We start from the raw sequence: 112,717 nt of genomic DNA on the forward strand, positions 1-112,717 counted from the left end.
TTGATGAAGGCAGCGTGGTCGGCGCGGCGCAACGCATGAACCTGAGCCCGGCGGCGATGAGCCGGACCCTGGGGCGGATTCGTGATGCGCTGGGCGATCCGATCCTGGTGCGTGCCGGCCGTGGTCTGGTGCCGACGCCCCGGGCACTGGCCCTGCGCGAGCAGGTCAGCCAGCTGGTGGAACAGGCCGGGCAGGTGTTTCGCAATGGCGACGATGTCGACCTGCCAAGCCTCGACCGGGCCTTCAACATTCGCACCAATGACCTGTTCATCGCCCTGTATGGCGCCCGTCTGCTGCACAAGATGCACGAGCAGGCGCCGCGCACCGTCTTGCGTTTCGTCCCGGAAAGCCCCGGGGGCGATGACGACAGCGTGCTACGTGATGGGCGCACTGACCTGATCATCAGCTCGACCGTGGACTTGGGTCCGGAAATCAAGGTACAGAGTCTGTTTCATACGCATTACGTTGGGCTGGCGCGCAGCGACCACCCGATTTTCCAGCAACCGATCACGCCGTTGAGCTTTGCCAGTTATCCACAGATCAGCGTGTCGCGGCGTGGCCGTGCCAATGGGCCGATCGACGTCGAACTGGCCAACTTCAAGGTGGAGCGGCGGGTGGCATTGATCACCCCCAGTTTCCACTCGGCGCTGTTCTCGCTGCCGGACTCGAACCTGATCCTGCCGATGCCGGCCAATATTCTCAGCAGTGTGGAGAGGCTGGGGTTGCCCCTGCGCTCGTTCGAAATTCCAGTGCCGCTGGAGCGGGTGAACGTGATGCAGGCGTGGCATCCGCGGTTTCACAACGACCCGGCGCACCGCTGGTTGCGGCAAACCCTCAAGGCTTGCTGCAACATCGACCCTTGATGCTCACGTCGCTCGCTTCGCAGGTAGCTCCGCGAAAGTACGCACTGCTCCACCGATTGCGTCTGACGCAACATAAAACTGCCAATAAGTCGATTTTCGTCAGCATTCGACTTTCATAGACTTCTCCAGCCCGAAATTTGTTGCTGGAGATGTCACCCCGTGAGTTCCCTGTCTGCGCCCGCCACCGCGATAGTCGCCGCCCCAGCGCCGGCCGCGCCCGTGCAGACGGCGTTCGGCCTGCGGGTGGTGGTTGGCCTGTTCGGTGTACTGCTGGCGGTGCTGTGTGCCGGTCTGAACGAGTCGGTGACCAAGATTTCCCTGGCCGATATTCGTGGCGCGATGGGCATCGGTGCCGACGAGGGCGCCTGGTTGCTGGCGGTCTACAGCGCGGCATCGGTTTCGGCCATGGCCTTCGCGCCGTGGTTGGCCACCACCTTCTCCTTGCGCCGCTTCACCATGACCGCGGTCGGCCTGTTCGCCGTGCTCGGTCTGCTCCAGCCGTTCGCCCCGAACCTGCACAGCCTGATGCTGTTGCGCATACTCCAGGGCTTCGCTTCCGGCGCGTTGCCACCGATGCTGATGAGCGTGGCGCTTCGCTTCCTGCCGCCGGGCATCAAGGTCTATGGTCTGGCGTGCTACGCACTGACCGCCACCTTCGGGCCCAATCTCGGCACGCCGCTGGCCGGGCTGTGGACCGAATATGTCGGTTGGCAGTGGGCGTTCTGGCAGATCATCCTGCCCTCGGCCGTGGCAATGTTCTGCGTCGGCTGGGGCCTGCCGCAGGACCCGCTGCGCCTGGAACGCTTCAAACAGTTCGACTGGCGTGGCGTGGTGCTGGGCTTGCCGGCGATCAGTTGCATCGTGCTGGGGCTGTCGTTGGGCGACCGTTGGGGGTGGTTCGATTCCCCGTTGATCTGCTGGCTGCTGGGCGGCGGCCTGCTGTTGCTGGTGCTGTTCATGTACAACGAATGGTCCGAGCCACTGCCGTTCTTCCAGTTGCGCATGTTGCAGCGGCGCAACCTGAGCTTCGCCCTGTTGACCCTGGCGGGTGTGCTGATCGTGCTCTCTGGTGTGGGCAGCATTCCATCGGCCTACCTTGCGCAGATCCAGGGTTATCGCCCTGCGCAGACCAGCCCGCTGATGATGCTGGTGGCCATGCCGCAACTGATCGCCCTGCCGCTGACGGCAGCGCTGTGCAATATCCGTGCGGTCGATTGTCGCTGGGTGCTGGGCATTGGATTGGCCATGCTGGCGATGTCCTGTGTCGGCAGTAGCCTGCTGACCTCCGAATGGATTCGCGGCGATTTCTACCCCTACTACCTGCTGCAGGTGTTCGGCCAGCCGATGGCGGTACTGCCGTTGCTGATGTTGTCCACCAACGGCATGACCCCGCAGGAAGGCCCCTTCGCCTCGAGCTGGTTCAACACCGTCAAAGGCCTCGCCGCCGTGATCGCCACAGGCCTGCTGGATGCGCTTGGCACCCTGCGTCGACATTTCCATTCCAACCACCTGGTGGACAGCCTGGGCAATGCCCCGCTGATCGACGACAACACCGCAGGCCTGGCCGGGCGCATTCACGAGCAGGCGCAGGTGCTGACCTGCGCTGACCTTTACCTGGTCATGGCCTGTATCGCCGTGGCGCTGATCTGCCTGATTCCTTTCGTGCCTACCCGGGTCTATCCACCGCGTGCGGTGGCCTGAACCCTGGATGAATTCGAGAACGCTGAAAATGAGCAACAACCGCAAGACTATCGTGATCGGCTCGGTGCTGGCCGTGGCTGTGCTGGCCGGCATCGTCGGCCCCTGGATGCTGGGCAGCGATCATCGTCAGAGCACCAATGACGCCTATGTGACCGCCGACTACACCGTGGTCGCCCCCAAGGTCGCAGGGTTCATCAAGGACGTACGGGTGGAAGACAACCAGCAGGTTCACGCTGGCCAACTGTTGGCGACCATCGATGACCGCGATTATCGAGCCGCACTCGATGCCGCCCAGGCGCAGTTGTTGGTGGCCAAGGCGCAGAGCGCCGATGCCCGCGCAACGCTCGATCGGCAGGCGGCCCTGATCGCTCAGGCTGAAGCGGCCGTCAAGGCCGCCCAGGCCGAGGCAGCTTTCGCCGACCATGAAGTCAATCGCTACAGTCGCCTCGCCGAACAGGGCGCCGGAACCGTGCAGAACGCCCAGCAGGCGCGCAGCCGGGTCGACCAGGCCCGTGCTCGCCTGGCCAATGCCCAGGCAGCGCTGGTGGCCACGCGCAAGCAGGTCGATGTTCTCACCGCCCAGGTCGCCAGTGCCGATGGCCAGCTCAAACGCGCCGAGGCAGGTCTGGAAAAAACCCAGCTGGATCTCTCCTACACCCGTATCACCGCCCCCGTCGACGGCATGGTGGGCGAGCGCGCGGTGCGGGTTGGCGCTTACGTCAATCCAGGCGCGCGGCTGCTGTCGGTGGTGCCGCTGGAGCGCGCCTACGTCGTGGGCAACTTCCAGGAGACCCAGCTGACCCATGTGCAGCCAGGGCAGCCGGTGAGCATCAGCGTCGATACCTTTTCCGGTGAAACCCTCAAAGGCCACGTCCAGAGCATTGCCCCGGCCACAGGCGTGACTTTCGCCGCTGTGAAACCTGACAACGCCACTGGCAACTTCACCAAGGTCGTGCAGCGTATTCCGGTGAAGATTGTGTTCGAAGATGGCCAGCCGCTGCTTGCCCGCCTGCGCGTGGGCATGTCGGTGGAGGCGACCATCGACACCCATGGCGACAAGTTCGAAGGCAAAGAGGTCAGTGCGCGATGAAACCGGCCTTGCGTTTGAGCCCCGTGTTGCTGGCTGTGGTGCTGGCCGGCTGCACCCTCGGGCCGGATTTCCAGCGTCCGGATAGCCAGGCGCCACAGAACTGGGCGTCATTGCAGGGTGACGCTGCTCCCAGCCAGCCGCAGGCCGAACCTATGGAATTACGCTGGTGGGATAGCTTTAACGACGCCCGCCTGAGTGCCTTGATCCAGAAAGTCGCCGAGCGCAACCTCGACCTGCAGATGGCCAGTGCTCGTCTTGTGCAAAGCCGTGCGCTGCGCAGTACGGTGGCCGCCGATGAAGCACCGTCTGTGGACGTCGACGCAGGCTACAGCCGCGCCCGTAACAGCGCCGAGGGGCTGAGCGACCCGTCCGGCAACGCCGGCAAGTCTGCGTTCAACCTGTGGCAGGGCGATTTGGTCGCGGGTTGGGAACTGGACCTGTGGGGTCGCGTACGCCGCCAGGTGGAGGCTGCCGATGCCACAGTCGAGGTGGCCGAGAACGACCGTCGCGCTGTGCTGCTGGCCCTACTGTCCGAAACGGCCGGCAACTACATCCAGCTACGTGCCGTGCAGCACACGTTGGCGGTGACCCAGGACAACCTGGAGGTGGCACGGCACAGCCTGAAACTGTCCGAGGACCGCCAGGCCGAAGGGGTGGCCACCCGACTCGACGTCGCCCAGGCCAGCGCCCAGGTGGCCTCGATCGAGGCACGCCTGCCTAGCCTCCAAGCCAGGCGCGATGACCTGATCAACGCCCTCAGCTTGCTGGCCGCCGAACCGCCACGCAGCTTGCAGGCCGAGTTGCTGGAGGGAGGTGAGCTGCCGACGCCGCGACAGAGGTTTGCCATTGGCCTGCCGTCAGAGTTGGCCGAGCGACGCCCGGATATCCGGCTTGCCGAAGCCCGCCTGCATGCCGCCACGGCCAGCATCGGTGTGGCCAAGGCCGACTTCTACCCGAGCATACGGCTGTCGGGCAGCATGGGTTTTCAGGCCATGCAACTGTCGGACTTCGGTAGTTGGGATTCGCGGCGTTTCGCCTTTGGTCCGCAATTGTCGCTGCCGATCTTCGAAGGCGGCAGGCTCAAGGGCACCTTGGAATTGCGCGAGGCGCAGCAACAGGAGGCCGCGCTGAACTACCGCAAGGTCGTGCTCGGTGCCTGGCATGAAATCGACGATGTACTGCGTCTGTACAACGCCAGCCAGTTGCGTCGCGACCACCTGGCCGAAGCGGTGCGGCAGAACCGCATCGCCCTGGAGACTGCCCAGCGTCAGTACGTGGAAGGGGCGGTGGACTTTCTCAATGTGTTGAGCGTGCAGGGTGCCCTGTTAGCCAGTGAAGAGCAGTGGATCGACAGTTCGGCTGCGGTTTCCCAAGCGTTGGTTGGCCTATACAAAGCCCTGGGTGGAGGGTGGCAGGCATTCGATATGCAGCCGCATAAAGCATGATGATTGGCGCCGCCGCTGCTTTGAGGGAGGGGCCCTGTGTCTTGGAAGGGCTGCACAGCAGCCCCCCATGACGGCATGGGCTCAAAGCGGACGCAAAAGCCCGAAGCGCTTGCGCAACACCCAGTCCAGCATGCGGCGCGGCAGCAGCCGGGCCATCAACGGTAGTGCCGTGCTGCCATTGCCCAATCGCACAACGGCGGGCACCTTGCGCTTGCCCGTCGCTGCTAGCACCCCTTTGGCGAACACCGCCGCAGGCGTTGGGCGGTCCTGCGATGCCCGGGCCCGTGCCTGAACCTGTTCGCGCAAAGGCCACCACGCCGAGTCCGCTGCCAGCACCTGATCGGCCTGGCGTTGGGCATTGCTGGCGAACTGCGAGGCAATCGCCCCTGGCTGCACCTCCATCACCTGAATGCCAAAGGGCGCCAACTCAAGGCGTAAGGCATCGCTCAGCGCGTTCACCGCGGCTTTCGAGGCGCAGTAGGCTCCCGCAAACGGGGTCACCAGCACGCCTGACACGCTGCCGATGTTCACCACCAGACCACGGGCGCGGCGTAGCAGCGGGAACAGCGCGCGCGTCACGCCGATCACCGCGAAGACATTGGTTTCGAATTGCTGGCGCAGGGCATCAACCCCACCGTCGAGCAGCGGCCCCATGGCGCCGTAGCCGGCATTGTTGATCAGCATGTCCAGTTGGCCATGACGGTCCTCCAACTCGTCAGCCAGTCGCTTCAGGGCCTCGCTGTCATTCACATCCAGTTCACGTGCGGCGAAACCGGCTGCGGCCAGCACCGCGACGTCTTCGGGCTTGCGGGCGGTGGCCCAGACTTCATAGCCAGCATCGCGGAAGGTATCGGCCAGGGCGCGGCCGATGCCGCTGGAACAACCGGTGATCAGGACGGTGGGCATGCTTGGGACCTGTTGTCAGTGAGTGGGTTATTTCCCGTGCCGCGTCTTCGCGGGTTACCCCGCCGAAGGGCCGGTAGAGGCGACGCATCAGTTGGCAAATGTACCTTGCAGGTGCTCGGCCCGGAATTCCAGGGTCTGTGGCCGGTACCCCGAGCGCAGCGGCGGAAGTGGCAAGCAGTCTTGCCACTGTGCCCCCGGCTGCAATTCGCCCGGTCCGCGGTAACGCGGTGCATTGTAGGTATTCTCGGCAAGGTTCACCGTATCGCCAGGGGCGTAGGCTGCCACGCGCCAACGCAGTTCGGTCAGCGGGACATCGTTGCCGTTTTTCATGGTCACCCGCAGTGCGCGGTCGGCGGGGCATTCTTGCGGTGCGTAGGTCAGGCGCAGGTCCAGGCGTGCCAACTGCGAGGTTTCACGGTTGTCCTGCCAGGCCACCCACAATGCCACCAGACCCAAGCCGCACACGGCGGCCATGGAAATCGGCAAGGCCTTGGCCGGGTAGCGCAGCAGCAGGACAAGCCAAGTGAGTATCAGAGCGGCGCCGATAAGCATCAGTCAGTGACCTTCAATGCACAGGTTCATCCATCCTAGCGGTAAATCGATCCAGCTTGAAGGACGCGACGCTGTCTACGGCACACCTGGCATTTCTGCCAGTTTCGAATGCCTCTCTGCGCTCGTAGCCTTTCTCCAAGGCGGCACGTTCTCACATGCAGCATCTACTTCATAACGCTTGCGCCGCCGCAGGAGACAAGAAAGTGAATTCAAGCAAGGAAAAAGTGGGGCAGTTGGTTGGACAAATGACTGCCGTGATCAGTGGACGCGATGCAAGGTTCAAGGCCAGCACGATCAACTATCTGCCAGGCAATGCGGTGTTCGCGATCGACGATGAAGCCATCGATAACGAGCCATTCATTTATATTCACCTGCCCGAAACGCCAGAGGTGAAAACCTACGATATCGAGCCTCTGGAAGCTGGCAAGGTTTGGGCGCACCTTGGCATCGAAGGCGCCGGTTACGCGCAGACCGGCAGGCTGGCCATCGAGGTGTTGGGAAGCTCGGGCGAGCCGAAGCAGGCAAGCTTCGACTTCAAGGGTGGCAACAGCTCGTTTTCGGTGAGCGATGGTCACTTTGAAATCGACAGTCAGGTGAGAACCCTGGCAGCGAAGGCTTCCGGGACCGCCACGGCACAGGTAAGCCCGGTCCTTGAAAGCAATGGTGGGTTCACGGCTGATCAAATCCGGCCACTCTACAACTCGGCAGGTGAACTGTCGGGCGTTCTGGTTAGCCAGCGAGAGGGGCTCAAGGGTGGCCTGGAGGATTTTGGCGCGTTTTTCCTGTTCACTGCTGACAGCGTCACCAATTACTTCGCCGTTGTTGACCGTGGGCTTTATGCGGGGCAGCCAAGTAGTGGCAACCCGCCGATCGGCAAGTTCGAATACAGACAGGGTCAAAGCCTGCTCATCGAATTCGAGTTTGAATTCACCAGGTCCGGCAAGAAGTACGTGCTGAATAGCGGGCGAGTCGAGCTCGATCTGCGTCCCAAGTAACGCCGCATTGAAAAAGCCCCGTGGTCGTCCAAGGCCACGGGGCTTTCTTTACGTCCGCTATTTACTGCGCGATGGTCTTCACCGAAATGCCGCGCTCGATGGGTGTGGATGTACGCCCATACACGTCTTCGAATCGCTCGATGTCATCCTCGCCCAGGTAGCTGCCAGACTGAACCTCGATGATCTCCAGTGGGATCTTGCCCGGGTTGCGCAGGCGGTGGACCGAGGCGATCGGGATGTAGGTCGATTGGTTCTCGGTAAGCAGGAACACATTCTCGTCACACGTCACTTCGGCGGTGCCGGACACCACGATCCAGTGCTCGGCGCGGTGGTGGTGCATCTGCAGCGACAGGCTGGCGCCCGGCTTGACGGTGATGTGCTTGACCTGGAATCGCCCGCCCATGTCCACCGAGTCGTACGAGCCCCACGGGCGATACACTTCCAGGTGGTTCTGGGTTTCGCTGCGGCCTTGCTCGTCGAGCGTCTTGACCATCTGCTTGACGCCCTGGACCTTGTCCTTGTGGGCGATCATCATCGCGTCCTTGGTCTCGACCACCACGATGTTCTCCAGGCCAATCACCGACACCAGCTTGCCGTTGCCATGGATCATGCAGTTGCGGCTGTCCTGCACCACCACATCACCCTTGGTGACGTTGCCGTCGGCGTCCTTTTCGTGCACGTCCCACAGCGACGACCAGCAGCCCACATCGCTCCAACCGGCGGACATCGGCACCACGCAGGCGCGCTGGGTCTTTTCCATCACGGCGTAGTCGATGGAGTTGTCCGGGCAGCAGGCGAAGGTGGCTTCGTCGATGCTCAACACGTCGCCGTCTTCAGCGCTGCGCTCCAAGGCCAGTACGCAGGTGTCGTAGATGTCGGCGTCATGTTTCTTCAGCTCTTCGAGGAAGCGGCTGGCGCGGAACAGGAACATCCCGCTGTTCCAGAAGTAACCACCGGCCTGAACGAATTCGGCGGCGCGTTTTTCATCGGGCTTTTCGACGAACTGCGCAACCCGCGCCACGCCCTCAGGCAGCAGGGCATCCTGGCTGGAGCGGATGTAGCCGTAGCCGGTTTCAGGCTTGGTGGCCGGCACGCCGAACAGCACCATCTCGCCACGTTCAGCAGCCACGGTGGCCAGGGCCAGGGCGCGTTGCAGTGCCTTCTGGTCCTCGATCACATGGTCGGCCGGCAGCACCAGCATCAGCTCGTCGCGGCCTTCGTTGACCAGCTTCATGGCCGCCATGGCTACCGCTGGGGCGGTGTTGCGACCGAACGGCTCCATCAGGATGCCTTGGGTCTGCAGCTTCAGCGCGGCGAGTTGTTCCTGAACGATGAACTTGTGGTCCTTGTTGCAGACCACGATAGGCGCGTCCATGCCTTCGAACACCAGGCGCTCCAGGGTTTGCTGGAACAGGGTGTGTTCACCGGTCAGGGCCAGGAACTGCTTGGGGAACTGCTTGCGCGACAGAGGCCACAGACGGGAACCGCTACCACCAGAAAGAATTACCGGGATCATCATGTTTCTCCAATAGTCGTTTAGAGGCAGGGGGATCAGTTGCTAGCCACGGGGCGAGTTACCCACACCGGCGACAAGCTGTTGCCGGAACCCGTTACGTACAGCACTGCGGCTTCGCCGCGCTCCAGAGCGACCGGCTTGAGGTCGCTGACTTTCTTGTCGCCTTCGAACAAGGCCAGGTTGACCTTGACCGGATTGATTTCACGTTCGCCACGGCCCTTGGCGGTTACCGAATCCACCACGGCAGTCTTGCCATCGGCGGTTTTCAGGGTCAGGGTCTGGTCGCTGAGGTTCTGGACCCGGACAAGTGCTTTCTGCTTGTTCTTGAACGGCGGTTCTTCGATCAACTGCGGGTTGCCGCCGGCGTTGTTGACCAGGGTGTAGTACTTGTCGGCGGCCAGTTTGACCGGGACGCTCTTGCCGCCGACCTGGGCGGTGTAGTCACCCCCCGGCAGGAAGCTGAAGTCGCTGCTGGCCTGGGCGCCGACCTGCTTGATCTGGGTGTTGCCGACAGTGGCGGCGGTGGGTGCGCTGGAGGCGTTGTACAGGCGCACGAAGGTCGAACCCTTCGGTGCGGTTGGGCCGTACAGCGCAGCGTCGGCGCCGGCGAAGGCTTGCATCGAAGCCAGGGAAAGGCCTGCCGCGAGGGTGAGGGCTTTGGCAATGGAAGTCTTGGTAGTCATGTGCGTGTTCCTCTCTATCAGTGGTTCGTCCGGGAGGACGACAAGGCCAGGTTTTCTTCGGATTTACGTGCGCTCTTGAGCTGTGCGATCCAGTTCGGGTCGAAGCTGCTGAGGTCGTTCTTCATTGGCAGATATCGTTCTGGGAATTCCCACACCACTACTTGTGGCGCGGCATTTTTGAAGGCATCGCTTTGCAGGTACTTGAGCATCGGCAACACCGGGCCATGGCCGTCTTCGGCGTAGTTGGCCACGTCGCTGCGCAGGGCTTGCTGCAGGGCACCGAGGAAGTTCCAATGCGGGTTTGCGCTGTAGCTGGTCCCCACCAGGGCCACTGGAATCCGGGTGTCGGCGAACAGTGCGTCGTCGGCCTCGCCCTCGGTTTGCGCAGGGCGCGTGGTGCGCTGCTGCAGGTTGTCGGGGGTCGGCAGCAGGTTGCTGAAGAGTGGGTCCAGCGGCAGGAAGTTGGTCAGGTCGCCCTTGTACGGTGCGCTGTTGCCAGCCTCGGTGATGAACGTCTGCGGCTCGCCATTGAGCAGGTTCTGACGGCCAACGGCTTCGGCCAGGGCCTGTGCGACGACTTCGGCGCCCATGGGCGTCCAATGGGTGTCGGTACGCAGGAACACCTGGCCACGGGCCTTGGCCTGTTCCAGGGCCGCCTGCAGGTCGGGAGCGAACACGTTGGCCTGGCGGGCCTGGGCATGGAAGCGGTTGTACAGGTCATCGTGCAGGCTGGCCGGTTGTTCCTTGCCCAGGTACTCCGAGTAGATCCGCGCCTTGGCTGGGACGATTGCCAACACCAGTTGCACGTTGTGGCGCTTGAGGGTTTCGCTCACGCCACGGATGAGGGCGAGGTTTTCCTGCATCAACTGTTCGGCGCCGGCAGTCGGCTTGAACTCTTCGTCACTGAACAGCCACTGGTCGCGCCCCAGGACCACGCCCGGGCGGCCTTCGTTGAACAACTTGAAGTCCAGCGCCGCCCAGACGTTGGTGCCCAGGCGCTTGATCGGGAACTGCTCGTCGTAATGGGTCTCGGCAGCCTTGGCCAGCTTGCCGTCGAGCATGGTCATCTGCTCGGTGCGCTGGAAGCTTTGCAGGCCACCGGTGGACCACACGCCCATGCCCACCAGCAGACCGAGGAACGACAGGGAGTAAGTGATGCGTAATGTCCGGGTCATGGTCATCAGCCTCAGAACTGGAAGTAGAGGAACGGCGAGTAGCTCTGCGCCGAGAGCTTGAGGATCGAAGCCACGAACAGCAGCAGGATCAGGGCGCGGGACATTACCCGGGTCCAGTCCAGGCCGATCGAGCCATCGGCATTGACCTGCACCGGGCTTGCCACGGGGCTCGGCTTGGCATTGCGGTAGAAGTCGCGCAGGCCGAAGAACGCCAGGGTGATGTAGGCGATGACCAGCGTGGCCACCTGCAGGCCAGTGAGCTGGGCGCGATTGAGTTCGGACAGCTGCCACTGGCCGAAGCTGAACATGGCGCCATACATGCGACCGGCCACTTCCAGGTTCTCGGCGCGGAAGATCACCCAGCCGACCACTACCAGCAGGAAGGTGAAGGCCCATTTGACCGGGTTGAAGCGTTGCGGATTGGTGTCGATGCCCAATGCACGCTCGATGGCCAGCCACATGCCGTGCCAGGCGCCCCAGATGATGTAGGTGAAGTTGGCGCCGTGCCACAGGCCGCCCAGCAGCATGGTCAGGAACAGGTTGCGGTAGGTATTGAAGGTGCCTTTGCGGTTACCGCCCAGGGTGATGTACAGGTAGTCCCGCAGCCAGGTCGATAGGCTGATGTGCCAGCGGCGCCAGAACTCGGTGATCGACTGGCTGATGTAGGGCTGCTTGAAGTTCTCCATGAAGCGGAAGCCCATCATCAGACCCAGGCCGATGGCCATGTCGCTGTAGCCGGAGAAGTCGAAGTACAGCTGCGCGGTATAGGCCAGGGCGCCGAGCCAGGCGTCGCCAGTGGTGGGGTTCTGCAGGGCGAAGCAGTGATCGGCGACCACCGCCAGGGTGTCGGCGATGAACACTTTCTTGATGAAGCCCTGCATGAAGCGGGTGCAGCCTTCGGAGAACTTGTCCAGTGTGTGGGTGCGGTTATTGAACTGGTCGACCAGATCCTTGAAGCGCAGCACGGGGCCTGCGATCAGGTGCGGGAAGATGGCCACGAACGCCGCGAAATCGATCAGGTTGCGGGTGGCCGGGGTGTCGCCGCGATACACGTCGATGATGTAGCTGATCGACTCGAAGATATAGAACGAGATACCGATCGGCAGCAGCACGTGGGTGAGGATGAACGGCTCCAGGCCAAACGAGGTGATGATCGCGTTCAGGCTGTCGACGCCGAAATTGGCGTACTTGAAGTAGCCCAGGATCGCCAGGTCCACGCCTACGCCAAGCAGCAGCCAACGTTGGGCCGGCTTGGTGCGCACGCCCGCGGCACCGACTTTCAGGCCGATCCAGTAGTTCCACAGGGTGACCCCGGCGAACAGGGCGAGGAAGTCCACCCGCCACCAGGCGTAGAAGATGTAGCTGGCAACCAGCAGCAGCAGGTTGCGATAGCGTTGCCCGCTCAAGTAGTACAAGCCGAGGAAGACCGGCAAGAACAGGAACAGGAACACGTTGGACGAGAAGACCATCCCGGTTCTCCTTTTTGTTCACAGCATCCAGGGCAAAGCGCCCCCCAAACCCCCCACTCGAAAAGTGGGAGATACCTAGTCCCTTGCAGGAGCGGATTCATCCGCGATTGCGATGGTCATGGCAGCGGTTGTGAGCCTGCCGACGCCAGCGCGGATGAATCCGCTCCTGCAGGGCCTTTGCGTTACTTCTTGCGCGCTGCGCTCGGGTCGTAGACCCGGGTCAGGTTGCCACCCAGCCGGAAGCTGTCGAATGGCTGCATGTCGCGCTTGCGCTCAAGGGTGTCGGCGTTGCACGCATACAGCTGGCACCAGGGCTCCAGCCAGGCGTACTTGTTGTCGATCTTGAGGTCGTCCATGTCCTGCTTCTCGCCATTGCGGGTCTTGAACGCACTCGGATCCCTGGCCCCGGCCAGCACTTTCTGCCCCAGGCGCTGCAGGGCGTTGTTGTTCTCGCCACGCAGGTCCACGCCATTGGCCTGGGCGAAGCTGGCGATCATCGCCAGGGGGGGCAGGGCATAGTTGTGGTAGGCCAGGGCGCGCTGCTTGCGCTTGAGCTCGTTTGGCAGGAAGCCCTGGGCATCGACCTGGTTGGCGCCGACCTTGTATTCCTTCACCGCCCAGTCGAACAGGTCACGGCGGTCGGTGGCCACGGCGGTAGCCATGACCGACCAGGCCGCCCAATAGCTGTGGTTGTTGATCTTCTGCAGGGGCAAGTTGCTCCAGTCGCGTACGGTCTGCTCGGCCAGGCGGGCGAACCACTTCTCGATCAGTTCGGCCTGGGCCTGGTGCGCCGCCAGTGGTTGCGAGTTAGAGAACTTAAGGCGCAGCCAAGACCCGCTCATGCTGCCCAGTGCCCATTTGCGCATGGACTTGCCGGTGTGGTTGTAGTTGGTCGACATCAGGGCATCGGCCCGTGCCCAGGTGCTCAGCCAGTTCAGCGTGCAGTCGAGCTGCGCGGGCCGACCGTCTCGCATGTACTGGTTGACCATCTTGGCCACGCCACGCTCCAGGGTGGTGATTTCCTTGGTGGAGTCGCGGAAGGCCTGTTCCGAGTCCAGGTTCAAGGTTGCCCGGGCACTGTCCGAGCCCTCGTACTTGCTGCGAAACTGCAACGCGCCGGTATAGGGTCTGGGCGGTGCCGCGCAACGGAAATTGCCGTCGCTGGTCTTGAGTTTCTCGATGCCTTCGTAATAGCCCTGGGGCGGTACCAGCGCGGCATGCGCGGCGCCGCCGAACAGCGCCAGGGCAAGAAGTGCGGGTGCGGTGGTTCTGCTGAGCTTGGTCATGTTCGCCTCACTGGCCAGCTTGCGCGGTGTGCATAGGGCTGGCGAAGTTGTTGCGTTTGCAAAGCTTGGCTTCGACTTTGCGGGTGCCGTCCTCAGGCCCCTGGACCTCGACGGCCAACAGGTTCTGGCTGGCCCAGTCTTCGTCTTCGCGCATCTGGAAAACGAAGCGACCGTCGGTTTCGGAGGTGTCCGGCTTCTCGATCTTGATGTCTTCGTGGCGGCCATTGAGGTACCACAGGGTGGCCTGCAGGGTCTTGACCGAGGTGTCCTCGAACTTGAAGTCCATCTGCAGGTTGCGGTTGATCAGGTCTTTGATCACGCCGCCCTTGCCGTTGACCATCAGCTCGTTCTTGCCGGGCTTGAGTTCGGCGCTGGCGCTCATCAGCGCAGGACGCGCGTCGCAGCCATCGTCGAGCAAGGCGAGGATCTGGCGCCAGATGGTTTCCTGGTCGAGGCGATACAGCGGAGAGAACTCCCAGATCAGGATCTTCGGCGGGTGCTTCTGGAACTCTTCGCTGCCCAGGTACTGGATCATCGAGCCTTCCAAACCGCCGCCTGGGAAGGCGACGTTGAGCACATCGGCGCCGATGTACTGTTGCAGGAACCCGGAGAAGTTGTAGTTCTTGCCGCTGTGGCTGGTGCCGACCAGGGTGATCTGGGCATTACCGCTGTCACCGAACAGGTCGTCGCCGCCGCTCGAACCCTTCGGTTCGGTGGCGAACTGGTCCATGTACTGCACGGCGTAGCTGGTGCCACAAAGCTGGCCTGCAACGTTATGCAGCGTACCGGTCTTACCCATGCGGCCCGACTTGTGGGTTTCGAATTCCTTGCGTGGAATGCCTTCGAACGCCGGCATCTTGTGCACGGTCTCGGCCACGATCTTCGCTGCGCGCTCGGCGCCGTAGGGCGTCCAGTGCTGGTCGCCGCGGAAGTAGAAGTCCTTGCCCTGGTCGGCTGCGGCCAACTGCTCGTTGGTTAGCGGCGAGAGGTCGGGTACGTTGTAGCCCATCTTGGCAAAGCGCTGCAGCATGGCCTGGTAGTTGCTCAGGGCCTTCTGATAGTTGAAGGCGGCTTTTTCTTCAGGCTTGAGCATGTTGCGGTTCACCAGGCCGCGGGTCGGCTGGTACACCACGACCAACTCCACGCCGCGCTTCTTGAAGGCGTCGTGCACTTGCTGAAGGCGTTTGTAGCCAGACGGTGTGGTGTCGAACTCGGTACGCAGGTCTTCGCGGGTCCGGAACAGCCAGTCGCCCTGGGCTTGCACCAGGGTGGTGAAGTTCTGCTGGTAACGCGTGGTGTAGCGGCTGGGGTCATGCGCCTCGGGGCACAGTTGGCAGCACGGCTCGGCGGTGAAGGTCGGTGCCTTCACGTCGTCGGCGCGCACGCCCTGGCTAATGGCCAGGAGGGCAGCGGACAGACCGAGCAGTTTCATCAGATGTGGGGTCATGGTCGGGCTTCCTTAGTCGATCATTTCGGTCTGGCGTTCGACCGGGTCGATCAGCACAGCCTTCTGCTGGCGCACCAGCAGGTCGAGGATTTCGTCCTGGCGCTCGCCGAGGATGCCGTTGAGGCTGATGCCGTTGGCCTTGCGCGGGGCGAGCATCGAGACCTTGTACAACTCCACCGAAAGGGGCGAGTCGATCGACAGCGGCCCCGAGCCGTTGGCCGCCAGCTCACCGCCGACCACGATCAGCGAGACCTTGGTGTCGAACGGGTCGAGGGCGATGTCACGGTCGGTATCCGACAGATCCTTGATGTGCCCGTAGACGCCCACCAGGCCGTTGGCCATGGCGACGTTTTCGTACAGACGAATGTTCACGCTGTTGCGCACGCGGATGCCGTGGCGACGGTTGTTGATCAGCTTGTTGCCCCAGATCAGGTTGTCGCCGCTTTCGTACAGGGTGATGCCGTCGGTGTGGTTGCGGTAGATCTCGTTGTAGGCGATCAGGTTGTTGACGCTGTTACGGTCGATCACCACACCCGAGAGCTTGTTGTCGTAGCTCTTGTTGTTGATGATCCAGCTGTCGTTGACCTCACGCGAGACGATGATCCCGTGCTTTTTCTTGGTGCCGTAGACAGTGTTGCCGGCGATGATCAGGCGGTGCGAACGGTCGTGCGGGTCGATGCCGTAGACGATGTTGTCGCGGTAGACGCTGTCCTTGACCACGAAGTCCTGGGTTTCGTAGCAGTAGAAGCCGTACCACATGTCGCTGAACTCCGAACCGATGATCCAGCCGGTCGGTTCAGGGCGGCCCATGCGCTTGGCCATGTTCGGGGTGTACTGCGAGATGCTCACACCGTAGGACTTGGACTTGGCATAGCCGAAGCTGGCCATCTTGGTGTTGACGATGTAGGTCTCGGTGCCGCCCCAGGACAGCAGGAACGGGCGGAATTCGCTGGGCGAGCGGAAACTGGCCGGGCCGTTGTCCTTTTCGCGCCAGCCGGTCACCTGGGTGTCGGTGACGAACAGCTTGCCGTCGTTGACCAGGAACGAACCGCCTTCCTGGGACAGGCGCAACTGCTTGACCTTGCCGTCGATCTCGAGGATGCCCTTCTGCCCGACCACGATCGGCAAGCGTGCCAGGTACACACCAGGCTCGACCTCGCTCAGGTACTGCTTGGGTACTTTCTTGCTCAGTTCGACCAGGTCGACATGGCCGTTGTCGACGAAGATCGCCTGGGGAATGCCATGCTGGCGCTGCACCCACTCGGCGGCTTTGTTGTCACCGCCGATGAACTCCTTGAGCGATTCTTCCTGCAGCATGCGGCGTACGCTGACGGTGCCCTTGTGGCTGCGGTCGATCTTCTTCTGCACGGCCTCTGCGGTGTAGCCGGACAGGTCGGGCAGCTTGGGTGGGTCCATGTGCAGTGGCTCGACCGGTGCACTGGACACGGTGTAGGTCTTGGCCTGCTGCAGTTCCTTGGCCTTGTTGGCGGGGTTGTCCGCGAACGCAAGGCCCGAGGCCAGCAGCAAAGCGCTGGCCAGGAGGCTGTGGCGAAGGTTCGGGTGAAGGGTCATGTGGTTCCTCTCCCGGCTCAATAGCGCCAGATCACGTCGACGAAGGCGCGGTGCATGTACGAGTCCGCTTCCTGGCCATAGGCGTCGCCCGGCTTGAACACACCGGCACGCAGACGTACCAGGGCCGAAGGTTCGTCGATGGCCTGGCTCATCGACGCCGGCAGCAGGCCTTGCTTGAAGTACTTGGTGACGACCACGTCCATCTCCTGGCCCAGGTCTTTCTCGCCATTGACCAGTGGGCGGTTCACGCCGTTGTCGTTGACCACGGCGTTGATGCCGCTGGAGCCGATGTTCTGTTGGTCATCGACACGCCAGAACTTGTGGTAGATGAAGCTTGCGTCGTAGTCGTCGCGCAGTTGCCAGGAGGCGAACAGGGTGGCCGCCTGCAGGTTGCCCAGCTCGCCACGGAACGCCTCGCCGAAGCGGTGGACGCGCGAACGGGTGCCGGTGAAGTTGGACCGGTTGCTTTCAAGGCCGGTCTGCTCGAAGTTGTTCGAGCCGTCGCTGCCGCCACCGCCGCTGCCACGGGCATAGGCCGCGCCGACTTGCCAGTTGGGGTCCAGGCGCAGGCGGATGCCGAGGTCGGTGCCCCAGGCGTTGACGTCACCGCTCTGCTTGCCGGTTGCCACCTGCTCGTTGCCCACCTGTTGGCTGCTCAGGGTGTCGCGGTCGCCCGTCAGCCAGGTGACGCTGCCCCAGTAGTTGACGGTGTGGTCGTTGCGCCAGTTGTAGGCATCGCTGTTGGCTTCCAGGCCCAGCCAGGTGAGGTCGCCAGTGCGGGTCTTGTCCAGTGCGTCGACGGTTTCGCCTGGGTTTTTCAGGCTGCCGCTGTCGTGGCTGTGGTGAGCGCGCAGGCCGACCCAGTGGCCAGGGGTCCACTGTGTGGCGACATTGCCGTAGACATGGGTGCGGTCCTTGTCTTCCGGCGCCAGTTCGGTGAGGTCGGTGCGGTATTCGCTGAAGCGCTGGGCCACGCCCAGGTCAGCCTTGAGCAGGGTGGTGTCGAAGGTCCAGTTCAGGGCTTCGATATTGGTGTCGCGCCACATGCCATCATCGCTGCGCAGGCGCTGGCGACCCAGGCGAAGCTGCTCGCCGGGGTAGGCGGTGAGGCCGCTGTAGCCGACCCAGAACTCGCGCAGGGCCAGGTAGCTCTTGTCTGGCGTGCGGCTGTCCTCGCCAGTGTCGGTGGTGGTGCCGTCGTCGTTCTGGCGCAGGGTGTCGGTTTCGATGGTGTCGGTAGCGGTCACGGCCTGGCCCATGGCGTAGGCACTCCAGCTACCGCGTTCGCCGTACACCCATGGGCGCAGGTCCAGGCCCAGGCCATTGACGTCGCCGCCGGAGCGGGTGCCCAGGTCACGGTCGTCCTCGGACTGACCGGTGATTTTCACGTCCAGACCAAAGTTCTTCTCGGCGGTCATGTCCGCCAGGGTCGGGCACGACCACAGCAGGGCGAAGCTCAGGCCGATGCCGGCCTTCACGAAGGGATTGAGCGTCATAGCATGTCCTCACCGTCTACTTCTTTTTCATCGTCTTGCAGCGCTTCGATGGCCAGTGTGCTGGTGGCACCCCGGCCCATGCTGCCGCGTGCCTGCTTCTCCTGGGCCAGCAGTTGCTGGGCCTGGCTGCGTTGTTCAGGCGTGAGTTGCTGATCGAGCTGTGCAAGCAGTTCAGCCGACTGCGGCGTCGGGTTGGCCTGGGACAGCTGGGCGAACACCCAGGCATTGGCCGGGTTGCTGCGGATACCATGGCCCTCGCTGAACAGCTGGGCCAGGGCGTAGTCGGCGCTGTTCTGGCCACCACGGGCGGCATTGAGCAAGTGGTCGACCGCTTTCTGCGGCTCGACATCGCCCAGGTATCCACGGCGGTACAGTTGGCCCAGGTAGTAGTCGGCACTGACTTCGCCGGCGTTGGCCGCCGCTTGCAGGTGTTGTTCGGCCTTCACGGCATCGGCCGGTACGCTCTTGCCTTCGTAGTAGAGACGGCCAAGCAGCAGTTCAGCACGGGGCTGTTGCGCTTCGCGACCTTTGTCGATGTAAGCCATCAACTGGTCGGTGTCGCCCAGCTCGGGGAAGTCGTACACCAGTTGCGCGAGGCTGACCCAGGATGCCGGATTAGATGGCGCGATCTGTTCGAGCAGGTCCTTGGCGGTTTTCTCATCGGTCTGGCCGAGGTTGCGGTCGGCCAGGACGCGGGCGACGCTGTCGACGCGGCTGGCCGGCACCGAGCCGCGGGCGTAGGCCGACTTGAGCTGTTGCAGCAGGGCAGCCTGCTGGTCGGTCTGGCCCCGCTTCTGGTAGACGGTCGCCAATTCGGCATAGCAGACGTCCAGGGTGTTCAGGGCTTCCTTGCAGAGCGCCTCGACCTTGTCCAGATTCTGGTCATAGGTGCCTTGGGTGCGGTACAGCAGCACCTGGGCCAGGCCGGCTTCCGGATAGCCAGCCGCGCGCCACTGGTCGATCTGCTGCTGGGCGTTGACCTTGGGGAAGCTCTGCGGGTACAGCAGGTAAAGCATCGCCAGTGGGATCAGGGTCTTGTTTTCGCCCTGCGCCGAAGCCTGCTTGAGCAGCCGTTCAGCTTCCTCGCGCTCGGCCTGGGTGCTGTCGGGTTTGGCCACCAACAAGCGGCCAAGGCGCGCCTGGGCACGCGGCGAGGTTGCTGCCGCGGCGCGGTAGGTCGCTTCGGCTTCCTTGAACTGCGCAGGGTCGCCACTGGTGACCTTGATGTCGGCCAGGCCCACCTGCGCGTCGCTGTAGCCCAGGTCGGCCAGCGCTTTGTAGTTGCGCTCGGCCAGGGCAGTGTCGCCACGCTTGAGCGCTTCGTTGGCCAGGCGCTGGTCGGGCAGACCGGCGCAACCGGCCAGGCTGACGGCCAGCGCCAGTGCACACCATGCAGATGGGCGAGCGCTGCGCGCTCCAGTGGACGACGCAGGCCCTGTGGCTGTGGCCTTGAGTCGCGATGGAGGGCAGAGCCCTCGCAACGGCGTCATGCAATTCATCAGCTCGATCCTCTTAAAGCCCACGGGCAACGGCTTTGTCGATCAACCAGTCCAGCGATGGACCACGGTCGCTGGTGACCGAGGCCGGGCGGCCGGCCAATTCGGCCGGCAAGGCGCCGTCAGGCTTGATTTGAACGCGGATATCGGAGGCCAGGTCTTCGCTGTTGAGGCTGGTGCTGCTGACGATATGGCCGGTGCGCACGTCGTCTTCGCCGGCGATCTGGAAGTTGACACGGGTGCCTGGTTGGACCTTGTCGAACTGGCGGTAGCTGAAGCGCGCCTCGATCAGCGGGTTGCTGGTACGCGGGATCAGCTGGAAGATCGGCTGGCCTTTGGCGGCGTACTGGCCGTCGTCCACCAGCTGGCGGGCGACCACGCAATCGCAGGGACTGGTGAGAGTCCCGGAGAGTTGCTTGCCGAACAATTCCTCGACCTTGGCCGGCTCCAGCTGCGAGTCGTCCAGATGGCCCTTGAGCATGTCCAGCATGCTGGTGCTGAAGCTGGCCAGCGGGGCGCCTTTGGCGATCAGGCCACCGCTTTCGACCAGGCTGCTCACCGTACCGTCGCGGGGCATGGTGACGTTGGTGGTCGGCACTGCCACCACGCCGGCTTCGGCATGGCTCACGAAATACATGCCATACAGCGACTTGGCCACGAAGCCGAAGGCGGCAATGCCCACCACGAACACGCCCAGGGTCACGGTCACCGCTTTCAGGCGGCCGAAGGCCGACAGGCCGGTACCTGAATCCTTCTGCTTGCGGGCCTTGGTGAAGTTGTCGCGCTGCAGGGTGCTCAGTACATCGCCGATGCTGATCAGCTCACCGGACAGGTGGCTGGTGATGATGTGGCGCAAGGTGGCGATGTCGCGTGGTTCCAGGTTCTGGAACTGCGCGCCGGTACGGCCGGTGTCGGCGAGGTAGGAGCGCACCTGGAATTCGATGTCCATCGACAGGCCAAGGTTGTCGACCACGAACTGCAAGCGCCCGCGCAGCACATCGCCAACCTTCAGTGGCTGCTTGGTGTGGAAGCTCAGGCCACCGGCGGAAAGGTCGTCGACCTTCACATCATGGGGCTGGCGCTGGGCATCCAGGAAGCGCAGCTTGGCGGGGATGCGCACCCGGGCGTGTTGGCGCTGGGCTTCGGACTCATGCACGACGTTGACATTCACGGCGGTATTCATGGTGGTTTGTTCCTTTAGTTCCGATCCGGGTTGGGCTCACACGACCATGAACAGCACAGCAACGAAGATGCTGGCAGCCGAGAAGGTCATGGTCCGCGAGGACCAGGTGTTGAACCATTGTTGAAAACTGGCGAGGTCGCGCTTCAGGGCAGTGGGCTGACGGGTCCAGGACTGCTTGTCGAGGCGGAAGAACACGTAGATCTTCATCAGCGCGCCGACGATCTGGTTGTAATAGAGAATCAGCGGGTAGGCCGGACCCACGTTGTGGCCGGAGCACAGCAGCATCACCGTCAGGATCAGGCGGGTGATGCCGATCCACAGCAGGTAAACCAGCAGGAAAGCCATGCCGAACTTGAGGCTGGCGATCACCGCCACGGTAAGGCCCAGCAGGCTGGTCCACATCGACACGCGTTGGTCGAACAGCACGATGCTGGTGAACAGCCCCAGGCGACGAACACCCAGTCCCAGGGCGCGGGAATTTTGCCGCAGGTTGTTGCCGTACCAGCGGTACATCAGCTTGCGACTGGCCTTCAGGAAGCTCTTCTCGGGCGGATGTTCGACCGTGTTGATGGCGGCATCGGGCACGTAGAAGGTGTCGTAACCCAGGCGCATCAGGCTGAACCAGCTGGACTTGTCGTCACCGGTGAGGAACTTGAACCGGCCCAGGCGCCAGTGCATCAGCGAGTCGCTTTCGACGTCGGCGATGAACTCGGGGTTGGTCACCACGCTGGCGCGGAACATCGACATGCGCCCGGTCATGGTCAGCACGCGCTTGCTCAGTGCCATCGAGCACATGTTGATGTGACGCTGAGCGAAGCGCAGCTTGTGCCACTCGCTCATGATGTAGCCGCCGCGCACTTCGCAGAATTCGTTGGTGGTCAGGCCGCCAACGTTGGGGTAGAGCTTGAACCAGGGCACGGTCTTGTTCACCACGCCATCGGCCAGCACGGTATCGCCGTCGATGACCGCGACCACGGCGTTCTCGTCCGGCAGCATGCGCGAGATGGCGCGAAAGCCATAGGCCAGGCCGTCGCGCTTGCCGGTGCCGGCGATGCGCACGATGTCGAGTTTCACATGTGCTGGCGGGGTGTACTTGGCCCACAGGCTTTTCACCAGCAGCTCGTCGGACATCTCCACCAGTGAGCACACCACGGTCGTCGGGTAGCCGCAGTTGATCGCTTCACGGATCACCGAGCTGTACACCTGGGCCGTGGTCAGTGCGTCGATGCGGAAGCTGGTCACCATCAGGTAGACATGCGACGGGTCAGCCGCCTTGCCCAGTTTCTGTACCTTGCGGCGCAGGTAGGGGTAGACCAGGTACAGGAAGATCATGCCGCGGATGAAATGGGTGGCGCCCATGGAGTAGCGCCAGATGCCGACTGCGCCGACCAGGAAGATGAAGTGCTTCGACTGCGAGTCGAAGATATCGCTGGGCAGGGCCAGGGCGATCAGCATGAGCAGGCTCATGTAGAGCAGCCACCCGGCGCACTGCAACAGCACTGTCTGGAGCCTTTGCATGTTCAGCATCCGTCGCGAAATCAGAAAAAGGGAGGGCAGCGGCGGTGGGGAGGCCACCGCTGCCCGGCCAAGGGCTTACCAGCAGATACCTTCGGTACGGCTGGCAGCACAGGTGCCTTTGCTCATGAAACCGACCAGGTCGATCACTTGCTTGCCGGCCGGCGCTTGCTCGGCAAGGGCGCGGAACTGCTCGTCACGGTTGCCCAGGACGATGATGTCGGCGTTGTCGATGACCTTTTGGAAGTTGGCGTTGAGCAGCGACGAGACATGCGGAATCTTCGACTCGATGTACTCTTTGTTCGCCCCGTGAACGCGGGCGTACTCGACGTTCTCGTCGTAGATATCCAGTTGATAGCCCTTGCCGATCAGGCGCTCGGCCAGTTCCACCAGCGGGCTTTCACGCAGGTCGTCGGTGCCGGCCTTGAAGCTCAGGCCAAGCAGGGCGACCTTGCGCTTTTCATGGGCTTCGATCAGCTCGAAGGCGTTCTGGACCTGCGATTCGTTGCTGCGCATCAGCGAGTCGAGCAGGGGAGCGCGTACATCGAGGCTGGCGGCACGATAGGTGAGGGCGCGTACGTCCTTGGGCAGGCAGGAACCACCGAAGGCGAAGCCTGGGCGCATGTAGTACTGCGAAAGGTTCAGCACTTTGTCCTGGCAGACCACGTCCATCACATCGCGGCCATCGACACCCACCGCCTTGGCGATGTTGCCGATTTCGTTGGCGAAGGTGACCTTGGTGGCGTGCCAGACGTTGCAGGTGTACTTGATCATCTCGGCCACTTCGATCGGCTTGCGGATGATCGGAGCGTCGAGCTCTTCGTACAGGCTTTGCAGGATGTCGCCGCTGGCGCTGTCCAGTTCGCCAATGACGGTCATCGGTGGGTGGTCGTAATCCTTGATCGCGGTGCTTTCGCGCAGGAACTCAGGGTTGACCGCGACGCCGAAGTCGACCCCGGCCTTCTTGCCCGAGCAGTCCTCGAGAATTGGGATGACCACGTTCTTGACGGTACCAGGCAGCACGGTGCTGCGTACCACGATGGTGTGACGACGGGTGGTGTCGCGCAGCACATAGCCGATTTCGCGGCACACCGACTCGATGTACTCAAGGCCCAGGTCGCCGTTTTTCTTGCTCGGGGTGCCGACGCAGATCATCGATACATCGCTGGCACGGATGGCCTCGGCGAAGTCGGTGGTGCCACGCAGGCGGCCGTTGGCGATGCCTTGCTGCAGCAGTGCTTCCAGGCCTGGTTCGACGATGGGCGACTTACCCTGATTGATCAGGTCGATCTTGGTGCTGGAAACGTCCACACCAATCACGTCATGGCCACGTGCCGTCAGGCAACCTGCACAGACTGCACCCACATAACCCAAACCAAAGATGCTGATACGCATCGCTATCACCTCATGTGTTTATCACGCCAGCTCCTCCGGGAAGAGCCGGACTGGGTTGATTAACAACAGTTTTCGGGCGCACGGATCCATGGCGAAAGCACACTTCGCCGAGCGCAGGCATGAATGAATCCAGAGCGCACGAAGTTGTGCACTCAAAGTTGGCAGTCAAAAGCCAATAATTAAAAGGCGTGCCCTGAAATGCAGCCGTCTTTATTGCAAGGCGCTACTTGGCGCGATGCTGTGCTTGTTCTTTCAAGTGAAAAAATCCTTTGAAATCAACCACTAGGACGATTTGTTAGGGGCGCGTCTCTCCTGTAAAGACAGGGTTCTCGGGCTTTCCGTAGCCACTGTCGAAGTTTCCATGGCGGGTATGGATACCTGCCGTTGTCATCTGTAAGTCATCTCTCACACCCACGGCGCAAGATATTCGTTACGGCACTATGAGCGATGGGTCGTAGCAGAAGTTCCGAGGTGGGTTCCGCTCGGATGAAAGATTTCTAAATATTTTTTCAGTGGCTAATACTTTCATTCTGATAGCACGTCCCGGTTTCGTACCTATATACAAAGGGCGAAGTCGGGGTGGGATGTTCTTGTGCCAGCATCCAAAAAATTTTTTCAAAAATCGTCAAAAAACTACGGGCGGTCTTATGGCGTTTGGCGATAAGGGGGTTGCTGCTGGATTTTTGGCGCTGGAAAAATGGCGCTTTGCCGAATGAAGCCTGCGCTGCCGTGGTGCAGGGTCACATTCAGACATATTCAAAGCCCATAAAAAGTCTAAGGCTTTCTCGATGGCTGCCGTTAAGCCCTATGGACGCCCTTCGGGAGCTGTCCACGTACGAAGGAACGTCTTGGACATGCTTGGGACCACCTAAGGGCGCCTCATCCATCAACACACGGAAGAGTCGAGAGAGCGCCAACGTATGAAGAAGACATCGCTGTCACTGTTTGCCACGGCTTCGCTGATTTTTGCCGGAGGGGTGCAGGCGGGGCCGCCTGTAGAGGTAACGTTCAAGAATCTGGGAACACAGCCAGCTGTGTTGAAGCTAGTGACATCCAACGAGAGCAGTACTTACCAGATAGCCAATCCCAAACCTGACCAGACCGTTGAGCCTGGATCGGCGACCTACATGCGCGTTCAGCGCATTATCAGCCCGGACGTGAATGCCGCAATGGTGCGTTACACCATTGGTAGCAAAGCCTGTGCCTTCGGCACAACGTACCAACTGCGAACACTCCCAGGTGGAATCCAGAAGCCCGAATGGACAAAGGCTGCAACGCCGAGTGGTGGGGCCATTTGCCAGGCAACCATTATCAGGACGGCTGCTGATTATTCGTGGGTCGTTGAGTTCACCATGAAATAGCACACGGTAATAGCCTGGCCATGAAGGCACCTCATTGGCGAAGTGATGAGGTGCCGCTATTTCAAGATGCAATGGATATGTTGAGGTGCAATTAATGGATTCCATAAAACGGGATTTACTATCCAGTAGTGTACGGGCTGTTGTCACTCATGTGAAACGCTTGGATGAAAGTTCGGCAAGTCAGTCATTGCTGTCGATCCCACGGAGGATGCTGGAAAAGAAGTAGAACTGTCAGCGTTCGCACAGCAACTAGGTGCTGCTGCCGAGCGTGCTGCAGCCCGAGACAGCCAGCTTTCACGCAAAGAGCTCGCCGCATTCGCAGCCAGGATCCTAGATAGCATAGGAGGGGCTGGGTACTTGCTTGCGAAAGACTTCTATGACAGCCAGCTCCCCGACACCGATGATCCTGAACTCATTGAACGTGCCAAAAAGGCAAACGCATTTGCCATGGGGACAGGTGATAATCCCTTCAAAGGGCTCAGTCGCGATCAGTTGAGTCTGATTATTTACGATGAGAGTGGGGCATTCACCATCAGTGAACGGCGTGCCGCATTGAGTGAAAGAACTGAGCAGCACAATGCGTGGGCTCGGCATATTATCGACAAGATGAATTCGGAGTATCGGAAAACGGGGCGTATTGATAACGGATTGCAGGAGACTCTCGATTACTACAAATCGCTCCCCCCTGTAGAGGTGGCGCAGTACGGTAACTACGAAGCCGGAATCATGATGCAGATGGGCTTGCAAGAAGTTGAGAGGCCCGAATTCAACATCTCTCTAATGGACCTGATGGCCAACGAATGGAAGCTCGCTACCGAAAGCGACCCATCGTCAAAGGACCCAGAGGCCGCCCTTCCAGCGACTGACACTGACGAGGAGGGAGCACGCGGATGAGCACAATCCTTTCCCTGGATGGCGTTACCCGTTTTCTGGGCAATCAGCCCATCCTGCACGATGTCTCGCTGTCGATCCCTTCTGCCCAGACCTGTGCCATCGTCGGCCCTTCCGGTTCAGGCAAGAGCACCTTGCTTAATTTGATGGGCCTGCTGGATCAACCCTGCCAAGGCCGTGTGCTATTGGCCGGCCGCGACATGACAGCCGCGAACGCCGACCAACGCGCGATCCTGCGCAACCGCATGATCGGCTTCGTCTTCCAGAGTTTCAACCTGATACCGCGCCTCACGGTGCTGGACAACGTTGCCTTGCCGCTCTGTTATCGGGGTGTTCGGCAAGCAGCGGCACGCCGGGCGGCGCAGGTGCAATTGGAGGCGGTCGGGCTTGGGCTGCGGGTCCGGCATCGCCCCGCAGACCTCTCGGGTGGCCAGCGCCAGCGGGTGGCCATGGCCCGAGCCTTGGTGACAGAACCTCGATTGCTGCTAGCCGACGAGCCGACAGGCAACCTGGATGCGGCTACGTCCAACGAGGTGCTGGAATTGTTGTTGGCGCTGAACCGGGAACGGGGCGTGACCTTGGTCATGGTCACTCATGACGCCACCCTGGCCCGTCGTATGGAGCGGTGCCTGCAGGTGCAGGATGGAGGTGTCGCGAGTGCCTGAGGCCTACGGCCCTGATTGGCGGCATCGCGTGGGTGAGGCGTTGGCCAGTTTGCGTTTGCTGGGGCGCCGTGCCTGGCTGGCGTTGCTGGGTATCGCGGTAGGCTGCGCTGCCGTGGTGGCTTTGCTCAATATTGGCCACAGTGCGGCGCAGCATGCCAGGCAACTGTTTCAGGGCCTGGGCAGCGAGCTCATGCTCATCGACCTGACACCCGCAGGCCGTTTCCCTGGATTTTCCGGGCTGCCGGCGGAGATCAACGCGATCGCGCCGTTGGCAATGGCGGTGGTCACTGTGCAGTCGCGTGGACAACAGCGAGAAGTGCTGGTTGCCGGCAGTACTCCACATTTGGTGCAGGTCCTCGGCTTGACCGCTGGCGAGGGGCGTCTGTTGTCGATGTATGACGATTCCAGCCCCCACGTGCTTTTGGGTGCGACATTGGCTCAGACCCTCGATGTCAACGTAGGAGATCGGCTGGCGCTGGGCGCCTACCTGTTCAATGTCGTGGGGATACTCGCGCCGCTGGGCTACAACCCGATGCTACCGGTGCAGCTGGACGATGCCGTGCTCATGCCGTTGCAGGGCATGAGGCGCCTATTGGCCTCCCCTGAGATCGGCACACTGCTGGCGTTGGGGCGTGATACTGCAGTCATGTCGCAGGCTGCCATTGCCCTGAAGACTACCTGAATGCTCGGCTTGCGGGGCATGAAGTCGAGGTACGTCTTCCGCAGCAACTGATCGAAGGCATGGCCGACCAGTCGAGCCTGTTCCGTTGGTTGCTTGGCGGGTTCGCGGGCATTGCGTTGTTGCTGGGTGGCGTTGGGGTAATGAACGTGATGGTGATGAATGTCGCTGAACGACGCCGAGAGATCGGTGTGCGTTTGGCGTTGGGCGCACGGGCTCGGGATATCGCCTGGCTGTTCCTGCTCGAAGCCATTTTGTTGACCGGTGCGGGTGCATCAACGGGAGCGCTGGTCGGGCTTGTAGGCGCTTGGCGCTTTGCAGTCGCATCGGGGTGGCGTTTTACGGTGGACGGCTCGTCGTTGCCTTTGGGGGTTGGCAGTTCGCTGATTGTGGGCGTGTTCTTCGGGTTGCAGCCCGCGCTCGCCGCTGCGCGTTTGCAACCGGTGGTGGCGTTGCGTGATGACTAGGTGGCTGGCGATCGCCTGTGGGTTGTTGATGCCTTTGCAAGGGGTTGCCGGTGACCGCTTGCAACCGTCTCGGCCAACGCAAATCCACGCGGTATCGGCCAAAGCCTTCGCGGTCGATGTCGGGGAGGAACTGGCCCTGGAACTGGTGGATGCCATCGCCTTGGCCCTGCGTGACAATCGGGCGATTCGCAGCGCCTACCTCGAGCGTATCGCTCAGAAGTTCGACTTGCGTGTGGCACGTGATCACTTTGCCCCGCAACTAACGCTCAAGGCGCGTTTTCTGGGCAGTCGTAACCAGGACGATCGCTATCGCGAGGCAGAGGTGACGCCGTCGGCCAGCCTGCTGACGCCCTATGGCACTCGCTTGAGCCTTGACTGGGCCTATGGCCAAACGCGTGCCGAGGAAGCGGGTAATCGCTACCGTGATGGCGCCAACCTCATGGTGGTCCAACCCCTGTTGCGTGGTGCCGGGCGAGCGGTGGCAAGCGCACCGTTGCGCCAGGCGCGGTTGACCGAGCAGACCAACCGGCTGGCGCTCAAGGACAGTGTGGCGCAGGTGATCACTGACACGATCAAGGTCTACCGTGACCTGCTGCAAGCCCAGGAACAACTGCGCATCGCTCGCGATAGCCTGGCCAGGGCGCGGCAACTGGTGGAGGTCAACCAGGCGTTGATCGCTGCTGGGCGCATGGCAGCGTTCGAAATTGTCCAGGCTGAAGCAGAAGTTGCCAATCAGGAACTGGCATTGCAAGGCAGTCTCAATCAACTGCATGCCCGCCGCCTGGCACTCGCTCAAACCCTTGGCATAGCGCTTTCCACACCGCTACGGGCGACGGAAAAGCCAGTGGTACGGCCGCTGCAGGTGGATGGCCAACAGGCGATAGGCAAGGCCGAAGCGATGCAGCCTGCGTACCTGATGCAACTGATTGCCGGCGAGCAGGCCGCGATCGACTTGCAGGTGGCGCGCAATGACCAGCGGTGGGACCTGTCGCTGGTCAGCGGTGCCACTCAGGCACGAGCGCGCCCTGGCAAGGACAAGGCGTGGGAACACTACGTTGGGTTGGAACTGGACATTCCCATCGGTGACTTGAGTCGTCGTCAGAAGGAAGTCCGGGCGCAGGTCGCCTTAGAAAACCATCAAGTGAGCCTGGCGGAGTCCCATCAGCAACTGCAGCGCGATGTCGCCAATGCGGTTCGGGACATCAATGTCCGTTGGCGTCAGTTAGAGATCGCTGGGCGTGCGTTGGCACTGTCACGTCGAAAGCTGCAGATCGAGCAGGAAAAACTGGCCGTGGGGCGTTCGAGCAATTTTCAGGTGCTCAGTTTTGAAAACGACCTGCGCACTGCCCAGAGCATTCACCTGGATGCCACGATCGCTTACCTCAATGCTCAAGCCGAACTGGACCAGACATTGGGTACCACGCTCGATAGCTGGGATGTGACGCTCAATGACTAGGCGACACCTTTTGGCGTGCGCGTTCGTGACGCTTGCTGGAGCCTTGATGGTGTTCTGGCTATCGCGACCTGTGTCGACAGTGCAGGGCGGTGTCGAGCGCTGGCAGCGCGTGGAGCCGCACCTGCTGGAGAGTCAGTTGGGTCTTGTCGGGCGGATTCACGCCGGTCGCCAGCTCATCCTGGCCGCGCCTTTCGATGGCTCGATTGCCGCGTTGTTCGTCGAGGATGGGCAACAGGTGCAGGCTGGCGAGACGTTGATGATGCTGGATACCGAGGGTCTGGAAATCCAGTTGCGCGAAGCGCAAGCGCAAGTGCTCAAGGCCGGTGAGGCGCTGCGGCAGATGCAGGGTTGGCAGGACGGGCCAGAGGTGGCGCAGGCCCGACGTGCGCTGGACCGCGCCCGTGGCGCATTGGCTGTGAGTCAGGCGGAGCTTGACGATACCCGACGTTTGTTCGATCGCGGCATCGTTGCGCGAATGGAGGTCGATAACCTCATTCAGCAGGTATGGGTCCAGCAACAGGGCGTGCTGGAGGCAGAACATGCGTTACGGCTGACCCGCGCGCGTGGTCAAGGCAATGGCCTGCGCATTGCGCAGATGGAGATGACCAATGCCCAGGCGCGTTGGCAGGCATTGGCGCGCATGTGCGAGCAACGGGTGATCAAGGCGCCTTTCCCGGCATTGGTGGCGCGGGCAAGCCATGCTGTTGCAAGACCGCAGCGGCACCTTCAGGTGGGGCAACAGGTTGCTCAGGGGCAGCCTTTGCTGGCCTTGGTCGATGTGGGGCGGTTAGAGGTGTTGGCGAAAGTGGAGGAGGGGGACCTGGGCAAACTGCGCGAAGGCATGTCGGTTGAGGTCAGGGTGGCCGGCCAGCAGCTTGCAGGGCGGGTGCAGCGCATCGCACTTCAGGCCAGGGAGGACGGAGGTGACGGTGCCTGGTATGACCTGATGGTATCGCTCGATACACCGTCCCAACCGTGGGCGTTGGGTTTGCGGCTAGGCATGAGCGCGCAGTTGAAGGTGGTCGTGCATCGCAGCGAGCGGGGGATTGCCGTGGCGCCTGAGTCGTTGCGTGTGGATGAATCAGGACGAACCTATGTGGTCTACCGCGAGGCGGAAGGCCAACCCGAGCGCAATGTTTTCGTCGAGATTGGCGCAACCGTGGCCGAGGGCGTTGAGGTGCAGGGGCTGGGAGCGGGGGATGTGCGGATGCCTTGGGCGTAGGTCGATAGCGTTGTTGTGGTCTTGAGATCGAGCGCCGCCCGCGCGGCGCATCGCGAACAAGGCTCGCTCCTACGTTTGTTTCGGGCCAGTGGGTTCTGTGGGATTTGCGCGCGACCGCTTTGGTGCACGGCGCGATATCGAGTCGTGCAAACAGGCCGCATTGGCCGGGGAGAGGCTATGTGGTCTACCGCGAGGCGGAAGGCCAACCCGAGCGCAATGTCTTCGTCGAGATTGGCGCAACCGTGGCCGAGGGCGTTGAGGTGCAGGGGCTGGAGGCGGGGGGATGTGCGGATGCCTTGGGCGTAGGTCGATAGCGTTGTTGTGGTCTTGAGATCGAGCGCCGCCCGCGCGGCGCATCGCGAGCAAGGCTCGCTCCTACGTTTGTTTCGGGCCAGTGGGTTCTGTGGGATTTGCGCGCGACCGCTTTGCTGCACGGCGCGATATCGAGTCGTGCAAACAGGCCGCATTGGCCGGGGAGGGGCTATGTGGTCTACCGCGAGGCGGAAGGCCAACCCGAGCGCAATGTCTTCGTCGAGATTGGCGCAACCGTGGCCGAGGGCGTTGAGGTGCAGGGGCTGGAGGCGGGGGGATGTGCGGATGCCTTGGGCGTATGTCGATAGCGTTGTTGTGGTCTTGAGATCGAGCGCCGCCCGCGCGGTGCATCGCGAGCAAGGCTCGCTCCTACGTTTGTTTCGGGCCAGTGGGTTCTGTGGGATTTGCGCGCGACCGCTTTGGTGCACGGCGCGATATCGAGTCGTGCAAACAGGCCGCATTGGCCGGGGAGAGGCTATGTGGTCTACCGCGAGGCGGAAGGCCAACCCGAGCGCAATGTCTTCGTCGAGATTGGCGCAACCGTGGCCGAGGGCGTTGAGGTGCAGGGGCTGGAGGCGGGGGGATGTGCGGATGCCTTGGGCGTATGTCGATAGCGCTATTGTGGTCTTGAGATCGAGCGCCGCCCGCGCGGCGCATCGCGAGCAAGGCTCGCTCCTACGTTTGTTTCGGGCCAATGGGTTCTGTGGGATTTGCGCGCGACCGCTTTGGTGAAGGCCTCATTGGCCGTAAACGACCGTAGGAGCGAGCCTTGCTCGCGATGCGCCGCGTGGGCGGCGCTCGATTTCAAAACCACACGCCAACCAAAACAGGGCCGACACTCATTCCCCCGGATGATCCCGCAAGAACACGAGGTGATCCGCCTTCGACTGCTCCGCGCTGTAGTAATACCCCTGCACATCGAACTGCTTGAGCTGTGCCGGGTCGTTGACCTGCTCCTGGATCACGAAGCGGCTCATCATCCCGCGGGCCTTCTTGGCATAGAAGCTGATGATCTTGTACTGGCCGTTCTTCAGGTCCTTGAAGTCCACGTCGATCACCCGCGCCTTGAGCGCCGAGCGCTTCACCGCGCTGAAGTACTCGTTACTGGCCAGGTTCAGCAGCAGGTCATCGCCTTGGTCGGCCAGGGCCTGGTTCAGCCATTCGCTGATACGTGTCCCCCAGAAGGCATACAGGTCCTTGCCCCGGGCGTTGGCCAGTTTGGTGCCCATTTCCAGGCGGTAGGGCTGCATCAGGTCCAACGGGCGCAGCAGACCGTACAGGCCGGAGAGCATGCGCAGGTGGTCCTGGGCATAGCTGAAGTCGTCCTCGCTGAGGGTCTGGGCATCCAGGCCGGTGTAGACGTCGCCCTTGAAGGCCAACAGCGCCTGCTTGGCGTTGGCGGGGGTGAAGTCCGGGGTCCAGCTGCCGAAGCGGGCGGCATTGAGACCGGCAAGCTTGTCGGAAAGGTGCATCAGTTCGCTGATCTGGGCTGGCGACAGGTCGCGCAGTTGCTGGATCAGCACCTGGGAGTCGTCCAGATACTGGGGCAGGGTGAACCGCTCGGTCACCGGCGGGGTTTCGTAGTCGAGGGTCTTGGCGGGGGAAATCACCGTCAGCATCGGTTCGGCTCCTGGAATCGTTGCCGCGAATTCTACGGATAGATGGAGTTAAGTCCAAACTATGGCGACGATAGCCACAGACCATCGCCTCATCAGGCGCTATAGTGCGCGTTTCGCCGCTGCGGAGAGTCTGAACGTGCGCATCGCTGGTGCCTTCCTGGTCATGCTGTTAAGCCTGGCTACCCAGGCCGCCCCCCTTCCACCGGCCAGCCTGGACCGCCGCGTGTGGCCAGAAGCGCTGAACAGTCCGGCGCTGTTCGATGTCGCTTCGCGCGCCGAGATTCTCTCGTTTGCCCAGGTGCTGCACGAGAGCGAGCTGCTGGACGACGCGGCACTGGCCAAGCGCCTGGGCTTGCGCCAGATCAACCTGCAAAAGATTCGCGCGGTGCGGGCACGCATGTGGCAACGCGTGTTCCAGGGTTACCAGCAAGCCCAACGCAGTTGCGAGCAGGACGCCTCGTTCTGCTATCCGGTCGACTCAATGGCCGACTTACGTGCTCAAGCGGCGACGTTCGCAGGCGATGTTGGCACGTTCTACACCGGTTGGATCGAGCCGAGCCACCAGTTCCATGTGCTGTACCTGGATGAGCAGTTGCGCAAGGCGGCGCTGTTGCCGCAGACCACCAGCGAGGTCGAGCGTCTGTCGAGTCGTGAGCGCAATGGCGATGAGCTCAATGACCGTATGTTCCTGCTCACCTTCGTGGGCGGCCCGGGGCCGGAGGAGGGCAGCACCGATGCATTGAGCCGTTACCTACGTAGGCAGAAGATGCAAGGCACGTTCTTCGTGCTGGGTAACCGGCTGCAACAACGGCGCGACGGCGGCAAGGCCAATGCGCTGGCCGAGCTTTATCGGGGTCAATGCGTGGGTATCCAGGGCTGGGAGTACCGTTCCCATGCCCAGTGGCAGGACTGGCAGGATTCGCTCAAGCGCAGCCAGGCCAGGGTGCAGGCCGACCTGCCAGAGCAGTATGTGCCCCTGTTCCGTCCACCTTACGGCCAGCGGCGGGCCGATGGCGAGGCGTTCATGGCCCGTCAGCAGTTGCAGGTTTCGCTATGGGATATCGATGCCCAGGACGCTAGCGCCCTGAGCGCCGAGGCCTCGGCACAGCGTGTGCTGACCTTGATGTTGCTTTGGCGCAAGGGTGTGATCCAGCTGCATGACAGCCTGCCCAAGGCGCAGCCGGTAGTGGAGTGGCTGTTGCACAACACGGCGCAGAGCGGAATCGGCTGGGAAGGCTGCCGCGATTACGGGTATCGCGAAACGGGGGTATGACTTTTGACTGTAGTCCTCGCGAGCCTGGTCGCCAACCCCTGTTCGTCAATCGGAAAAATAAACTTCATTGACGCGTAAAAATACTTTTTTTAGTCATGGTTTTTGCGGTATGAAGAAACCAGACAGCCGATTCCTGCAGCACAGGTGGCGTCATCCAGGCCCTCCTTGCCAGGTGCGCTCCCCGCCCGTAACAACGCGGATACGGGGAGAACGGCAGTCACTCTGCGGCGCAGCGGTACGCGTCGTGTGGCTTTCACATAAGGTGACCGAGTATGGATGACCAAGGACGCAACCCTTCCTCCAACCAGCCTATCCTGTATGTGCTCGATACCAACGTCCTGATTCACGACCCCAATGCTTTGCTGAACTTCGAGGAGCACCACGTCGCGATCCCGATGACCGTGCTGGAGGAACTCGACAAGCTCAAGACAGGCAAACATACCATCGCCGCCGAATGCCGCCAGGCCATCCGCCTCATCGACCAGACCCTCGCAGACGCATCCCCCAGCGATGTCGAGCAGGGTGTGCCGATCCAGCGTGGCAAGAGCGGTCCCAAAGGGTTCCTGTCGATCCTGATGAGCCCACGCAGTGAACCCAACCGGCTGTTGCCGGAGAACCTGGCCGACAACATCATCATCAACCAACTGCTGGAGCTGCGTTCACGCCGCGCCGACCTGGACGTGGTGCTGGTGACCAAGGACATCAACATGCGGCTGAAGGCGCGTGCCTGTGGCATTGCCGCCGAGGATTACAGCACCGACCAGTTGGTCGACGACGTGTCGTTGCTGTCCAAGGGTTACCATTCGGTCACCGGTTCGTTCTGGGACCGGGTCAGCAAGGTCGATACCCGCCAAGAGCGCGGCCGCACCTGGCATCGGGTGCAATTGATCGACAACCTGCCCGCTGTGCACGTCAATGAATTCATCATCGACGAGCAAGGCTTCGTTGGCTGGATCAAGGGCATTCGCAACGATGAACTGCTGCTGCTCGACCTGCACCAGGAGCCGCTGCTGCACCAGGAGGCCTGGGGCCTGAAGCCACGTGACATCCATCAGAGCCTGGCGTTGTTCGCATTGCTCGACCCCGATATCCACCTGGTCAACCTGACGGGGGCCGCAGGCTCCGGCAAGACCATCCTGGCGCTGGCCGCAGCCATCGAGCAAACCATGGTCAGCAAGCGTTACCGGCGCATCATCGCTACCCGCAGCGTGCAGGGGCTGGACCAGGAGATCGGCTTCCTGCCGGGCACCGAGGCCGAGAAAATGGAGCCTTGGCTGGGTGCCATCACCGACAACCTCGAAGCCTTGCACATGGATGACGAAAGCACCCATGGCAGCGTCGAGTACATCCTCGAGCGGGTTCCGTTGCAGTTCAAGTCGCTGAACTACATCCGTGGTCGCAGCTTCCAGCAGAGTCTGATCCTGATCGACGAGTGCCAGAACCTGACGCCGCACCAGATGAAAACCATCATCACCCGTGCCGGCTCGGGGTCCAAGGTGGTCTGCCTGGGCAACCTGGCGCAGATCGACACCCCCTACCTGTCCGCGACCAGCTCGGGCCTGACCTACCTGACCGAGCGCTTCAAGGACTTCCCTCATGGTGTGCACATCACCCTGCAAGGGGTACCGCGGTCGGTGCTGGCCGAGTACGCCGAGTCCCATCTGTAACCTTTGCAGCCGGGCGGCCCGCCGCCCGGCTTTTTTGCCGCCACACAGACCTGTCACTGGATTGAGTGCCGGGGGTGCCTGCACGGGAGTAGGTTGACCGCGACGAGGCCAGGGCTGGCGATACATTGCACTGCTCAAACCTGACCCACAGGTTTACACTCTTCGTTCCCTTCCCAGGAGCAGAGCAGTGCTGACTCATCTCGATTCCCAGGGACGCGCCAACATGGTCGACGTCACTGAAAAAGCCGTAACCGAGCGCGAAGCCACCGCCGAGGCGCGGGTGCGCATGTTGCCGCAGACCTTGCAGATGATCGTCGATGGCGAGCATCCCAAGGGCGATGTATTCGCCGTGGCGCGTATCGCCGGGATACAGGCGGCGAAAAAGACCAGCGACCTGATTCCACTGTGCCACCCGCTGATGCTTACCAGCGTCAAGGTCGAGCTCAGCACTGACGGTCAAGACGCCGTGCGTATCGTCGCCCGCTGCAAGCTGGCCGGGCAGACTGGCGTGGAGATGGAGGCGCTGACCGCTGCCAGCGTTGCTGCCCTGACCCTCTACGACATGTGCAAGGCTGTGGACAAAGGCATGGTCATCGAGCAGGTACGCCTGCTGGAGAAGCTCGGCGGCAAGAGCGGCCACTACAAGGCGGAGGCGTGATGAAGGTCAAGGTGATGTATTTCGCCCGTTACCGTGAGCGGCTGGGCGTGGATGCCGAGCGCCTTGAAGGTGAATTCAAGGTGCTCGACGACGTGCGCCAGGCCCTGTTGGCCAAGGGCGGGCGGTATGAGGTGCTGGCCGAACAGAACCTGATGTGCGCGCGTAATGAAGAGCTCTGTCGGCTTGACGAGCCGCTGGAAGAGGGCGACGACGTGGCGTTCTTCCCACCGGTGACTGGAGGCTGAACATGGCGGTGCGAGTGCAGGAAGGTGCTTTCGACCCCGGGGCCGAGGTCAATGCCATGCATGCCGCGAATGTCGGTGTGGGAGCGGTGGTCGGCTTCGTCGGCTATGTGCGCGACTTCAACGATGGCCGGGAAGTGGCCGGGATGTTCCTTGAGCACTACCCGGGCATGACCGAGAAGGCCTTGGCCAAGATTGTGGTCGACGCCGAACAGCGCTGGCCGTTGCTCAAGGTGGAGGTGTTGCACCGTATCGGTGCCCTGGAGCCGGGGGAGCCGATCGTGTTCGTGGGCGTGGCCAGTGCCCATCGGCAGGCAGCGTTCGATGCCTGCAATTTCATCATGGATTATCTGAAGACGCGGGCACCGTTCTGGAAGAAGGAAAATACCCAGGAAGGGCCGCGGTGGGTCGAAGGGAAGCAGAGTGACCAGGAGGCGGCGGGGCGCTGGTAGGTGTGTGGTGGATGACCGGGGCTTTGCCCCGATTCCTGGGTAAACCCGCTCTCACAGGGTGGCGCTGGCCTGTGGGAGCGGGTTTACCCGCGAAAAGGTCACCACCGATCAATGATGCTTGCGCGGCACCGGCTTGAGCAGTTCATCCGGTGGCATCTCGCATTTGATCTTGCGCCCCAGTAGCGCCTCGATAGCCGGTAGCTGGTAGGAGTCATCCTCGCCGGCGAAGCTGATCGACACACCACTGGTGCCCGCCCGTCCGGTACGACCGATGCGGTGCACATAGTCATCCGGGTCTTCCGGCAGGGTGAAGTTGATCACATGGCTGATGCCGTCGATGTGAATGCCGCGCCCCGCCACGTCGGTGGCCACCAGCACGGTGATGCGCCCTTCGCGAAAGTTCTCGAGGGTGCGAATCCGCTTGTGCTGTGGTACGTCGCCGGAAAGTTGGGCGGCATTGATGCCATCGCGCACCAGCTTCTCTTCGATGCGCCGCACTTCGTCCTTGCGGTTGGCGAATACCATCACCCGTTCCCACTTGTTCTGGGTCACCAGGTTGTACAGCAGCTTGTACTTGTCGCTGCCCGCGACTGCATAGACATGCTGCTCGACCGTCTCGCTGGCCACGTTCTCCGGTTCGATCTCGACGATTTCCGGGTTGGTGGTCCACTGCTTGGCCAGATTCATCACATCGTCGGTGAAGGTGGCGGAGAACAGCAGGGTCTGGCGCTCGCTCTTGGGCGGTGTCTGGCGAATGATCTGGCGGACCTGCGGGATGAAGCCCATGTCCAGCATGCGGTCGGCCTCATCCAGCACCAACACTTCGACCATGTCCAGGTGCACTTCGCCGCGCTGATTGAAGTCCAGCAAGCGGCCCGGTGTAGCGACGAGAATGTCGCAGTGGCGCGCTTCCAGGCTCTTGAGCTGCTTGTCGAAGTCCATGCCGCCGACGAAGCTCATCACGTTCAGGCCACTGTACTTGGTCAGGGCCATCGCGTCCTTGGCGATCTGCACCACCAGCTCGCGGGTCGGGGCGATGATCAGCGCGCGAGGCTCGCCCATGTAGCGTTCCTTGGGCGGTGGTGTCTGCTGCAGCTGCGAGATGATCGAGATCAGGAACGCTGCGGTCTTGCCGGTACCGGTCTGGGCCCGGCCGATGGCGTCCTTGCCGCGCAGGGTATGGCCGAGCACCTGGGCCTGGATCGGCGTGCAGTATGGGAAGCCCAGGTCGTGGATGGCATGCATCAGCTCGTTGGAGAGCTTGAAGTCATGGAAGCGTGTCTTGCCTTCCTGTGGCTCTACCACGAAGTCTTCAGGTTTCCACAGGCTGGCTTGTGGTTTGGGTTTGCGCTCGCGGCGCGGTTTGTCTTTGGCCGGTTTGTCGGCGGCGGCAGGGGCTGTGGGTTGGGTGCTGGCCTCGACCGGAGCGGCTTCGGGTTGCACGGTAGGCGCCGGCGCGGACTTGTTCACCGGCGCTGCGGGTTCGACGGCCTGAGGCGCGGCGTCTCCCTTGCCGAATATTTTCTTGAGTGCCTTGAGCACGATCGTCTCATCAATTGGTTAAGGAATGTACGCCGGGCAGTGTAATGCAAGATTCAGGCGCGGCGTAGTGGAATGCGCAGGCAGCTACACGCTTGGCCTATTGCAGTTGCTGGCTCAACCAGTCGTGGATGTCGCCCAGTTCTTCGACCATCACTTCATGTTCCATGGGGTATTCCTGCCAGCGGGCGGCAACGCCCCAAGTATTGAGGAATTCGAAGGCCGTACGGCCCATCGAAGGGATCACCACCGAATCGTGCACACCATGCAGGCACAGGGCTGGCGTGCGTTGCTGGCACGCGCTGAGCTGATGACTGTCGGTAAAGGTTGGAGCGTAGGTGGACAGCGCGATTACCCCTCCCAGCGCCTCCTGCCACTTTATATAAGCGGTGTGCAGCACCACGGCGCCGCCCTGGGAGAAACCGGCGAGGAAGATTCGCGACAGGCTGATGCCCTTGGCCTGCTCGGCCTTGATCAAGGCGATGACCTGCTGCGCCGACTCTTCCAATTGCCCTTCGTCGATGGCGCGGGCCGGGGTCATGGCCTTGATGTCGTACCAGCTTGGCATGGAATAGCCGCCGTTGATGGTAACCGGACGGGTGGGCGCCTGCGGCATCACGAAGCGGGTAGTGAGCAGCCGTTCCTGCAGAAATTCGGCCACCGGTAGGAAGTCGTAACGGTCGGCACCCAGGCCGTGCAACCAGATCACACAGGCGTCTGCGGTTTTCTGTGGTTCGAGAATCAGCGGGTTGGTCATGACTGCTCCGAAAGTGTGCATGCCTGGTAAGAACGTGCGTGAAAAGAAGGCCTGGCTATTGATTGTCAGAAAAAGAATGTCGCAACGATACAACTTTCCCTACTTGACTAGCGCTTAAACGCTTAAGCCGCCAACTGTGGTACGCGCTTTGCTATGGATCCGTTGAGGCAAAGGGACTATCCGCGACGGTAACACCCTTTGCACGCGAAGGCTGTCACAGAACAGCTCATTGCGCCAATTGACCCAATAACAAGCCAACAAGGGTCGGATGCGCCTCATAAGGGTGCGGTGCAATTCCGGCTCGGTACAACAAGAGCGATTTGGAGGTTGTGAATGAAGATGTTGAAAACCACCCTGGCAGTCCTGACCGCTGCCGCCGCGCTGGGAGCCACCAGCTTCGCACAGGCCGGCGCCACTCTCGATGCGGTCAAGAAGAAGGGCTTCGTCCAGTGTGGCGTGAGCGACGGTCTTCCAGGCTTCTCGGTCCCCGATGCTAAGGGCAAGATCATCGGTATCGACGCCGATGTATGCCGCGCTGTCGCCGCTGCGGTGTTCGGTGATGCCACCAAGGTCAAATTCAGCCAACTCAACGCCAAGGAGCGCTTCACCGCCCTGCAGTCGGGCGAAGTCGACGTGCTGTCGCGTAATACTACCTGGACCAGCTCGCGCGATGCCGGCATGGGCCTGGTGTTCGCCGGTGTCACCTACTATGACGGCGTGGGCTTCCTGGTCAACAAGAAGCTGGGTGTTTCCAGTGCCAAGGAGCTCGATGGCGCGACCATCTGCATCCAGGCCGGTACCACCACCGAACTGAACGTATCCGACTTCTTCCGCGCCAATAATCTCAAGTACACCCCGATCACCTTCGATACCTCCGATGAGAGCGCCAAGTCGTTGGAGTCCGGCCGTTGCGACGTGCTCACCTCGGACAAGTCGCAACTGTTCGCCCAACGTTCCAAGCTGGCTGCACCGACCGACTACGTGGTGCTGCCGGAAACCATCTCCAAGGAGCCTCTGGGCCCGGTGGTGCGTAAAGGCGACGAGGAGTGGTTCAGCATCGTCAAGTGGACCCTGTTCGCGATGCTCAACGCCGAAGAGGCCGGCATCACCTCGAAGAACGTCGAGGCCGAAGCCAAGTCCACCAAGAACCCGGACGTCGCCCGTCTGCTGGGTGCCGACGGTGAATACGGCAAGGACCTCAAGCTGCCCAAGGACTGGGTAGTGCAGATCGTCAAGCAAGTCGGCAACTATGGTGAAGTGTTCGAAAAGAACCTTGGTCAGAGCACCGACCTCAAGATCGACCGTGGCATGAACGCCCTGTGGAACAACGGCGGCATCCAGTACGCGCCACCTGTGCGCTGATGGCTGCACCCTGCGGCGGCATCCCGCCGTCGCAGGTTGTTCGGATCCCTTTTTTTCGGGGCACTTCATGCAAAATCAAATCGGCGCACCCAAGGGGTTATCCCTGAGCGATCCACGTGTGCGCGCGTGGCTGTTCCAGATCCTCACGATCGTTTTCGTGGTCGGTCTGGGCTGGTATCTGTTCCACAACACCCAAACCAACCTGCAACACCGGGGCATCACCTCCGGCTTCGACTTCCTGGACCGCAGTGCCGGGTTCGGCATCGCCCAGCATCTGATTCCTTATGTGGAATCCGACAGCTATGCGCGAGTGTTCGTCATCGGCCTGCTCAACACCCTGTTGGTGACGTTCATCGGTGTCATTCTGGCGACGATTCTGGGCTTCATCATCGGTGTGGCTCGTTTGTCACCGAACTGGATGATCAACAAGCTGGCGACCGTGTATGTGGAGACCTTCCGCAACATTCCGCCGCTGCTGCAGATTCTGTTCTGGTACTTCGCGGTGTTTCTGACCCTGCCGGGACCGCGGGGTAGCATCAACATCGACGACACGTTCTTCATCAGCAACCGTGGCCTGAACATGCCGGGTGCCTCGATGGCCGAGGGCTTCTGGCCGTTCTTCGTCGCGCTGGGACTGGCGATCGTGGCCATCGTGTTCATGGTGCGCTACGCCAACAAGCGGTTCGATGAAACCGGCGAGCCTTTCCACAAGTTCTGGGTCGGGCTGGCCTTGTTCATCGTCATTCCTGGCGCCAGCGCCTTGCTGTTCGGCAGCCCCGTGCACTGGGAAGTGCCGCAGCTCAAGGGCTTCAACTTCGTCGGTGGCTGGGTGCTGATTCCCGAACTGCTGGCCCTGACGCTGGCGCTGACCATCTACACCGCGGCGTTCATCGCCGAGATCGTGCGCTCTGGCATCCGTTCGGTCAGCCATGGCCAGACCGAGGCTGCGCGCTCGCTGGGGCTGCGTGAGGGGCCGACCCTGCGCAAGGTGATCATCCCCCAGGCACTGCGGGTGATCATTCCGCCGCTGACCAGCCAGTACCTGAACCTGGCGAAGAACTCGTCCCTGGCGGCCGGTATCGGCTATCCGGAGATGGTCTCGCTGTTCGCCGGTACCGTGCTCAACCAGACCGGCCAGGCCATCGAGGTGATTGCCATCACCATGAGTGTCTATCTCGCCATCAGCATCAGCATTTCGCTGCTGATGAACTGGTACAACAAGCGCATTGCGCTGATCGAGCGGTGAGGATACGCCCGTGAATGCCCATGTTTTCAAACCCGACATGCCGCCGCCGGTGAAAACCGTCGGCGTGCTCGCATGGATGCGTGCCAACCTGTTCTCCAGCTGGCTCAACACCTTGCTGACCCTGTTCGCCCTGTACCTGATCTGGCTGATCGTGCCGCCTCTGGTGCAATGGGCGCTGATCGACGCCAACTGGGTAGGCACCACCCGCGCCGATTGCACCAAGGAAGGTGCCTGCTGGGTGTTCGTCCAGCAGCGTTTCGGCCAGTTCATGTATGGCTACTACCCGACCGAACTGCGCTGGCGCGTGGACCTGACCGTCTGGCTTGCCGTGCTCGGTGCCGCACCGCTGTTCATCAAGCGCTTTGCGCGCAAGGCGTTCTACGGCCTGGGCTTCCTGGTGCTGTATCCGATCCTGGCCTACACCCTGCTGCACGGCGGCTACCTGGGGCTGGATACCGTGCCGACCAGCCAATGGGGCGGCCTGATGCTGACGCTGGTGATCGCCACCGTGGGCATCGTCGGCGCCTTGCCGCTGGGCATCCTGCTGGCGCTGGGCCGACGGTCGCGCATGCCGGCGGTGAAGGTGGTATGCGTCACCTTCATCGAGTTCTGGCGTGGCGTGCCGCTAATCACCGTGCTGTTCATGTCCTCGGTGATGCTGCCGTTGTTCCTGCCCGAGGGCATGAGCTTCGACAAACTGCTGCGGGCGATGATCGGCGTGATCCTGTTCCAGTCGGCGTATATCGCCGAAGTGGTGCGCGGCGGCCTGCAGGCCATTCCCAAGGGGCAGTACGAGGCGGCCGCGGCCATGGGGCTGGGCTACTGGCGCTCGATGGGGCTGGTGATTCTGCCCCAGGCGCTCAAGCTGGTGATCCCAGGCATCGTCAACACCTTCATTGCTCTGTTCAAGGACACCAGCCTGGTGATCATCATCGGCCTGTTCGACCTGCTCAACAGTGTCAAGCAGGCGGCTGCCGATCCGGCCTGGCTGGGCATGGCCACTGAGGGCTATGTGTTCGCCGCCCTGGTGTTCTGGATTTTCTGTTTCGGTATGTCCCGCTACTCCATGCATCTGGAGCGCAAGCTGGACACTGGCCACAAGCGTTAGGAGTTTCGAAATGAGTGAAGCGATCAAGCAGCCTGCCGGCCCCGAAGGCATCATCCAGATGCAGGGCGTCAACAAGTGGTACGGCCAGTTCCATGTGCTCAAGGACATCAACCTGAACGTACGCCAGGGCGAGCGTATCGTGCTGTGCGGGCCGTCTGGCTCGGGCAAGTCCACCACCATCCGCTGCCTCAACCGCCTGGAAGAGCACCAGCAGGGGCGCATCGTCGTCGATGGCGTAGAGCTGACCAACGACCTCAAGCAGATTGAGGCGATCCGCCGCGAGGTGGGCATGGTATTCCAGCACTTCAACCTGTTCCCGCACCTCAGCATCCTCGAGAACTGCACCCTGGCACCAATGTGGGTGCGCAAGATGCCGCGGCGCAAGGCCGAGGAAATCGCCATGCACTACCTGGAGCGGGTACGCATCCCGGAGCAGGCGCACAAGTACCCCGGGCAGTTGTCCGGTGGTCAGCAGCAGCGCGTGGCGATTGCCCGGGCCCTGTGCATGAAGCCCAAGATCATGCTGTTCGACGAGCCGACTTCGGCGCTTGACCCGGAAATGGTAAAAGAGGTGCTCGATACCATGGTAGGTCTGGCCGAGGATGGCATGACCATGCTCTGCGTCACCCACGAGATGGGCTTTGCCCGCACCGTGGCGAACCGAGTGATCTTCATGGACAAAGGTGAGATCGTCGAGCAGGCAGCGCCGGATGACTTCTTCGACCGGCCGCGCAGTGACCGGACCAAGCTGTTCTTGAGCCAGATTCTGCATTGATGTGACGGGGGGCGCCTTGCGGCCCTTTCGCGCTGCAAGGCCGCCCCAGCATCAACTTACTTCTCTTCTTTGGCAGCCACCGGTGCAGGTGGCGGTCGCAGCCCCACCTCGGCAACCAGTTTCAGTTGCTGCCCGTTGCGCACCACCTCGATGGTGATCTTCTCGTTGGGCTTGATCCGCGCAACTTGGTTCATCGACTTGCGTCCGTCTCCCGCAGGTTCGCCATTGATGCTCAGGATCACGTCACCCAGCTGCAACCCGGCCTTTTGCGCCGGCCCATCGCGGAAGATCCCCGCCACGACGATGCCTGGGCGGCCCTGCATACCGAACGATTCCGCCAGTTCCTGGCTCAATGGCTGCACTTCGATGCCCAGCCAGCCGCGAATCACCTGGCCATGCTCGACGATCGACTTCATCACCTCCAGCGCCAGCTTGACCGGGATGGCGAAGCCGATGCCCTGGGAACCACCAGACTTGGAGAAGATCGCGGTATTGATGCCGATCAGGTTGCCATTGGCATCGACCAGCGCACCACCGGAGTTGCCTGGGTTGATGGCCGCGTCGGTCTGGATGAAATCTTCGTAGTTGTTCAGGCCCAGTTGGTTACGTCCGGTGGCGCTGATGATGCCCATGGTCACGGTCTGGCCGACCCCGAACGGGTTACCGATGGCCAGGGAGACATCGCCGATGTGGATGTTGTCGGAACGGCCGATGGTGATCGCCGGCAGGTTCTTGAGGTCGATCTTCAGTACCGCGAGGTCGGTTTCCGGGTCGCTGCCCACGACGCGCGCCAGGGTCTCACGGCCGTCCTTGAGCGCCACCACGATCTGGTCGGCGCCGCTGGTAACGTGGTTGTTGGTCAGCAGGTAGCCCTCGGGGCTCATGATCACGGCCGAACCCAGGCTGGACTCCCAGCGCCGCTGCTTGGGCAGGTTGTCACCGAAGAAGCGGCGGAACTGCGGGTCTTCGAACAAGGGATGGGCGCTCTTGTTCACCACTTTGGTGGTGTACAGGTTCACCACCGCTGGGGCGGCGAGGGTCACGGCGTCGGCATAGGACACCGGCCCCTGCATGATCCGGGTGGTCTGCGGAGCCTGCTGCAGGTTGACGTCCTGGCTGGGGAGGCCGACCCATTCAGGGAAACGCTGGATGACCAGCATGGCGATCAGCACGCCAGTAATCAGGGGCCAGCCAAAATAACGCAGAGCCTTGAGCATGAACGAATCCTGGGAGTAGGGCGGGGGCCAATTGGCAGCGCAGCGGGGCGCGAGCGCGCGCGATCATACACAGGTACAGAGCGATCGGCGATGTGCAAACCGATTTACCTGCTTCGCGGTTGAGTCCATGTCCTCCAGGGACCACGCTGGCCCCTGGGGGAGCGGGTCTGCCCGCGAATGCTGGCGCCTCGGTCTTGCCCCCATGCGACTGCCGCCGGTTTCCCCGAAGCCGGCGACGGCCCATAATGGCCGCCATTATACGGGCGTTGTGCCCGTCGAAAGCGCAGATTTCGAGGAGATTTTCCATGGCCGTCGCACTGAACACCCTGGTCGAGGAGGCCGAGCGCTACCTGGGTAGCGCGAAGATCCAGGATTACTGCCCCAACGGCCTGCAAGTCGAAGGGCGACCGCAGGTCAGTCGCATCGTCAGTGGCGTGACCGCCAGCCAGGCGTTGCTCGACGCGGCGGTCGAGGCCGATGCCGACTTGGTGCTGGTTCACCATGGTTATTTCTGGAAGGGCGAGAATCCGTGTGTCACCGGCATCAAGCAACGCCGCTTGAAAACCTTGCTCAAGCACGACATGAGCCTGCTGGCCTTCCACCTGCCGCTGGATGTGCATCCCGAAGTGGGCAATAACGTGCAATTGGCTCGTCAGCTGGACATTACCGTCGAGGGGCCGCTGGACCCGGAGAACCCAAAGGTCGTGGGGCTGGTCGGGTCGCTGGCCGAGCCAATGACAGCGCGGGATTTCGCCCGGCGCGTGCAGGAGGTGATGGGACGTGAGCCGCTGCTGGTGGAAGGCGATGTCATGGTTCGCCGGATCGGCTGGTGCACCGGAGGCGGCCAAGGCTACATCGATACCGCGATCGCCGCCGGAGTCGACCTGTACATCAGTGGCGAGGCGTCCGAGCAGACTTTTCATAGCGCGCGCGAGAACGGCGTGAGCTTCATCGCCGCAGGCCACCATGCCACCGAGCGTTATGGCGTGCAGGCGCTGGGGGATTACCTGGCGCGTCGGTTTGCCCTGGAGCACCTGTTCATCGACTGCCCGAACCCGATCTGACCTTTGGGGCCTCATCGCCGGCAAGCCGGTTCCTGCTGGCGCGCTCGTCTCAGGCGCTGGCCTGTCGGCGATGCGTTGCTCGAGCCCCAAACCCCCAGTCATATCGTTAGATTGTTTCGATCTAGTGCGGCTCCTAAATAGAATCAGCCGCTGTGATAAAGTGGCTCGCTCGAACACGGCCCGCAGGCCGTCCATAAGATCGTTTTTCGTGAGTAGCCATGGTCGACAAACTGACGCACTTGAAACAGCTGGAGGCGGAGAGCATCCACATCATCCGCGAGGTGGCCGCCGAGTTCGATAACCCGGTGATGCTGTACTCGATCGGCAAGGACTCCGCCGTGATGCTGCACCTGGCGCGCAAAGCCTTCTTCCCAGGCAAGCTGCCGTTCCCGGTGATGCACGTCGACACCCAGTGGAAATTCCAGGAGATGTACCGCTTCCGCGACAAGATGGTCGAGGAAATGGGTCTGGAGCTGATCACCCACGTCAACCCCGAAGGTGTGGCCCAGGGCATCAACCCGTTCACCCATGGCAGCTCCAAGCACACCGACATCATGAAGACCCAGGGCCTGAAGCAGGCGCTGGACAAGCATGGTTTCGACGCCGCCTTTGGTGGCGCCCGCCGCGACGAAGAGAAGTCCCGGGCCAAAGAGCGCGTTTACTCGTTCCGCGACAGCAAGCACCGCTGGGACCCGAAGAACCAGCGCCCCGAGCTGTGGAACGTGTACAACGGCAAGGTCAACAAGGGCGAGTCGATCCGTGTGTTCCCGCTGTCCAACTGGACCGAGCTGGACATCTGGCAGTACATCTACCTCGAAGGCATCCCGATCGTGCCGCTGTACTTCGCCGCCGAGCGGGAAGTGATCGAGAAGAACGGCACCCTGATCATGATCGACGACGAGCGCATCCTCGAGCACCTCACCGACGAGGAAAAAGCCCGTATCGTCAAGAAGAAAGTGCGGTTCCGTACCCTTGGCTGCTACCCGTTGACGGGTGCCGTCGAGTCGGAGGCCGAGACCCTGACGGACATCATCCAGGAAATGCTCCTGACCCGTACGTCCGAACGCCAGGGCCGAGTCATCGACCATGATGGCGCAGGCTCGATGGAAGACAAAAAACGCCAAGGCTACTTCTAATTTCAGGGTTTCATCATGTCGCACCAATCCGATTTGATCAGCGAAGACATCCTCGCTTATCTGGCTCAGCACGAGCGCAAAGAACTGCTGCGTTTCCTCACCTGCGGTAACGTGGATGACGGCAAGAGCACCCTGATCGGGCGCCTGCTGCACGACTCGAAGATGATCTACGAAGACCACCTCGAGGCCATCACCCGCGATTCGAAGAAAGTCGGCACCACCGGCGAAGAAGTCGACCTGGCATTGCTAGTCGATGGCCTGCAGGCCGAGCGCGAGCAGGGCATCACCATCGATGTCGCCTACCGCTACTTCTCCACCGCCAAGCGCAAGTTCATCATTGCCGACACCCCGGGCCACGAGCAGTACACCCGCAACATGGCGACCGGCGCCTCGACCTGCGACCTGGCGATCATCCTGGTCGATGCCCGTTACGGCGTGCAGACCCAGACCCGCCGTCACAGCTACATTGCCTCGCTGCTGGGCATCAAGCACATCGTGGTCGCGGTCAATAAGATGGACCTCAAGGGCTTCGATGAGCAGGTCTTCGAGTCGATCAAGGCCGATTACCTGAAGTTTGCCGAAGCGATCAACCTGAAGCCGTCGAGCCTGCACTTCGTGCCGATGTCGGCGCTCAAGGGCGACAACGTGGTCAATCACAGCGAGCAATCGCCGTGGTACGCCGGCCCGACGCTGATGGAAATCCTCGAAACCGTGGAAGTGTCGGCCGACCGCAACGTCACCGACCTGCGTTTCCCGGTGCAGTACGTCAACCGTCCGAACCTGAACTTCCGCGGCTTCGCCGGCACCATCGCCAGCGGCGTGGTACACAAGGGTGACGAAATCGTCGTGCTGCCTTCGGGCAAGAGCAGCCGGGTCAAGTCCATCGTCACCTACGAAGGTGAACTGGAGAACGCCGGCCCCGGCCAGGCCGTGACCCTGACCATGGAAGACGAGATCGACATCTCCCGTGGCGACTTGCTGGTGCATGCCGACAACGTTCCGCCGGTGACCGACCAGTTCGACGCCATGCTGGTGTGGATGGCCGAAGAACCGATGCTGCCGGGCAAGAAATATGACATCAAGCGCGCCACCAGCTACGTGCCGGGCTCGATTGCCAGCATCACCCACAAGGTGGATGTGAATACCCTGGAGCAAGGCGCTGCCAGTGCACTGCAACTGAACGAGATCGGTCGCGTCAAGGTGTCCCTGGATGCCGCGATCGCCCTGGACGGTTACGACAGCAACCGCACCACCGGCGCGTTCATCGTCATCGACCGCCTGACCAACGGCACTGTCGGTGCCGGCATGATCATCGCCCCGCCAGTCCTGCCGCATGGCACCACGGGTCAGCATGGCAAGTTGGCTCACGTGTCCACTGAAGAGCGCGCGCTGCGCTTCGGTCAGCAACCGGCTACCGTGCTGTTCAGCGGCCTGTCCGGCGCTGGCAAGAGCACCCTGGCCTATGCCGTCGAGCGCAAGCTGTTCGACATGGGCCGTGCGGTCTACGTGCTCGATGGCCAGAACCTGCGTCACGACCTGAACAAGGGCCTGCCGCAGGATCGAGCGGGCCGCACCGAGAACTGGCGCCGCGCCGCCCATGTGGCGCGTCAGTTCAACGAAGCTGGCCTGCTGACCCTGGCCGCCTTCGTTGCGCCTGATGCCGAGGGCCGTGAACAGGCCAAGGCCTTGATCGGCAAGGAGCGCCTGGTAACCGTTTACGTGCAGGCATCGCCAATTGCCTGCCGCGAGCGTGATCCTCAGGGCCTGTATGCCGCTGGCGGTGACAACATCCCGGGTGAAAGCTTCCCGTACGATGTGCCGCTGGATGCCGACCTGGTGATCGACACCCAGACCACCAGCGTGGACGAGGGCGTGAAGCAGGTGCTGGATGTGCTGCGTCAGCGCGGCGCGATTTAAGCGTTAGTGCTGTACGAGAAACCCCGCTTCGGCGGGGTTTTTTTGTATTGGGGATTGGCGTCGGGGCTGTTGGGTGCTTGGCGTGAGAGGTGCGGTGCCTGTGAGATCGAGCGCCGCCCGCGCGGCGCATCGCGAGCAAGGCTCGCTCCTACGTTTGTTTCGGGCCAATTATTTCTGTGAGATTCGCGCGCGAACGCTTTGGCGCTTGGCGCGATATCGCGTCGTACAAACAAGGCGGTCGCGCGCGTCTATCACTGGCGTTACTGGCCCGAAACAAACGTAGGAGCGAGCCTTGCTCGCGATGCGCCGCGCGGGCGGCGCTCGATTTGCGCACCACCTCAAAGCTCAAGTCAGGCCGTCCTCCCCAGAAAGAACCTCAACTTGTTTCCGCGATGCAATACCGCTCCTTCAGGTGTCGATCGTGGCAGATCTGTCTCAGATATGCTTTTCCGATACAGGAATCACGCGCTTTTCCTTAACCGCCTTATACGAAAAGCTCGAATATATCTCCTTCACCCCCGGCAACCGCTGCAACACCTCACGGGTGAATTCCCCAAACGACTCCAGATCCCGCGCCAGAATCTCGAGCAAGAAGTCATACCGCCCGGAAACATTGTGGCAGGCAATGATCTCTGGAATTTCCATCAGCCGCTTTTCGAACGCCAGCGCCATGTCCTTGGTGTGCGAGTCCATCATGATGCTGACGAACGCGGTCACACCAAACCCCAGCGCCTTGGGCGAAAGAATGGCCTGATAACCGGTGATGTAGCCGTTGTCCTCCAGCAACTTGACCCGACGCCAGCAGGGCGAGGTGGTTAACGCGACTTGGTCGGCAAGCTCGGAGACGGTGAGGCGGGCGTTGTCCTGCAAGGCTGCGAGCAGGGCGCGGTCGGTGCGGTCGAGGGTCGAAGGCATGTTTTGCCCTCCTGGTCTGTCATGTGTTGTTTTTGTTCCAAAACTAGCCATTTCGCGTAGGAGATTTTGGAAAGAATCAGGCGGCTTGGTGGCATAAGCTTATAACAAACCACCAGAGGTTGTTGCCATGCGCGACTCCCATAACAACAGCGGTTTTTCCACGCGGGCCATCCATCACGGGTACGACCCGCTCAGCCATGGCGGCGCCCTGGTGCCGCCGGTCTACCAGACCGCTACCTTCGCTTTTCCTTCCGTCGAATACGGTGCTGCCTGTTTTGCAGGCGAAGAACCCGGGCACTTCTACAGCCGTATCTCCAACCCGACCCTGGCCTTGCTGGAACAGCGCATGGCCTCGCTGGAAGGGGGCGAGGCAGGCTTGGCCCTGGCCTCGGGCATGGGGGCCATCACTTCGACGATCTGGACGTTGCTGCGCCCTGGGGATGAACTGATCGTGGGGCGCACACTGTATGGCTGCACCTTCGCCTACCTGCACCATGGGATTGGCGAGTTCGGAGTCAAGATCCGTCACGTCGACCTCAATGACATCAAGGCGCTGAAGGCGGCGATCACCAGTAAGACGCGAATGATCTACTTCGAAACCCCAGCCAACCCGAACATGCAGTTGGTCGATATCGCTGCCGTGGCCGAAGCGGCGCAGGGGCATGACCTGCACATCGTGGTCGACAACACCTATTGCACGCCGTATCTGCAGCGGCCGTTGGAGCTGGGTGCCGATCTGGTCGTGCACTCGGCTACCAAGTACCTCAGCGGCCATGGCGATATCACCGCCGGGCTGGTGGTCGGGCGCAAGGCGCTGGTCGACCGGATTCGCCTGGTAGGGCTCAAGGACATGACTGGCGCGGTGCTGTCGCCGCATGATGCCGCGCTGCTGATGCGTGGTATCAAGACATTGGCCCTGCGCATGGACCGCCACTGCGCCAATGCACAGCAGGTGGCTGAGTTCCTGGCGGAGCAGCCTCAGGTCGAGCTGATCCATTACCCGGGCCTGTCGTCATTCGGGCAGTACGCGCTGGCACAGCGGCAAATGCGCATGCCGGGCGGGATGATCGCTTTTGAGCTCAAGGGCGGGATCGAGGCCGGCCGACGCTTCATGAATGCCTTGCAGCTGTTCGCACGTGCGGTCAGCCTGGGGGATGCCGAGTCGCTAGCGCAGCATCCAGCGAGCATGACCCATTCCAGCTATACGGCGAAGGAGCGGGCGCATCACGGGATATCGGAAGGGTTGGTGAGGCTGTCGGTGGGGTTGGAGGATGTAGAGGACTTGCTTGCCGATATCGAACAGGCGCTCAAGCACTGTGTATGAGGTTGGCTGCAAACTTCCTACTTATCGATGCCGGTTTTCGACAGCGATATCAAGAAAGGTCGGATAGAGCCTGTTGAGGTGGTCACTTAGTTTGGGTGTTCGCACGGAATCTGTTCCGTGCCTAGTCCATTCACCTGAACAGGCATGAGTATGAAATTCAAGAGTGTACTTTCGCACGCCGCCCTGGCGCTTGCGGTGGTTACTGCCAGTGGGGTCGCTTTGGCAGGCGATGTGGGCCAGCCATGCTGCCCTTTCAGCGATAAAAGCCTGAAGACGTCGCCAGAGGCGCTGTCGGGTTCCACTCAGCAGTTGTTGAAACTGCAAGGTATGAAGTTCACCTGGAAAGAAACGGGGCGCAAGGATATTGGGCTGATGGCGCAGGATGTCCAGGCCGTGTACCCGGAACTGGTTCATGAGAAGGACGAAAAGCTGACGGTGGACTACCAAAAATTGGTCGCACCACTGATTGAGTCGATACGTGAACTGAATCAGCGGATCGATACACTGGAGAAGGCTCAGGCCAAGACGATGTAACGCGGGTTGTTGCCGTGTTCTTCACGCAATAAGAAAGGCCTCTTCCGAGGCCTTTTTGCATTTCACCCGCTTAACGCTTGAGCCCGTAGCTCTCGTCCAGCATGCCTGGCGAGTTCGGCGCCTTCGGCGCATAGTCGCGAGGCACTTCGGCGGTGTCCTTCGGCGGGGTCAGGCGGTCACGTGGGGCCTGGGCGGCCTCGGAGTGCAGGGCGGCCAGCAGGCGCTGACGGGTAACCTCGTCCAGCGCCAGGGCATTGGCGCCTTCGGCCAGGTGGTCCTGGACATCCTGGTAGCTCTGGGTCAGCTTTTTGACCAGCACGGCAGTGCTGTTGAAGTGGGTGACCACTTCGTTCTGGTAGGTGTCGAAGCGTTGCTGGATATCGTCCAGCTGGCGCTGTGTGCTGCTCGGCGCGGCATTGGGCAGCAGGCGCGCGACGACGAAACCGACCACGACGCCGACGACCAGGGCCAGGGTCGGCAACAACCAAACAAGGAGCGAGTGTTCCACGAGTCCTTCCTCTATAAACGGCTTTGCTTTACGTTAACGGCTCAGACCTGCGCTGTATACCGCGAGCGATCGCAAATCAGAACAGAATTCCTCAGCTAGACGAATCGACCCCTCCCGAGGTCACGGAGTAGTGCCTTGCTTGTCCGCGAAACCCCCTTGTTCATCGATGGCCCCGTTGGCCAGCTGGAAGCCTTGTACCTGGACGTGGCCGATGCCCGTGGTGCGGTGCTGATCTGCCACCCCAACCCGGTTCAGGGCGGCACCATGCTCAACAAGGTGGTTTCGACGTTGCAGCGTACCGCCCGCGATGCAGGCTACGTGACCCTGCGCTTCAACTACCGTGGTGTGGGCCAGAGCGCCGGCAGCCATGACATGGGCGCAGGCGAGGTAGCGGATGCCGAGGCCGCTGCTGGCTGGCTGCGCGAAAAGCACCCCGATCTGCCCTTGGTGCTGATGGGTTTCTCTTTCGGTGGTTTCGTCGCTACCAGCCTGGCCGGGCGGCTGGAGGCTTCTGGCGTGGCCTTGCAGCAGTTGTTCATGATTGCCCCGGCGGTGATGCGTCTGACGGCCGATTTCCCGCTGCCGCAGCATTGCCCGATCACCGTGGTGCAGCCGGAGAGCGACGAAGTCGTCGATCCGCAGCTGGTTTACGACTGGTCCGACAGCCTGTCGCGCCCCCATGAGCTGCTGAAAGTGGCAGAATGCGGACACTTCTTCCATGGCAAGCTGACCGATCTGAAGGATCTGCTGCTGCCGCGCCTTTCGAACTGAGCCAAGCCTGAATAAGCGAACACCCATGACCACGCGCATTCTCACCGGTATCACCACCACCGGCACCCCGCACCTGGGCAACTACGCCGGAGCTATCCGCCCGGCCATTCTCGCCAGCCAGCAGCCCGGTGCCGACTCGTTCTACTTCCTGGCCGACTATCACGCCCTGATCAAGTGCGACGATCCGCTGCGCATCCAGCGCTCGCGCCTGGAAATCGCTGCCACCTGGCTGGCCGGTGGCCTGGATCCGGACAAGGTGACCTTCTACCGTCAGTCAGATATTCCCGAGATTCCTGAGCTGACCTGGCTGCTGACCTGCGTTGCCGCCAAGGGCCTGCTCAACCGCGCCCACGCCTACAAGGCTTCGGTGGACAAGAACGTCGAAGCCGGTGAAGACCCGGATGCCGGTGTGACCATGGGGCTGTTCAGCTACCCGGTGCTGATGGCGGCGGACATCCTGATGTTCAACGCGCACAAGGTGCCGGTAGGCCGTGACCAGATCCAGCACGTGGAGATGGCCCGTGATATCGGCCAGCGCTTCAACCACCTGTTCGGTCAGGGCAAGGACTTCTTCGCCCTGCCAGAAGCTGTGATCGAAGAAAGCGTGGCGACGCTGCCAGGGCTGGACGGTCGCAAGATGTCCAAGAGCTACGACAACACCATTCCGCTGTTCACCAGCGCGAAGGACATGAAGGACGCAATTTCGCGCATCGTCACTGACTCCCGTGCCCCAGGCGAGGCCAAGGACCCGGACAACTCGCACCTGTTCACTCTGTTCCAGGCCTTCTCCACACCAGCCCAGTGCGCTGAATTCCGTGAAGAACTGCTGCAGGGCTTGGGCTGGGGTGATGCCAAGCAGCGTCTGTTCCAGCTGCTCGACAGCCAGCTCTCCGAGAAGCGTGAGCACTACCACCAACTGATCTCGCGACCGTCGGACCTGGAAGACATTCTTTTGGCCGGTGCCGCCAAGGCACGCAAGATCGCCACCCCGTTCCTCGAACAACTGCGCGAGGCCGTAGGCCTGCGCTCGTTCCGCAGCAGCGTCCAGGCAACTGCCGAAGTGAAGAAGAAAGCCGCCAAAAGCGCCCGTTTCGTCAGCTTCCGTGACGAAGACGGCAGCTTCCGCTTCCGCCTGCTTGCCGCCGATGGCGAGCAATTGCTGCTCTCGCGCAGCTTCGCCGATGGCAAGAGCGCCGGTGCGGTAAGCAAGCAGCTGCAGCAGGGCGGTGAGGCTGATGTGCGAGTCGAAGGCCTGGGCTTCAGTCTGTGGCTGAACGGCGAGCAGGTGGCCGACGGGCCGCAGTTCGACAGCGCCGAAGCCCGCGATTCGGCTATCGAAAGCCTGCGTGTAGCGCTGCAGCCCCTGTAGGAGCGGATTTATCCGCGAACACCGGCATAACCGGTGCCAGGCACCGCGTTGTCTGTTTTGCGGGTAGGCCTTCGCCCTCAGGAATGCATACCGCCTGAGGCATTTCGCCGCAAGTCTGATTGCCATTAAGCGGGCCTGTCGCTACAGTGACGGCCCGTTTTTTGTTGCCTCGCTAACGAATCATGACGCCCCTAGAACGATATCAAGCAGATCTGAAACGTCCCGACTTCTTCCATGACGCGGCGCAGGAGACTGCTGTGCGTCACTTGCAGCGTCTATACGACGATCTGGTCGCTGCGCACAACAGCAAGCCAGGTGTATTCGGCAAGTTGTTCGGCAAGAAGGAGCAGACCCCGGTCAAGGGCCTGTACTTCTGGGGCGGTGTGGGCCGAGGCAAGACCTACCTGGTGGATACCTTCTTCGAAGCGCTGCCATTCAAAGAGAAGATGCGTACTCACTTCCACCGCTTCATGAAGCGTGTGCACGAAGAGATGAAGACCCTCAAGGGCGAGAAGAACCCTTTGACCATCATCGCCAAGCGCTTCTCCCAGGAAGCCAAGGTCATCTGCTTCGACGAGTTCTTCGTTTCCGACATCACCGATGCCATGATCCTGGGCACGCTGATGGAGGAACTGTTCAAGAATGGCGTTTCCCTGGTCGCGACCTCCAACATCGTGCCGGACGGCTTGTACAAGGACGGCCTGCAGCGGGCGCGCTTCCTGCCGGCCATCGCGATGATCAAGCAGAACACCGACGTGGTGAACGTCGACAGCGGGGTCGATTACCGCCTGCGTCACCTGGAGCAGGCCGAGCTGTACCACTACCCGCTCGATGATGCGGCGCACCAGAGCCTGCGCGCCAGCTTCAAGGCACTGACCCCTGAGTGCACCCAGGCGGTCGAGAATGACGTGCTGATGATCGAGAATCGTCCGATCAATGCCTTGCTCACCTGCGACGATGTGGCCTGGTTCGACTTCCGCGCCCTGTGCGACGGGCCTCGCAGCCAGAACGACTACATCGAGCTGGGCAAGATCTTCCACGCCGTGCTGCTGAGCAACGTGGAGCAGATGGGGGTGGCTACCGATGACATCGCCCGTCGTTTCATCAACATGGTGGACGAGTTCTACGACCGTAACGTCAAGCTGATCATCTCGGCCGAGGTGGAGCTGAAGGACCTGTACACCGGTGGCCGCTTGAGCTTCGAATTCCAGCGTACCCTGAGCCGCCTGCTGGAGATGCAGTCGCACGAGTTCCTGGCGCGCGCGCACAAGCCATAAGCCTCGGAGTTCGGGGCCGCTTGCCGGCCCCGCTCATCTCAAGCTTCTTGCATGAACTGCTGCCGATACTGGTTCGGGGACAGCTCAGTGTGCTGCCGGAACAGTCGGGCAAAGAAGCTGGCATCGTCGTAGCCAACCTCGTAGCTGATGGTCTTGATGCTCTTGCGCGTGCTCGACAGCAACCCCTTGGCCGTCTCGATGCGTAGCCGTTGCAGGTAGTGCAATGGTTTGTCGCCAGTCGCGCCCTGGAAGCGACGCATGAAGTTGCGAATGCTCATGCCGTGGTTGCGGGCCACGTCCTCGAAGCGGAACTTGTCGGCGAAGTGTTCTTCAAGCCAGTGCTGGATCTGCAGGATGATCAGGTCCTGGTGCAGCTTCTGCCCACCAAAGCCCATGCGTCCAGGGGTGTAGTTGCGCTGTACCTCGTAGAGGATGTCGCGTGCCACGGCGCGAGCCACGTTGGCGCCGCAGAAGCGCTCGATCAGGTAGATGTACAGATCACAGGCCGAAGTGGTGCCGCCGGCACAGTACAGATTGTCGGCGTCGGTAAGGTGCTTGTCCTGGTTCAGCCTGATCTTGGGGAAGCGCTCGGCGAAGCTGTTGAAGAAGCGCCAGTAGGTAGTCGCTTCCTTGCCGTCGAGCAGCCCGGCCTCGGCCAGCCAGAAGACCCCGCTTGCCTCGGCGCACAGTACGGCGCCGCGGGCATGTTGCTCGCGTAGCCACGGCAGCACCTGAGGGTAGCGCTGCAGCAGGTTGTCGAAGTCGTCCCAGAAGGCTGGGAGGATGATCACATCGGCATCGTCCAGGCCGCCGTCGACCGGCAACTGTACGCCGCTGAAGCTGTCCACGGGCTGCCCGTCGGGACTGACCAGGTGGATTTCGAACATGGGCTGCAAGCCCAGGCCCAGTTGCTTGCTATAGCGCAGGCTGGCCAGGTGGAAGAAATCCTTGGCCTGCATCAGGGTCGAGGCGAACACCTTGTCAATGGCCAGGATGCTGACGCGCCGCAACGACGCGGAGGGTTGGGTAAACATCATTGTCATTGTTCTTATAGGGTAGAGTGGTCAATCACCGGCTGGATCGTCTTATTTTTTGGCGATTGTGTCTACCCCGCAGATTCGCGCTACCTGCTTCGCGGGTAAACCCACGCCCACGAGGGCTGCGCGTAGCCCTACGGGAGCGGGCTCACCCGCGAAGCAGGCAATTGTGGTTCGGGTCAAGGCGCCGGATTGGGCTGCTGCTGATGAATCGCCTCGATCCCCGCCAGCAGCTCATCGCTGAGGTTCAGTGCCAGGCTATTGAGGTTGCTCTTGAGCTGATCCAGGTCGGTCGCTCCGATGATATTGCTGGTCACGAACGGTTGCCGAGTCACGAACGCCAAGGCCATTTGCGCCGGGTCCAGGCCATGATCGCGGGCCAGTTGCACGTAGCGGCTGCAGGCTGCGACTGTCTGTGGGTTGGAGTAGCGGGCGAAGCGGCTGAACAGGGTCAAGCGTGCCTTTGCAGGGCAGGCGCCATTCTCGTATTTGCCCGAGAGCATGCCGAACGCCAGTGGCGAGTAGGCCAGCAGGCCGCATTGCTCGCGAATCGCCACTTCCGCCAGGCCCACCTCGAAGCTGCGGTTGAGCAGGTTGTACGGGTTCTGGATCGACACCGCGCGCGGCCAGCCACGGGCCTCGGCCAGTTGCAGGAACTTCATGGTGCCCCACGGCGTTTCGTTGGACAGGCCTACATGGCGGATCTTGCCGGCGCGAACCTGCTCATCGAGCACTTCGAGGGTTTCCTCCAGCGGGGTGAAGTGGTCCTGCGGCAGGTGTTGGTAGCCCAGTTTGCCGAAGAAGTTGGTGCTGCGTTCGGGCCAGTGCAGTTGGTACAGGTCGATGCGGTCGGTCTGCAGGCGCTTGAGGCTTTCGTCCAGCGCCGCGACGATGTGCTGGCGGTTGTGCTTGAGCTGGCCGTCGCGGATATGGCTGATACCGTTGCCAGGGCCCGCGACCTTGCTGGCGAGGATCCAGTCGTCACGATCACCGTGCTCGCTGAACCACTTTCCGATGATCCGCTCGGTGGCGGCATAGGTCTCGGGGCGGGGTGGCACCGGGTACATTTCGGCGGTGTCGATGAAGTTGATCCCGGCCTGCTTGGCCAGGGCGATCTGTTCGAAGGCCTCTTCCTGGGTGTTCTGCTCGCCCCAGGTCATGGTGCCCAGGCACAGGGCGCTGACGTGGAGGTCGGTACGGCCGAGCTTGCGGTATTCCATCGGAAAGACTCTCCTTGGCAAAGATGCCCATAAAAGCAGGTTGAATTTTCTGGCGCAATCTGGATAATTCGGCCCCTCTCCGTGTGGCGGAAGTGATGCACCACCATGCAGGAAGAACCCCGTCGAACATTGGCGTGCCCGACCCGAGCCCCCAAAAGCGTCAGCGTTCGGCTGCGCGCTTGCCCTTGGCAAGTTGTGCACTATCCAGTAAGATTCGCCGTCTATTTTTCGCTGGGCGGCCTCTGAGGCTTTAGAGAATGAAAACTTTTACTGCTAAACCGGAAACAGTAAAGCGCGAGTGGTTCGTAGTCGACGCCGCTGGCCAGACCCTGGGTCGTCTGGCTACCGAAATCGCTAGCCGTCTGCGTGGCAAGCACAAACCAGAATACACCCCTCACGTTGACACCGGCGACTACATCGTCGTTATCAACGCCGAGCAGGTTCGTGTGACTGGTGCCAAGTCTTCCGACAAAATGTACTACTCCCACTCCGGTTTCCCAGGCGGCATCAAGGAAATCAGCTTCGAGAAGCTGATCGACAAAGCCCCTGAGCGTGTTATCGAAACCGCGGTCAAAGGCATGCTGCCTAAGAACCCGCTGGGTCGCGACATGTACCGCAAGCTGAAAGTGTACGCGGGTGCAACTCACCCACACACTGCTCAGCAGCCTCAAGAACTGAAGATCTAACGGGAAAAGTTCATTATGTCGGCGACTCAAAATTACGGCACTGGCCGTCGCAAGACCGCAACCGCTCGCGTTTTCCTGCGTCCGGGCACTGGCAACATCTCCATCAACAACCGTTCTCTGGACGTGTTCTTCGGTCGCGAAACCGCTCGCATGGTTGTTCGCCAGCCGCTGGAGCTGACCGAGACCGTTGAGAAGTTCGACATCTATGTCACCGTTTCCGGTGGTGGTGTCAGCGGTCAAGCCGGTGCGATCCGTCACGGTATCACCCGCGCTCTGATGGAATACGACGAAACCCTGCGTGGCGCTCTGCGTCGTGCTGGCTACGTCACCCGCGACGCTCGTGAAGTTGAGCGTAAGAAAGTGGGTCTGCGTAAAGCGCGTAAGCGTCCTCAGTACTCCAAGCGTTAATACCGCTTCGGCAGTCAAAGAAGCCCGGTTCCTTTGGAACCGGGCTTTTTTTATGTCTTGAACTAACCTGTCAGCATGTCGGTGACAACTGGCCGCATAGACGCAGATCAAGCAAAGCGAGGGTTGTAGCCCGTTGCAGGGGTAATCACCTTGTCAGTGTGTGGTTTTGTTTCTTACCATGGCGGCCAATTTTTAGTGCCACAGACATTACCTAAGTACAGGCCTGATTCAACAGGCCAAGCAAGCTGATGGGAGAGGACTGAATGAGCAATGACGGCGTCAACGCAGGCCGGCGCCGCTTCCTCGTAGCCGCGACATCCGTGGTCGGGGCGGCGGGGGCAGTGGGGGCTGCGGTACCGTTCGTAGGGTCATGGTTTCCCAGTGCCAAGGCGAAGGCCGCAGGTGCACCGGTGAAGGTCAACATCGCCAAGGTCGAACCCGGGCAGCAGATGGTGGCCGAGTGGCGCGGCCAGCCTGTATTCATCGTCAGGCGAACGGAAGAGATCCTCGGGAATCTCAAGAAGATCGCCGGTGAGCTGTCCGACCCTGAATCGAAGGCATCGGTGCAGCCGGCCTATGTCGATCCCCAAGTGCGTTCGATCAAGCCGGAGATCCTCATTCTCGTCGGTCTGTGCACCCACCTTGGGTGTTCCCCGACGTTCCGTCCAGAAGTGGCGCCGGCCGACCTTGGTCCTAAATGGGTGGGTGGCTACTTCTGCCCTTGCCATGGCTCCCACTACGATCTGGCCGGGCGGGTTTACAAGGCCCAGCCTGCACCTCTCAACCTGCCAGTGCCGCCTCACTCTTACGAGTCGGACGACATCATTGTCATCGGCGTCGATCAGGAGAACGCATGATGAGCAAGTTCATGGACTGGATTGATGCTCGCTTCCCCGCTACCAAGATGTGGGAAGACCACCTGAGCAAGTATTACGCGCCCAAGAACTTCAACTTCCTGTACTTCTTCGGCTCCCTGGCCCTGTTGGTATTGGTCAACCAGATCGTCACGGGTGTGTGGCTGACCATGAGCTTCACGCCGTCGGCGGAAGAGGCCTTTGCCTCGGTCGAATACATCATGCGTGACGTGGAATACGGCTGGATCCTGCGTTACCTGCACTCCACGGGGGCGTCGGCATTCTTCATCGTGGTCTACCTGCACATGTTCCGCGGATTGCTCTACGGCTCCTACCAGAAGCCCCGTGAGCTGGTGTGGTTGTTCGGCATGCTGATCTACCTGGCGCTGATGGCCGAGGCCTTCATGGGCTATCTGCTGCCTTGGGGGCAAATGTCCTATTGGGGCGCCCAGGTGATCATTTCGCTGTTCGGTGCCATTCCGGTGATCGGCGATGACCTCACTCAGTGGATTCGTGGTGACTACCTGATCTCCGGCATCACCTTGAACCGCTTCTTCGCCCTGCATGTCGTGGCCTTGCCGATCGTCATCCTGGGCCTGGTCGTGCTGCACATCCTCGCGTTGCACGAAGTAGGTTCGAACAACCCCGATGGCGTCGATATCAAGAAGAAGAAGGACGAAAACGGGATACCGCTGGACGGCATTCCGTTCCACCCGTACTACACCGTCAAGGATATCGTCGGCGTGGTGGTCTTCCTCTTCGTATTCTGTGCCGTGGTGTTCTTCTTCCCGGAAATGGGTGGCTATTTCCTGGAAAAACCGAACTTCGAGCAGGCAAATGCCTTCAAGACGCCAGAGCATATCGCCCCGGTGTGGTACTTCACGCCGTTCTACGCAATCCTTCGGGCGGTTCCTGACAAGCTGTTCGGGGTGATCGCCATGGGGGCGGCCATTGCCGTGCTGTTCGTGTTGCCCTGGCTTGACCGCAGTCCTGTGCGCTCGATGCGCTACAAAGGCTGGTTGAGCAAGATCTTCCTGCTGGTGTTCTGCGTGGCCTTCGTGATCCTCGGTGTGCTGGGCGTTCTGGCGCCGACACCAGGGCGCACCTTGCTGTCGCAGGTGTGCACGGTGTTGTACTTCGCCTACTTCCTGCTGATGCCGTTCTACACAAGGCTTGAGAAGACCAAACCGGTTCCGGAAAGGGTGACTGGCTGATGAAAAAGTTGATTGCAGTATTTTTGCTGGCAGTGATGCCTGCCTTTTCCTACGCTGCCGAAACTGGCCTGACGTTGGACAAGGTCGATATCGACCTCGCCGACAAAGCGGCCATGCAGGATGGTGCTCGTACCTTCGCCAACTATTGCATGGGCTGTCACAGTGCGAAGTTCCAACGCTATGAGCGTGTGGCCGATGACTTGGGCATTCCACACGAGCTGATGCTCGAGAAACTGGTGTTCACCGGTGCCAAGATCGGCGACCACATGAAGATCGGCATGCAGCCAAGTGATGCCAAGACCTGGTTCGGCGCGGCGCCACCTGACCTGACGCTGGTTGCCCGGGTGCGCGGTACCGACTGGTTGTACACCTACCTGCGCAGCTTCTATGAAGACAAGTCGCGTCCTTATGGTGTCAACAACAAGGTGTTCCCGAACGTCGGCATGCCCAACGTGCTGGTGGGACTGCAGGGTAACCAGGTCATCGGCTGCAAGCAGGTGCAGACCGTGGTCGACGGCAAGAAGCAATTCGACCCATTGACAGGTAGTCCGCTGACCCATGAGGCTTGTGACCAGCTGACCATTACGCCGAATTCCGGTACCCTGACCACCGAGCAGTTCGACGAGAAGGTCAAGAACCTGGTGACCTTCCTGGCCTATTCGGCCAACCCGGTCAAACTGGAAAGCCAGCGTATCGGTACTTATGTGTTGCTGTACCTGGCTTTCTTCTTCGTATTCGCCTATTTGCTCAAGCGCGAATACTGGAAGGACGTGCACTGATCACGCAGTAGTTTCTGGTAGTTGAACGCGCCCTGGGCGCTCCACCGCTGACGCGGAGGGGCGTCCAGGGCGCGTTTGCATTTGCAGTTTCATAAGCATCCCCATGCGAGGAGGCGCTACATGGGCGCAACCAACAGGTTAGCCTGCTATTCCGACCCCGCTGATCACTATTCCCATCGCGTGCGCCTGGTGCTCGCGGAGAAAGGCGTCAGCGTGCAGATCATCGATGTGGATCGCGGTCGTCTGCCACCCAAGCTGGTTGAAGTGAACCCCTATGGGAGCGTGCCGACCCTGGTCGACCGTGACCTGGCGTTGTATGAATCGACCGTGGTGATGGAGTACCTTGAGGAGCGGTACCCGCATCCGCCGCTGATGCCGGTATACCCGGTGGCACGTGGCAACAGCCGTCTGCTGATACATCGTATCCAGCGCGACTGGTGTGCGCTGGCCGATACCATCCTCGATGCGCGCAGCGCCGATGCCGCGCGTGCAGAGGCGCGCAAGGCGTTGCGCGAGAGCTTGACCGGCGTGTCGCCGCTGTTTGCCGAGTTCGCTTGCTTCATGAGCGAGGAGCAAAGCCTGGTCGACTGTTGTCTACTGCCCATACTCTGGCGTTTGCCGGTATTGGGTATCGAATTGCCGCGGCAGGCCAAGCCGCTGCTGGATTACATGGAGCGACAGTTTGCCCGTGAGCCATTCCTGGCAAGCCTGTCCTCCGTTGAACGTGAAATGCGCAAGCTTTAAGGAGCCGTTGATGAACTCCAGTCGCCCCTATCTGGTTCGAGCGCTGTACGAGTGGATCGTCGACAACGATTGCACCCCTCATATGCTGGTCAATGCCGAATATCCGGCGGTCCAGGTGCCGCAAGGCTTCGCCAGTGACGGTCAGATCGTCCTGAATATTTCCCCCAGCGCGGTACGCAGCCTGCACATGGACAACGAAGCGGTGAGCTTCGAAGGCCGGTTCGGCGGTGTGGCGCATTCGCTGTTCGTGCCAGTTGGCGCGATCCTCGGTATCTATGCCCGCGAAAACGGCCAGGGTATGGTCTTCGAGCTGGAGCCTCCACTGATGGATGGCGACGACGACATCGAAGATGAAGGTGTCGAGCCGGATGACGATGGCCCGCCTGAGGGAGGTGGCCAGCCGCCGCGTCCGAGTGGGCGGCCAAGCCTGAAGGTGGTCAAGTAAACAAAAAAGGCGATCCATGCGGGATCGCCTTTTTTATGGCTGCGGGCCAGGACTTACAGGTCGCTGATGCTGCGCACCTGGTCCTTGTTGACGCGGGTGCGTTTGCCGTCGAGCTGCTGGAATTCGTAGAAGCCAGCGTCCTGGTCGAACTGCGGCTCATCGACGGTCTGGAACTCGCGGCCGTCGTTGAGGGTGATCAGGCTTGGAGTGGAGCAGCCGGCCAGGGTGGCGAAGGCGCCGATCAGCAGGGCGGGCAGCAGAAGCTTTTTCATGCGGTGTTTCCTGGGTTTCTGTAGGGGTGGTGCGGAGGGAGGCCCATGCCGGCTCCGTACAGGTCGTTTCCACCTGCAGGAGCCGGTCGCCGGCGATCATTCCGGTGCGGGCAATCAAGGAATCAGTCGATGTACTCGTACAGCTTGACGATTTTCTGCACGCCCGACACGCCCTGTACCACGGCGGTGGCTGCGTTGGCCTCGCCTTGGGTGACCAGGCCGAGCAGATAGACGATACCGTTTTCGGTGATCACCTTGATGCGCGAGCTGGGTACGTTGGCGTCAGCCAGCATCTGGGTCTTGATCTTGGTGGTCAGCCAGGCGTCGTTGTTGCGCGCAAGGATGGAGGAGGGCTGCATCACTTGCAGCTCGTTGTGTACTTTCTTGACCCGCTGGACCTGGCTGGCGGTCTGTTCCGCCAGGCTCTTGAGGTCGGCGCGAGGTGTCTGGCCGGCAAGCAGCACGATGCCGTTATAGCTGCTGACGACAATGTGCGAACCTTTGTCCAGGTCCGGGCTGGCCTTGGCGATGTTTACCGCAGCCTTGGTTTCGATCAGCGAATCGTCGATCTTGCTACCGATGGTGCGAGTGCCGCGATCATCCTCGATCGGCGAGTTGCGGGTCGAGGTCAGTACCGAGCTGCAGCCGGTGACGCTCAGGCACAGGGTCAGGGCCATCAGGCCGAGGCGCTTGGGGATCATTCTTCACTCCCGAACAGTTGGCTGTCGATCAGATCGCACAGGCAATGGATCGCCAGCAGGTGGACTTCCTGGATGCGTGCAGTGACCGTCGAGGGCACGCGAATCTCGACGTCTTCGGGCAGCAGCAGTGAAGCCATGCCGCCGCCGTCACGACCGGTCAATGCTACGACAATCATTTCACGATCATGTGCGGCCTGGATGGCCTGAATGACGTTAGCCGAATTGCCGCTGGTAGAAATGGCCAGCAGAACGTCGCCCGGTTGGCCCAGGGCGCGGATCTGCTTGGAAAAGACCTCGTTGTAGCTGTAGTCGTTGGCAATCGAGGTCAGGGTCGAGCTATCGGTGGTCAGGGCAATGGCCGGCAGACTCGGGCGCTCGCGTTCGAAGCGGTTGAGCAGCTCCGACGAGAAATGCTGGGCATCGCCGGCCGAGCCGCCGTTGCCACAGGCGAGCATCTTGCCCTCGTTGAGCAGTGCGTTGACCATGACCAGACTGGCCTGCTCGATGTGCGGTGCCAGGATGTCCATTGCCTGTTGCTTGGTGTCGATGCTGGCCTGGAACAGCCGGCGAATTCGGGATTGCATGTCCATCGGGTGACCTTAAGTGGGGCGGTGGCCGGCGCGGCGCGCAACAGAGACCAGCCCGCGAAACATAGAGCAAAAAAAATGAAGTGGGTTCAGCATTCGAAGGCGTTTTTCAGCCATTGAAGCGGTCGGCCTGCATGCTGGCTGCCCTGCAGGGCGACAACGTCGAAGCGGCAGGGTTGGTTGGCCCAACGGGACTCCTTCTGCAAGAACAGGCTGGCGGCAAGCGCCAGTCGTTTCTGCTTGCGCCCGTCGATACTGCCGAGGGCGCCACCGAAGTCCGCATGCAAGCGGTAGCGGACTTCGACGAATACTACTGTATCGGCGTCGAGCATGACCAGATCAAGCTCGCCGCCTTTACATCGCCAATTGCGAGCCAGCAGTTGCAGGCCTTGCCCCTGAAGGTATTCAAGGGCTTGGTTTTCTGCGGTTTGGCCGGCACGGGTCGGCGATGCGTCCGGCATCAGCGCGCAGTGTCCGGCAGGCGCTTGATCTGGCCGCCCGAGAACTCGGCCCACGGCAGCTGACGCTCCACGCGCTGGTTGGCGTTCATGGTCAGGCTTCCGGAGAGGCCTTGCACGCGGTTATCCGGCAGTGCCTTGAGTTGGCCCAGGCGAGGCGCCAGGCTGTAGGCGTCAACGCCCATGGCATACAGGCGGCCAAGGCTGCCGGCGGCTTGCGGCCACTGTTGGACCACTTGTTGACGCAAATTGTTGGTGGTGTCGAGCAGCCACGGGGTTTCGCAGAAGCGAATGCCGTTCATGTCGTTGTACTGGTTGACGTCACCGCTGGCGCTGTAGAGGTTCGAGGTGGCGTATACCGGTACGTCGCCCGCGTACTGGAAGTTCAGCGTCGGCTTGATCTGTTGCGCCTGTTGCGGGGTCGAGGCGAGGAAGATGAAGTCGATGTCCTGGCGACGCGAAGGCTGTGCGGCAATGTTGCCACCTACCGTGCTTTGCAGGCTCTGGGCGCGACCTTCGCTCTGGCGAAGTTGGAACAGGTCGGCGATTTGCTGGGCCAGGGCTACTGGCTGGGCGATGCGCTCGGCGGCCAGCAGGGTGCCGCCGTTGCTCTCCCAGTCCTTGCGGAAGGCGGCAAGCACGCGGTCACCCCATTCGCCGCTCGGCACCAGGGCAACGGCGCGGACCATGCCGTCGGCACGGGCGCGGCGAGACACTTCGCGAGCTTCGTCCTCGGCGGCCAGGCCGAACTGGAACAGTTGCGGTGGGGTGGCTTGCCCGGCGTCCGCGTAGTTCAGCGCCAGGGTGGTGATTGGCAGTTGCGGGTAGGCCGCGAGCTTTTTCACCAGTGGTTTTTCCAGTGGGCCGACCACCAGCTGTACGCCTGCGGCCTGCGCCTGGCGGTAGAAGTCGTCGAGGGAGGTGATGCGCGAGCTATCGAAGACCTGAACGGCGGGCGCCGGCTGGCCGGCCTGCTGGGCCTGGAAGTGCGCAGCCATGAAGCCATCACGCAGGGCGCGGGCGACACCGGCCAGTGGGCCCTCCTGAGGCAGCAGCAGGGCGATCTTGGTCAGTGGCTGGCTGGCCAGTTCCTTGAGCTTGGTCAGCGCCAGCGGCAGTTGCTGTGCTGCAGGGTGGTCAGGGTGCTGCTTGCGCCAGGTTTCGATGGCCGCTTGCTGCTGCTCAAGGGTGCCGGCGCTCTTCACTGCAAGGGCCAGGCTGGTCCAGCCGCCCAGGGTTACGTTGCCTGCTGGCTGCTGCAGCTGTTCGGCCGGCAGTGATGCCACCAGCGCCCAGATCGAATCGTTGTTGCTGCTGGCGGCCTGGCCACTGAGCAGGGGTGCCAGCAGAACGCGCTGCTGGGCTGCGGCAAGCGCCTGGCCGTCGGCTTCGAGGGCGGCGGCATGCACATTGTAGGTGCGGGCCTGTTGTTCTTCCGGCAGCTCGGCAACGCGTTGCAGGCTCGGGTGCGACAAGGCGGCCAGCGCCGCCTTGGGCTGCTTGCGGCTCATCGCCAGTTCTGCGGCGAGGGTGCTGGCGAACACCTGCTGCGCAGGCTTGAGCGTGTCCAGTGGTACTTGTTCGAGAATGCGCGCGGCGCGCGGGAAGTCCTTCTGCTTGTAGGCCAGGTCGGCGGCGCTCAGGCGCAGCAGTGCGGCATCTTCCGCAGATTTGCTGGTGGAGGCTTTTTCGAGCAGTTGCTCGATGCTGGCGTCCGGGGTGCGTGGCAGTTCGCCCAGGCTGGATGAGGGCGAGCTGGCGCAGGCTGCCAGCAAGGTAGCGAGGCAGAGGGCTGTGAGCAGCCGCAGGCAAGCGATCATGTAAAGGTCCTGTTACTCGATCAAGTTGGCCGGCAATTGTACCCAAGCGCTGGCCGGGGCGCGATGTCGCCGATGCGGAACCTTCACTATAGGTGGCTCACCATTGGTCGTATGCGAAGTTCTTTGCGCTCTGTAACAAGCGCTCGGGCTACAATGGCGCCTTTGATCCGAAAGACAGGTGTGCGCAGTGACTGATGTGGCAGGGGCTTCCAAAACCACCGTGGGTACGCTGTACGTCGTGGCAACGCCCATTGGCAACCTTGACGACATGAGCGCCAGGGCGCTGAAGGTACTGGCCAATGTCGCCCTGATAGCGGCCGAGGACACCCGGCACTCGATCCGCTTGCTGCAGCACTTTGGCATCGATACGCCGCTGGCTGCCTGCCATGAACACAATGAACGCGACGAAGGCGGTCGGTTCCTGGGCAAGCTGTTGGCCGGCGACGATGTGGCGTTGGTCTCCGATGCTGGTACGCCGCTGATTTCCGATCCTGGCTACCACTTGGTGCGTCAGGCGCGAGCGGCAGGCGTCAATGTGGTCCCGGTGCCAGGTGCGTGCGCGTTGATCGCCGCACTGTCGGCAGCGGGCCTGCCGTCCGACCGGTTCATCTTCGAAGGCTTCCTGCCTGCGAAGGCTGCCGGTCGCCGTGCCCGGCTCGAGCAGGTAAAGGAAGAGCCTCGTACGTTGATCTTCTACGAGGCGCCTCACCGTATCCTCGAGTGCCTGGAAGACATGGAGGCTGTGTTCGGGGCCGAGCGACCGGCACTGCTTGCACGTGAACTGACCAAGACCTTCGAGACGCTCAAGGGCTTGCCCCTGGGTGAGCTGAGAGCTTTTGTCGCCAGCGATGCCAACCAGCAGCGCGGTGAGTGCGTGGTGTTGGTGGGCGGCTGGAGTGCGCCGGAGGGCGACCAGGCCATCAGCGCCGAGGCCCAGCGGGTGCTGGATCTGTTGCTGGCGGAATTGCCGCTCAAGCGCGCGGCGGCATTGGCTGCGGAAATCACCGGTGTGCGCAAGAATCTGTTGTATCAGGCCGCACTGGAAAAGCAGAAAGCCCAGTAGTGGCCTTATGCTATTCTTTGCGGTATGGCTTGTTCTTGGGCGCGCCTACCGTTAACCTTGGCGGCGGAGAGTCGATCGGACAGTCGCTGCCTGCTTTTGTTCCGCAACTTTTGTTGCGTGACGGCAGGGGGAGGAAAGTCCGGGCTCCATAGGGCAGAGTGCCAGGTAACGCCTGGGAGGCGCGAGCCTACGGAAAGTGCCACAGAAAACAACCGCCTAAGCACTTCGGTGCCGGTAAGGGTGAAAAGGTGCGGTAAGAGCGCACCGCACGGCTGGCAACAGTCCGTGGCTAGGTAAACCCCACTCGGAGCAAGACCAAATAGGGTTCCATTAGGCGTGGCCCGCGTCGGAACCGGGTAGGTTGCTAGAGGCGTCCAGTGATGGCCGTCGTAGAGGAATGACTGTCCTCGACAAAACCCGGCTTACAGATCGACTCTCCACCTTCCTCTCCTGCTTGAATCGATAGCAGATCCCTCTTGGTAATACCGAAAAATTCTTACTCTTAATAAATCACTTTAACTTCAAACTCTATCCCTCTGGGAGCGTTTGATTTTCCCCGTCTTTTTTTCTTTCCGGCAGTGCTTCCTTCTTCCCTTGTTGCGCTAAATCTCGGTCCTGTAAGGGTTTTCCTTATGAACGTGCCTTGACGGTGCAGCGGGCGGATTCCTATAGTGTGCGCAAGTGGCAGAAAGTGGGATGAAGTGGGTTTTCTGGCACAAAAAAGCTAACATTGTGGGGAATCGCAGCCGTGTTCCGCGGAGCCAACGCCGTCAGCCTCGATGCAAAGGGCCGTCTCGCAATGCCGAGCCGGTACCGTGACGAGCTCGATTCGCGTTGCAATGGCCAGCTGATCGTGACCATCGATGCCGTTGATCCCTGCTTGTGCGTATACCCCCTCGATGAGTGGGAACAGATAGAAGCCAAGTTGCGTGCCTTGCCGTCGTTGCGTGAGGAAAACCGCCGCCTGCAGCGTCTGCTGATCGGCAATGCGGTTGACCTGGAGCTCGATGGCAGCGGGCGTTTCCTGGTACCGCCCCGTTTGCGCGAATACGCCAAGCTCGACAAGAAGGCGATGCTGGTGGGGCAACTGAACAAATTCCAGTTGTGGGATGAGGATGCCTGGAACGTGGTTTCGGCAGCCGACCTCGCAGCTATTCAACAACCGGGCGCCATGCCCGACGATTTGCGTGACCTGATCCTGTGACCATAGATAGCGGCTTCAACCACATTACCGTATTGCTCGACGAAGCTGTCGAGGCATTGGCCCTGCGCGCCGACGGTTGCTATCTGGACGGCACCTTTGGCCGTGGCGGACACAGTCGGCTGATTCTCAGCAAGCTCGGGCCGCAAGGTCGCTTGCTGGGCTTCGATAAAGATCCACAGGCGATTGCAACCGGGCAAGCGCTGGCGGCCGAAGACGGCCGCTTTGTCATTGTGCAGCGCAGCTTTGCCGAGCTGGGCTCGGAGGTGGCCGCGCGCGGGCTGGATGGCAAGATCAGCGGCATCCTGCTCGACCTGGGCGTGTCTTCGCCGCAGCTGGACGACCCCGAGCGCGGTTTCAGCTTCCTCAATGATGGCCCCCTGGACATGCGCATGAACCCGGACCAGGGCATCAGTGCCGCCGAGTTCATCGCCACCGCTGCCGAGGAAGAGATCGCCCGCGTCTTCAAGGAATACGGCGAAGAGCGTTTCGCCAAGCGCATGGCCCGTGCCGTGGTGCAGCGTCGCGAACAACAGCCGTTCACCCGCACCGCCGATCTCGCCGAAGTGCTCAAGGTGGCCAACCCTGCCTGGGAAAAGGGCAAGAACCCAGCGACCCGGGCGTTCCAGGGCCTGCGCATTCACGTCAATAACGAGCTGGGCGACCTCGAAGCCGGCCTGGAGGCTGCAATCGATGCGCTTGAGGTCGGTGGCCGCCTTGCCGTCATCAGCTTCCACTCGCTCGAAGACCGTATCGTCAAACTGTTCATGCGCAAGCTGGCCAAAGGCGAGGCGGACAATCTGCCGCGCAACCTGCCGGTGCAGCACAAAGCCTTCGAACCGAAAATCCGCCTGATCGGCAAGGCGCAATTCGCCTCCGAAGCAGAGCTCAAAGCCAACCCGCGGGCACGCAGTGCCGTCATGCGGGTGGCGGAGAAACTGCGGTGAGCCGGCTTTTTGCCAAGCCTCTTCCAGGTGGGAGCTTCCTGATGCTTCTGCTGTTCGTCGCTGTCCTGATTTCGGCCATCGCGGTGTCCTACAGCGCCCACTGGAACCGTCAGTTGCTCAACACGTTGTACGGTGAGTTGAACGAGCGCGACAAAGCCCAGGCCGAATGGGGGCGCCTGATCCTCGAACAAAGTACCTGGACTGCTGCCAGCCGTATCGAGAGCCTGGCTTCCGAGCAGCTCAAGATGCGCGTTCCTGCGGCTGACGAAGTGCGAATGGTGGCGCCATGATGAAGCTCGAAGGCGCACTCTACCCCTGGCGCTTCCGGGTCGTGATCGGCTTGCTGGCTTTGATGGTCGGTGCCATCTGTTGGCGTATCATCGACCTGCAGGTGGTCGATCGTGACTTCCTCAAGGGCCAGGGCGACGCACGCAGCCTGCGCCACATCCCGATTCCAGCACACCGTGGTCTGATCACCGACCGCAACGGTGAGCCGCTCGCCGTCAGTACGCCGGTCACCACCTTGTGGGCCAACCCCAAGGAGATGCAGGCATCCAAGGACCGCTGGCCTCAACTGGCTGCTGCGCTTGGGCAGAGTGCCCAGCAATTGACCGAGCGTCTGACCCAGCAGGCGAACAAGGAATTCATCTACTTGGTGCGCGGCCTGACCCCGGAGCAGGGCCAGCATGTGCTCGACCTCAAGGTGCCGGGTGTCTACGGCCTGGAGGAGTTCCGCCGCTTCTATCCAGCTGGCGATGTCACCGCGCACATGGTCGGTTTCACCGACCTGGACGACCACGGTCGCGAAGGGGTCGAACTGGCCTACGACGAATGGCTGGCCGGAGTGCCCGGCAAGCGGCAAGTGATCAAGGACCGGCGTGGCCGGCTGATCAAGGACATTCAGGTAACCAAGAACGCCAAGGCCGGAAAGACCTTGGCGTTGTCGATAGACCTGCGCCTGCAGTACCTGGCGACCCGCGAACTGCGCAACGCCATCGCCGAGCAGGACGCCAAGGCCGGCAGTCTGGTGATCATGGACGTCAAGACCGGCGAAGTCCTGGCGATGGTCAACCAGCCGACCTACAACCCGAACAATCGCCGTAGCATGTTCCCGGCCGCGATGCGCAACCGGGCGATCATCGACGTGTTCGAGCCGGGCTCGACCGTCAAGCCGATCTCCATGAGTGCGGCACTGGAAAGCGGTCGCTGGAAGCCTACCGACAAGGTCGAGGTGTATCCGGGCAGCCTGCAGATCGGCCGCTACACCATCAAGGACGTGTCCAAGAGCGAAGGCCCGATCCTCGACCTGACCGGCATCCTGATCAACTCCAGTAACGTGGGCATGAGCAAGATCGCCTTCGACATTGGTGGCGAGGCGATTTATCGGGTCATGTCCCAGGTTGGCCTGGGCCAATACACCGGCCTGGGCTTCCCGGGCGAGCGCGTCGGCAACCTGCCGAACCACCGTGAGTGGCGCAAGGCCGAAACCGCGACCCTTTCCTATGGCTACGGCGTTTCGGTCACCGCCTTGCAGTTGGTGCACGCCTACGCGGCGCTGGCCAACGACGGCAAGATGGTGCCGCTGTCGATCCTCAAGGTCGACAAGGCGCCTGAAGCCGTGCAGGCGATTCCCAAGGAAACCGCCGAAACCATCCAGGGCATGCTGCAGCAGGTCATCGAAGCGCCGCGCGGCGTGTTCCGTGCCCAGGTGCCGTTCTATCACGTCGGTGGCAAGTCCGGTACGGCGCGTAAGGCCACGGTTGGCTCCAAGGGCTACACCGAGAACGCCTACCGTTCGTTGTTCGCCGGCTTCGGGCCGATGAGCGACCCGCGTTACGCCATCGTCGTGGTCATCGACGAGCCGAGCAAGGGCGGTTACTTCGGCGGTCTGGTTTCGGCGCCGGTATTCAGCAAGGTCATGTCGGGCACCCTGCGCCTGATGAACGTGCCGCCAGACAACCTGCCGCCCCCAGCACCCGTTGAAACATCGCAAGTCAATGCAGCAGCCGCCAAGGGAGGGCGTGGATGATGACAATGCCATTGAGCAAGCTTTTCGCCCATGCCAGCCGCGATCCGCTGATTCGTGAGCTGACCCTGGACAGCCGCCATGTGCGCCCTGGTGACCTGTTCCTGGCCGTGCCAGGCGCGAAGGTCGATGGTCGTGATCATATTGCCGATGCCTTGGCCCGTGGCGCTGCCGCAGTGGCTTATGAAGAGCGTGGCGCCAATGTGCTGCCGCTGACCGACGTGCCGCTGATCCCGGTCAAGGGCCTGGTTGCCCAGTTGTCCAAGATTGCTGGGCACTTCTATGGTGAACCCAGCCGCCAGTTGAACCTGGTGGGTGTTACCGGCACCAACGGCAAGACCAGTGTCACCCAATTGGTAGCCCAGGCGCTCGATCTGCTTGGCCAGCGTTGCGGCCTGATCGGCACCCTGGGTACTGGTTTCTATGGCGAGTTGCAGAGCGGTCGGCTGACCACGCCAGATCCGATTGCCGTGCAGTCGACCCTTAACGATCTCAAGAAGGGTGGCGCCAAGGCCGTGGCCATGGAGGTGTCCTCCCATGCGTTGGAGCAGGGGCGTGTCGCTGCGCTGGAATTCGACATCGCGGTCATGACCAACCTGTCCCGCGACCATCTGGATTACCACGGCAGCATGGAGGCATACGAGGCCGCCAAGGCCAAGTTGTTCGCATGGCCCAGCCTGCGTTGCCAGGTGGTCAATCTGGATGATGATTTCGGTCGACGCCTGGCCGAAGACTATGCCCGCCGCCCGAGTGTCGACCATGTCGAGACCCGGCTGCTCAGTTACAGCCTGGAAAACCCGGACGCTTCGCTATTCTGCCGCGAAGCGCATTTCGATGATGATGGCGTGCGCGCCACACTGGTCACTGCCCAGGGCGAACGTATCCTGCGCAGCCAGCTGCTGGGCCGCTTCAACCTGAGTAACATGCTCGCCGCTGTTGCCACGCTGTTGGCGCTCGAGTACTCGCTTGACGAGATTCTCAAGGTCACCCCTGACTTGCACGGGCCGGTCGGTCGCATGCAGCGCCTGGGTGGCGGTGACAAGCCGCTGGTGGTGGTTGATTACGCCCACACCCCGGATGCGCTGGAGAAGGTCCTCGAGGCCCTGCGTCCGCATGCTCACGGCAAGCTGCTATGCCTGTTCGGTTGTGGTGGCGACCGTGATCGCGGTAAGCGCCCGTTGATGGCCGACGTGGCCGAGCGCCTGGCCGACCGCGTGCTGGTCACTGACGACAACCCGCGTACCGAAGACCCCCTGCGCATCTTCGACGATATTCGCCCCGGTTTCAGCAAGCCGGACGCCGCCGAATTCGTCGCCGGTCGCGGTGAAGCCATCGCGCACCTGATCGCAACTGCCGCCGCCGATGACGTGATCGTCCTGGCCGGCAAGGGGCACGAGGACTACCAGGAGATCAACGGCCAGCGCCACGATTTCTCCGACCTGGTCGAAGCCGAGAAGGCACTTGCAGCCTGGGAGGCTCCGCATGCTTAAACCCATGATACTCAGCCACCTGACCACTGCACTGAATGCGCGGTTGGTGGGTACCGATGCCAGCTTCAACGGTGTCAGCATCGACAGCCGCAGCGTCAGCGCCGGCCAACTGTTCGTTGCCTTGACGGGGCCGCGTTTCGACGGCCACGACTACCTGGCTGATGTAAAAGCCAAGGGCGCGGTTGCTGCCTTGGTCGAGCGCGAAATCGCCGATGTCGAGCTCCCCCAACTGGTCGTGGCCGATGCCCGGCTGGCCCTGGGACAGTTGGGTGCATTGAACCGCGCCGAGTTCGACAAGCCGGTCGTGGCGATCACCGGTTCCAGTGGCAAGACCACGGTCAAGGAAATGCTGGCGGCTATCCTGCGTACGCGTGGGGTGGTACATGCGACCCGTGGCAACCTGAACAACGACTTGGGCGCGCCGCTGACACTGCTGGAAATCGCCCCCGAGCACAGCGCCGCCGTCATCGAGCTGGGCGCGTCGCGCATTGGCGAAATCCGTTACACCGTGGGCCTCACCCAGCCACAGGTGGTCATCATCAACAATGCCGGTACTGCCCACGTGGGTGAGTTCGGTGGGCCGGAGAAAATCGTCGAGGCCAAGGGGGAAATCCTCGAAGGGCTGGGCGAGGGCGGCACCGCCATCCTCAACCTGGCAGACAAGGCCTTCGAGATCTGGCGCAAGCGTGCCGGCACTCATCGGGTCCTGAGCTTCGCCCTGGACAACCCGCGGGCGGACTTCCATGCCAGGGATATCGGGCGTGATGCCCGGGGTTGCCCGTCGTTCACCCTGGTGGGGCCAGATGGCAGCGTGCCAGTGCAGCTCAACCTGCTCGGCACACACAACGTCAGCAACGCCCTCGCGGCCGCGGCCGCGGCCCATGCCGTTGGTCTGAGCCTGCACGGCATCGCCGTCGGGCTGGGCGCCGTGCAGCCGGTCAAGGGCCGGACTGTGGCGCAGATTGCGCCGAACGGCGTGCGCGTCATCGACGATAGCTACAACGCAAATCCCACCTCCATGTGCGCGGCCATTGATATACTCGCCGGCTTTTCCGGGCGCACCGTTCTGGTGCTTGGGGATATCGGCGAATTGGGCCAATGGGCCGAGGAAGGTCACCGTCAGGTGGGCGACTACGCGCGCGGCAAGGTCGATGCCTTGTATGCGGTGGGAACCAACATGACACACGCGGTCAAAGCGTTCGGCGCCAATGGCCGTCACTTCGCAACGCAAGCTGAGCTGATCGACGCCGTTCGCGGCGAGACAGCCAGCGACACCACAATCTTGATCAAGGGCTCGCGCAGCGCTGCGATGGAAAACGTCGTGGCGGCTTTGTGCGGTGCCAGCGGGGAGAAACATTAATGCTGCTGCTGTTGGCTGAGTATCTGCAACAGTTCCACAAAGGCTTCGCGGTCTTTCAGTACTTGTCCCTGCGCGGGATTCTCGGTGTACTGACCGCGTTGTCCCTGGCGCTGTGGCTGGGTCCGTGGATGATCCGCACCTTGCAGATTCGCCAGATCGGTCAGGCTGTCCGTAACGACGGCCCGCAATCGCACCTGTCCAAGTCCGGCACCCCGACCATGGGCGGTGCCTTGATCCTGTCCGCCATCGGCGTCAGCACCCTGTTGTGGGCCGACCTGAGCAATCGTTATGTGTGGGTCGTGCTGATCGTCACCCTGCTGTTCGGTGCCATCGGTTGGGTCGACGACTACCGCAAGGTGATCGAGAAGAACTCCCGCGGCTTGCCGAGTCGCTGGAAGTATTTCTGGCAGTCGGTGTTCGGCCTGGGAGCCGCGGTCTTCTTGTACAAGACCGCTCCGACCAGCATCGAGACCACCCTTATCGTGCCATTCCTCAAGGATGTCACCATCCCGCTGGGTATCGGCTTCGTTGTGCTGACGTACTTCGTGATCGTCGGCTCCAGCAACGCGGTCAACCTGACCGACGGCCTGGATGGCCTGGCCATCATGCCGACCGTGATGGTGGGCGGTGCCCTGGGTATCTTCTGCTACCTGTCGGGTAACGTGAAATTCGCCGAATACCTGTTGATCCCGTACGTGCCGGGCTCGGGCGAGCTGATCGTGTTCTGCGGCGCGCTGATCGGTGCGGGCCTGGGCTTCCTTTGGTTCAACACGTATCCGGCCCAGGTCTTCATGGGCGACGTTGGCGCACTGGCACTGGGGGCCGCGCTGGGTACCATCGCCGTGATCGTGCGTCAGGAAATCGTGCTGTTCATCATGGGCGGCGTGTTTGTCATGGAGACCTTGTCGGTGGTGATTCAGGTCGCCTCCTTCAAGCTCACGGGCAAGCGCGTGTTCCGCATGGCACCGATCCACCACCACTTTGAACTCAAGGGTTGGCCCGAACCGCGGGTGATCGTCCGTTTCTGGATCATCACCGTGATTCTGGTGCTGATCGGCCTTGCAACCCTGAAACTGAGGTAGATGAGCGTGTCACTGATCGCTTCCGACCAATTCCGCATCGTTGTCGGCCTCGGCAAGAGCGGCATGTCCCTGGTTCGCTTCCTGGCGAACCAGGGCATTGCCTTTGCGGTCGCCGACACCCGCGAGCAACCACCGGAACTGGAAACCCTGCGCCGTGAGTACCCGCAGGTGGAAGTGCGCTGTGGCGAGCTGGACGTGGACTTCCTGTGCCGCGCCAACGAGTTGTATGTGAGCCCAGGTCTTGCGCTGTCGACCCCGGCGCTGCAGCAGGCGGCCGCGCGTGGCGTGAAATTGTCGGGTGACATCGAGCTGTTCGCTCGCCACGCCAAGGCGCCGATCGTCGCGATCAGTGGTTCCAACGCCAAGAGCACCGTGACTACCCTGGTCGGCGAGATGGCGGCCAAGGCAGGAAAGCGAGTGGCAGTAGGCGGCAACCTCGGCACGCCGGCGCTGGATCTGCTCGCTGATGATGTCGAGCTGTACGTCCTGGAGTTGTCGAGCTTCCAGCTGGAAACCACCGACCAGCTCAACGCCGAAGTGGCCACGGTACTGAACATCAGCGAAGACCACATGGACCGCTACAGCGGGCTGCCGGCCTATCACTTGGCCAAGCACCGTATTTTCCGCGGCGCCCGTCAGGTCGTGGTAAACCGCCAGGATGCGCTGAGCCGCCCGCTGCCTATCGAAGGTCGCCCCTGCTGGACGTTCGGTCTCAATGCGCCTGACTTCAAGGCATTTGGCCTGCGCGAAGTCGACGGCGAGAAATACCTGGCCTTCGAGTTCCAGGCCTTGATGCCGGTGCGCGAGCTGAAGGTCCGTGGATCGCACAACCAGAGCAATGCCCTGGCTGCCCTGGCCCTTGGCCATGCTGCTGGCCTGCCGTTCGAGCCCATGCTCGAAGCCCTGCGTGAATTTGGTGGCCTGGCCCACCGCTGCCAATGGGTACGCGAGCGCAACGGGGTGAACTGGTACGACGATTCCAAGGCCACGAACGTGGGGGCGGCCCTGGCGGCCATCGAGGGCCTGGGGGCCGACATCGACGGCAAGCTGGTGCTGATCGCGGGTGGCGACGGCAAGGGTGCCGATTTCTCTGCCCTGCGCGAACCGGTAGCGCAGTACTGCCGCGCCGTGGTGCTGCTGGGCCGTGATGCCGAGCGCTTGGCCGAGGCTTTGGGTGATGGCGTGCAGTTGGTGCGGGTCAAGACGCTGGACGAGGCCGTGCACCAATGTGCCGAACTGGCCCGGTCCGGTGACGCCGTCTTGCTGTCGCCTGCCTGCGCCAGCCTCGATATGTTCAAGAACTTCGAAGAACGCGGGCGCCTGTTCGCCCAGGCGGCGGGAGGGCTTGCATGATCTTCGGCATCCTCAAGCCATACCCGTCGCCGCTGATCAGCGGACGTGGCATCGACCTCGATTTCCCGCTGCTGGCCGGGTGCCTGGCGCTGCTCGGCCTGGGCCTGGTGATGATCACCTCGGCTTCCTCGGAAGTGGCTGCGGTGCAGTCCGGCAATCCGCTTTATCACATGTTCCGCCACCTGGTTTACGTGGTCCTGGGGCTGGTGGCGTGTGGGGCGACCATGATGGTGCCTATCGCTACCTGGCAACGCATGGGCTTCATGATGCTGCTTGGCGCCTTCGGCCTGCTGGTACTGGTGCTGGTGCCAGGTATCGGTCGCGAAGTGAACGGTTCCATGCGCTGGATCGGCTTCAGTTTCTTCAACGTCCAGCCTTCGGAAATCGCCAAGGTGTTCGTGGTCATCTACCTGGCCGGCTACCTGGTAAGGCGGCAGACCGAGGTGCGCGAGACCTGGATGGGCTTCTTCAAGCCCTTCATCGTCCTGCTGCCCATGGCCGCGCTGCTGCTGATGGAGCCGGACTTCGGCGCCACCGTGGTCATGATGGGCGCAGCGGCGGCCATGCTGTTCCTCGGCGGGGTGGGGCTGTTCCGTTTCAGCTTGATGGTGGTGCTGGCGGTAGTGGCGGTGTTCGTGCTGGTGCAGGCACAGCCGTACCGGATGGCCCGTCTGATCACCTTCACCGATCCGTGGTCCGATCAGTTCGGTTCCGGCTACCAGTTGACCCAGGCGCTGATCGCCTTCGGCCGTGGCGAGTGGCTGGGCGTGGGGCTGGGCAACAGCGTGCAGAAGCAGTTCTACCTGCCCGAAGCGCATACCGACTTCGTGTTCTCGGTCCTGGCCGAGGAGCTGGGCGTCGTCGGTTCGCTGGCGACCATCGCTCTGTTCGTGTTCGTCACCGTGCGCGCCCTCTACATCGGCTTGTGGGCCGAGAAAGCCAAGCAGTTCTTCGCCGCCTACATGGCGTTCGGTCTAGCCTTCCTGTGGATCGGCCAGTTCCTGATCAATATCGGGGTGAACGTCGGTCTGTTGCCGACCAAGGGCCTCACCTTGCCGTTCCTCAGCTACGGAGGCAGCTCGCTGGTGATCTGCTGCGCCTGCGTGGGGTTGTTGCTGCGCATCGAGTGGGAAAGCCGCACGCACCTGGGTAGCGAGGAACATGAATTCAAGGAAAGCGATTTTGCCGAGGAGACCAGCCATGGCCGCTAACGGCAAAAACGTACTGATCATGGCGGGCGGCACCGGCGGGCATGTATTCCCGGCCCTGGCCTGCGCACGTGAATTCCAGGCTCGCGGTTACAGCGTGCACTGGCTGGGCACGCCGCGCGGCATCGAAAACGAACTGGTGCCACAGGCCGGTCTGCCACTGCACCTGATCCAGGTCAGCGGCCTGCGCGGCAAGGGCAAGCTGTCGTTGCTCAAGGCACCGTTCACGTTGGTCAAGGCTGTGCTTCAGGCACGCCGTATCATTCGGCAGCTCAAGCCGGTATGCGTGCTGGGCTTCGGCGGCTACGTGACCGGCCCGGGCGGTGTCGCTGCGCGTCTGTGCGGCATACCGCTGGTCATTCACGAGCAGAACGCCCGCGCCGGCACTGCCAACCGCCTGCTGGTACCGCTGTCGGCACGCGTTTGCGAAGCGTTTCCGAACACCTTCGAGGCCAGCGACAAACGTCGCACCACGGGTAACCCCGTGCGCCCTGAGCTGTTCATGGACGCTCAGCGTGCGCCTTTGGCCGAGCGCCGGGCCCGCCTGTTGGTCATGGGGGGCAGCCTGGGTGCGGAACCCTTGAACAAATTGTTGCCTAAGGCCCTGTCCGAGGTGCCCGCGAACCTGCGGCCCGAGGTATTCCACCAGGCCGGCAAGCAGCACGCGCCGATCACCGCCGAGCGTTACCGCGAGGCTGGGGTCCAGGCTCAGGTCGAACCGTTCATCAAGGACATGGCCCAAGCCTATGCCTGGGCCGATATCGTGGTCTGCCGGGCCGGTGCCCTGACCGTCAGCGAACTCGCGGCGGCTGGCCTGCCTTCGATGCTGGTGCCCTTGCCCCATGCCATCGACGATCACCAGACCCATAACGCCCAATACCTGTCTCGGGAAGGCGCGGCCTTCCTGATGCCACAAGCGACAACTGGCGCAGCGCAGCTCGCTGAACGCCTGAACGAGGTGCTGATGCAACCCGAGAAACTCAACACCATGGCCAGCACCGCACGGAGCCTGGCCAAACCTGCTGCAACCAGCACCGTGGTCGACATCTGCCTGGAGGTGGCACATGGTTGAAAGCCAGAAAGCCATGCCCCAGCCGAAAATGGGTCGGATCAACCGTATTCACTTCGTCGGTATCGGCGGTGTGGGCATGTGCGGTATTGCCGAAGTGCTGCTCAACCTGGGCTACCAGGTGTCCGGTTCCGACCTGAAGGCCTCGCCAGTTACCGAGCGCCTGGAATCGTTCGGTGCCCAGATCTTCGTCGGCCACCGTGCCGAGAACGCCGCCAATGCCGACGTGCTGGTCGTGTCCAGCGCCATCAATCCGGCCAACCCGGAAGTCGCCACCGCACTGGAGCGCCGCATTCCAGTGGTGCCGCGCGCTGAGATGCTTGCCGAGCTGATGCGCTATCGCCACGGCGTAGCGGTTGCCGGTACCCACGGCAAGACCACCACCACCAGTCTGCTGGCCTCGGTGTTCGCCGCGGGTGGCCTGGACCCGACCTTCGTCATCGGCGGGCGCCTGACGGCGGCCGGGACCAACGCGCAGTTGGGCACCAGCCGTTACCTGATCGCCGAAGCCGATGAAAGCGATGCCAGCTTCCTGCACCTGCAGCCGATGGTCGCGGTAGTCACCAACATCGACGCCGACCACATGGCCACCTATGAAGGCGACTTCAACAAGCTGAAGAAAACCTTCGTGGAGTTCCTGCACAACCTGCCGTTCTACGGCCTGGCCGTGATGTGCCTGGACGACCCGGTAGTGCGCGAGATCCTGCCGCAGGTCAAGCGCCCGACGGTCACCTACGGTTTCAGCGAAGAGGCCGACGTGCGCGCCATCAACTTGCGCCAGCAGGGCATGCAGACCCACTTCACCGTGCTGCGCCGCGACCGCGAGCCGCTGGATGTGTCGGTGAACATGCCCGGTAACCACAACGTGTTGAACGCCTTGGCCACCATCGCCATCGCCACTGACGAAGGCATCAGCGACGAAGCCATCGTCCAGGGCTTGTCCGGCTTCCAGGGCGTGGGGCGGCGCTTCCAGGTCTACGGCGAGCTGCCAGTCGAAGGCGGCAGCGTGATGCTGGTCGACGACTACGGTCACCACCCGACCGAAGTGGCTGCGGTCATCAAGGCCGTACGTGGCGGCTGGCCAAGCCGTCGACTGGTGATCGTCTACCAGCCGCACCGCTACAGCCGTACCCGTGACCTGTACGACGACTTCGTGCAGGTGCTGGGCGACGCCAACGTGCTGCTGTTGATGGAAGTCTACCCGGCCGGCGAAGAGCCGATTCCGGGTGCCGACAGCCGTCAGCTCTGCCACAGCATCCGTCAGCGCGGCAAGCTCGACCCCATCTATATCGAACGTGGCGTGGAACTCGCGCCGTTGGTCCAGCCGCTGCTGCGCGCCGGCGACATCCTGCTGTGCCAGGGTGCCGGTGATGTCGGCGGTCTGGCCCCGCAATTGATGAAAAGCCCGCTGTTCGCTGGCGCCAAGCAGGAGAAGTCGAAATGACCAGCGCCTACGACAAGCTGCATTCCACCCTCGACGTCAAGGCATTCGGTCGTGTCGCCGTGCTGTACGGCGGCAAGAGCGCCGAGCGCGAGGTGTCGCTGAAGTCTGGCGCCGCCGTGATCGATGCGCTGACCACTGCCGGTGTGGACGTGGTAGGCATCGATGTGGGTGATGACCTGCTGGCCCGCCTGCAGAGCGAGAAGATCGACCGCGCCTTCATCATTCTCCACGGCCGTGGCGGTGAAGACGGCAGCATGCAAGGCCTGCTCGAGTGCCTGGGCATCCCTTACACCGGTAGCGGGATCCTGGCGTCTGCCCTGGCCATGGACAAGCTGCGCACCAAGCAGGTGTGGCAGAGCCTGGGCATTCCGACCCCGCGCCACGCCGTGCTGGCCAGCGAGAGCGATTGTGTTGCCGCCGGTGCGGAACTGGGCTTCCCGTTGATCGTCAAACCGGCCCATGAAGGTTCAAGTATCGGCATGGCGAAGGTGAACAGCGTGCAAGAGCTGGTCGCCGCCTGGAAGGACGCCGCCAAGTACGATTCGCAAGTTCTGGTCGAGCAATGGATTCACGGCCCGGAGTTCACCATCGCAGTGTTGCGCGGCCAGGTGCTGCCTCCGATTGCGCTGGGCACCCCGCACGTGTTCTACGACTACGACGCCAAGTACATTGCCAATGACACCCAGTACCGCATTCCGTGCGGCCTGGACAGTGCCAAGGAAAAGGAACTGATCGACCTGACCGCGCGCGCCTGCGATGCCATCGGCATCGAAGGCTGGGGGCGGCTGGACGTGATGCAGGACGAGCAGGGCCGGTTCTGGCTGCTCGAAGTCAACACCGCACCCGGCATGACCGACCATAGCCTGGTGCCCATGGCGGCGCGCGCGGCCGGCCTGGACTTCCAGCAACTGGTGCTGGCGATCCTGGCTGAAAGCGTCGTGACGCGAGGTTAAGAGCCATGCAAGGCGCGATGATACGTCAGCAGCAACCCGTTACCGGCCGTAGCAAGCCGGTGCCGCGTGGTGCCAGCCGACTGGTGGCCGACGAGCCCGTATCGGCGCGCCTGCCTCGGCCAAGCCTCGGTGGTCTCAAGCGCCTGCTGTGGCCCGTGCTGCTGGTGGCGGCGGGCTTTGGTGCCTACGAAGGCGCCATTCGCCTCATGCCTTACGCCGACCGGCCGATCACCAAGATCGCCGTACAAGGCGACCTGAGCTACATCAGCCAGCAGGCGGTGCAGCAACGGATCGCGCCGTACGTGGCGTCGAGCTTCTTCAGCGTCGACCTGACGGCGATGCGCGCAGAGCTCGAGCAGATGCCATGGATCGCCCATGCCGAGGTTCGCCGGGTATGGCCGGACGAGGTGGTGATTCGCCTTGAGGAACAGTTGCCGGTTGCGCGCTGGGGGGACGAAGCCTTGCTCAACAACCAAGGCCAGGCCTTCACCCCGCGCGAGTTGGCCAACTACGAGCACCTGCCGCAGCTGTTCGGGCCGCAGCGCGCTCAGCAACAAGTCATGCAGCAGTATCAGGTATTGAGCCAGATGCTGCGCCCCCTGGGCTTTTCCATCGCTCGCCTGGAGCTGCGCGAGCGGGGCAGCTGGTTCCTGACCACAGGCGCGGGTAGCGCCGGGTCGGGTGTCGAGCTGCTGTTGGGGCGCGATCACCTGGTGGAGAAGATGCGCCGTTTCATTGCCATTTACGACAAGACACTCAAAGAGCAGATCACCAACATCGCCCGCATTGATCTGCGTTATTCCAACGGACTTGCCGTTGGTTGGCGGGAACCGATTGCACCGACGACGGCCCAACCCGCCGTTGCGAAGAATTAGAGAGAGGCAGGACCATGGCAAACGCGCATAGCGGCAAAATGATCGTCGGGCTGGACATCGGCACCTCCAAGGTGGTGGCGCTGGTGGGTGAAGTGGCCGAAGACGGCACCCTGGAAATCGTGGGTATCGGCACCCATCCGTCCCGTGGCCTGAAGAAAGGCGTGGTGGTGAACATCGAGTCCACCGTGCAGTCGATCCAGCGCGCGGTGGAAGAAGCGCAGCTGATGGCCGGTTGCCGCATCCACTCCGCATTCGTCGGCGTGGCCGGCAACCATATCCGCAGCCTGAACTCCCACGGTATCGTCGCCATTCGCGATCGCGAAGTGAGTCTCGCCGACCTTGAGCGGGTACTCGACGCTGCCCAGGCCGTGGCCATTCCGGCCGATCAGCGCGTGCTGCACACCCTGCCGCAGGACTACGTGATCGATAACCAGGAAGGCGTGCGCGAGCCGCTGGGCATGTCCGGCGTTCGTCTGGAAGCCAAGGTCCACGTGGTCACCTGCGCAGTCAATGCGGCACAGAACATCGAGAAGTGCGTGCGCCGCTGTGGCCTGGAAATTGACGACATCATCCTCGAGCAACTGGCCTCGGCCTACTCGGTGCTGACCGACGACGAGAAAGAACTGGGCGTGTGCCTGGTAGACATCGGTGGTGGCACGACCGATATCGCCATCTTCACCGAAGGCGCCATCCGCCACACCGCGGTGATCCCGATCGCGGGCGACCAGGTGACCAACGACATCGCCATGGCCCTGCGCACGCCCACCCAGTACGCCGAGGAAATCAAGATCCGTTACGCCTGCGCCCTGGCCAAGCTGGCCGGCGCTGGCGAGACCATCAAGGTGCCAAGCGTGGGCGACCGTCCTCCGCGCGAGCTGTCGCGTCAGGCCCTGGCCGAGGTGGTGGAGCCGCGTTACGACGAGCTCTTCACCCTGATCCAGGCCGAGCTGCGTCGCAGCGGCTACGAGGACCTGGTGCCAGCCGGCATCGTCCTTACCGGTGGCACCGCGAAGATGGAAGGTGCCGTGGAACTGGCCGAAGAAATCTTCCACATGCCGGTACGCCTTGGCGTACCGCACAGCGTTCGGGGACTGAGCGACGTGGTGCGCAACCCGATCTATTCCACTGGCGTGGGCTTGCTCACCTATGGCCTGCAGAAGCAGACCGAGGACTTGCCCCTGACTGGTAACAGCAGCAGCAACAGCTATGGCGATGAACCGAAGGCCCCAGTGCTTGAGCGCTTCAAGCGGTGGGTCCAGGGCAACTTCTAAGTTTCAAAGCAGTAGTGGTAGGCGCGACAACTAGAGAACTGTAAGGAGAGGGAAAATGTTCGAGCTCGTAGACAACGTCCCGCAAAGTCCGGTCATCAAGGTGATCGGCGTTGGCGGTGGCGGCGGCAACGCCGTCAACCACATGGTGAAGAGCAACATCGAAGGCGTCGAGTTCATCTGCGCCAACACCGATGCTCAAGCGCTGAAAAACATCGGCGCGCGCACCATCCTGCAACTGGGTACCGGTGTGACCAAAGGCCTGGGTGCCGGTGCCAATCCGGAAGTCGGTCGTCAGGCCGCGCTGGAAGACCGTGAGCGTATCGCCGAGGTGCTGCAGGGCACCAACATGGTGTTCATCACCACTGGCATGGGGGGTGGTACCGGTACCGGTGCGGCGCCGATCATCGCCGAAGTGGCCAAGGAAATGGGCATTCTCACCGTTGCCGTGGTGACCCGTCCGTTCCCGTTCGAGGGCCGCAAGCGCATGCAGATCGCCGATGAAGGCATCCGTATGCTGGCGGAAAGCGTTGACTCGCTGATCACCATCCCTAACGAAAAACTGCTGACCATCCTGGGCAAGGATGCCAGCCTGCTGTCTGCCTTCGCCAAGGCCGACGACGTGCTGGCCGGCGCCGTTCGCGGTATTTCCGACATCATCAAGCGTCCGGGCATGATCAACGTCGACTTCGCCGACGTGCGTACCGTGATGGGCGAGATGGGCATGGCGATGATGGGCACTGGCTGCGCCAGCGGTCCGAACCGTGCTCGCGAGGCGACCGAGGCGGCCATCCGCAACCCGCTGCTCGAAGACGTCAACCTGCAGGGCGCTCGCGGTATCCTGGTCAACATCACCGCAGGTCCCGACCTGTCGCTGGGCGAGTACTCCGATGTGGGTAGCATCATCGAAGCCTTCGCCTCCGACCACGCGATGGTCAAGGTCGGTACCGTTATCGACCCGGACATGCGCGACGAGCTGCACGTCACCGTGGTCGCCACTGGCCTGGGCGCTCGTATCGAGAAGCCGGTCAAGGTGGTGGACAACACCCTGCAGACCGCCCAACAGGTATACGAGTCGTCCAACCCTGCGCCTGCGCGTCAGGAGCAGCCAGCGGTCAACTACCGTGACCTGGAGCGTCCGACCGTGATGCGCAACCAGGCCCATGCAGGTGCCGCCGCGGCAGCTAAACTCAACCCACAGGATGATCTGGACTACCTTGATATTCCGGCATTCCTGCGTCGTCAGGCTGATTAATGGAATTTATCAGGGGTATAGGGGTGATTGGTGTTCAGCAAAGGCCGGGTCTGTTATCATCCCCAGCCTTTGTTGATACCTGTTCGCAATTTGCGCTGAAGCGGCCAATGCCATGATTAAACAACGCACCCTGAAGAATACCATCCGTGCCACAGGTGTCGGTCTGCACTCCGGGGAGAAGGTCTACCTGACCCTCAAGCCTGCGCCTGTTGACACCGGCATCGTCTTCCGTCGCGCCGACCTCGACCCTGTGGTCGAAATCCCGGCGCGCGCGGCCAACGTCGGTGAGACAACCATGTCGACGACGCTGGTCAACGGTGACGTCAAGGTCGATACGGTCGAGCACCTGCTCTCCGCCATGGCGGGCCTGGGCATCGATAACGCCTACGTCGAGCTCTCCGCCTCGGAAGTGCCGATCATGGATGGCAGCGCCGGTCCCTTCGTATTCCTGATTCAGTCTGCTGGCCTGGAAGAACAGGACGCAGCCAAGAAGTTCATCCGTATCCTGCGCGAAGTGACAGTGGAGGAGGGCGACAAGCGCGCTACCTTCCTGCCGTTCGACGGGTTCAAGGTGAGCTTCGAGATCGACTTCGACCACCCGGTGCTGCGCAACCGGACCCAAAGTGCCAGCGTCGACTTCTCCAGCACGTCGTTCGTGAAGGAAGTCAGCCGCGCCCGTACCTTTGGTTTCATGCGTGACATCGAGTACCTGCGCAAGCACAACCTCGCGTTGGGCGGCAGTGTCGAGAACGCCATCGTTGTCGACGAAGACGGCGTGCTGAACGAAGACGGCCTTCGCTATGAAGACGAATTCGTCAAGCACAAGATCCTCGATGCCATCGGCGACCTTTACCTGCTGGGCAACAGCCTGATCGGCGAGTTCAAGGGCTTCAAGTCCGGACACGCGCTGAACAACCAGCTGCTGCGCAAGCTCATTGCTGAAAAAGATGCCTGGGAAGTGGTCACTTTCGAAGATGCCAGTACGGCACCGATCTCGTACATGCGCCCTGTTGCGGCCGTGTAAGTTCGAACACTCTCTAGTTCATTGAGGCCACCTTCGGGTGGCCTTTTTATTGCCTGGATCGTGTGGTGTCGGGAGGAAGGGCTCCCACCTCTGTTTCGGGCCAGTCATGCCTGCGGGATGCGCGCGCGACCGCTTCGGCGCCTGGCACGTTATCGCGCGCATCTTCGGTAGAAGCGAGCCTTGCTCGCGATGCGCCTGGCTACTTCTCTCGGGCGTGCGCGGCCAGTCGTTCCAGTGCGGCGCGCAACTTGGGGTCAGCAATGCCCTCGGCGGTGTCACGCAAGCTCTCGGCCGCCGTGCTCGACAGCTCGATGGCATGTCCGCCACGCTTGGCAGGCACCAGCGGCGGCTGCACCTTGAACAGGATACGGGAGAGGTTGCCGAACGCTTCCATGGCCTGTAGCTGGCGCATCAGGCGCTTTTGCTGATAGCGCAGGCGTGTAGCCCAATGACCGTCGGTCACCACCAGTAACAGCGTGCCGTCGCGCCACGATGCCACATGGCAGTGCTCGCGGGCGGCTGGTTGCAGCTGGCTTTCCAGTAGGCGCTGCAAGTGCTCCAGGCGCTCGGCCTGGTTCAGTAACAAGCGCAGCGGGCGGTTCTGGCGCAACAGGGCAGAGGGCGGCTGGGCGGGAGTGGGTTTGTAGGCCATGGGGTACGCACGCGGTTACAAGATCGGCAGTCTAACATTTCCGGCACCCTGGCTGGCCTCATCGCCGGCTGGCCGGCAATACGTCGGTGCAGACCCTGCGGGATACGAGTCATTCGCGATACGTTTCATGAACACAAGGGTTGAACTCAGTGAAAATGACCCTATCTTAGAAACGCCCCCGCCAAAGCGCTGTGCCAGCATCGTGGAAATCCACCACTTTCCTCACCATCGTTTCCGGGTAGAATGCTCGTTCGCATGCGGCCTCAGGGCTGCACGGGCGACTCATGGGGCCGCCCTCCATCCCTACGTGTGGAAGATCCTGCCGATATGTTTGCGCCTTTGTTAAAGAAACTTTTTGGAAGCAAGAACGAGCGTGAAGTCAAACGCATGCTCAAGACGGTGAACATCGTCAATGCTCTCGAAGAGAAGATGGTGGCCCTCTCCGACGAGCAGCTGCGGGGCAAGACCGCAGAGTTCAAGGAGCGCCTGGCCAAAGGCGAGACACTGGACCAATTGCTGCCCGAGGCCTTCGCCGTTGCCCGTGAGGCCGGCAAGCGAGTCATGGGCATGCGTCACTTCGATGTGCAGCTGATCGGCGGCATGACCCTGCACGAGGGTATGATCGCAGAAATGCGCACCGGCGAAGGCAAGACCTTGGTCGGTACCCTGGCCGTCTATCTCAATGCATTGTCCGGCAAGGGCGTGCATGTCGTGACCGTCAACGACTACCTGGCCCGCCGTGACGCCAACTGGATGCGCCCGCTGTACGAATTCCTCGGCCTGACCGTTGGCATCGTATCGGCCTTCCAGCCGCCGGAAGAGAAGCGCGCCGCCTACGCCGCCGACATCACCTACGGCACCAACAACGAATTCGGTTTCGACTACCTGCGCGACAACATGGCCTTCAGCCAGGAAGAGAAGTTCCAGCGTGAACTGAACTTCGCCGTGATCGACGAAGTCGACTCGATCCTCATCGACGAAGCCCGTACCCCGCTGATCATCTCTGGCCAGGCCGAAGACAGCTCGAAGCTGTACATCGAGATCAACCGCCTGATCCCGCGCTTGAAGCAGCACATCGAAGAGGTCGAAGGTCAGGTCACCCAGGAAGGCCACTTCACCATCGACGAGAAGAGCCGCCAGGTCGAACTCAACGAGGCCGGTCACCAGTACATCGAAGAGATGCTGACCCAGGCCGGTCTGCTGGCCGAGGGCGAAAGCCTCTACTCGGCGCACAACCTGGGCCTGCTGACCCACGTCTACGCCGGCCTGCGTGCGCACAAGCTGTTCCACCGCAACGTCGAGTACATCGTCCAGGACGGCCAGGTCCTGCTGATCGACGAGCACACCGGCCGTACCATGCCAGGCCGCCGTCTGTCCGAGGGCCTGCACCAGGCCATCGAGGCGAAGGAAAACCTGAACATCCAGGCCGAAAGCCAGACGCTGGCTTCGACCACCTTCCAGAACTACTTCCGTCTCTACACCAAGCTGTCCGGCATGACCGGTACCGCCGATACCGAAGCGTTCGAATTCGCCCAGATCTACGCTCTCAACGTGATGGTCATTCCGCCTAACAAGCCGCTGGCGCGCAAGGACTTCAACGACCTGGTCTACCTGACCGCGGACGAAAAATATGCCGCGATCATCGCTGACATCAAAGAGAGCCTGAGTCATGGCCGTCCGGTACTGGTAGGTACCGCGACCATCGAAACGTCCGAGCACATGTCGAACCTTCTGAAGAAGGAAGGCATCGACCACAAGGTACTGAACGCCAAGTACCACGAGAAGGAAGCCGAGATCATCGCCCAGGCCGGCGCGCCAGGTGCGCTGACCATCGCCACCAACATGGCCGGTCGCGGTACCGACATCCTGCTGGGCGGCAACTGGGAGGCCGAAGTGGCGGCCTTGGAGAACCCGACCGCCGAGCAGATCGCCCAGATCAAGGCGGATTGGCAGAAACGTCACCAGCAAGTGATCGAGGCTGGCGGCCTGCACGTCATCGCTTCCGAGCGTCACGAATCCCGCCGTATCGACAACCAGCTGCGCGGCCGTTCCGGTCGTCAGGGCGACCCGGGTTCGAGCCGCTTCTACCTGTCGCTGGAAGACAGCCTGATGCGTATCTTCGCCTCCGACCGGGTGAAGAACTTCATGAAGGCCCTGGGCATGCAGTCCGGCGAGGCTATCGAACACCGCATGGTGACCAACGCCATCGAGAAAGCCCAGCGCAAGGTCGAAGGCCGCAACTTCGACATCCGCAAGCAGTTGCTCGAATACGACGACGTGGCCAACGAGCAGCGCAAGGTGATCTACCACATGCGCAACAGCCTGCTGGCCGCCGAGAACATTGGCGATACCATCGAAGAGTTCCGCAAGGAAGTCCTGGATGCCACCATCAGCCAGCACATTCCACCGCAGTCGCTGCCTGAGCAGTGGGACGTGGCCGGTCTGGAAGCGTCGCTGGCCAGCGATTTCGCCATGAAGCTGCCGATCCAGCAGTGGCTCGACGAGGACGATCACCTCTACGAGGAGACCCTGCGCGAGAAGCTGCTGAACGAGATCACCCGCGCCTACACCGAGAAGGAAGACCAGGCCGGCATCGAGGCCCTGCGCACCTTCGAGAAGCAGATCCTGCTGCGCGTGCTGGACGACCTGTGGAAAGACCACCTGTCGACCATGGACCACCTGCGTCACGGTATTCACCTGCGTGGTTACGCGCAAAAGAACCCGAAGCAGGAGTACAAGCGCGAATCGTTCACCCTGTTCCAGGAACTGCTCGAGTCGATCAAGCGCGACACCATTCGTGTGCTGTCCCACGTTCAGGTGCGTCGCGAAGATCCAGCCGAAGAGGAAGCCCGTCTGCGTCGCGAGGCCGAGGAGCTGGCCAGCCGCATGCAGTTCCAGCACGCCGCTGCCCCTGGTCTTGAAGCCGAGCAGCAGAGCGAGGAGGGCGCCGAAGTGGCCGTGGCTGCCGCGCCGGTGCGCAACGAGCAGAAGCTGGGCCGCAACGAGCCGTGCTGGTGTGGTTCGGGCAAGAAGTTCAAGCATTGCCATGGTCAGATCGAGTGATCTGACCTGAGGGGCCGCTCTGCGGCCCTATCGCGACACAAGGCCGCTCCCACAGGTACTGCGCCCAGCTCATCGGCGGCGTGGTATCCGGTGGGAGCGGCTTTGTGTCACGAAGGGGGCGCCAAGCGGCCCCGCTCTACACATTGTTCTCAAACCCTATTTCTAGGAGCGCTCTAATGGCTGTTGGTCTTGGTCCTTTGCCCACCTTGCACCCGGTTCCGGGTTTCGAACTCGGTATTGCATCCGCGGGCATCAAGCGTCCCGGGCGCAAGGATGTGGTGGTCATGCGCTGTGCCGAAGGCTCCAGCGTCGCAGGTGTGTTCACCCTCAATGCCTTCTGCGCAGCGCCGGTGATCCTGTCCAAGCAGCGTGTGCAGGGCACCGTGCGCTACTTGCTGACCAACACCGGCAACGCCAACGCCGGTACCGGCGCTCCTGGTCTGGCCGCTGCCGAGCGTACCTGCGCCAAGCTGGCGGAACTGGCCGGCGTACCTGCCGAATCGGTACTGCCGTTCTCTACCGGTGTCATCGGTGAGCCGCTGCCGGTAGAGAAGATCGAAGGCGCCCTGCAGGCCGCCCTGGACAACCTGTCGGAAAACAACTGGGCTGAAGCCGCCACCGGCATCATGACCACCGACACCCTGCCCAAAGGCGCCAGCCGTCAGTTCCAGCACGATGGCGTGACCGTCACCGTGACCGGCATCAGCAAGGGCGCGGGCATGATCCGTCCGAACATGGCCACCATGCTCGGTTATATCGCCACCGACGCCAAGGTCGCACCGGCGGTGCTCAAGGACCTGATGCTCGATGGCGCCAACAAGTCGTTCAACCGCATCACCATCGACGGCGACACCTCGACCAACGATTGCTGCATGCTCATCGCCACCGGCAAGGCCAACCTGCCGGAGGTCACCCAAGCCAGCGGTGCGCTGTTCGAAGCCCTGAAAAAGGCGGTGTTCGAGGTGTGCATGGAAGTGGCTCAGGCCATCGTCCGTGATGGCGAAGGCGCTACCAAGTTCGTCACCGTTCAGGTCAATGGCGGCGGCAACCACCAGGAGTGTCTGGACGTCGGTTACGCCGTGGCCCACTCGCCGCTGATCAAGACCGCGCTGTTCGCGTCCGACCCGAACTGGGGCCGTATTCTGGCTGCAGTGGGCCGCGCCGGTGTGCCGGAACTGGATGTCAGCCTGATCGACGTGTACCTGGACAACGTCTGCATTGCCAGCAAAGGCGGCCGCAGCCCAAGTTACACCGAAGACCAGGGTGCCAAGGTGATGGCCCAGGAGGAAATCACCATTCGCATCGAGCTGGGCCGTGGCCAGTGCAGCGAAACCATCTGGACCACCGACCTGTCCCACGAGTACGTGAAGATCAACGCCGAATACCGTACCTGATACAAGGTCCTGTTCGCCGGTAAGTCAGCTCCTGCAGGTGCAATGTCCACAGGAGCCGGCTTGCCGTGGTGCCGAACCGCGGCGATAGCCTGCCAGGCAGCCGCCACTCACCCGCATTCAATGGAGCCGACCCATGAGCTATCACCTGATCATCGGCGACAAACGCTATTCTTCGTGGTCGCTACGTGGCGCCCTGGCCCTCGAGCTGGCTGGCGCGGACTATGAAGAAACGCTGATCAAACTCAACCAGCCAGACACCCGCCAGCGCATCCTTCAGTACTCCGCTACCGGCAAGGTGCCATTGCTCAAGACCGAGCACGGCGTGATCGCCGATTCCCTGGCGATTGCCGAATACCTCAACGAACGCCACCCCGCTGCCCAGCTATGGCCTGCAGATATCGCAGCGCGTGCGCAGGCCCGCTCGGCCTGCGCTCAGATGCACAGCGGGTTCACCGCCTTGCGCAGTGCCATGCCTTTCGACTTGTCCCGAGACGCCGCCCTGGAGAGCATCCCGCTGGAGGTGCAAGTGGACATCGATCGTATCGTCGCGTTGTGGTCGGAGTGCCGCCTGGTGGCCAAGGACAGTGGCCCGTTCCTGTTCGGCAAGCCGACCCTGGCCGATGCCTTCTTCGCGCCGGTCGCCGTACGCCTGCGTACCTATCGAGTCGATGTGCCGGCGCATGCGGCGGCCTACATCGAAACCCTCTACCAGTGGCCGGCCTTCCAGGCCTGGCAGAAAGCAGGACTCGCGGAGCGTGAAGGGTGAAACGGATTCATGTCGTAGCAGCGGTCATTCGCGGTGGTGACGGCCGGATCCTTATCGCCCGGCGTGCCGATAGCCAGCATCAGGGTGGCCTGTGGGAGTTCCCTGGGGGCAAGGTGGAGGAGGGCGAAGGCGTCGAGTCGGCGCTGGTCCGCGAGTTGCGCGAGGAGTTGGGCATCGAGGTGACCCGTTCGCGACCGCTGATCAAGGTCAGCCATGACTACCCGGACAAGCAGGTGTTGCTGGATGTCCATGAAGTCGACGCCTTCACCGGCGAACCTCATGGTGCCGAAGGGCAGCCGCTGGCCTGGGTAGCCCCGCGTGATCTTGGGCAGTACGCGTTCCCGGAAGCCAACAAGCCGATCGTCGCTGCCGCGCGGTTGCCGGATCAGTATCTGATTACCCCGGACGGGCTTGAGGTACCCGAGATGCTCAAGGGCATCCAGAAGGCCGTCGCCTCGGGTATCCGTCTGATCCAGCTGCGGGCACCGGACATGTACGACCCCAAGTACCGGGATGTGGCGGTGGACGCGGTTGGCCTTTGTGCTGGCAAGGCGCAACTGATGCTCAAGGGGCCGCTGGAGTGGCTGGGCGACTTCCCCGCGGCTGGTTGGCACCTCACCGCCGCGCAGTTGCGTAAGTATGCGGCCAAGGGCCGACCGTTCCCGACGGCGCGTTGGCTGGCGGCGTCCTGCCATAATGCAGAGGAACTGGCGTTGGCCGAACGGATGGGCGTGGACTTCGTCACCCTGTCGCCGGTTCAGCCGACCCAGACCCATCCAGAGGCGGCGCCACTGGGCTGGGATGCGGCGCGGCAGATGATTGCCGGTTTCAACCAACCGGTATTCTTGCTGGGTGGGGTTGGACCCAGTGAGCGCGAGCGTGCCTGGGACGTCGGGGCACAGGGCGTTGCGGGGATCCGGGCCTTCTGGCCTGAGGTCTGAACGGCGGGGCCGCTGAGCGGCCCTTGCGCGACACAAGGTCCACCGTCAGTCTGGCGTCTTCCCTGTAGGCTGCCACAAGACCTCAGCGATTCCTTGGCGGCGCCCAATGATGCGGGCCGCCACGAACAGCAGATCGGAAAGCCGGTTGATGTAGGCCAGGCCCACGCCTTCGAGCGGTTCTACGGCGTTCAACTGCTGACACCGGCGTTCCGCAGTGCGGGCCAGGCTCCGACACACATGGGCCTGGGCCACCAGAGCAGAGCCGCTGGGCAGAATGAAATTCTTCAACGGCCCCAGCTCTTCGTTCCACACGTCGATGGCGGCTTCCAGTCGCTCCACCTCGGCCTGGTCCAGCGCCTGGTAACTTGGCATTGCCAGCTCGCCACCCAGGTCGAACAACCGATGCTGGCACGGCGCAAGCACCTCGCTCACTTCATCCAGCCCTTGTTCGGCCAGGCCGGCCAGCAGTAGCCCAAGCTGGCTGTTAAGACTGTCCACTTCGCCGATCGCCTCGATCCGTGGATGGTCCTTGGGGACGCGACGACCGTCGCCCAGGCCGGTTTCGCCTTTGTCGCCGGTGCGTGTGTAGATCTTTGAAAGGCGGTAGCCCATGTCATGCCTCCGTTGTGCCTGGCGCCGCCGTGGTCGGCTGGCCGAGGGGCAGGCGCAGAGTGAAGCAGGTGCCTTGGCCCGGCGTGGACTGCACCTCCATCTGCCCTTTGTGGTTGTTGGTGATGATGAAATAAGAGACCGACAACCCAAGGCCTGTACCCTGGCCCACTTCCTTGGTGGTGAAGAAGGGCTCGAACATGCGCTTGCGCACTGTTTCGGGCATGCCGATGCCGTTGTCTTCCACTTGGATTTCCGCCCAAGGCGGATTGAGCCGGGTACGCAGCGTGATGCGTCCGGGTTCGCAAGGTTGCGGGCGCTGGTGAATCGCCTGGGCGGCGTTCTTCAGCAGGTTGAGCAGTACCTGTTCGAGCTCGTTGGCGGTGCAAGGGACCGGCCCCAGCTCAGGGTCGAACTGGCGGACGATGGCTTGTCCTTTGAAGTCGAAACCGATGGTGAGGTCGAAGTCGTTGCTGGCGATGTCCACTGCCTGATCGATCAAGGCGGGCAGGTCGCACGGCGCCAGTTGCCGATTGCTGCGGCGACTGAAGCTGAGCATGTGGGTAACGATCTTCGCCGCACGCGTGCCGGCCTGCTGGATGCCGTCGAGTAACTGAGGAACGTCGCGGCTCTCCAGATAGCGATTGACGTTGGACAGGTCGATGCCCAGCTCGCTGGCTTGCTCCTGGTTACGGGGCAGCTCTGGCGACAGGCGCCGTCGGATGTTCTGCACGTTGTGCAAGATGGCGCCCAACGGGTTGTTGATCTCATGGGCCATGCCTGCGGCCAGGCCGCCGACCGACAGCATCTTCTCCGACTGCACCATCATTTCTTCCAGTGACAGGCGTTGAGTGATGTCGTCGATGCGGATCACCACGCCGCGGCCGCCGCCGCCCATCAACGGGTAGAACGTCAACGCGTAATGGCGCAGGTCGTCCCCCTTGGGCCAGGTGACCCGCTCTATCTTGGCTACGCGGTGCTTCTCGACGCTTTCCTTGAGCTGCGGCAGGAAGGGCTTGAGCGGCTCGAAGGCGATGAAGATCGGCTGGTTCAGCGCTTCGTCCAGGGGCGTGCCGGAGAGCACCGTGGCCTCATGGTTCCATTGGGTGACGTAGAGCTGCTCGTCCAGGGCGATCAGGGCCGATGGCATCGAGTCAATGATGCTGTTGAGGTAGTTCTGGAAGCCGGTGAGCTTTTTCTCGATCTTGCTGCGTACCTGAACTTCCAGTTCCAGTTTACGGTTGGTGTGGCGGGTTTCCTCGGCAAGACCCTGGGCCTGGTCATAGGCCGTCTGGAATTCATCTCGGGCGCGCTTGAGTTGCTGCTCTCGCGCCTCGATGCGCGACAACATGGTGTTAAAGGCTTCGGCCAGACTGCCGATCTCGTCCTCGTTGCCACGCTTGGCACGCAGGGCGTAGCTCTCTTCGCGGGTGACCTGGCGGCTGAGTTCCTCGAGCTGGTTGATCGGCTGTGTGATCAGCCGCTTGATCTGTCTGGCGATGACCACCCACAACAGGATACTGAATATCAGGATGGCCAGGCTGGCGCTGAGCGTGCCGGTGTAGAAAGCGGTCGGTAGCTCGCTGCTGGCCACCAGCAGCAGGTGGGCTGGCGGACTGGCGTCCCGGGGGATGCGGATCAGTTGCGTACTGCGAAACTCCATCAGCCGCCAACCGTCGATATTGCGGTAGCGCTTGGGCAAGGTCAGTGGGTCGCCATGCTGGAGCTGCGCGAGCATGCGGCCGTCACCGCCGTAGATCGCGGCGGCGCGCAGAGGGGTGTAGCTGTCCAGTTCCTTGAGCAGGGCGCTGGCCGACTCCGGGCTATCGCCCGCGCGGGTCGACAGCTGGGGGTTGGCCACCAGCCGGCCGATGGTCTGCAGTGCCTGGGGCGCCATGCTCTCCTGGGTGATCCAGTAGGCGGCGCTGATGAACGTCAGGTTGGCCACCAGCAAAATGGTGACCAGCAGTACCAGCAGGGCAGCCAGCAGTTTCTGACCTACCGGGAGGTTTTCCAGGCGTTGGCGCAGGGTCATGGGCAAGGCAATGTCCGTATCGGGTTCAATGGCCAGCGTCAGGCGCTGGGCAAGCCGCGGGCCTGCAGGTTATCGACCAGGCGCTGGTGCAACTGTTCCAGCTGCGGCAGGGCTACGCCATGACGGGTGGCGACCCGGCATGCATGGCCGAGCAGGTAATGCACCTCGGTACGTCGGCCGGCCCGCACATCCTGATACATGGAAGAGTAGTTGGCGGCGGTGGCGAGGATCACCCGCTGTACTTCTTCATCGAGGTTTTCCGCTGCCTGGGGCTGACCGCAATGGCACAGCAGCGCGCCCAGCTCGGCGCAAACGGCGTCGACTTCCGGTAGATGCCCCAGCAACCCGCCGTTGTGACAATCATGCAGCACGGTCAGCGGGTTGATGGCGCAGTTCAGCGCGAGTTTGCGCCACAGCCGGGTAAGGATATCCACCGTCCATTCGGCGGGAATCCCCGCCTCATGCAGGTCATCGAACCATTCCGGCGTGCTGGGGTTGACCGGGTCGCCCAGCCAGTTGAAACCATGGCCGGCAAAGCGGACCCGCCAATCATCCTCACGGAACGCGCCTTCGGTGCTCGAGGCGAAGATGCACCGGGCATGGGGGACCTGGTCGGCCACCTCATCCTGGCTACCCAGGCCATTTTGCAGCAGCACGATTTCTGCGCCTTCGGCCAGCCTGGGCGCCAGGTGAGCGACGGCTGGCGCGGCGTCATACGCCTTGCAGGCGACCAGCAGGCGGTGGATCGGCCCGTGGGCCGCAGCGGTTTCGGCGGGTATCGCGTAACGGTTCGAGAGGTCCTGCTCGAGCAGGGTCAGCCCTCCGGCTTGCTGATAAGCCTTCAGGCGACGCTCATCGCGCAGGATCAACCGTACTGCCTTGCCTGCCCGTGCCAGGCGGCAGGCCCACAGGCTGCCGAGGCTGCCGGCGCCGAGAATATGCCAGGTGCTGCTCATCTGCGTTTCGCAACCCGTTATAATGAGCTCGCATTTTAACCGTCAAACCCCGCGCGCTCCATCTTCACGCCGAGCGCGCTTTTATTTTGGAGAACAACATGCCTTCGTTCGACGTGGTATCGGAACTGGACAAGCACGAAGTGCAGAACGCTGTCGACAACGCCATCAAGGAATTGGACCGTCGCTACGACCTCAAGGGCAAGGGCAGCTTCGAGTTCAAGGAAAAGGAGCAGACCGTGCTTTTGACCGCCGAAGCCGAGTTCCAGCTTGAGGCGATGGTCGAGATCCTGCGCCTGGCCCTGGTCAAGCGCAAGATCGACGTAAAGTGCCTGGAAGTGAAGGACGCCTATCCTTCGGGCAAGGAAATGAAGCAGGAAACCAAGTTCCGCGAAGGTATCGACAAAGACTTGGCCAAGAAGATCGTCGCTACCATCAAGGACGGCAAGCTGAAGGTCCAGGCTGCCATCCAGGGCGAGCAGGTACGCGTCACCGGCAAGAAGCGTGACGACCTGCAGGAAGCGATCGCCCTGCTGCGCACCAAGGAATTCGACATGCCGCTGCAGTTCAACAACTTCCGCGATTGATCTGTCCGGCGCAGGAACCTTGGTGGCGTATTGATGTCCACCGGTTCCTGCGGCCGCTGAACGCTCCGCGGACCGTTTTACTGTGCAATTGCCGCTCGGCATCAGGAGATGAATATGGATTTGAACGCTGAAGTCGATCAGCTGGTCCGCCAATCGCAGACCTGGATTCCCTTGATCATGGAGTACGGCAGCCGCCTCTTGCTGGCGCTGTTGACCCTGGCCATCGGCTGGTGGTTGATCAACAAGCTCAGTGCGCGGCTGGGCAAACTGGTGGGGCTGCGGGCCGATGTGGCGCTGCAAAGCTTCATCAGCACCTTGGCCAACATCGTACTCAAGGTGCTGCTGGTCGTCAGCGTGGCGTCGATGATCGGCATCGAGACCACCTCGTTCGTTGCGGCTATCGGTGCCGCTGGCCTGGCCATTGGCCTGGCCTTGCAAGGTAGCCTGGCGAACTTCGCCGGCGGCGTGCTGATTCTGATGTTCCGCCCATTCCGAATTGGCGACTGGATCGAAGCTCAGGGTGTCAGTGGCACCGTCGACAGCATCCAGATCTTCCACACCGTGCTGCGTACCGGTGACAACAAGACCGTGATCATGCCCAACGGCAGCCTGTCCAATGGCATCATCACCAACACCAACCGTCAGCCTACCCGCAAGGTGGTGTTCGATGTCGGCGTGGACTACGAGGCCGACCTGCAGAAGGCGCGTAATGTGCTGCTGGAGCTGGCGCAAGACCCTCGCGTGCTGCCCGACCCTGCGCCGCAGGCGGTAGTTGCGACGCTGGGTGACAGCTCGATCACGGTGTCCCTGCGTCTGTGGACCAAGACCGCCGATTACTGGGACGTGATGTTCATGCTCAACGAGCATGCCCGTGACCGGTTGAAGGCTGAGGGTATCGACATTCCGTTCCCGCAGCGCGTCATTCGCGTGGTGCAGGAGACGGTGGCGTCGTAAGCTACCAGTGCAAGGGGCTGCTGTGCAGCCCACTCGCGACACGAGGCCGCTCCGACGGGTACAGCGTATGGCTGCTACCTGCGGGGCGGTTTCTGTTTTTCCACCGTTACACTTGTTCACAGCCAAAGCTCGCCGTTTCTGGCATATAGGCTGGCCCAAGCTATTTCCACCCGATACCCACCATGAAGCCATTGTTGTACATCACCCCCCTCAGGGCCCTGCTGTTCGGCCTGACCCTTGCCCTGTTCGAGCTGCTGACTTACCTGGCCAGCGATGCGGTCATGCCTGCCATGCCGGTGGTGGTCGATCATTTGAACGCCAGCCCCGAATACATACCTCACGCCCTGAACCTCTACCTGCTCGGTGGTGTGGTCCTGCAGTGGCTGATCGGTCCATTGGCCGACCGCTACGGGCGTCGCCCCCTGCTGTTGGCCGGTTGCGCCTTCTTCGGCGTGGCTTGCCTGGCGACCTTCTGGGTGAACGACATTGGCCTGTTCAACCTGCTACGCCTGTTGCAGGGCATCGGCCTTGGCTTCGTGGTCACGGTCAGTTATCCAGCCCTGAACGAAGCCTTTAGCGAAGCGGATGCGGTGCGGATGATGGCCCTGTTGGCCAATATCGCCCTGCTGTCGCCATTGCTCGGCCCGCTGGTGGGCACGCTGCTGTTGCAATGGCTGGACTGGCGTTACCTGTTCGTCGCCTTCGCGGTTGGTGCGGTGCTGACGTGGGTGCTGTTGCACCGGTTGATGCCGGAAACCCTGGGCGTCGAGCGTCGCGATGGCTCGCGCCTGGCGTTCACGCCGATCCACTTGCTGCCGTTGCTGGCGGGCTACGCCCAACTACTGAGTAACCGCCGCTTCGTCGCTGGTAGTGCCGCGCTTGGCCTTGTCGGCCTGCCTCTGATCGGCTGGATTGGCCTGTCGCCGGTGTTGCTGATCCACGACGAAGGGCTGAGCACGATGGCGTATGCCCTGTGGCAGTTGCCGGTGTTTGGCGGTTTGATCCTGGGTAACCTGATCATCAACCGCATCGCCGACCGCTACCCGCTGCCAGCACTGGTGCGGGGTGCGCTATGGCCTTACCTGGCCGGTCTGTGCCTGATGGCCGTGGCGACCTGGTACTGGCCTACCGTGACCAGCGTGGTCGCAGGCATGTCCTTGTATGCGCTGGGGCTGGGGGTGGCCAATGCGGTGCTGTATCGCATGACGTTGTTCGCCAGCGAGCAGAGCAAAGGGCTGGTGTCGGCGATGCTGGGGATGATCACCATCGCTTTACTGGGACTGGGCGGGGCGGTATTGGCGATGATCGGGGCGGGCGCCAGCCTGCTGCACTTTGCCCTGGCCGCGGGTGCAGCCGGGGCGCTGGCGCTTTGGCCGCTGTGGTTCGTGGTGGGTGGACGGCCTGGGGAAGGGGCGGTCGCTCAGTAATACTCATGCCCCTATCGCCAGCCAGGTGGTCACCGGCAGGAGCCGGCTTGCCGGCGATAGGATCCGTTGAATCGGTACCCGCCTCAGGGCCGTTCGGCCGCTGAATTCTCCGCCGGCACCTGCTTGCCACGCCCCACTTCCTGATGCCACTGCAGCGCGATCAGAATCAGCGTCGGCACCCCAAGCAAGGCAGTGATCAGGAAGAAGTCGTGGTAGCCGAACTTCTCCACCATCACGCCGGAATACCCGCCAATCAGGCGTGGCAGCAACAGCATGATCGAGCTCAGCAGGGCGTACTGGGTGGCCGAGAACTTGAGGTTGGTCAGGCTCGACAGGTAGGCGACGAATGCCGAAGTCGCCATGCCGGAGCTGAAGTTGTCCAGCGAGATGGTGACCACCAGCATTTCGAGGTTCGGCCCCATGTCCGCCAGCATCAGGAACAGGATGTTGGTTGCCGCCGAGGCCACGCCACCGATGAACAGGATCGGCAGGATGCCGAATCGCACGATCAGCAAGCCGCCGATCCCCGCGCCCACCAGGGTCATGATCAGGCCGAAGATCTTGCTGACACTGGCGATCTGGTCCTTTGTGAAGCCCATGTCGATGTAGAACACGTTGGCCATCACCCCCATGACCGTGTCCGACATGCGGTAGGTTGCGATCAGGCCAAGCAGCAACAGGGCCTGCCAGCGATAACGGGCGATGAAGTCGTTGACCGGCGTGAGCACTGGCGCCAGGCCTCGGCGGCCCAGGGACGACAGGCAGGCCCAGGTCAGCAGCACGTAGAGAATCAGGCGCAGGAAGGCACGGTCTTCCAGCAGCAGGTCGAGCGGGGTGGCATCACCGAAGATCACGCTAGCCCAGTCGGTGTTGAACAGCTGGGTGAAACTGGCGGGTACCGACACCAGCAGGATGATCAGCACGAACACCGACGCCAGCTGGTGAACCAGCCCGTAGCGTGCCGCAGACAGCTGGGTGCGCAGGGGGACTGGAGGTTCGCGCATCACCAGGGTGGTGAACACTGCCGGAAGCATCATCACGCCGAACAGAATGTAGGTCCCAGCCCAGGCCTTGTGCAGGTAGCTGAAGCCCGTGGAGCCGAACCATTCGGCGAAGAACAGCGCGCCCGCGGTGGCCAGCAGCGCTGCGACGCGGTAACCCGCCATGTAGCTGGCGGCCAGGGCAGCCTGACGTTGGTCGTCGGCGATTTCCAGACGATAGGCGTCGACGGCGATGTCCTGGGTGGCGGAGGCGAATGCCACCAGCACCGCCAGTGCAATCAGCCACGACAGGTGCTGCTGTGGGTCGCACAGGCTCATGCCCACCAGGCCGATGACCACCAGGCTCTGCGACAGCAACAGCCATGAGCGGCGGCGGCCAAGGCCACCGAGCAACGGCAGGCGCCATTGGTCGAGCAGCGGCGACCAGACCCACTTGAAGGCATAGGCCAGGCCGATCAGGCTGGCGTAACCAATGGTCTCGCGGGCCACACCCGCTTCGCGCAACCACACCGACAGCGTCGAGAACACCAGCATGTAGGGCAGACCGGCGGCGAAGCCGAGCAGCAAAAGCACCAAGGTTGACGGGCTGGCATAGGCAGCGAGCGCAGCGCGCCAGGTTTTACGGGGCATGGGCCAACATCTGCCTCAAAATTGCGAAAACAAAGCGCGCACTCTAACCGCTGTGCTCCATCGGGCGCCAGCCATGGCGCGTCATATCCACACGATTATTGGTCACATTCACACCTTCCGCGCGCAGTCGGGCGCGCTGTTCATCGCCCGAAGGCGTGCCCAGCGCCAGGCTCAGGCGGCCGCCCGAACCCAAGACACGGTGCCATGGCAGGCGAGTGTCGGCGGGCAGTTGCCCCAATGTGCGTCCGACCCAACGCGCTGCGCGTCCCAGTCCTGCCAGCTCGGCCAGTTGGCCGTAGCTTACGACCTTGCCGGCAGGCACCTGTCCCAGCACCGAATAGAGTGCCGTTCGTCGGGCGTCTGGGCTGTCTTGGACAGGCGCGTTTTCGCCAGACATCAGGGCTGCCCTGCGCTACGGATGAAACCGGATGAGTGGTCGGGGTAAATGAGAGTTGAACTCATCGGCATGGTCTGTGTCTGTCCTTGCTCTGGTCGTGGGTATCTGGATAATGCCCGGCTTTTTTCGTCAAATCGAACCCATAGTCCGCTTATGCATTCTAGATTCGTGTTGTGCCTGCTTGCCGTTTCCCTGTGCGCCGCTCCTGCGTTCGCCGATACCGTGTGGATGAAGAACGGCGACCGGCTCAGTGGCAAGATCAAGGTGTTCGACGGCGGCAAGCTGCTGCTCGAAACGCCATACGGCGGCTCCATTGCCCTGGACTGGAAACAGGTCCAGACCCTCGAAAGTGATCAGGAGCTGCTGGTCAAGCAAGACGCCTACACCGGTGAAAAGGCCAAGTCGCTCAAGGCTGCCGAGCCTGGCAAGGTCACCCTGGCCAATGGCGAAGCACCCAAGACCGTCGACCTGGCCAGCATCGAGCAGATCATGAAGCCCAAGCCGGTGGTCGAGGACCTTCTGTGGAAAGGCAACATCGACGTCGCCATGGACTACAAGCGCGCTGAGTCCGACAGCGACGATTATGACGTCAGCTTCAAGACCACCGGTCGCCATGGGCGTTGGCGGCACAATGCCGAAGGCGAGTACAACCGCGAGACCAAGGACGACGTCACCACCACCAACAACTGGAGTGCCGAATACGCACTGGACCGCTTCATCACCGAGAAGTGGTTCTGGAAGGGGCGTTTGGAATACAAACGCGACCATATCGAAGACCTGGCTCGCCAGCGGACCGTGGGTACGGGCCCGGGTTACCAGTTCTGGGACGACGAGTTGGGTGCATTCTCCTTGAGCACCCTGGTCAACCGCACCGATTTCGAATACCGCGACGGCGGCAAGGACAACTTCTATTCCACGACGGTGAAGTGGGACTACAACCGCTACCTGATCGGCAAGCGGGTCGAGTTGTTCACCAACGGTGAGATCGGCAAGCCCCTGGGGGGCGTGGCCAACTACTCGCTGGATGCCGAACTGGGGCTTCGTTACAAGGTGACCGAATGGGCCTCGCTCAACCTCAAGGCGGAAAAGGACGTCATCAGCGGCACGCGTGAAAGTGACCTGGACAAGACCCGCTACACCGCAGGCTTCGGCGTCGCCTGGTAGGCTGCGGCGTTCCTTCGCCTGATTGTGGCACCCGGCTTCGATAGTGCTTATCTTGTCCCCATCCCTATCACCGCCAGGAGTGCCCTTCGTGAGTACCAACGCCATTCGTCCCGCCCGCGAACTGCTGCTCAAGGAATACCGCGGCGTGCTCTCGACCCATTCCAAGTCCATGCCGGGCTATCCCTTTGGCTCGGTGGTACCGTACTGCCTGGACGCCCAGGGCAATCCGTTGATCCTCATCAGTCGCATCGCCCAGCACACCCACAACCTGCAGAAAGACCCCAAGTGCTCGCTGCTGGTCGGTGAACGCGATGCCGAGGACGTGCAGGCCGTTGGGCGCCTGACGGTCATGGCCCAGGCCCACAAGCTGGTGGCTGAGGCCGAGATCGAGGCTGCGGCCGAGCGCTACTACCGCTACTTCCCCGAAGCCGCCAATTACCATAAAGCCCACGATTTCGACTTCTGGGTGTTGCAGCCTGTGCGCCATCGCTACATCGGCGGCTTCGGCGCCATCCATTGGCTGGACCAGATAACCCTGGCCAACCCGTTCGTGGGCAAGGCCGAGGCCAGCATGATCGCGCACATGAACAGCGATCATGCCAACGCCATCGCCCACTATGTCGAGCTCAGCGGCCTGCCGCGCAGCGCGACGCCGGAAATGGTCGGCATCGACAGCGAAGGCATGCACTTGCGCATCGGGCAGGGTGTTCACTGGTTGCCTTTCCCCAGCACTTGCAACACCCCGACACAAGTCCGCGAAGCCTTGGTGTTGCTGGCCCGCGCCGACCAATGGCCGGTCGCGACAGAAATCGAGGGTTGAAAAGGCGAGCAAACGCATCCATTTGAGGTTCTTACTGGGAGATTGTCTTCCGTCGAGGAACACTTGATGCGTGCTTTTCTACTGCTGTTTCTGATTTTTCCCGTGCTGGAGCTGTTCGTCTTCGTCAAGGTCAGCGCGGCGATCGGTTTCTTCCCGGCGTTGCTGTTGATCATCGCCGGTTCTGCACTGGGTGTGCTGGTCATTCGCGTGGCCGGTCTGGCCACCGCCTTGCGTGCCCGTGAAAGCCTGCAGCGCGGCGAACTGCCCGCTGAGGACATGTTCCAGGGCCTGATGCTGGCCGTCGGTGGTGGCCTGCTGTTGCTGCCTGGCTTCATCAGCGACGTGCTGGGCCTTTTGTGCCTTCTGCCTTTCACCCGCCACCTGGCCGCGCGCAAGATGCGCGAGCGGGCCGAGGCCCAGGCCATGCGCCAGCGAGCCTTCCAGGATGACCCGTTCCAGGCTCGACCCAACGATGCAGGCCATCGCCCCAATGTGATCGAGGGTGAGTACGAGCGCCGCGACAAATAAGATCCAGGGTCGCTGTTGGCCCCCTTCACGACACCAGGGCCGCTCCGGCAATCGTCCGCAGGAGCGGCCTTGTGTCGTGAAAGGGGCACCGCAGCGGCGCCGGTTTCTGGGTCACCTGGTGGTCTGATAAAAAATTTTCCATGGCAAACCTTGTAATTGAATATGACGGCCTCATGTATGTGGTCACCGCAAGGTTTCTGGTGGTGACACCAGACATTACACAGGTGGTTCGCTCCAAGCGGGCCACTCCCGGCTACGCCGGATCGTATCAACCCGCCGGTGTCGACACCGGCCGATGAAAACCACAATTTGGGAGAGATCGACAATGAAGCTTCGTCCTCTGCATGACCGCGTAGTCATCCGTCGCAGCGAAGAAGAATCGAAAACCGCTGGCGGTATCGTCCTGCCGGGTTCGGCCGCTGAAAAACCAAACCGCGGCGAAGTTGTCGCCGTGGGCACCGGTCGCATCCTGGACAACGGCGAAGTACGTGCACTGGCCGTCAAAGTGGGTGACAAAGTGGTTTTCGGCCCTTACTCGGGCAGCAACACCGTGAAAGTCGATGGCGAAGACCTGCTGGTGATGAGCGAGAACGAAATCCTCGCCGTCGTTGAAGGCTAATTTCCCCGACTTCCCGTTACTCCAAAGAATTTCAAGGATTAAACGATCATGGCTGCTAAAGACGTAAAATTCGGCGATTCCGCCCGTAAGAAAATGCTGGTTGGCGTCAACGTTCTGGCTGACGCGGTAAAAGCGACCCTGGGCCCGAAAGGCCGTAACGTTGTCCTGGCCAAGAGCTTCGGCGCTCCGACCATCACCAAAGACGGTGTTTCGGTTGCCAAGGAAATCGAACTGAAAGACGCCTTCGAAAACATGGGCGCCCAGTTGGTCAAAGAAGTGGCTTCCAAGGCCAACGACGCTGCCGGTGACGGCACCACCACCGCCACCGTTCTGGCTCAGGCCATCGTCAACGAAGGCCTGAAGGCCGTCGCTGCCGGCATGAACCCGATGGACCTCAAGCGCGGCATCGACAAGGCCACCGCTGCCATCGTCGCCGAGCTGAAGAACCTGTCCAAGCCATGCGCTGACTCCAAGGCCATCGCCCAGGTAGGTACCATCTCCGCCAACTCCGACACCTCGATCGGTGAAATCATCGCCGAAGCCATGGAAAAAGTCGGCAAAGAAGGCGTGATCACCGTTGAAGAAGGCTCGGGCCTGGAAAACGAACTGTCCGTCGTAGAAGGCATGCAGTTCGACCGTGGCTACCTGTCGCCGTACTTCGTCAACAAGCCAGACACCATGGTTGCCGAGCTGGAAGGCCCGCTGCTGCTGCTGGTCGACAAGAAGATCTCCAACATCCGCGAGCTGCTGCCAGTTCTGGAAGCCGTTGCCAAGGCCGGCCGTCCTCTGCTGATCGTTGCCGAAGACGTCGAAGGCGAAGCCCTGGCTACCCTGGTGGTCAACAACATGCGCGGTATCGTCAAGGTTGCTGCGGTCAAGGCACCTGGCTTCGGCGACCGCCGCAAGGCCATGCTGCAGGACATCGCCACCCTGACTGGCGGCCAGGTCATCTCCGAAGAAATCGGTCTGACCCTGGAAACCACTACCCTGGAGCACCTGGGTAACGCCAAGCGCGTCATCCTGTCCAAGGAAAACACCACCATCATCGACGGCGCTGGCGCCGACGCTGACATCGAAGCACGCGTCAAGCAGATCCGTGCCCAGATCGAAGAAACCTCTTCGGACTACGACCGTGAGAAGCTGCAAGAGCGTCTGGCCAAACTGGCTGGCGGTGTTGCCGTGATCAAGGTCGGTGCTGGCACCGAAGTTGAAATGAAAGAGAAGAAAGCCCGCGTCGAAGACGCCCTGCACGCTACCCGTGCAGCCGTCGAAGAAGGCGTAGTGCCTGGCGGTGGTGTTGCGCTGGTTCGCGCCCTGCAAGCCGTTGCCGACCTCAAGGGCGACAACGAAGACCAGAACGTCGGTATCGCGCTGCTGCGCCGTTCGGTCGAAGCGCCGCTGCGCCAGATCACTGCCAACGCCGGCGACGAGCCAAGCGTTGTCGCTGACAAGGTTAAGCAAGGTTCGGGCAACTACGGCTACAACGCTGCTACTGGCGAATACGGCGACATGATCGAGATGGGTATCCTGGACCCAGCCAAGGTCACCCGTTCGGCTCTGCAAGCTGCAGCTTCGATCGGCGGTCTGATGATCACCACCGAAGCCATGGTTGCTGACCTGCCGGAAGACAAGCCAGCTGCTGGCATGCCTGACATGGGCGGCATGGGTGGCATGGGCGGCATGATGTAAGCCAGCCTTACCCCCTGCACCATGAAAAAGCCCCGGCTCGCGAGAGTCGGGGCTTTTTCATGGGCGTTCGCAAGCGGCGTGGCGGCTATCGCCGGCACGCCGGCTCCCTACACGGTTTTCGGTGCGACCGCGGGCACCACTGCCATCCCCCGTCGGTACAGGACCAGGTAATACGATCCCAAGCCGATCAGCCAGCAGAACACGGCTGTCCACACGTTGTGCGACAGGAAGTGCGCACCTTGCATCATCCGGCCAATCGACAGCACCGACCCGGCGACGAAGGCCACCGCCAAGGCCACCCGAGCCAGGCGAGGGCGACGGTCGCGCAGCATGAAGAACAGGCCGAACAGGCAGAAACCAGTCGCGGCGTGGCCACCGGGCCAGCACAGCCCAGGCTTGTCGGTGGCCGGTCGCGTTTCCAGCAGCTTGCTGTAGGTTTCCTTGCCGCCAAACTGGGTCAGGCTCCATGGGCACTGCACCTGGGTCACTTTTTTCAGTGGCGTGACGAACGCCGTGGAAAGGCCCAGCGCCAGCACCAGACAGCCCAACTCACGGCGCCAGCCGAAAAGCCGCTTCCAGAAGAAACTCAAGGCGAAGGTCACCAGCGCCAGTACACCTAGCAGGATCACACCCTGCTTGACCCTGTCATGCAGAATGTTTTCCAGCAGATAGCTATGGCGGCCGATGAACTGACCGGCCGCCGGGTCGAAGAACAGGTTGGCCACATCCATGTCGAGCGAGGTCAATTCGAGCAGGATCAGCGCCAGCGCGGTGGCCAACGGAATGCCCAGGTACAACCAGAAATTGATCGGACGGGGAGGGGTAGCTTGCTGCATGACAACTCCAGGCACACAAAAGAGCAGCCATTCTGGGCTGCCCGCTATCCTGTGTTCGTGAAGGAACGGTGAAAAATCCGTCAGCCGGGCCGATATTTTCCCAAAGCTGGCGCCAGGCCAGCGATGGCCTTAAGCTGCGCCTGCCGCGCACAGCGAAAGCGCCGCACAGGAGACCTCGATGCGCATTCTTTTGGTTGAAGACAACCGCGATATCCTCGCCAACCTCGCCGACTACCTCGGCATGAAAGGCTACACCGTCGACTGCGCCCAGGACGGCCTCTCCGGGCTGCATCTGGCTGCTACCGAACATTACGATCTGATCGTGCTCGACATCATGCTGCCAGGCATCGATGGCTACACCCTGTGCAAACGCCTGCGTGAAGATGCGCGGCGCGATACCCCGGTGATCATGCTCACCGCCCGCGACCAACTGGACGACCGCCTGCAGGGCTTCCGCTCCGGTGCCGACGACTACCTGCTCAAACCCTTCGCCTTGTCGGAACTGGCCGCGCGCATCGAGGCGGTGCTGCGCCGGGCCCAGGGCGGCGGGCGACGCACCCTGCAAGTCGCCGACTTGAGTTACGACCTCGACACCCTGGAAGTCACCCGCCAAGGGCGCCTGCTCAAGCTCAACCCAGTCGGTCTCAAGCTGTTGGCGGTGCTGATGCAGAAGAGCCCGCACGTGCTGCGCCGCGAAGTGCTGGAAGAAGCCTTGTGGGGCGACGACTGCCCGGACAGCGACAGCCTGCGCAGCCATGTCCACCAGTTGCGCCAGGTCATCGACAAGCCTTTCGAAAAGCCGTTGCTGCATACAGTCCATGGCGTCGGCTATCGCCTCGCCGAGGGCCGCGATGGAGTTTAAGCAAAGCCTTGCCCAACGCATCATCATCGCTTTTGCGCTGATGAGTGCGCTGGTGGCCGGCGCTTTCGCGTTCGGCATCGTCGCCACCGTGCACCTGGTGGAAGAGCGTTTGATCTCCTCGGTCCTCGGGGGCGACCTGCAACGGTTGCTGCGTATGGACAGTGTCAGCGACTGGAGCCACAGGCCGCGCCCCGACCAGCTGTTCTACTTCAGCGGTGGCCGAGACGATTTCGAACTGCCCAAGGACTTGCGTCACCTCGACGTGGGCTTCCACGAGGTGTTCCGAGACCAGCTGTCCTACCATGCGATGGTCGAGATCGTCGACGGACGGCGTTACGTGCTGCTGCAGGACCAGAGCGATTTCGAGGAACGCGAGCGAGTGCTGTTCGCCGTGGTCGTGGTTGGTTTCGTGCTCAGCCTGGTGCTGGCGGTGGTGCTTGGCTGGCTGGTCGCCCGGCGGGTGATGGCCCCGGTGATCCGCCTGGCGCGCCAGGTTCGTCACCGCGACCAGTTGCTGGGCCTTGCCCCCCCGCTGGCGCCAGATTACGCGGCGGATGAGGTCGGCCAGTTGGCCGTGGCCTTCGATGATACCTTGGGCCGGCTGCGTGACGCATTGACCCGAGAACGTCTGTTCACCAGCGACGTCAGCCATGAACTGCGCACCCCGCTGATGGTGCTGGCCACTTCCTGTGAATTGTTGATGGAAAACCCTGCGCTCGACAGCCGGTCGCGTAGCCAGGTAGAGCGTATTGCCCGCGCCACCGAAGAGATGCGTGAGCTGGTCAAGACCTTCCTCATGCTCGCCCGCGCCCAGCGCGACGAGGGCGCGGTGGCGTCGCAGGCGACTTTGCGTGAAGTGGCCGATGACCTGATTGGCGTCTGGCGGGACACCATCGAGCAGAAAGGCCTGACCTTGTACTTCGATGGCCGCGTCAGTGCCAGTTCCGTGTTGTACAACGCCACCTTCCTGCAATCGGTGATGGGCAACCTGCTGCGCAACGCTGCCCATTACACCGACAGCGGTTACATCCGCCTGAGCCTGGAACCCAATGGCTTCAGCGTGGAGGACAGCGGTGTGGGGATCCCGGAAGAGCAGCGCGAGGCCATGTTCCGACCCTTCGTACGCGGGGACGAGCGTCGCGGTGAGGGCCTCGGACTGGGCCTGTCGCTGGTTCAGCGCATCTGCGACGACCAGGGCTGGAGGGTTACCCTCACGGCGACCTCGCCCCACGGTTGCCGCTTCCAGGTGGACCTGAGCAAGACTGCGGAAAAAGCCAACAATCTGGCTATAGCCGAGTAATGTTTAGAAACAGCCCGCATGGCGGCTAACGTATTTTTCACATCCGCATAACCTGATTCCAACGCTTCCTTACCTAAGGTGGGCGCACTGGAGTCAGGAGATGCCCCATGCGCAGCCCCATCAAACTAGAATTTTCCGAGAAGTACGACCAGCAACATGCACAAGAGTACTTCTTGAAGCACCAGGATGGACTGGCTCGCCGCCTTTCTCACCAGCGTGACGAGCAACTGGCTCGCCGCGCCCTGGCCTTGGCTGGCGAGCCAGGGTTGGTGCTTGACCTACCCTGCGGCGCAGGCCGTTTCTGGCCGTTGCTGGCTGAGAAGCCCAACCGCGTAATCATCGGTGCCGACAACTCCGAGGCGATGATCGAGACAGCCTGTGCCTCGCAACCGCCAGAAGTGGTAGCCCGGGTACGACCTTTGCAGACCTCGGCTTTTGCAATCGATCTGCCGGATAATTCCGTGGACAGCATCTTTTGCATGCGGCTGTTCCACCATATCGGCGAGGCGGCCCACCGGAAAACAATTCTTTCGGAATTTCAAAGGGTTAGCCGTGACAGCGTAATCCTGTCATTGTGGGTGGACGGTAATTTCAAGGCGTGGCGGCGGAAAAAGCTCGAGCAGCGCCGTAGCGCCAAGGCGAACAAAGACAGTTACCAGAACCGTTTCGTGTTACCGGCGACCACGGTTGAGGATGAATTCGAAGCTGCCGGCTTCAGGATTCAGGAACGTTTGGACTTCCTGCCGTTCTATGCGATGTGGCGAGTCTATGTATTGCGCAAGGGGTAGTGGTTAATGGCAGTCGGCCAAAGTCAGGCATCGAAGTTCGATTTCTACTGGCACCAGCAGGGTGAATGGGTCGAGGAGCCCAACCAGCGGCGTGGCGGTGAAAGTGGAGTACAGCGGTTGAGCGATGCCAATGGGCAAGTGTTGTACGCCAAGCGTCAGGTCGGGCACATCTATCGAAGCCTGCTGCATCCGTTCGGCAGGCCGACCGTGCTACGCGAGCTCGACGCATTGAACAGCTTCGAGCAACTGGGGGTGCGCGTGCCCCGCATCGTCTTTTGCGGTGCCGAACGCGATGACGACCATCAATGGCGTGCTTTGCTGGTCAGCGAGGCGCTCGATGGGTTCGTCGATCTGGACACCTGGCATGCCGAAGGCGCGCGCGAGCGCTACCCGCAAGTCGTGCACCAGCGCATGATTCAGGACTTGGCCGATAATCTGGCGCGCATGCACCTGGGGCATTGGCAGCACGGTTGCCTGTATGGCAAGCACGTATTCGTCAAGGTGATTGGTGACGGCGAGCAAGCCCGTGTGGAAGTGGCGTTGCTGGACTTGGAAAAGTGCCGGCGGCGGATCAGTTGCCAGCGTGCGGCAGCCAATGACCTTCGCCAATTGCGCCGCCATTCGTCGTTCACCGACGCAGAATGGCAATCGCTGCTCTATGTTTACAAGATGGCGTTTGGCAGCGCTGTCAAAGGGTTAGAGCAATGAAACTAGAAATCGCTCGAGCTTTGTTCCTGGTAGCTGGCCTGGCGGTGACCACGGTAGCGGCGGCGGCCTGGGAAGAGCCGAAGCCCACGGTGTTCAGCAAGGCCGAGTTGAGCGAGCAGTGTGCACTGCCGCGGGAAGTCAAACAGCAATCCCAGGCCCAGACCCAACCGGATCAGGACCTGCTGCTATTGCTGTTCGGCTTGCGCCAGGGGTTGAGGCCATTTGGTTGAACCCTGCGTTAGCTAGAAAAGCCAGAGGCCTCGCGATTGCGGGGCCTCTGGCATTTTTGTGTCTGTCTTTCCGGCAAAAGTCAGCAATGCTGCGTGCTATCGACCTTGAGGCACATAAGCAGCAGGCAACCGCTAAGCGCGCTGCTCAAGAATAGAATTCCTAAGCTCATTGGAAGTAGGTGTTCGGCTGACGCGACCAAAGTGCCTGCAAGTCCACCGCCGGCAAATAGCAATGTAGTACTGAGGGACGCGGCTGCCCCTGCCTGCTGCGGATAACGGGCCAACGCCTGCGAAGTCGAGGCGGGTCGTACCATCGTTGTTCCTGCCGTGCATAAGATCATCGGTATCATGAGACCTGCTACCGATAGCACTGCTGCCCACTGCCAAATCAATAAAGTGACCCCTGCGGTACCTATAAGCAGGAATCCCGTGCAAATTTGAGCCTGCACACTGACGCGATTGTTCAGGAAGGTCGCGGTTGCACCACCGACGACATACGCCAGCCCATAGGCGATGAATACAACGGAAAACTGATACGGCGTGAGGCCAAGTTGATCCATCAGTACCAATGGTGCAATGACGATGAAGGCAAAATGGCAGGCGAACGCGAAAGTGGCCTGCAGGGAATAGGCTATATAGAGCGTGTCACGCAGCATGGGAAGATAGCTTCGAATGCCCGCATTACTGCTGTATGACGCAGGTTCTTCATGCGATAGCACCCAGGTAAGAAACATGACAAAAGTAGCGATCAAAATAAATGCCGTAAAGCTGCCTTCCCAGCCGAATAATTGTTGGAGCGCAGCGCCCGCGATCGGTGAAATTGATATGAATAAACCACTTGCACTCGTTATTACGATGCGCATGGTGTTGCGCTGCTTTCCGCTATAGAGGTCCTGTATCAACGCCTGGCCCAGAACCAGACTTCCACAGCCGGCAGCCTGTAGCAACCGGAATGCCATAAAGGTCTCATAGTCAGATGAAAGTAGGCAGCCGGTAGCCCCGGCAATGGATACAGCCAATCCACCGAGTAGCAACCGATTACGACCAATTCGATCTGACAGGGGGCCAATCACCAATTGCGCCACCGCTACGCCAAAGGCGAAGAAACTTACGGAGTAAGCTATTTGCTTTGGTTGTACTTGAAAGGCTTCTGCAAGCGCTGGGAATGAAGGGAGAATGACGTCCAGAGGGAAAACGCCTAGTAGGCATAAAAGAATCAGTAACAATGGGCGAAGAATGGTGCTTTTTAAAGTTTTGGCCTGGTTCATGCTGGCAGTCCTGCTGCCCTGAATTGAATCGCATAGCGCTCATCTTTAAGTAGCTTGGTGCGCTTAATCGCCTGAAGCGTTATTT

Annotated in this window: 107 protein-coding genes and 1 other RNA gene (2 of these 108 cut by a window edge); 72 read left to right on the top strand and 36 right to left on the bottom strand. The window is 61.8% G+C overall.

Going from position 1 to position 112,717, the window contains the following annotated elements; genetic code table 11:
• The 4 genes from P3R38_RS04095 to P3R38_RS04110 all read left to right on the top strand — a co-directional run.
• Positions 1–863, top strand: the 3' portion of a protein-coding gene (locus tag P3R38_RS04095) for a LysR family transcriptional regulator (RefSeq protein WP_023378754.1). Its footprint begins 46 nt before the window's first position; 863 of the gene's 909 nt are visible here — the last part of the coding sequence; its start codon lies off the left edge, out of view; the stop codon is at positions 861–863.
• A gap of 159 nt (positions 864–1,022) precedes the next feature.
• Positions 1,023–2,564, top strand: a complete 1,542-nt coding sequence (locus P3R38_RS04100) for an MFS transporter (protein ID WP_023378755.1) — start codon at positions 1,023–1,025, stop codon at positions 2,562–2,564.
• Between the two features lie 28 nt (positions 2,565–2,592).
• The gene (locus P3R38_RS04105; RefSeq protein WP_277686851.1) at positions 2,593–3,654 is read left to right on the top strand and encodes an HlyD family secretion protein; all 1,062 of its coding nucleotides are present in this window, start codon (positions 2,593–2,595) and stop codon (positions 3,652–3,654) included.
• Complete coding sequence (locus P3R38_RS04110) at positions 3,651–5,099, top strand: efflux transporter outer membrane subunit (protein WP_023378757.1); 1,449 nt, start codon at positions 3,651–3,653, stop codon at positions 5,097–5,099. The genes P3R38_RS04105 and P3R38_RS04110 overlap by 4 nt, the downstream gene beginning before the upstream one ends.
• Positions 5,100–5,180: 81 nt before the next feature.
• Here P3R38_RS04110 and P3R38_RS04115 read toward each other — a convergent pair whose 3' ends face one another.
• The gene (locus tag P3R38_RS04115; RefSeq protein WP_202675887.1) at positions 5,181–6,005 is read right to left on the bottom strand and encodes an SDR family oxidoreductase; all 825 of its coding nucleotides are present in this window, start codon (positions 6,003–6,005) and stop codon (positions 5,181–5,183) included.
• An 87-nt stretch (positions 6,006–6,092) separates the two neighbouring features.
• The gene (locus P3R38_RS04120) at positions 6,093–6,557 is read right to left on the bottom strand and encodes a hypothetical protein (RefSeq protein WP_023378759.1); all 465 of its coding nucleotides are present in this window, start codon (positions 6,555–6,557) and stop codon (positions 6,093–6,095) included.
• 203 nt (positions 6,558–6,760) lie between these two features.
• Between P3R38_RS04120 and P3R38_RS04125 the strand changes: the two genes are divergently transcribed.
• On the top strand, positions 6,761–7,552 hold the full coding sequence (locus tag P3R38_RS04125; RefSeq protein WP_277686852.1) for a hypothetical protein: 792 nt from the start codon (positions 6,761–6,763) through the stop codon (positions 7,550–7,552).
• Positions 7,553–7,613: 61 nt separating this feature from the next.
• Here P3R38_RS04125 and P3R38_RS04130 read toward each other — a convergent pair whose 3' ends face one another.
• From P3R38_RS04130 to P3R38_RS04185, 12 genes are all read right to left on the bottom strand, one after another.
• On the bottom strand, positions 7,614–9,068 hold the full coding sequence (locus tag P3R38_RS04130; protein ID WP_023378761.1) for a mannose-1-phosphate guanylyltransferase/mannose-6-phosphate isomerase: 1,455 nt from the start codon (positions 9,066–9,068) through the stop codon (positions 7,614–7,616).
• A gap of 35 nt (positions 9,069–9,103) precedes the next feature.
• Entirely contained in the window at positions 9,104–9,751 is a 648-nt protein-coding gene (locus P3R38_RS04135; protein ID WP_023378762.1) for an alginate O-acetyltransferase AlgF, read from the bottom strand.
• Positions 9,752–9,768: 17 nt separating this feature from the next.
• On the bottom strand, positions 9,769–10,926 hold the full coding sequence (locus P3R38_RS04140; protein ID WP_023378763.1) for an alginate O-acetyltransferase: 1,158 nt from the start codon (positions 10,924–10,926) through the stop codon (positions 9,769–9,771).
• An 11-nt stretch (positions 10,927–10,937) separates the two neighbouring features.
• Positions 10,938–12,395 carry an MBOAT family protein gene (locus P3R38_RS04145; protein ID WP_023378764.1) on the bottom strand — a complete coding sequence of 486 codons (1,458 nt, stop codon included), beginning with the start codon at positions 12,393–12,395 and terminating at the stop codon, positions 10,938–10,940.
• 182 nt (positions 12,396–12,577) lie between these two features.
• Positions 12,578–13,681 carry a mannuronate-specific alginate lyase gene (locus tag P3R38_RS04150; protein WP_277686853.1) on the bottom strand — a complete coding sequence of 368 codons (1,104 nt, stop codon included), beginning with the start codon at positions 13,679–13,681 and terminating at the stop codon, positions 12,578–12,580.
• Between the two features lie 7 nt (positions 13,682–13,688).
• Positions 13,689–15,128, bottom strand: coding sequence for an alginate O-acetyltransferase (locus P3R38_RS04155; RefSeq protein ID WP_023378766.1), 1,440 nt, complete (start codon positions 15,126–15,128; stop codon positions 13,689–13,691).
• Between the two features lie 12 nt (positions 15,129–15,140).
• Positions 15,141–16,700, bottom strand: coding sequence for a mannuronan 5-epimerase AlgG (algG, locus tag P3R38_RS04160; protein ID WP_023378767.1), 1,560 nt, complete (start codon positions 16,698–16,700; stop codon positions 15,141–15,143).
• A 17-nt stretch (positions 16,701–16,717) separates the two neighbouring features.
• Positions 16,718–18,196 carry an alginate export family protein gene (locus P3R38_RS04165; RefSeq protein ID WP_277686854.1) on the bottom strand — a complete coding sequence of 493 codons (1,479 nt, stop codon included), beginning with the start codon at positions 18,194–18,196 and terminating at the stop codon, positions 16,718–16,720.
• Entirely contained in the window at positions 18,193–19,695 is a 1,503-nt protein-coding gene (gene algK, locus P3R38_RS04170; protein WP_023378770.1) for an alginate biosynthesis TPR repeat lipoprotein AlgK, read from the bottom strand. Before algK ends, P3R38_RS04165 begins: the two co-directional genes overlap by 4 nt.
• 13 nt (positions 19,696–19,708) lie before the next feature.
• Positions 19,709–20,875, bottom strand: a complete 1,167-nt coding sequence (locus P3R38_RS04175) for an alginate biosynthesis protein Alg44 (RefSeq protein ID WP_027908067.1) — start codon at positions 20,873–20,875, stop codon at positions 19,709–19,711.
• 36 nt (positions 20,876–20,911) lie between these two features.
• Positions 20,912–22,393, bottom strand: a complete 1,482-nt coding sequence (gene alg8 / locus P3R38_RS04180) for a mannuronan synthase (protein ID WP_277686855.1) — start codon at positions 22,391–22,393, stop codon at positions 20,912–20,914.
• Between the two features lie 75 nt (positions 22,394–22,468).
• Complete coding sequence (locus P3R38_RS04185; protein ID WP_023378775.1) at positions 22,469–23,785, bottom strand: UDP-glucose/GDP-mannose dehydrogenase family protein; 1,317 nt, start codon at positions 23,783–23,785, stop codon at positions 22,469–22,471.
• Between the two features lie 920 nt (positions 23,786–24,705).
• Here P3R38_RS04185 and P3R38_RS04190 point away from each other — a divergent pair.
• The 8 genes from P3R38_RS04190 (at position 24,706) to P3R38_RS04225 (ending at position 30,840) form a co-directional block, all read left to right on the top strand.
• Positions 24,706–25,146 (top strand): hypothetical protein, encoded by a 441-nt coding sequence (locus P3R38_RS04190; protein WP_023378777.1) that lies wholly within the window; start codon positions 24,706–24,708, stop codon positions 25,144–25,146.
• Positions 25,147–25,503: 357 nt separating this feature from the next.
• A complete protein-coding gene (locus tag P3R38_RS04195) occupies positions 25,504–26,040 on the top strand; it encodes a hypothetical protein (protein ID WP_277686856.1) in 537 nt (178 codons plus the stop codon).
• Entirely contained in the window at positions 26,037–26,702 is a 666-nt protein-coding gene (locus P3R38_RS04200; protein ID WP_186598920.1) for an ABC transporter ATP-binding protein, read from the top strand. The genes P3R38_RS04195 and P3R38_RS04200 overlap by 4 nt, the downstream gene beginning before the upstream one ends.
• Positions 26,695–27,384, top strand: coding sequence for an ABC transporter permease (locus tag P3R38_RS04205; protein ID WP_277686857.1), 690 nt, complete (start codon positions 26,695–26,697; stop codon positions 27,382–27,384). The genes P3R38_RS04200 and P3R38_RS04205 overlap by 8 nt, the downstream gene beginning before the upstream one ends.
• A 59-nt stretch (positions 27,385–27,443) precedes the next feature.
• Positions 27,444–27,848 carry an FtsX-like permease family protein gene (locus tag P3R38_RS04210; protein ID WP_277686858.1) on the top strand — a complete coding sequence of 135 codons (405 nt, stop codon included), beginning with the start codon at positions 27,444–27,446 and terminating at the stop codon, positions 27,846–27,848.
• Positions 27,841–29,304: a TolC family protein gene (locus P3R38_RS04215; RefSeq protein ID WP_277686859.1), complete on the top strand. Its 1,464-nt coding sequence runs from the start codon at positions 27,841–27,843 to the stop codon at positions 29,302–29,304. The genes P3R38_RS04210 and P3R38_RS04215 overlap by 8 nt, the downstream gene beginning before the upstream one ends.
• A gap of 46 nt (positions 29,305–29,350) precedes the next feature.
• Positions 29,351–30,526: an HlyD family efflux transporter periplasmic adaptor subunit gene (locus P3R38_RS04220; RefSeq protein WP_277686860.1), complete on the top strand. Its 1,176-nt coding sequence runs from the start codon at positions 29,351–29,353 to the stop codon at positions 30,524–30,526.
• Between the two features lie 179 nt (positions 30,527–30,705).
• Positions 30,706–30,840: a hypothetical protein gene (locus P3R38_RS04225; protein ID WP_277686861.1), complete on the top strand. Its 135-nt coding sequence runs from the start codon at positions 30,706–30,708 to the stop codon at positions 30,838–30,840.
• An 837-nt stretch (positions 30,841–31,677) separates the two neighbouring features.
• Here P3R38_RS04225 and yaaA read toward each other — a convergent pair.
• Positions 31,678–32,457 carry a peroxide stress protein YaaA gene (yaaA, locus tag P3R38_RS04230; protein ID WP_023378784.1) on the bottom strand — a complete coding sequence of 260 codons (780 nt, stop codon included), beginning with the start codon at positions 32,455–32,457 and terminating at the stop codon, positions 31,678–31,680.
• A gap of 136 nt (positions 32,458–32,593) precedes the next feature.
• On the opposite strand from yaaA, the gene P3R38_RS04235 reads away from it, so the two are divergent.
• From P3R38_RS04235 to moaE, 5 genes are all read left to right on the top strand, one after another.
• Positions 32,594–33,730 (top strand): polysaccharide deacetylase family protein, encoded by a 1,137-nt coding sequence (locus tag P3R38_RS04235; RefSeq protein WP_027908073.1) that lies wholly within the window; start codon positions 32,594–32,596, stop codon positions 33,728–33,730.
• 272 nt (positions 33,731–34,002) lie between these two features.
• Positions 34,003–35,397, top strand: coding sequence for a PhoH family protein (locus P3R38_RS04240; RefSeq protein WP_023378786.1), 1,395 nt, complete (start codon positions 34,003–34,005; stop codon positions 35,395–35,397).
• 187 nt (positions 35,398–35,584) lie between these two features.
• On the top strand, positions 35,585–36,055 hold the full coding sequence (gene moaC, locus P3R38_RS04245; protein WP_023378787.1) for a cyclic pyranopterin monophosphate synthase MoaC: 471 nt from the start codon (positions 35,585–35,587) through the stop codon (positions 36,053–36,055).
• Entirely contained in the window at positions 36,055–36,300 is a 246-nt protein-coding gene (gene moaD / locus P3R38_RS04250; RefSeq protein WP_023378788.1) for a molybdopterin converting factor subunit 1, read from the top strand. The genes moaC and moaD overlap by 1 nt, the downstream gene beginning before the upstream one ends.
• A 2-nt stretch (positions 36,301–36,302) precedes the next feature.
• A complete protein-coding gene (gene moaE / locus P3R38_RS04255; protein WP_023378789.1) occupies positions 36,303–36,749 on the top strand; it encodes a molybdopterin synthase catalytic subunit MoaE in 447 nt (148 codons plus the stop codon).
• 108 nt (positions 36,750–36,857) lie between these two features.
• Here moaE and rhlB read toward each other — a convergent pair whose 3' ends face one another.
• Positions 36,858–38,291 (bottom strand): ATP-dependent RNA helicase RhlB, encoded by a 1,434-nt coding sequence (gene rhlB / locus P3R38_RS04260; protein ID WP_023378790.1) that lies wholly within the window; start codon positions 38,289–38,291, stop codon positions 36,858–36,860.
• A gap of 97 nt (positions 38,292–38,388) precedes the next feature.
• Positions 38,389–39,045 carry an alpha/beta fold hydrolase gene (locus tag P3R38_RS04265; protein ID WP_023378792.1) on the bottom strand — a complete coding sequence of 219 codons (657 nt, stop codon included), beginning with the start codon at positions 39,043–39,045 and terminating at the stop codon, positions 38,389–38,391.
• Between the two features lie 333 nt (positions 39,046–39,378).
• Here P3R38_RS04265 and P3R38_RS04270 point away from each other — a divergent pair, with 333 nt between their 5' ends.
• The 4 genes from P3R38_RS04270 to P3R38_RS04285 all read left to right on the top strand — a co-directional run bounded on the left by P3R38_RS04270 (position 39,379) and on the right by P3R38_RS04285 (position 43,536).
• Positions 39,379–40,407: an amino acid ABC transporter substrate-binding protein gene (locus P3R38_RS04270; protein ID WP_023378793.1), complete on the top strand. Its 1,029-nt coding sequence runs from the start codon at positions 39,379–39,381 to the stop codon at positions 40,405–40,407.
• Between the two features lie 67 nt (positions 40,408–40,474).
• Positions 40,475–41,653, top strand: a complete 1,179-nt coding sequence (locus tag P3R38_RS04275) for an amino acid ABC transporter permease (protein WP_023378795.1) — start codon at positions 40,475–40,477, stop codon at positions 41,651–41,653.
• Between the two features lie 10 nt (positions 41,654–41,663).
• On the top strand, positions 41,664–42,761 hold the full coding sequence (locus tag P3R38_RS04280; protein ID WP_027908075.1) for an amino acid ABC transporter permease: 1,098 nt from the start codon (positions 41,664–41,666) through the stop codon (positions 42,759–42,761).
• Positions 42,762–42,771: 10 nt separating this feature from the next.
• Complete coding sequence (locus P3R38_RS04285) at positions 42,772–43,536, top strand: amino acid ABC transporter ATP-binding protein (protein WP_003251792.1); 765 nt, start codon at positions 42,772–42,774, stop codon at positions 43,534–43,536.
• Between the two features lie 56 nt (positions 43,537–43,592).
• Here the strand turns inward: P3R38_RS04285 and algW are convergent, their stop codons facing one another.
• Positions 43,593–44,753, bottom strand: a complete 1,161-nt coding sequence (algW, locus tag P3R38_RS04290; RefSeq protein ID WP_023378797.1) for a Do family serine endopeptidase AlgW — start codon at positions 44,751–44,753, stop codon at positions 43,593–43,595.
• A 305-nt stretch (positions 44,754–45,058) separates the two neighbouring features.
• Between algW and P3R38_RS04295 the strand changes: the two genes are divergently transcribed.
• From P3R38_RS04295 to cysN, 3 genes are all read left to right on the top strand, one after another.
• On the top strand, positions 45,059–45,817 hold the full coding sequence (locus P3R38_RS04295; RefSeq protein WP_027908076.1) for a Nif3-like dinuclear metal center hexameric protein: 759 nt from the start codon (positions 45,059–45,061) through the stop codon (positions 45,815–45,817).
• 218 nt (positions 45,818–46,035) lie between these two features.
• Positions 46,036–46,953: a sulfate adenylyltransferase subunit CysD gene (gene cysD, locus P3R38_RS04300; protein ID WP_023378799.1), complete on the top strand. Its 918-nt coding sequence runs from the start codon at positions 46,036–46,038 to the stop codon at positions 46,951–46,953.
• A 15-nt stretch (positions 46,954–46,968) separates the two neighbouring features.
• On the top strand, positions 46,969–48,870 hold the full coding sequence (gene cysN / locus P3R38_RS04305; protein WP_023378800.1) for a sulfate adenylyltransferase subunit CysN: 1,902 nt from the start codon (positions 46,969–46,971) through the stop codon (positions 48,868–48,870).
• A gap of 435 nt (positions 48,871–49,305) precedes the next feature.
• On the opposite strand, the gene P3R38_RS04310 is transcribed toward cysN, so the two are convergent.
• Positions 49,306–49,785 (bottom strand): Lrp/AsnC family transcriptional regulator, encoded by a 480-nt coding sequence (locus P3R38_RS04310; RefSeq protein ID WP_104882146.1) that lies wholly within the window; start codon positions 49,783–49,785, stop codon positions 49,306–49,308.
• A gap of 127 nt (positions 49,786–49,912) precedes the next feature.
• On the opposite strand from P3R38_RS04310, the gene P3R38_RS04315 reads away from it, so the two are divergent.
• Together P3R38_RS04315 and P3R38_RS04320 are read left to right on the top strand one after the other, a co-directional pair.
• A complete protein-coding gene (locus P3R38_RS04315) occupies positions 49,913–51,109 on the top strand; it encodes a methionine gamma-lyase (RefSeq protein WP_277686862.1) in 1,197 nt (398 codons plus the stop codon).
• A gap of 150 nt (positions 51,110–51,259) precedes the next feature.
• Positions 51,260–51,643 carry a tail fiber domain-containing protein gene (locus P3R38_RS04320; RefSeq protein ID WP_277686863.1) on the top strand — a complete coding sequence of 128 codons (384 nt, stop codon included), beginning with the start codon at positions 51,260–51,262 and terminating at the stop codon, positions 51,641–51,643.
• 70 nt (positions 51,644–51,713) lie between these two features.
• Here P3R38_RS04320 and P3R38_RS04325 read toward each other — a convergent pair whose 3' ends face one another.
• Positions 51,714–52,151, bottom strand: coding sequence for a DUF1043 family protein (locus P3R38_RS04325; protein ID WP_023378804.1), 438 nt, complete (start codon positions 52,149–52,151; stop codon positions 51,714–51,716).
• Between the two features lie 135 nt (positions 52,152–52,286).
• Between P3R38_RS04325 and P3R38_RS04330 the strand changes: the two genes are divergently transcribed.
• The 3 genes from P3R38_RS04330 to zapE all read left to right on the top strand — a co-directional run bounded on the left by P3R38_RS04330 (position 52,287) and on the right by zapE (position 55,568).
• Positions 52,287–52,922, top strand: coding sequence for an alpha/beta fold hydrolase (locus P3R38_RS04330; RefSeq protein ID WP_023378805.1), 636 nt, complete (start codon positions 52,287–52,289; stop codon positions 52,920–52,922).
• A 25-nt stretch (positions 52,923–52,947) separates the two neighbouring features.
• Positions 52,948–54,291 (top strand): tryptophan--tRNA ligase, encoded by a 1,344-nt coding sequence (locus tag P3R38_RS04335; RefSeq protein ID WP_023378806.1) that lies wholly within the window; start codon positions 52,948–52,950, stop codon positions 54,289–54,291.
• A 182-nt stretch (positions 54,292–54,473) separates the two neighbouring features.
• Positions 54,474–55,568, top strand: a complete 1,095-nt coding sequence (gene zapE, locus P3R38_RS04340) for a cell division protein ZapE (protein WP_023378807.1) — start codon at positions 54,474–54,476, stop codon at positions 55,566–55,568.
• Positions 55,569–55,606: 38 nt separating this feature from the next.
• Here the strand turns inward: zapE and P3R38_RS04345 are convergent, their stop codons facing one another.
• Together P3R38_RS04345 and P3R38_RS04350 are read right to left on the bottom strand one after the other, a co-directional pair.
• On the bottom strand, positions 55,607–56,503 hold the full coding sequence (locus tag P3R38_RS04345) for a GlxA family transcriptional regulator (RefSeq protein ID WP_167332805.1): 897 nt from the start codon (positions 56,501–56,503) through the stop codon (positions 55,607–55,609).
• A gap of 281 nt (positions 56,504–56,784) precedes the next feature.
• Positions 56,785–57,825: an NADP(H)-dependent aldo-keto reductase gene (locus P3R38_RS04350; RefSeq protein WP_027908078.1), complete on the bottom strand. Its 1,041-nt coding sequence runs from the start codon at positions 57,823–57,825 to the stop codon at positions 56,785–56,787.
• A 257-nt stretch (positions 57,826–58,082) separates the two neighbouring features.
• Between P3R38_RS04350 and rplM the strand changes: the two genes are divergently transcribed.
• The 7 genes from rplM to P3R38_RS04385 all read left to right on the top strand — a co-directional run bounded on the left by rplM (position 58,083) and on the right by P3R38_RS04385 (position 62,955).
• Positions 58,083–58,511, top strand: coding sequence for a 50S ribosomal protein L13 (gene rplM / locus P3R38_RS04355; RefSeq protein ID WP_023378810.1), 429 nt, complete (start codon positions 58,083–58,085; stop codon positions 58,509–58,511).
• 15 nt (positions 58,512–58,526) lie between these two features.
• Positions 58,527–58,919: a 30S ribosomal protein S9 gene (gene rpsI / locus P3R38_RS04360; protein WP_003260797.1), complete on the top strand. Its 393-nt coding sequence runs from the start codon at positions 58,527–58,529 to the stop codon at positions 58,917–58,919.
• A gap of 263 nt (positions 58,920–59,182) precedes the next feature.
• The gene (gene petA / locus P3R38_RS04365; protein WP_023378811.1) at positions 59,183–59,776 is read left to right on the top strand and encodes a ubiquinol-cytochrome c reductase iron-sulfur subunit; all 594 of its coding nucleotides are present in this window, start codon (positions 59,183–59,185) and stop codon (positions 59,774–59,776) included.
• Positions 59,776–60,987 carry a cytochrome bc complex cytochrome b subunit gene (locus tag P3R38_RS04370; RefSeq protein ID WP_023378812.1) on the top strand — a complete coding sequence of 404 codons (1,212 nt, stop codon included), beginning with the start codon at positions 59,776–59,778 and terminating at the stop codon, positions 60,985–60,987. Before petA ends, P3R38_RS04370 begins: the two co-directional genes overlap by 1 nt.
• A complete protein-coding gene (locus P3R38_RS04375) occupies positions 60,987–61,766 on the top strand; it encodes a cytochrome c1 (protein WP_023378814.1) in 780 nt (259 codons plus the stop codon). The genes P3R38_RS04370 and P3R38_RS04375 overlap by 1 nt, the downstream gene beginning before the upstream one ends.
• Positions 61,767–61,886: 120 nt before the next feature.
• Positions 61,887–62,510 (top strand): glutathione S-transferase N-terminal domain-containing protein, encoded by a 624-nt coding sequence (locus P3R38_RS04380; protein ID WP_023378816.1) that lies wholly within the window; start codon positions 61,887–61,889, stop codon positions 62,508–62,510.
• 10 nt (positions 62,511–62,520) lie between these two features.
• Entirely contained in the window at positions 62,521–62,955 is a 435-nt protein-coding gene (locus P3R38_RS04385; RefSeq protein ID WP_023378817.1) for a ClpXP protease specificity-enhancing factor, read from the top strand.
• A gap of 53 nt (positions 62,956–63,008) precedes the next feature.
• Here P3R38_RS04385 and P3R38_RS04390 read toward each other — a convergent pair whose 3' ends face one another.
• From P3R38_RS04390 to P3R38_RS04410, 5 genes are all read right to left on the bottom strand, one after another.
• A complete protein-coding gene (locus P3R38_RS04390; RefSeq protein WP_023378819.1) occupies positions 63,009–63,227 on the bottom strand; it encodes a YgdI/YgdR family lipoprotein in 219 nt (72 codons plus the stop codon).
• A gap of 122 nt (positions 63,228–63,349) precedes the next feature.
• Positions 63,350–63,928: a BON domain-containing protein gene (locus P3R38_RS04395; RefSeq protein WP_023378820.1), complete on the bottom strand. Its 579-nt coding sequence runs from the start codon at positions 63,926–63,928 to the stop codon at positions 63,350–63,352.
• The gene (locus P3R38_RS04400; RefSeq protein WP_012274070.1) at positions 63,925–64,518 is read right to left on the bottom strand and encodes a phosphoheptose isomerase; all 594 of its coding nucleotides are present in this window, start codon (positions 64,516–64,518) and stop codon (positions 63,925–63,927) included. The genes P3R38_RS04395 and P3R38_RS04400 overlap by 4 nt, the downstream gene beginning before the upstream one ends.
• An 86-nt stretch (positions 64,519–64,604) precedes the next feature.
• Positions 64,605–64,976 (bottom strand): YraN family protein, encoded by a 372-nt coding sequence (locus tag P3R38_RS04405; protein WP_023378821.1) that lies wholly within the window; start codon positions 64,974–64,976, stop codon positions 64,605–64,607.
• Positions 64,976–66,793 carry a penicillin-binding protein activator gene (locus tag P3R38_RS04410; protein ID WP_186598810.1) on the bottom strand — a complete coding sequence of 606 codons (1,818 nt, stop codon included), beginning with the start codon at positions 66,791–66,793 and terminating at the stop codon, positions 64,976–64,978. The genes P3R38_RS04405 and P3R38_RS04410 overlap by 1 nt, the downstream gene beginning before the upstream one ends.
• A 268-nt stretch (positions 66,794–67,061) precedes the next feature.
• Here P3R38_RS04410 and rsmI point away from each other — a divergent pair, with 268 nt between their 5' ends.
• The 18 genes from rsmI (at position 67,062) to lpxC (ending at position 86,411) form a co-directional block, all read left to right on the top strand.
• Positions 67,062–67,856 (top strand): 16S rRNA (cytidine(1402)-2'-O)-methyltransferase, encoded by a 795-nt coding sequence (rsmI, locus tag P3R38_RS04415; RefSeq protein ID WP_238346471.1) that lies wholly within the window; start codon positions 67,062–67,064, stop codon positions 67,854–67,856.
• 67 nt (positions 67,857–67,923) lie between these two features.
• An RNA gene (rnpB, locus tag P3R38_RS04420) (RNase P RNA component class A) lies at positions 67,924–68,297 on the top strand.
• A gap of 307 nt (positions 68,298–68,604) precedes the next feature.
• Positions 68,605–69,060: a division/cell wall cluster transcriptional repressor MraZ gene (gene mraZ / locus P3R38_RS04425; protein WP_016395508.1), complete on the top strand. Its 456-nt coding sequence runs from the start codon at positions 68,605–68,607 to the stop codon at positions 69,058–69,060.
• Between the two features lie 2 nt (positions 69,061–69,062).
• A complete protein-coding gene (gene rsmH / locus P3R38_RS04430; RefSeq protein ID WP_177325256.1) occupies positions 69,063–70,004 on the top strand; it encodes a 16S rRNA (cytosine(1402)-N(4))-methyltransferase RsmH in 942 nt (313 codons plus the stop codon).
• Positions 70,001–70,294: a cell division protein FtsL gene (ftsL, locus tag P3R38_RS04435; RefSeq protein WP_023378826.1), complete on the top strand. Its 294-nt coding sequence runs from the start codon at positions 70,001–70,003 to the stop codon at positions 70,292–70,294. The genes rsmH and ftsL overlap by 4 nt, the downstream gene beginning before the upstream one ends.
• Positions 70,294–72,033, top strand: a complete 1,740-nt coding sequence (locus P3R38_RS04440) for a penicillin-binding protein 2 (protein ID WP_162144468.1) — start codon at positions 70,294–70,296, stop codon at positions 72,031–72,033. Before ftsL ends, P3R38_RS04440 begins: the two co-directional genes overlap by 1 nt.
• Entirely contained in the window at positions 72,030–73,520 is a 1,491-nt protein-coding gene (locus P3R38_RS04445) for a UDP-N-acetylmuramoyl-L-alanyl-D-glutamate--2,6-diaminopimelate ligase (RefSeq protein WP_027908083.1), read from the top strand. Before P3R38_RS04440 ends, P3R38_RS04445 begins: the two co-directional genes overlap by 4 nt.
• Complete coding sequence (gene murF / locus P3R38_RS04450; protein WP_277686864.1) at positions 73,513–74,880, top strand: UDP-N-acetylmuramoyl-tripeptide--D-alanyl-D-alanine ligase; 1,368 nt, start codon at positions 73,513–73,515, stop codon at positions 74,878–74,880. The genes P3R38_RS04445 and murF overlap by 8 nt, the downstream gene beginning before the upstream one ends.
• The gene (gene mraY, locus P3R38_RS04455) at positions 74,880–75,962 is read left to right on the top strand and encodes a phospho-N-acetylmuramoyl-pentapeptide-transferase (protein WP_023378830.1); all 1,083 of its coding nucleotides are present in this window, start codon (positions 74,880–74,882) and stop codon (positions 75,960–75,962) included. Before murF ends, mraY begins: the two co-directional genes overlap by 1 nt.
• Before the next feature lie 6 nt (positions 75,963–75,968).
• Positions 75,969–77,315 carry a UDP-N-acetylmuramoyl-L-alanine--D-glutamate ligase gene (murD, locus tag P3R38_RS04460; protein WP_023378831.1) on the top strand — a complete coding sequence of 449 codons (1,347 nt, stop codon included), beginning with the start codon at positions 75,969–75,971 and terminating at the stop codon, positions 77,313–77,315.
• A complete protein-coding gene (ftsW, locus tag P3R38_RS04465) occupies positions 77,315–78,526 on the top strand; it encodes a putative lipid II flippase FtsW (protein WP_177325257.1) in 1,212 nt (403 codons plus the stop codon). Before murD ends, ftsW begins: the two co-directional genes overlap by 1 nt.
• Entirely contained in the window at positions 78,516–79,595 is a 1,080-nt protein-coding gene (murG, locus tag P3R38_RS04470; protein WP_104882924.1) for an undecaprenyldiphospho-muramoylpentapeptide beta-N-acetylglucosaminyltransferase, read from the top strand. Before ftsW ends, murG begins: the two co-directional genes overlap by 11 nt.
• Positions 79,588–81,036: a UDP-N-acetylmuramate--L-alanine ligase gene (gene murC, locus P3R38_RS04475; RefSeq protein WP_277686865.1), complete on the top strand. Its 1,449-nt coding sequence runs from the start codon at positions 79,588–79,590 to the stop codon at positions 81,034–81,036. The genes murG and murC overlap by 8 nt, the downstream gene beginning before the upstream one ends.
• Positions 81,033–81,989, top strand: coding sequence for a D-alanine--D-alanine ligase (locus P3R38_RS04480; protein ID WP_023378835.1), 957 nt, complete (start codon positions 81,033–81,035; stop codon positions 81,987–81,989). Before murC ends, P3R38_RS04480 begins: the two co-directional genes overlap by 4 nt.
• Before the next feature lie 5 nt (positions 81,990–81,994).
• A complete protein-coding gene (locus P3R38_RS04485) occupies positions 81,995–82,864 on the top strand; it encodes a cell division protein FtsQ/DivIB (RefSeq protein ID WP_023378836.1) in 870 nt (289 codons plus the stop codon).
• A 14-nt stretch (positions 82,865–82,878) separates the two neighbouring features.
• On the top strand, positions 82,879–84,135 hold the full coding sequence (gene ftsA, locus P3R38_RS04490) for a cell division protein FtsA (protein ID WP_023378837.1): 1,257 nt from the start codon (positions 82,879–82,881) through the stop codon (positions 84,133–84,135).
• A 55-nt stretch (positions 84,136–84,190) separates the two neighbouring features.
• On the top strand, positions 84,191–85,387 hold the full coding sequence (gene ftsZ / locus P3R38_RS04495; RefSeq protein WP_023378838.1) for a cell division protein FtsZ: 1,197 nt from the start codon (positions 84,191–84,193) through the stop codon (positions 85,385–85,387).
• A gap of 112 nt (positions 85,388–85,499) precedes the next feature.
• Entirely contained in the window at positions 85,500–86,411 is a 912-nt protein-coding gene (gene lpxC, locus P3R38_RS04500) for a UDP-3-O-acyl-N-acetylglucosamine deacetylase (RefSeq protein ID WP_023378839.1), read from the top strand.
• 199 nt (positions 86,412–86,610) lie between these two features.
• On the opposite strand, the gene P3R38_RS04505 is transcribed toward lpxC, so the two are convergent.
• Positions 86,611–87,063: a DciA family protein gene (locus tag P3R38_RS04505; protein ID WP_023378840.1), complete on the bottom strand. Its 453-nt coding sequence runs from the start codon at positions 87,061–87,063 to the stop codon at positions 86,611–86,613.
• Between the two features lie 327 nt (positions 87,064–87,390).
• On the opposite strand from P3R38_RS04505, the gene secA reads away from it, so the two are divergent.
• From secA to P3R38_RS04525, 4 genes are all read left to right on the top strand, one after another.
• Positions 87,391–90,126, top strand: coding sequence for a preprotein translocase subunit SecA (secA, locus tag P3R38_RS04510; RefSeq protein ID WP_027908084.1), 2,736 nt, complete (start codon positions 87,391–87,393; stop codon positions 90,124–90,126).
• Positions 90,127–90,302: 176 nt separating this feature from the next.
• Complete coding sequence (argJ, locus tag P3R38_RS04515) at positions 90,303–91,520, top strand: bifunctional glutamate N-acetyltransferase/amino-acid acetyltransferase ArgJ (protein ID WP_023378842.1); 1,218 nt, start codon at positions 90,303–90,305, stop codon at positions 91,518–91,520.
• Between the two features lie 133 nt (positions 91,521–91,653).
• Positions 91,654–92,286 carry a glutathione S-transferase family protein gene (locus tag P3R38_RS04520; RefSeq protein WP_023378843.1) on the top strand — a complete coding sequence of 211 codons (633 nt, stop codon included), beginning with the start codon at positions 91,654–91,656 and terminating at the stop codon, positions 92,284–92,286.
• Complete coding sequence (locus tag P3R38_RS04525; protein WP_023378844.1) at positions 92,283–93,227, top strand: Nudix family hydrolase; 945 nt, start codon at positions 92,283–92,285, stop codon at positions 93,225–93,227. Before P3R38_RS04520 ends, P3R38_RS04525 begins: the two co-directional genes overlap by 4 nt.
• A 45-nt stretch (positions 93,228–93,272) precedes the next feature.
• On the opposite strand, the gene P3R38_RS04530 is transcribed toward P3R38_RS04525, so the two are convergent.
• Genes P3R38_RS04530 through P3R38_RS04540 form a run of 3 tightly spaced genes read right to left on the bottom strand, consistent with a single transcriptional unit; the run spans position 93,273 to position 96,827 of the window.
• Entirely contained in the window at positions 93,273–93,839 is a 567-nt protein-coding gene (locus tag P3R38_RS04530; RefSeq protein ID WP_023378845.1) for a cob(I)yrinic acid a,c-diamide adenosyltransferase, read from the bottom strand.
• A gap of 1 nt (position 93,840) precedes the next feature.
• Positions 93,841–95,871 (bottom strand): ATP-binding protein, encoded by a 2,031-nt coding sequence (locus P3R38_RS04535; RefSeq protein ID WP_023378846.1) that lies wholly within the window; start codon positions 95,869–95,871, stop codon positions 93,841–93,843.
• Between the two features lie 38 nt (positions 95,872–95,909).
• Entirely contained in the window at positions 95,910–96,827 is a 918-nt protein-coding gene (locus tag P3R38_RS04540) for a putative 2-dehydropantoate 2-reductase (RefSeq protein ID WP_023378847.1), read from the bottom strand.
• Between the two features lie 98 nt (positions 96,828–96,925).
• Here P3R38_RS04540 and P3R38_RS04545 point away from each other — a divergent pair, with 98 nt between their 5' ends.
• The 3 genes from P3R38_RS04545 (at position 96,926) to P3R38_RS04555 (ending at position 99,792) form a co-directional block, all read left to right on the top strand.
• The gene (locus P3R38_RS04545; protein WP_023378848.1) at positions 96,926–97,411 is read left to right on the top strand and encodes a YajQ family cyclic di-GMP-binding protein; all 486 of its coding nucleotides are present in this window, start codon (positions 96,926–96,928) and stop codon (positions 97,409–97,411) included.
• 114 nt (positions 97,412–97,525) lie between these two features.
• Positions 97,526–98,365 (top strand): mechanosensitive ion channel family protein, encoded by an 840-nt coding sequence (locus tag P3R38_RS04550; RefSeq protein ID WP_023378849.1) that lies wholly within the window; start codon positions 97,526–97,528, stop codon positions 98,363–98,365.
• A gap of 182 nt (positions 98,366–98,547) precedes the next feature.
• Complete coding sequence (locus P3R38_RS04555) at positions 98,548–99,792, top strand: MFS transporter (RefSeq protein ID WP_027908089.1); 1,245 nt, start codon at positions 98,548–98,550, stop codon at positions 99,790–99,792.
• An 83-nt stretch (positions 99,793–99,875) separates the two neighbouring features.
• Here P3R38_RS04555 and P3R38_RS04560 read toward each other — a convergent pair whose 3' ends face one another.
• Both P3R38_RS04560 and P3R38_RS04565 read right to left on the bottom strand, forming a co-directional pair.
• Entirely contained in the window at positions 99,876–101,423 is a 1,548-nt protein-coding gene (locus P3R38_RS04560; protein ID WP_023378851.1) for an AmpG family muropeptide MFS transporter, read from the bottom strand.
• Positions 101,424–101,466: 43 nt separating this feature from the next.
• The gene (locus P3R38_RS04565) at positions 101,467–101,820 is read right to left on the bottom strand and encodes an MGMT family protein (RefSeq protein WP_023378852.1); all 354 of its coding nucleotides are present in this window, start codon (positions 101,818–101,820) and stop codon (positions 101,467–101,469) included.
• A gap of 153 nt (positions 101,821–101,973) precedes the next feature.
• Between P3R38_RS04565 and P3R38_RS04570 the strand changes: the two genes are divergently transcribed.
• The 5 genes from P3R38_RS04570 to groL all read left to right on the top strand — a co-directional run bounded on the left by P3R38_RS04570 (position 101,974) and on the right by groL (position 106,640).
• The gene (locus tag P3R38_RS04570; protein WP_023378853.1) at positions 101,974–102,984 is read left to right on the top strand and encodes a DUF481 domain-containing protein; all 1,011 of its coding nucleotides are present in this window, start codon (positions 101,974–101,976) and stop codon (positions 102,982–102,984) included.
• 88 nt (positions 102,985–103,072) lie between these two features.
• Positions 103,073–103,804 carry a DUF2470 domain-containing protein gene (locus tag P3R38_RS04575; RefSeq protein ID WP_023378854.1) on the top strand — a complete coding sequence of 244 codons (732 nt, stop codon included), beginning with the start codon at positions 103,073–103,075 and terminating at the stop codon, positions 103,802–103,804.
• A 66-nt stretch (positions 103,805–103,870) separates the two neighbouring features.
• Complete coding sequence (locus P3R38_RS04580; RefSeq protein WP_023378855.1) at positions 103,871–104,332, top strand: FxsA family protein; 462 nt, start codon at positions 103,871–103,873, stop codon at positions 104,330–104,332.
• Between the two features lie 325 nt (positions 104,333–104,657).
• On the top strand, positions 104,658–104,951 hold the full coding sequence (locus tag P3R38_RS04585; protein ID WP_009395550.1) for a co-chaperone GroES: 294 nt from the start codon (positions 104,658–104,660) through the stop codon (positions 104,949–104,951).
• A 48-nt stretch (positions 104,952–104,999) separates the two neighbouring features.
• A complete protein-coding gene (gene groL / locus P3R38_RS04590; protein ID WP_023378856.1) occupies positions 105,000–106,640 on the top strand; it encodes a chaperonin GroEL in 1,641 nt (546 codons plus the stop codon).
• 107 nt (positions 106,641–106,747) lie between these two features.
• On the opposite strand, the gene P3R38_RS04595 is transcribed toward groL, so the two are convergent.
• Positions 106,748–107,476, bottom strand: coding sequence for a phosphatase PAP2 family protein (locus tag P3R38_RS04595; RefSeq protein ID WP_023378857.1), 729 nt, complete (start codon positions 107,474–107,476; stop codon positions 106,748–106,750).
• Between the two features lie 178 nt (positions 107,477–107,654).
• Here P3R38_RS04595 and colR point away from each other — a divergent pair, with 178 nt between their 5' ends.
• The 5 genes from colR to P3R38_RS04620 all read left to right on the top strand — a co-directional run bounded on the left by colR (position 107,655) and on the right by P3R38_RS04620 (position 111,364).
• Positions 107,655–108,338 (top strand): two-component system response regulator ColR, encoded by a 684-nt coding sequence (colR, locus tag P3R38_RS04600; RefSeq protein WP_003255215.1) that lies wholly within the window; start codon positions 107,655–107,657, stop codon positions 108,336–108,338.
• The gene (locus P3R38_RS04605; RefSeq protein ID WP_023378858.1) at positions 108,328–109,638 is read left to right on the top strand and encodes a HAMP domain-containing sensor histidine kinase; all 1,311 of its coding nucleotides are present in this window, start codon (positions 108,328–108,330) and stop codon (positions 109,636–109,638) included. Before colR ends, P3R38_RS04605 begins: the two co-directional genes overlap by 11 nt.
• Positions 109,639–109,745: 107 nt before the next feature.
• Entirely contained in the window at positions 109,746–110,426 is a 681-nt protein-coding gene (locus P3R38_RS04610; RefSeq protein ID WP_023378859.1) for a class I SAM-dependent methyltransferase, read from the top strand.
• Between the two features lie 6 nt (positions 110,427–110,432).
• Positions 110,433–111,134 (top strand): lipopolysaccharide kinase InaA family protein, encoded by a 702-nt coding sequence (locus tag P3R38_RS04615; protein WP_023378860.1) that lies wholly within the window; start codon positions 110,433–110,435, stop codon positions 111,132–111,134.
• Positions 111,131–111,364, top strand: a complete 234-nt coding sequence (locus P3R38_RS04620) for a hypothetical protein (protein WP_023378861.1) — start codon at positions 111,131–111,133, stop codon at positions 111,362–111,364. Before P3R38_RS04615 ends, P3R38_RS04620 begins: the two co-directional genes overlap by 4 nt.
• Before the next feature lie 80 nt (positions 111,365–111,444).
• On the opposite strand, the gene P3R38_RS04625 is transcribed toward P3R38_RS04620, so the two are convergent.
• Both P3R38_RS04625 and P3R38_RS04630 read right to left on the bottom strand, forming a co-directional pair.
• A complete protein-coding gene (locus tag P3R38_RS04625) occupies positions 111,445–112,632 on the bottom strand; it encodes a Bcr/CflA family efflux MFS transporter (protein ID WP_023378862.1) in 1,188 nt (395 codons plus the stop codon).
• On the bottom strand, positions 112,629–112,717 hold the 3' end of the coding sequence (locus tag P3R38_RS04630; RefSeq protein ID WP_277686866.1) for a diiron oxygenase. 838 nt of this gene lie beyond the right edge of the window; only the last 89 of its 927 coding nucleotides appear in the window; its start codon lies beyond the right edge, outside the window; the stop codon is at positions 112,629–112,631. The genes P3R38_RS04625 and P3R38_RS04630 overlap by 4 nt, the downstream gene beginning before the upstream one ends.

Source organism: Pseudomonas sp. NyZ480 (assembly GCF_029537255.1).
Classification (GTDB): Bacteria; Pseudomonadota; Gammaproteobacteria; order Pseudomonadales; family Pseudomonadaceae; genus Aquipseudomonas; species Aquipseudomonas taiwanensis.

What these genes read in the sequence shown, in the direction of transcription:
- P3R38_RS04105 (WP_277686851.1), top strand. Translation starts at nt 2,593, where the DNA reads ATGAGCAACAACCGCAAGACTATCGTGATCGGCTCGGTGCTGGCCGTG.
- P3R38_RS04110 (WP_023378757.1), top strand. Translation starts at nt 3,651, where the DNA reads ATGAAACCGGCCTTGCGTTTGAGCCCCGTGTTGCTGGCTGTGGTGCTG.
- P3R38_RS04115 (WP_202675887.1), bottom strand. Translation starts at nt 6,005, where the DNA reads ATGCCCACCGTCCTGATCACCGGTTGTTCCAGCGGCATCGGCCGCGCC.
- P3R38_RS04120 (WP_023378759.1), bottom strand. Translation starts at nt 6,557, where the DNA reads ATGCTTATCGGCGCCGCTCTGATACTCACTTGGCTTGTCCTGCTGCTG.
- P3R38_RS04130 (WP_023378761.1), bottom strand. Translation starts at nt 9,068, where the DNA reads ATGATCCCGGTAATTCTTTCTGGTGGTAGCGGTTCCCGTCTGTGGCCT.
- P3R38_RS04135 (WP_023378762.1), bottom strand. Translation starts at nt 9,751, where the DNA reads ATGACTACCAAGACTTCCATTGCCAAAGCCCTCACCCTCGCGGCAGGC.
- P3R38_RS04140 (WP_023378763.1), bottom strand. Translation starts at nt 10,926, where the DNA reads ATGACCCGGACATTACGCATCACTTACTCCCTGTCGTTCCTCGGTCTG.
- P3R38_RS04145 (WP_023378764.1), bottom strand. Translation starts at nt 12,395, where the DNA reads ATGGTCTTCTCGTCCAACGTGTTCCTGTTCCTGTTCTTGCCGGTCTTC.
- P3R38_RS04150 (WP_277686853.1), bottom strand. Translation starts at nt 13,681, where the DNA reads ATGACCAAGCTCAGCAGAACCACCGCACCCGCACTTCTTGCCCTGGCG.
- P3R38_RS04155 (WP_023378766.1), bottom strand. Translation starts at nt 15,128, where the DNA reads ATGACCCCACATCTGATGAAACTGCTCGGTCTGTCCGCTGCCCTCCTG.
- algG (WP_023378767.1), bottom strand. Translation starts at nt 16,700, where the DNA reads ATGACCCTTCACCCGAACCTTCGCCACAGCCTCCTGGCCAGCGCTTTG.
- P3R38_RS04165 (WP_277686854.1), bottom strand. Translation starts at nt 18,196, where the DNA reads ATGACGCTCAATCCCTTCGTGAAGGCCGGCATCGGCCTGAGCTTCGCC.
- algK (WP_023378770.1), bottom strand. Translation starts at nt 19,695, where the DNA reads ATGAATTGCATGACGCCGTTGCGAGGGCTCTGCCCTCCATCGCGACTC.
- P3R38_RS04175 (WP_027908067.1), bottom strand. Translation starts at nt 20,875, where the DNA reads ATGAATACCGCCGTGAATGTCAACGTCGTGCATGAGTCCGAAGCCCAG.
- alg8 (WP_277686855.1), bottom strand. Translation starts at nt 22,393, where the DNA reads ATGCAAAGGCTCCAGACAGTGCTGTTGCAGTGCGCCGGGTGGCTGCTC.
- P3R38_RS04185 (WP_023378775.1), bottom strand. Translation starts at nt 23,785, where the DNA reads ATGCGTATCAGCATCTTTGGTTTGGGTTATGTGGGTGCAGTCTGTGCA.
- P3R38_RS04190 (WP_023378777.1), top strand. Translation starts at nt 24,706, where the DNA reads ATGAAGAAGACATCGCTGTCACTGTTTGCCACGGCTTCGCTGATTTTT.
- P3R38_RS04200 (WP_186598920.1), top strand. Translation starts at nt 26,037, where the DNA reads ATGAGCACAATCCTTTCCCTGGATGGCGTTACCCGTTTTCTGGGCAAT.
- P3R38_RS04210 (WP_277686858.1), top strand. Translation starts at nt 27,444, where the DNA reads ATGGCCGACCAGTCGAGCCTGTTCCGTTGGTTGCTTGGCGGGTTCGCG.
- P3R38_RS04215 (WP_277686859.1), top strand. Translation starts at nt 27,841, where the DNA reads ATGACTAGGTGGCTGGCGATCGCCTGTGGGTTGTTGATGCCTTTGCAA.
- P3R38_RS04220 (WP_277686860.1), top strand. Translation starts at nt 29,351, where the DNA reads ATGGTGTTCTGGCTATCGCGACCTGTGTCGACAGTGCAGGGCGGTGTC.
- yaaA (WP_023378784.1), bottom strand. Translation starts at nt 32,457, where the DNA reads ATGCTGACGGTGATTTCCCCCGCCAAGACCCTCGACTACGAAACCCCG.
- P3R38_RS04240 (WP_023378786.1), top strand. Translation starts at nt 34,003, where the DNA reads ATGGATGACCAAGGACGCAACCCTTCCTCCAACCAGCCTATCCTGTAT.
- moaD (WP_023378788.1), top strand. Translation starts at nt 36,055, where the DNA reads ATGAAGGTCAAGGTGATGTATTTCGCCCGTTACCGTGAGCGGCTGGGC.
- moaE (WP_023378789.1), top strand. Translation starts at nt 36,303, where the DNA reads ATGGCGGTGCGAGTGCAGGAAGGTGCTTTCGACCCCGGGGCCGAGGTC.
- P3R38_RS04265 (WP_023378792.1), bottom strand. Translation starts at nt 39,045, where the DNA reads ATGACCAACCCGCTGATTCTCGAACCACAGAAAACCGCAGACGCCTGT.
- P3R38_RS04270 (WP_023378793.1), top strand. Translation starts at nt 39,379, where the DNA reads ATGAAGATGTTGAAAACCACCCTGGCAGTCCTGACCGCTGCCGCCGCG.
- P3R38_RS04275 (WP_023378795.1), top strand. Translation starts at nt 40,475, where the DNA reads ATGCAAAATCAAATCGGCGCACCCAAGGGGTTATCCCTGAGCGATCCA.
- P3R38_RS04285 (WP_003251792.1), top strand. Translation starts at nt 42,772, where the DNA reads ATGAGTGAAGCGATCAAGCAGCCTGCCGGCCCCGAAGGCATCATCCAG.
- algW (WP_023378797.1), bottom strand. Translation starts at nt 44,753, where the DNA reads ATGCTCAAGGCTCTGCGTTATTTTGGCTGGCCCCTGATTACTGGCGTG.
- P3R38_RS04295 (WP_027908076.1), top strand. Translation starts at nt 45,059, where the DNA reads ATGGCCGTCGCACTGAACACCCTGGTCGAGGAGGCCGAGCGCTACCTG.
- cysD (WP_023378799.1), top strand. Translation starts at nt 46,036, where the DNA reads ATGGTCGACAAACTGACGCACTTGAAACAGCTGGAGGCGGAGAGCATC.
- cysN (WP_023378800.1), top strand. Translation starts at nt 46,969, where the DNA reads ATGTCGCACCAATCCGATTTGATCAGCGAAGACATCCTCGCTTATCTG.
- P3R38_RS04310 (WP_104882146.1), bottom strand. Translation starts at nt 49,785, where the DNA reads ATGCCTTCGACCCTCGACCGCACCGACCGCGCCCTGCTCGCAGCCTTG.
- P3R38_RS04315 (WP_277686862.1), top strand. Translation starts at nt 49,913, where the DNA reads ATGCGCGACTCCCATAACAACAGCGGTTTTTCCACGCGGGCCATCCAT.
- P3R38_RS04320 (WP_277686863.1), top strand. Translation starts at nt 51,260, where the DNA reads ATGAAATTCAAGAGTGTACTTTCGCACGCCGCCCTGGCGCTTGCGGTG.
- P3R38_RS04335 (WP_023378806.1), top strand. Translation starts at nt 52,948, where the DNA reads ATGACCACGCGCATTCTCACCGGTATCACCACCACCGGCACCCCGCAC.
- zapE (WP_023378807.1), top strand. Translation starts at nt 54,474, where the DNA reads ATGACGCCCCTAGAACGATATCAAGCAGATCTGAAACGTCCCGACTTC.
- P3R38_RS04350 (WP_027908078.1), bottom strand. Translation starts at nt 57,825, where the DNA reads ATGGAATACCGCAAGCTCGGCCGTACCGACCTCCACGTCAGCGCCCTG.
- rplM (WP_023378810.1), top strand. Translation starts at nt 58,083, where the DNA reads ATGAAAACTTTTACTGCTAAACCGGAAACAGTAAAGCGCGAGTGGTTC.
- rpsI (WP_003260797.1), top strand. Translation starts at nt 58,527, where the DNA reads ATGTCGGCGACTCAAAATTACGGCACTGGCCGTCGCAAGACCGCAACC.
- petA (WP_023378811.1), top strand. Translation starts at nt 59,183, where the DNA reads ATGAGCAATGACGGCGTCAACGCAGGCCGGCGCCGCTTCCTCGTAGCC.
- P3R38_RS04370 (WP_023378812.1), top strand. Translation starts at nt 59,776, where the DNA reads ATGAGCAAGTTCATGGACTGGATTGATGCTCGCTTCCCCGCTACCAAG.
- P3R38_RS04375 (WP_023378814.1), top strand. Translation starts at nt 60,987, where the DNA reads ATGAAAAAGTTGATTGCAGTATTTTTGCTGGCAGTGATGCCTGCCTTT.
- P3R38_RS04380 (WP_023378816.1), top strand. Translation starts at nt 61,887, where the DNA reads ATGGGCGCAACCAACAGGTTAGCCTGCTATTCCGACCCCGCTGATCAC.
- P3R38_RS04385 (WP_023378817.1), top strand. Translation starts at nt 62,521, where the DNA reads ATGAACTCCAGTCGCCCCTATCTGGTTCGAGCGCTGTACGAGTGGATC.
- P3R38_RS04390 (WP_023378819.1), bottom strand. Translation starts at nt 63,227, where the DNA reads ATGAAAAAGCTTCTGCTGCCCGCCCTGCTGATCGGCGCCTTCGCCACC.
- P3R38_RS04395 (WP_023378820.1), bottom strand. Translation starts at nt 63,928, where the DNA reads ATGATCCCCAAGCGCCTCGGCCTGATGGCCCTGACCCTGTGCCTGAGC.
- P3R38_RS04400 (WP_012274070.1), bottom strand. Translation starts at nt 64,518, where the DNA reads ATGGACATGCAATCCCGAATTCGCCGGCTGTTCCAGGCCAGCATCGAC.
- P3R38_RS04405 (WP_023378821.1), bottom strand. Translation starts at nt 64,976, where the DNA reads ATGCCGGACGCATCGCCGACCCGTGCCGGCCAAACCGCAGAAAACCAA.
- P3R38_RS04410 (WP_186598810.1), bottom strand. Translation starts at nt 66,793, where the DNA reads ATGATCGCTTGCCTGCGGCTGCTCACAGCCCTCTGCCTCGCTACCTTG.
- rsmI (WP_238346471.1), top strand. Translation starts at nt 67,062, where the DNA reads ATGAGCGCCAGGGCGCTGAAGGTACTGGCCAATGTCGCCCTGATAGCG.
- P3R38_RS04440 (WP_162144468.1), top strand. Translation starts at nt 70,294, where the DNA reads ATGAAGCTCGAAGGCGCACTCTACCCCTGGCGCTTCCGGGTCGTGATC.
- P3R38_RS04445 (WP_027908083.1), top strand. Translation starts at nt 72,030, where the DNA reads ATGATGACAATGCCATTGAGCAAGCTTTTCGCCCATGCCAGCCGCGAT.
- murF (WP_277686864.1), top strand. Translation starts at nt 73,513, where the DNA reads ATGCTTAAACCCATGATACTCAGCCACCTGACCACTGCACTGAATGCG.
- mraY (WP_023378830.1), top strand. Translation starts at nt 74,880, where the DNA reads ATGCTGCTGCTGTTGGCTGAGTATCTGCAACAGTTCCACAAAGGCTTC.
- murG (WP_104882924.1), top strand. Translation starts at nt 78,516, where the DNA reads ATGGCCGCTAACGGCAAAAACGTACTGATCATGGCGGGCGGCACCGGC.
- murC (WP_277686865.1), top strand. Translation starts at nt 79,588, where the DNA reads ATGGTTGAAAGCCAGAAAGCCATGCCCCAGCCGAAAATGGGTCGGATC.
- P3R38_RS04480 (WP_023378835.1), top strand. Translation starts at nt 81,033, where the DNA reads ATGACCAGCGCCTACGACAAGCTGCATTCCACCCTCGACGTCAAGGCA.
- P3R38_RS04485 (WP_023378836.1), top strand. Translation starts at nt 81,995, where the DNA reads ATGCAAGGCGCGATGATACGTCAGCAGCAACCCGTTACCGGCCGTAGC.
- ftsA (WP_023378837.1), top strand. Translation starts at nt 82,879, where the DNA reads ATGGCAAACGCGCATAGCGGCAAAATGATCGTCGGGCTGGACATCGGC.
- ftsZ (WP_023378838.1), top strand. Translation starts at nt 84,191, where the DNA reads ATGTTCGAGCTCGTAGACAACGTCCCGCAAAGTCCGGTCATCAAGGTG.
- lpxC (WP_023378839.1), top strand. Translation starts at nt 85,500, where the DNA reads ATGATTAAACAACGCACCCTGAAGAATACCATCCGTGCCACAGGTGTC.
- P3R38_RS04505 (WP_023378840.1), bottom strand. Translation starts at nt 87,063, where the DNA reads ATGGCCTACAAACCCACTCCCGCCCAGCCGCCCTCTGCCCTGTTGCGC.
- secA (WP_027908084.1), top strand. Translation starts at nt 87,391, where the DNA reads ATGTTTGCGCCTTTGTTAAAGAAACTTTTTGGAAGCAAGAACGAGCGT.
- argJ (WP_023378842.1), top strand. Translation starts at nt 90,303, where the DNA reads ATGGCTGTTGGTCTTGGTCCTTTGCCCACCTTGCACCCGGTTCCGGGT.
- P3R38_RS04520 (WP_023378843.1), top strand. Translation starts at nt 91,654, where the DNA reads ATGAGCTATCACCTGATCATCGGCGACAAACGCTATTCTTCGTGGTCG.
- P3R38_RS04530 (WP_023378845.1), bottom strand. Translation starts at nt 93,839, where the DNA reads ATGGGCTACCGCCTTTCAAAGATCTACACACGCACCGGCGACAAAGGC.
- P3R38_RS04535 (WP_023378846.1), bottom strand. Translation starts at nt 95,871, where the DNA reads ATGACCCTGCGCCAACGCCTGGAAAACCTCCCGGTAGGTCAGAAACTG.
- P3R38_RS04540 (WP_023378847.1), bottom strand. Translation starts at nt 96,827, where the DNA reads ATGAGCAGCACCTGGCATATTCTCGGCGCCGGCAGCCTCGGCAGCCTG.
- P3R38_RS04545 (WP_023378848.1), top strand. Translation starts at nt 96,926, where the DNA reads ATGCCTTCGTTCGACGTGGTATCGGAACTGGACAAGCACGAAGTGCAG.
- P3R38_RS04550 (WP_023378849.1), top strand. Translation starts at nt 97,526, where the DNA reads ATGGATTTGAACGCTGAAGTCGATCAGCTGGTCCGCCAATCGCAGACC.
- P3R38_RS04555 (WP_027908089.1), top strand. Translation starts at nt 98,548, where the DNA reads ATGAAGCCATTGTTGTACATCACCCCCCTCAGGGCCCTGCTGTTCGGC.
- P3R38_RS04560 (WP_023378851.1), bottom strand. Translation starts at nt 101,423, where the DNA reads ATGCCCCGTAAAACCTGGCGCGCTGCGCTCGCTGCCTATGCCAGCCCG.
- P3R38_RS04565 (WP_023378852.1), bottom strand. Translation starts at nt 101,820, where the DNA reads ATGTCTGGCGAAAACGCGCCTGTCCAAGACAGCCCAGACGCCCGACGA.
- P3R38_RS04570 (WP_023378853.1), top strand. Translation starts at nt 101,974, where the DNA reads ATGCATTCTAGATTCGTGTTGTGCCTGCTTGCCGTTTCCCTGTGCGCC.
- P3R38_RS04580 (WP_023378855.1), top strand. Translation starts at nt 103,871, where the DNA reads ATGCGTGCTTTTCTACTGCTGTTTCTGATTTTTCCCGTGCTGGAGCTG.
- P3R38_RS04585 (WP_009395550.1), top strand. Translation starts at nt 104,658, where the DNA reads ATGAAGCTTCGTCCTCTGCATGACCGCGTAGTCATCCGTCGCAGCGAA.
- groL (WP_023378856.1), top strand. Translation starts at nt 105,000, where the DNA reads ATGGCTGCTAAAGACGTAAAATTCGGCGATTCCGCCCGTAAGAAAATG.
- P3R38_RS04595 (WP_023378857.1), bottom strand. Translation starts at nt 107,476, where the DNA reads ATGCAGCAAGCTACCCCTCCCCGTCCGATCAATTTCTGGTTGTACCTG.
- colR (WP_003255215.1), top strand. Translation starts at nt 107,655, where the DNA reads ATGCGCATTCTTTTGGTTGAAGACAACCGCGATATCCTCGCCAACCTC.
- P3R38_RS04605 (WP_023378858.1), top strand. Translation starts at nt 108,328, where the DNA reads ATGGAGTTTAAGCAAAGCCTTGCCCAACGCATCATCATCGCTTTTGCG.
- P3R38_RS04610 (WP_023378859.1), top strand. Translation starts at nt 109,746, where the DNA reads ATGCGCAGCCCCATCAAACTAGAATTTTCCGAGAAGTACGACCAGCAA.
- P3R38_RS04615 (WP_023378860.1), top strand. Translation starts at nt 110,433, where the DNA reads ATGGCAGTCGGCCAAAGTCAGGCATCGAAGTTCGATTTCTACTGGCAC.
- P3R38_RS04620 (WP_023378861.1), top strand. Translation starts at nt 111,131, where the DNA reads ATGAAACTAGAAATCGCTCGAGCTTTGTTCCTGGTAGCTGGCCTGGCG.
- P3R38_RS04625 (WP_023378862.1), bottom strand. Translation starts at nt 112,632, where the DNA reads ATGAACCAGGCCAAAACTTTAAAAAGCACCATTCTTCGCCCATTGTTA.